Origin of the sequence: Pseudomonas jilinensis (assembly GCF_003586265.1) — a bacterium.
GTDB lineage: Bacteria > Pseudomonadota > Gammaproteobacteria > Pseudomonadales > Pseudomonadaceae > Halopseudomonas > Halopseudomonas phragmitis.
The window spans coordinates 1-110,963 of sequence record NZ_QJSA01000004.1 but is presented as its reverse complement, the minus strand read 5'-3'; the positions used below and the strand labels follow the sequence as shown (position 1 = coordinate 110,963).

General features: G+C 59.3%; 123 protein-coding genes, 4 tRNA genes, 1 other RNA gene and 3 pseudogenes (1 of these 131 running past the window's edge). 70 read left to right on the top strand and 61 right to left on the bottom strand.

The annotated features are described in order from the left end of the window. A protein-coding gene (locus C2846_RS05630; RefSeq protein WP_119700925.1) for a M18 family aminopeptidase crosses the window boundary here: on the top strand, positions 1 to 1,256 show its 3' portion. 40 nt of this gene lie to the left of the window's left edge; only the last 1,256 of its 1,296 coding nucleotides appear in the window; its start codon lies beyond the left edge, outside the window; it ends in the stop codon at positions 1,254 to 1,256. A 166-nt stretch (positions 1,257 to 1,422) separates the two neighbouring features. Here C2846_RS05630 and C2846_RS05625 read toward each other — a convergent pair whose 3' ends face one another. Continuing rightward, a complete protein-coding gene (locus C2846_RS05625; RefSeq protein ID WP_119700924.1) occupies positions 1,423 to 2,370 on the bottom strand; it encodes an NAD(P)H-quinone oxidoreductase in 948 nt (315 codons plus the stop codon). A 102-nt stretch (positions 2,371 to 2,472) separates the two neighbouring features. On the opposite strand from C2846_RS05625, the gene C2846_RS05620 reads away from it, so the two are divergent. From C2846_RS05620 to C2846_RS05610, 3 genes and pseudogenes are all read left to right on the top strand, one after another. Beyond that, complete coding sequence (locus tag C2846_RS05620) at positions 2,473 to 4,572, top strand: carboxy terminal-processing peptidase (protein ID WP_119700923.1); 2,100 nt, start codon at positions 2,473 to 2,475, stop codon at positions 4,570 to 4,572. Positions 4,573 to 4,695: 123 nt separating this feature from the next. Continuing rightward, positions 4,696 to 5,475, top strand: a pseudogene (locus tag C2846_RS05615) (EAL domain-containing protein); the annotation flags it as partial. Positions 5,476 to 5,599: 124 nt separating this feature from the next. After that, a complete protein-coding gene (locus tag C2846_RS05610) occupies positions 5,600 to 6,343 on the top strand; it encodes a substrate-binding periplasmic protein (protein WP_165443775.1) in 744 nt (247 codons plus the stop codon). Between the two features lie 274 nt (positions 6,344 to 6,617). Here the strand turns inward: C2846_RS05610 and C2846_RS05605 are convergent, their stop codons facing one another. The 3 genes from C2846_RS05605 to C2846_RS05595 all read right to left on the bottom strand — a co-directional run bounded on the left by C2846_RS05605 (position 6,618) and on the right by C2846_RS05595 (position 7,628). Next, a complete protein-coding gene (locus C2846_RS05605) occupies positions 6,618 to 7,319 on the bottom strand; it encodes a BamJ family beta-barrel-assembly machinery protein (RefSeq protein ID WP_080049964.1) in 702 nt (233 codons plus the stop codon). A gap of 141 nt (positions 7,320 to 7,460) precedes the next feature. Further along, positions 7,461 to 7,537, bottom strand: a tRNA-Asp gene (locus C2846_RS05600). Positions 7,538 to 7,552: 15 nt separating this feature from the next. After that, positions 7,553 to 7,628: transfer RNA gene (locus C2846_RS05595), tRNA-Val, on the bottom strand. A gap of 191 nt (positions 7,629 to 7,819) precedes the next feature. On the opposite strand from C2846_RS05595, the gene rdgC reads away from it, so the two are divergent. Next, positions 7,820 to 8,737: a recombination-associated protein RdgC gene (rdgC, locus tag C2846_RS05590; protein WP_080049963.1), complete on the top strand. Its 918-nt coding sequence runs from the start codon at positions 7,820 to 7,822 to the stop codon at positions 8,735 to 8,737. 261 nt (positions 8,738 to 8,998) lie between these two features. Here rdgC and bamD read toward each other — a convergent pair whose 3' ends face one another. The 13 genes from bamD to C2846_RS05525 are packed head-to-tail and all read right to left on the bottom strand — an operon-like array spanning position 8,999 to position 20,579. Beyond that, positions 8,999 to 9,616 (bottom strand): outer membrane protein assembly factor BamD, encoded by a 618-nt coding sequence (gene bamD, locus C2846_RS05585; protein WP_080049962.1) that lies wholly within the window; start codon positions 9,614 to 9,616, stop codon positions 8,999 to 9,001. Positions 9,617 to 9,631: 15 nt separating this feature from the next. Beyond that, the gene (locus C2846_RS05580) at positions 9,632 to 10,390 is read right to left on the bottom strand and encodes a type II secretion system protein N (RefSeq protein WP_119700921.1); all 759 of its coding nucleotides are present in this window, start codon (positions 10,388 to 10,390) and stop codon (positions 9,632 to 9,634) included. Further along, a complete protein-coding gene (gspM, locus tag C2846_RS05575) occupies positions 10,390 to 10,875 on the bottom strand; it encodes a type II secretion system protein GspM (RefSeq protein ID WP_080049960.1) in 486 nt (161 codons plus the stop codon). Before gspM ends, C2846_RS05580 begins: the two co-directional genes overlap by 1 nt. Next, positions 10,872 to 12,104: a type II secretion system protein GspL gene (gene gspL / locus C2846_RS05570; RefSeq protein ID WP_119700920.1), complete on the bottom strand. Its 1,233-nt coding sequence runs from the start codon at positions 12,102 to 12,104 to the stop codon at positions 10,872 to 10,874. Before gspL ends, gspM begins: the two co-directional genes overlap by 4 nt. An 18-nt stretch (positions 12,105 to 12,122) precedes the next feature. After that, the gene (locus C2846_RS05565; RefSeq protein WP_119700919.1) at positions 12,123 to 12,920 is read right to left on the bottom strand and encodes a type II secretion system protein GspK; all 798 of its coding nucleotides are present in this window, start codon (positions 12,918 to 12,920) and stop codon (positions 12,123 to 12,125) included. Continuing rightward, positions 12,917 to 13,546, bottom strand: coding sequence for a type II secretion system minor pseudopilin GspJ (gspJ, locus tag C2846_RS05560; protein ID WP_205890114.1), 630 nt, complete (start codon positions 13,544 to 13,546; stop codon positions 12,917 to 12,919). The genes C2846_RS05565 and gspJ overlap by 4 nt, the downstream gene beginning before the upstream one ends. Then, positions 13,543 to 13,932 (bottom strand): type II secretion system minor pseudopilin GspI, encoded by a 390-nt coding sequence (gene gspI / locus C2846_RS05555; RefSeq protein ID WP_080049957.1) that lies wholly within the window; start codon positions 13,930 to 13,932, stop codon positions 13,543 to 13,545. The genes gspJ and gspI overlap by 4 nt, the downstream gene beginning before the upstream one ends. After that, positions 13,916 to 14,455: a prepilin-type N-terminal cleavage/methylation domain-containing protein gene (locus C2846_RS05550; protein WP_080049956.1), complete on the bottom strand. Its 540-nt coding sequence runs from the start codon at positions 14,453 to 14,455 to the stop codon at positions 13,916 to 13,918. The genes gspI and C2846_RS05550 overlap by 17 nt, the downstream gene beginning before the upstream one ends. Continuing rightward, positions 14,455 to 14,922 carry a type II secretion system major pseudopilin GspG gene (gene gspG, locus C2846_RS05545; protein WP_080049955.1) on the bottom strand — a complete coding sequence of 156 codons (468 nt, stop codon included), beginning with the start codon at positions 14,920 to 14,922 and terminating at the stop codon, positions 14,455 to 14,457. Before gspG ends, C2846_RS05550 begins: the two co-directional genes overlap by 1 nt. 2 nt (positions 14,923 to 14,924) lie before the next feature. Continuing rightward, a complete protein-coding gene (gene gspF / locus C2846_RS05540) occupies positions 14,925 to 16,136 on the bottom strand; it encodes a type II secretion system inner membrane protein GspF (RefSeq protein ID WP_119700918.1) in 1,212 nt (403 codons plus the stop codon). Positions 16,137 to 16,138: 2 nt separating this feature from the next. Continuing rightward, positions 16,139 to 17,650 carry a type II secretion system ATPase GspE gene (gene gspE, locus C2846_RS05535; protein ID WP_080049953.1) on the bottom strand — a complete coding sequence of 504 codons (1,512 nt, stop codon included), beginning with the start codon at positions 17,648 to 17,650 and terminating at the stop codon, positions 16,139 to 16,141. Between the two features lie 13 nt (positions 17,651 to 17,663). Next, positions 17,664 to 19,706, bottom strand: a complete 2,043-nt coding sequence (gspD, locus tag C2846_RS05530; RefSeq protein ID WP_119700917.1) for a type II secretion system secretin GspD — start codon at positions 19,704 to 19,706, stop codon at positions 17,664 to 17,666. Positions 19,707 to 19,712: 6 nt separating this feature from the next. Beyond that, positions 19,713 to 20,579 carry a type II secretion system protein N gene (locus tag C2846_RS05525; protein ID WP_119700916.1) on the bottom strand — a complete coding sequence of 289 codons (867 nt, stop codon included), beginning with the start codon at positions 20,577 to 20,579 and terminating at the stop codon, positions 19,713 to 19,715. A gap of 368 nt (positions 20,580 to 20,947) precedes the next feature. On the opposite strand from C2846_RS05525, the gene C2846_RS05520 reads away from it, so the two are divergent. Further along, positions 20,948 to 22,420, top strand: a complete 1,473-nt coding sequence (locus C2846_RS05520; protein ID WP_119700915.1) for an alpha/beta hydrolase family protein — start codon at positions 20,948 to 20,950, stop codon at positions 22,418 to 22,420. A 24-nt stretch (positions 22,421 to 22,444) separates the two neighbouring features. Here the strand turns inward: C2846_RS05520 and tatB are convergent, their stop codons facing one another. The 4 genes from tatB to C2846_RS18920 all read right to left on the bottom strand — a co-directional run bounded on the left by tatB (position 22,445) and on the right by C2846_RS18920 (position 26,206). Next, entirely contained in the window at positions 22,445 to 22,732 is a 288-nt protein-coding gene (gene tatB, locus C2846_RS05515) for a Sec-independent protein translocase protein TatB (protein ID WP_080049949.1), read from the bottom strand. Further along, entirely contained in the window at positions 22,722 to 22,961 is a 240-nt protein-coding gene (locus C2846_RS05510; protein ID WP_080049948.1) for a Sec-independent protein translocase subunit TatA, read from the bottom strand. The genes tatB and C2846_RS05510 overlap by 11 nt, the downstream gene beginning before the upstream one ends. 116 nt (positions 22,962 to 23,077) lie before the next feature. Continuing rightward, positions 23,078 to 25,174 (bottom strand): PhoX family protein, encoded by a 2,097-nt coding sequence (locus C2846_RS05505; protein WP_119700914.1) that lies wholly within the window; start codon positions 25,172 to 25,174, stop codon positions 23,078 to 23,080. Positions 25,175 to 25,513: 339 nt separating this feature from the next. Beyond that, positions 25,514 to 26,206, bottom strand: coding sequence for an XRE family transcriptional regulator (locus C2846_RS18920; protein ID WP_119700913.1), 693 nt, complete (start codon positions 26,204 to 26,206; stop codon positions 25,514 to 25,516). Between the two features lie 179 nt (positions 26,207 to 26,385). Between C2846_RS18920 and C2846_RS05495 the strand changes: the two genes are divergently transcribed. Genes C2846_RS05495 through C2846_RS05480 form a run of 4 tightly spaced genes read left to right on the top strand, consistent with a single transcriptional unit; the run spans position 26,386 to position 27,603 of the window. Next, a complete protein-coding gene (locus tag C2846_RS05495) occupies positions 26,386 to 26,733 on the top strand; it encodes a helix-turn-helix domain-containing protein (RefSeq protein ID WP_119700912.1) in 348 nt (115 codons plus the stop codon). Positions 26,734 to 26,735: 2 nt separating this feature from the next. Further along, positions 26,736 to 27,173: a hypothetical protein gene (locus C2846_RS05490; protein WP_119700911.1), complete on the top strand. Its 438-nt coding sequence runs from the start codon at positions 26,736 to 26,738 to the stop codon at positions 27,171 to 27,173. Then, positions 27,170 to 27,412: a hypothetical protein gene (locus tag C2846_RS05485; protein WP_119700910.1), complete on the top strand. Its 243-nt coding sequence runs from the start codon at positions 27,170 to 27,172 to the stop codon at positions 27,410 to 27,412. Before C2846_RS05490 ends, C2846_RS05485 begins: the two co-directional genes overlap by 4 nt. Then, positions 27,409 to 27,603: a hypothetical protein gene (locus C2846_RS05480; RefSeq protein ID WP_119700909.1), complete on the top strand. Its 195-nt coding sequence runs from the start codon at positions 27,409 to 27,411 to the stop codon at positions 27,601 to 27,603. Before C2846_RS05485 ends, C2846_RS05480 begins: the two co-directional genes overlap by 4 nt. 11 nt (positions 27,604 to 27,614) lie before the next feature. Here C2846_RS05480 and C2846_RS05475 read toward each other — a convergent pair whose 3' ends face one another. After that, positions 27,615 to 27,887, bottom strand: coding sequence for a hypothetical protein (locus C2846_RS05475; RefSeq protein ID WP_131038204.1), 273 nt, complete (start codon positions 27,885 to 27,887; stop codon positions 27,615 to 27,617). 13 nt (positions 27,888 to 27,900) lie between these two features. Here C2846_RS05475 and C2846_RS05470 point away from each other — a divergent pair, with 13 nt between their 5' ends. The 21 genes from C2846_RS05470 to C2846_RS05375 all read left to right on the top strand — a co-directional run bounded on the left by C2846_RS05470 (position 27,901) and on the right by C2846_RS05375 (position 37,971). After that, positions 27,901 to 28,251, top strand: coding sequence for a hypothetical protein (locus tag C2846_RS05470; RefSeq protein WP_165443774.1), 351 nt, complete (start codon positions 27,901 to 27,903; stop codon positions 28,249 to 28,251). Continuing rightward, entirely contained in the window at positions 28,244 to 30,472 is a 2,229-nt protein-coding gene (locus C2846_RS05465; RefSeq protein ID WP_205890112.1) for a DNA-binding protein, read from the top strand. Before C2846_RS05470 ends, C2846_RS05465 begins: the two co-directional genes overlap by 8 nt. Next, a complete protein-coding gene (locus C2846_RS05460; RefSeq protein ID WP_119700906.1) occupies positions 30,469 to 30,702 on the top strand; it encodes a hypothetical protein in 234 nt (77 codons plus the stop codon). The genes C2846_RS05465 and C2846_RS05460 overlap by 4 nt, the downstream gene beginning before the upstream one ends. Further along, positions 30,695 to 31,438, top strand: coding sequence for an AAA family ATPase (locus C2846_RS05455; protein ID WP_119700905.1), 744 nt, complete (start codon positions 30,695 to 30,697; stop codon positions 31,436 to 31,438). The genes C2846_RS05460 and C2846_RS05455 overlap by 8 nt, the downstream gene beginning before the upstream one ends. Continuing rightward, entirely contained in the window at positions 31,438 to 32,058 is a 621-nt protein-coding gene (locus tag C2846_RS05450; RefSeq protein ID WP_119700904.1) for a hypothetical protein, read from the top strand. Before C2846_RS05455 ends, C2846_RS05450 begins: the two co-directional genes overlap by 1 nt. Then, entirely contained in the window at positions 32,055 to 32,399 is a 345-nt protein-coding gene (locus C2846_RS05445) for a hypothetical protein (protein WP_119700903.1), read from the top strand. Before C2846_RS05450 ends, C2846_RS05445 begins: the two co-directional genes overlap by 4 nt. Continuing rightward, the gene (locus tag C2846_RS18620; protein WP_165443773.1) at positions 32,386 to 32,535 is read left to right on the top strand and encodes a hypothetical protein; all 150 of its coding nucleotides are present in this window, start codon (positions 32,386 to 32,388) and stop codon (positions 32,533 to 32,535) included. The genes C2846_RS05445 and C2846_RS18620 overlap by 14 nt, the downstream gene beginning before the upstream one ends. Before the next feature lie 19 nt (positions 32,536 to 32,554). After that, the gene (locus C2846_RS05440; protein ID WP_420849016.1) at positions 32,555 to 33,166 is read left to right on the top strand and encodes a DUF3164 family protein; all 612 of its coding nucleotides are present in this window, start codon (positions 32,555 to 32,557) and stop codon (positions 33,164 to 33,166) included. A 3-nt stretch (positions 33,167 to 33,169) separates the two neighbouring features. Next, positions 33,170 to 33,457, top strand: a complete 288-nt coding sequence (locus C2846_RS05435; RefSeq protein WP_119700901.1) for a hypothetical protein — start codon at positions 33,170 to 33,172, stop codon at positions 33,455 to 33,457. Positions 33,458 to 33,468: 11 nt separating this feature from the next. Next, positions 33,469 to 33,681 (top strand): hypothetical protein, encoded by a 213-nt coding sequence (locus tag C2846_RS05430; protein ID WP_119700900.1) that lies wholly within the window; start codon positions 33,469 to 33,471, stop codon positions 33,679 to 33,681. Positions 33,682 to 33,685: 4 nt separating this feature from the next. Beyond that, an RNA gene (locus C2846_RS05425) (hammerhead ribozyme type II) lies at positions 33,686 to 33,756 on the top strand. Positions 33,757 to 33,777: 21 nt separating this feature from the next. Continuing rightward, the gene (locus C2846_RS05420; protein WP_119700899.1) at positions 33,778 to 34,176 is read left to right on the top strand and encodes a gp16 family protein; all 399 of its coding nucleotides are present in this window, start codon (positions 33,778 to 33,780) and stop codon (positions 34,174 to 34,176) included. Next, positions 34,176 to 34,607: a Mor transcription activator family protein gene (locus C2846_RS05415; protein ID WP_119700898.1), complete on the top strand. Its 432-nt coding sequence runs from the start codon at positions 34,176 to 34,178 to the stop codon at positions 34,605 to 34,607. The genes C2846_RS05420 and C2846_RS05415 overlap by 1 nt, the downstream gene beginning before the upstream one ends. A gap of 124 nt (positions 34,608 to 34,731) precedes the next feature. Then, positions 34,732 to 34,932 carry a hypothetical protein gene (locus C2846_RS05410; protein ID WP_119700897.1) on the top strand — a complete coding sequence of 67 codons (201 nt, stop codon included), beginning with the start codon at positions 34,732 to 34,734 and terminating at the stop codon, positions 34,930 to 34,932. A 50-nt stretch (positions 34,933 to 34,982) separates the two neighbouring features. Continuing rightward, positions 34,983 to 35,429 (top strand): hypothetical protein, encoded by a 447-nt coding sequence (locus C2846_RS05405; RefSeq protein WP_119700896.1) that lies wholly within the window; start codon positions 34,983 to 34,985, stop codon positions 35,427 to 35,429. 57 nt (positions 35,430 to 35,486) lie between these two features. Continuing rightward, positions 35,487 to 35,813, top strand: a complete 327-nt coding sequence (locus C2846_RS05400) for a hypothetical protein (RefSeq protein WP_119700895.1) — start codon at positions 35,487 to 35,489, stop codon at positions 35,811 to 35,813. Continuing rightward, positions 35,806 to 36,225 (top strand): hypothetical protein, encoded by a 420-nt coding sequence (locus tag C2846_RS05395; protein WP_119700894.1) that lies wholly within the window; start codon positions 35,806 to 35,808, stop codon positions 36,223 to 36,225. The genes C2846_RS05400 and C2846_RS05395 overlap by 8 nt, the downstream gene beginning before the upstream one ends. Before the next feature lie 3 nt (positions 36,226 to 36,228). Next, complete coding sequence (locus C2846_RS05390; protein ID WP_119700893.1) at positions 36,229 to 36,648, top strand: structural protein; 420 nt, start codon at positions 36,229 to 36,231, stop codon at positions 36,646 to 36,648. 112 nt (positions 36,649 to 36,760) lie between these two features. Next, complete coding sequence (locus C2846_RS05385) at positions 36,761 to 37,162, top strand: hypothetical protein (protein ID WP_119700892.1); 402 nt, start codon at positions 36,761 to 36,763, stop codon at positions 37,160 to 37,162. Between the two features lie 116 nt (positions 37,163 to 37,278). Next, positions 37,279 to 37,461, top strand: coding sequence for a hypothetical protein (locus tag C2846_RS05380; RefSeq protein ID WP_119700891.1), 183 nt, complete (start codon positions 37,279 to 37,281; stop codon positions 37,459 to 37,461). Positions 37,462 to 37,470: 9 nt separating this feature from the next. Beyond that, complete coding sequence (locus tag C2846_RS05375) at positions 37,471 to 37,971, top strand: DUF1804 family protein (RefSeq protein ID WP_119700890.1); 501 nt, start codon at positions 37,471 to 37,473, stop codon at positions 37,969 to 37,971. Position 37,972: 1 nt separating this feature from the next. On the opposite strand, the gene C2846_RS05370 is transcribed toward C2846_RS05375, so the two are convergent. After that, positions 37,973 to 38,476, bottom strand: a complete 504-nt coding sequence (locus C2846_RS05370) for a hypothetical protein (RefSeq protein WP_119700889.1) — start codon at positions 38,474 to 38,476, stop codon at positions 37,973 to 37,975. 29 nt (positions 38,477 to 38,505) lie between these two features. On the opposite strand from C2846_RS05370, the gene terL reads away from it, so the two are divergent. The 20 genes from terL to C2846_RS05270 all read left to right on the top strand — a co-directional run bounded on the left by terL (position 38,506) and on the right by C2846_RS05270 (position 59,313). Next, positions 38,506 to 40,152, top strand: a complete 1,647-nt coding sequence (terL, locus tag C2846_RS05365) for a phage terminase large subunit (protein WP_119700888.1) — start codon at positions 38,506 to 38,508, stop codon at positions 40,150 to 40,152. Positions 40,153 to 40,162: 10 nt separating this feature from the next. After that, positions 40,163 to 41,746, top strand: coding sequence for a DUF935 domain-containing protein (locus tag C2846_RS05360; RefSeq protein ID WP_119700887.1), 1,584 nt, complete (start codon positions 40,163 to 40,165; stop codon positions 41,744 to 41,746). 1 nt (position 41,747) lies between these two features. Beyond that, positions 41,748 to 43,079, top strand: coding sequence for a phage head morphogenesis protein (locus C2846_RS05355; protein WP_119700886.1), 1,332 nt, complete (start codon positions 41,748 to 41,750; stop codon positions 43,077 to 43,079). 109 nt (positions 43,080 to 43,188) lie between these two features. Further along, positions 43,189 to 43,803, top strand: a complete 615-nt coding sequence (locus C2846_RS05350) for a phage virion morphogenesis protein (RefSeq protein ID WP_119700885.1) — start codon at positions 43,189 to 43,191, stop codon at positions 43,801 to 43,803. A 314-nt stretch (positions 43,804 to 44,117) separates the two neighbouring features. Beyond that, complete coding sequence (locus C2846_RS05345; RefSeq protein ID WP_420849015.1) at positions 44,118 to 45,089, top strand: phage protease; 972 nt, start codon at positions 44,118 to 44,120, stop codon at positions 45,087 to 45,089. A 5-nt stretch (positions 45,090 to 45,094) separates the two neighbouring features. After that, positions 45,095 to 46,009 (top strand): Mu-like prophage major head subunit gpT family protein, encoded by a 915-nt coding sequence (locus tag C2846_RS05340; RefSeq protein ID WP_119700883.1) that lies wholly within the window; start codon positions 45,095 to 45,097, stop codon positions 46,007 to 46,009. Positions 46,010 to 46,069: 60 nt separating this feature from the next. Then, positions 46,070 to 46,303, top strand: coding sequence for a hypothetical protein (locus C2846_RS05335; RefSeq protein ID WP_119700882.1), 234 nt, complete (start codon positions 46,070 to 46,072; stop codon positions 46,301 to 46,303). Continuing rightward, a complete protein-coding gene (locus C2846_RS05330; protein WP_119700881.1) occupies positions 46,300 to 46,716 on the top strand; it encodes a gp436 family protein in 417 nt (138 codons plus the stop codon). The genes C2846_RS05335 and C2846_RS05330 overlap by 4 nt, the downstream gene beginning before the upstream one ends. Next, a complete protein-coding gene (locus C2846_RS05325) occupies positions 46,716 to 47,186 on the top strand; it encodes a phage tail terminator protein (RefSeq protein ID WP_240638150.1) in 471 nt (156 codons plus the stop codon). The genes C2846_RS05330 and C2846_RS05325 overlap by 1 nt, the downstream gene beginning before the upstream one ends. Next, positions 47,174 to 47,404, top strand: a complete 231-nt coding sequence (locus C2846_RS05320) for a DUF7210 family protein (protein ID WP_119700880.1) — start codon at positions 47,174 to 47,176, stop codon at positions 47,402 to 47,404. The genes C2846_RS05325 and C2846_RS05320 overlap by 13 nt, the downstream gene beginning before the upstream one ends. Before the next feature lie 12 nt (positions 47,405 to 47,416). After that, complete coding sequence (locus C2846_RS05315) at positions 47,417 to 48,193, top strand: phage tail tube protein (RefSeq protein ID WP_119700879.1); 777 nt, start codon at positions 47,417 to 47,419, stop codon at positions 48,191 to 48,193. 1 nt (position 48,194) lies between these two features. Further along, the gene (locus C2846_RS05310; RefSeq protein ID WP_119700878.1) at positions 48,195 to 48,701 is read left to right on the top strand and encodes a DUF6631 family protein; all 507 of its coding nucleotides are present in this window, start codon (positions 48,195 to 48,197) and stop codon (positions 48,699 to 48,701) included. Between the two features lie 129 nt (positions 48,702 to 48,830). Further along, positions 48,831 to 52,433: a tape measure protein gene (locus C2846_RS05305; protein WP_119700877.1), complete on the top strand. Its 3,603-nt coding sequence runs from the start codon at positions 48,831 to 48,833 to the stop codon at positions 52,431 to 52,433. A gap of 1 nt (position 52,434) precedes the next feature. Further along, positions 52,435 to 53,286, top strand: coding sequence for a hypothetical protein (locus C2846_RS05300; protein ID WP_119700876.1), 852 nt, complete (start codon positions 52,435 to 52,437; stop codon positions 53,284 to 53,286). Further along, positions 53,286 to 54,167, top strand: coding sequence for a hypothetical protein (locus C2846_RS05295; RefSeq protein ID WP_119700875.1), 882 nt, complete (start codon positions 53,286 to 53,288; stop codon positions 54,165 to 54,167). The genes C2846_RS05300 and C2846_RS05295 overlap by 1 nt, the downstream gene beginning before the upstream one ends. Positions 54,168 to 54,169: 2 nt before the next feature. Beyond that, the gene (locus C2846_RS05290; RefSeq protein ID WP_119700874.1) at positions 54,170 to 55,882 is read left to right on the top strand and encodes a hypothetical protein; all 1,713 of its coding nucleotides are present in this window, start codon (positions 54,170 to 54,172) and stop codon (positions 55,880 to 55,882) included. Further along, positions 55,872 to 56,693, top strand: a complete 822-nt coding sequence (locus C2846_RS05285) for a phage BR0599 family protein (protein WP_119700873.1) — start codon at positions 55,872 to 55,874, stop codon at positions 56,691 to 56,693. Before C2846_RS05290 ends, C2846_RS05285 begins: the two co-directional genes overlap by 11 nt. 1 nt (position 56,694) lies before the next feature. Next, positions 56,695 to 56,925 (top strand): hypothetical protein, encoded by a 231-nt coding sequence (locus C2846_RS05280; protein WP_119700872.1) that lies wholly within the window; start codon positions 56,695 to 56,697, stop codon positions 56,923 to 56,925. Positions 56,926 to 56,930: 5 nt separating this feature from the next. Beyond that, entirely contained in the window at positions 56,931 to 57,161 is a 231-nt protein-coding gene (locus tag C2846_RS05275) for a hypothetical protein (protein WP_119701000.1), read from the top strand. Then, positions 57,145 to 59,313, top strand: a complete 2,169-nt coding sequence (locus C2846_RS05270; RefSeq protein WP_119700871.1) for a phage tail protein — start codon at positions 57,145 to 57,147, stop codon at positions 59,311 to 59,313. The genes C2846_RS05275 and C2846_RS05270 overlap by 17 nt, the downstream gene beginning before the upstream one ends. A gap of 182 nt (positions 59,314 to 59,495) precedes the next feature. On the opposite strand, the gene C2846_RS05265 is transcribed toward C2846_RS05270, so the two are convergent. The 5 genes from C2846_RS05265 to dapA form a co-directional block, all read right to left on the bottom strand. Next, positions 59,496 to 59,585, bottom strand: a tRNA-Ser gene (locus tag C2846_RS05265). A 46-nt stretch (positions 59,586 to 59,631) separates the two neighbouring features. Next, entirely contained in the window at positions 59,632 to 60,345 is a 714-nt protein-coding gene (gene purC, locus C2846_RS05260; protein ID WP_080049946.1) for a phosphoribosylaminoimidazolesuccinocarboxamide synthase, read from the bottom strand. After that, the gene (locus tag C2846_RS05255; protein WP_080049945.1) at positions 60,345 to 61,142 is read right to left on the bottom strand and encodes an MBL fold metallo-hydrolase; all 798 of its coding nucleotides are present in this window, start codon (positions 61,140 to 61,142) and stop codon (positions 60,345 to 60,347) included. The genes purC and C2846_RS05255 overlap by 1 nt, the downstream gene beginning before the upstream one ends. A gap of 16 nt (positions 61,143 to 61,158) precedes the next feature. Next, entirely contained in the window at positions 61,159 to 62,268 is a 1,110-nt protein-coding gene (bamC, locus tag C2846_RS05250; protein ID WP_119700870.1) for an outer membrane protein assembly factor BamC, read from the bottom strand. Positions 62,269 to 62,302: 34 nt separating this feature from the next. Beyond that, positions 62,303 to 63,178 carry a 4-hydroxy-tetrahydrodipicolinate synthase gene (dapA, locus tag C2846_RS05245; protein ID WP_119700869.1) on the bottom strand — a complete coding sequence of 292 codons (876 nt, stop codon included), beginning with the start codon at positions 63,176 to 63,178 and terminating at the stop codon, positions 62,303 to 62,305. A 191-nt stretch (positions 63,179 to 63,369) separates the two neighbouring features. Between dapA and C2846_RS05240 the strand changes: the two genes are divergently transcribed. Then, on the top strand, positions 63,370 to 63,927 hold the full coding sequence (locus tag C2846_RS05240) for a glycine cleavage system transcriptional repressor (protein WP_080049942.1): 558 nt from the start codon (positions 63,370 to 63,372) through the stop codon (positions 63,925 to 63,927). 14 nt (positions 63,928 to 63,941) lie between these two features. Beyond that, complete coding sequence (locus C2846_RS05235; RefSeq protein ID WP_080049941.1) at positions 63,942 to 64,406, top strand: peroxiredoxin; 465 nt, start codon at positions 63,942 to 63,944, stop codon at positions 64,404 to 64,406. A 36-nt stretch (positions 64,407 to 64,442) separates the two neighbouring features. Here C2846_RS05235 and C2846_RS05230 read toward each other — a convergent pair whose 3' ends face one another. Together C2846_RS05230 and C2846_RS05225 are read right to left on the bottom strand one after the other, a co-directional pair. Next, positions 64,443 to 65,528 (bottom strand): AI-2E family transporter, encoded by a 1,086-nt coding sequence (locus C2846_RS05230; RefSeq protein ID WP_080049940.1) that lies wholly within the window; start codon positions 65,526 to 65,528, stop codon positions 64,443 to 64,445. Between the two features lie 11 nt (positions 65,529 to 65,539). Beyond that, the gene (locus C2846_RS05225) at positions 65,540 to 65,788 is read right to left on the bottom strand and encodes a sulfurtransferase TusA family protein (RefSeq protein ID WP_080049939.1); all 249 of its coding nucleotides are present in this window, start codon (positions 65,786 to 65,788) and stop codon (positions 65,540 to 65,542) included. 91 nt (positions 65,789 to 65,879) lie between these two features. On the opposite strand from C2846_RS05225, the gene C2846_RS05220 reads away from it, so the two are divergent. Continuing rightward, positions 65,880 to 67,343: a M48 family metalloprotease gene (locus tag C2846_RS05220; RefSeq protein WP_080049938.1), complete on the top strand. Its 1,464-nt coding sequence runs from the start codon at positions 65,880 to 65,882 to the stop codon at positions 67,341 to 67,343. Between the two features lie 122 nt (positions 67,344 to 67,465). Here the strand turns inward: C2846_RS05220 and nadA are convergent, their stop codons facing one another. From nadA to aspS, 16 genes are all read right to left on the bottom strand, one after another. Then, positions 67,466 to 68,503, bottom strand: a complete 1,038-nt coding sequence (nadA, locus tag C2846_RS05215; RefSeq protein WP_080049937.1) for a quinolinate synthase NadA — start codon at positions 68,501 to 68,503, stop codon at positions 67,466 to 67,468. 113 nt (positions 68,504 to 68,616) lie between these two features. Beyond that, positions 68,617 to 68,692, bottom strand: a tRNA-Lys gene (locus C2846_RS05210). Positions 68,693 to 68,750: 58 nt separating this feature from the next. Then, a complete protein-coding gene (queC, locus tag C2846_RS05205; RefSeq protein ID WP_080049936.1) occupies positions 68,751 to 69,425 on the bottom strand; it encodes a 7-cyano-7-deazaguanine synthase QueC in 675 nt (224 codons plus the stop codon). Positions 69,426 to 69,427: 2 nt separating this feature from the next. Further along, entirely contained in the window at positions 69,428 to 70,075 is a 648-nt protein-coding gene (queE, locus tag C2846_RS05200; RefSeq protein ID WP_177344570.1) for a 7-carboxy-7-deazaguanine synthase QueE, read from the bottom strand. Positions 70,076 to 70,246: 171 nt separating this feature from the next. Then, complete coding sequence (gene ybgF, locus C2846_RS05195) at positions 70,247 to 71,041, bottom strand: tol-pal system protein YbgF (protein ID WP_119700867.1); 795 nt, start codon at positions 71,039 to 71,041, stop codon at positions 70,247 to 70,249. A gap of 8 nt (positions 71,042 to 71,049) precedes the next feature. After that, positions 71,050 to 71,544, bottom strand: coding sequence for a peptidoglycan-associated lipoprotein Pal (pal, locus tag C2846_RS05190; RefSeq protein ID WP_080049934.1), 495 nt, complete (start codon positions 71,542 to 71,544; stop codon positions 71,050 to 71,052). A gap of 44 nt (positions 71,545 to 71,588) precedes the next feature. Next, the gene (gene tolB / locus C2846_RS05185) at positions 71,589 to 72,875 is read right to left on the bottom strand and encodes a Tol-Pal system beta propeller repeat protein TolB (RefSeq protein ID WP_080051697.1); all 1,287 of its coding nucleotides are present in this window, start codon (positions 72,873 to 72,875) and stop codon (positions 71,589 to 71,591) included. 11 nt (positions 72,876 to 72,886) lie between these two features. After that, entirely contained in the window at positions 72,887 to 73,885 is a 999-nt protein-coding gene (tolA, locus tag C2846_RS05180) for a cell envelope integrity protein TolA (RefSeq protein WP_240638148.1), read from the bottom strand. Further along, complete coding sequence (tolR, locus tag C2846_RS05175; protein ID WP_080049933.1) at positions 73,882 to 74,328, bottom strand: protein TolR; 447 nt, start codon at positions 74,326 to 74,328, stop codon at positions 73,882 to 73,884. The genes tolA and tolR overlap by 4 nt, the downstream gene beginning before the upstream one ends. Before the next feature lie 27 nt (positions 74,329 to 74,355). After that, on the bottom strand, positions 74,356 to 75,027 hold the full coding sequence (tolQ, locus tag C2846_RS05170) for a protein TolQ (protein WP_080051695.1): 672 nt from the start codon (positions 75,025 to 75,027) through the stop codon (positions 74,356 to 74,358). Positions 75,028 to 75,031: 4 nt separating this feature from the next. Beyond that, complete coding sequence (gene ybgC, locus C2846_RS05165) at positions 75,032 to 75,499, bottom strand: tol-pal system-associated acyl-CoA thioesterase (RefSeq protein ID WP_119700866.1); 468 nt, start codon at positions 75,497 to 75,499, stop codon at positions 75,032 to 75,034. A 63-nt stretch (positions 75,500 to 75,562) separates the two neighbouring features. Further along, a complete protein-coding gene (gene ruvB / locus C2846_RS05160) occupies positions 75,563 to 76,624 on the bottom strand; it encodes a Holliday junction branch migration DNA helicase RuvB (protein WP_080049931.1) in 1,062 nt (353 codons plus the stop codon). A 36-nt stretch (positions 76,625 to 76,660) separates the two neighbouring features. Continuing rightward, positions 76,661 to 77,272, bottom strand: coding sequence for a Holliday junction branch migration protein RuvA (gene ruvA / locus C2846_RS05155; RefSeq protein WP_080049930.1), 612 nt, complete (start codon positions 77,270 to 77,272; stop codon positions 76,661 to 76,663). Positions 77,273 to 77,295: 23 nt separating this feature from the next. Beyond that, the gene (ruvC, locus tag C2846_RS05150) at positions 77,296 to 77,823 is read right to left on the bottom strand and encodes a crossover junction endodeoxyribonuclease RuvC (RefSeq protein ID WP_080049929.1); all 528 of its coding nucleotides are present in this window, start codon (positions 77,821 to 77,823) and stop codon (positions 77,296 to 77,298) included. 89 nt (positions 77,824 to 77,912) lie between these two features. Next, positions 77,913 to 78,656, bottom strand: coding sequence for a YebC/PmpR family DNA-binding transcriptional regulator (locus C2846_RS05145; RefSeq protein WP_119700865.1), 744 nt, complete (start codon positions 78,654 to 78,656; stop codon positions 77,913 to 77,915). Positions 78,657 to 78,878: 222 nt separating this feature from the next. Then, positions 78,879 to 80,654, bottom strand: a complete 1,776-nt coding sequence (gene aspS / locus C2846_RS05140) for an aspartate--tRNA ligase (RefSeq protein ID WP_119700864.1) — start codon at positions 80,652 to 80,654, stop codon at positions 78,879 to 78,881. 322 nt (positions 80,655 to 80,976) lie between these two features. Between aspS and C2846_RS05135 the strand changes: the two genes are divergently transcribed. Together C2846_RS05135 and C2846_RS18915 are read left to right on the top strand one after the other, a co-directional pair. Then, positions 80,977 to 81,447, top strand: a complete 471-nt coding sequence (locus C2846_RS05135) for a Dps family protein (RefSeq protein WP_080049927.1) — start codon at positions 80,977 to 80,979, stop codon at positions 81,445 to 81,447. A 127-nt stretch (positions 81,448 to 81,574) separates the two neighbouring features. After that, positions 81,575 to 82,174, top strand: coding sequence for a cold-shock protein (locus tag C2846_RS18915; protein ID WP_269434081.1), 600 nt, complete (start codon positions 81,575 to 81,577; stop codon positions 82,172 to 82,174). On the opposite strand, the gene C2846_RS05125 is transcribed toward C2846_RS18915, so the two are convergent. Both C2846_RS05125 and C2846_RS05120 read right to left on the bottom strand, forming a co-directional pair. Beyond that, positions 82,171 to 82,389 carry a SlyX family protein gene (locus C2846_RS05125; RefSeq protein ID WP_231705504.1) on the bottom strand — a complete coding sequence of 73 codons (219 nt, stop codon included), beginning with the start codon at positions 82,387 to 82,389 and terminating at the stop codon, positions 82,171 to 82,173. The two genes, C2846_RS18915 and C2846_RS05125, sit on opposite strands and share 4 nt — an antisense overlap. Continuing rightward, positions 82,389 to 82,817: an HIT domain-containing protein gene (locus C2846_RS05120; protein ID WP_080049926.1), complete on the bottom strand. Its 429-nt coding sequence runs from the start codon at positions 82,815 to 82,817 to the stop codon at positions 82,389 to 82,391. Before C2846_RS05120 ends, C2846_RS05125 begins: the two co-directional genes overlap by 1 nt. 279 nt (positions 82,818 to 83,096) lie before the next feature. Between C2846_RS05120 and C2846_RS05115 the strand changes: the two genes are divergently transcribed. From C2846_RS05115 to C2846_RS05105, 3 genes are all read left to right on the top strand, one after another. Beyond that, a complete protein-coding gene (locus tag C2846_RS05115) occupies positions 83,097 to 84,368 on the top strand; it encodes an OprD family porin (RefSeq protein ID WP_119700863.1) in 1,272 nt (423 codons plus the stop codon). A 156-nt stretch (positions 84,369 to 84,524) separates the two neighbouring features. Beyond that, positions 84,525 to 86,258, top strand: coding sequence for a proline--tRNA ligase (locus C2846_RS05110; RefSeq protein WP_080049924.1), 1,734 nt, complete (start codon positions 84,525 to 84,527; stop codon positions 86,256 to 86,258). A 5-nt stretch (positions 86,259 to 86,263) separates the two neighbouring features. Then, a complete protein-coding gene (locus tag C2846_RS05105; RefSeq protein ID WP_119700862.1) occupies positions 86,264 to 86,872 on the top strand; it encodes a lytic transglycosylase domain-containing protein in 609 nt (202 codons plus the stop codon). Positions 86,873 to 86,926: 54 nt separating this feature from the next. On the opposite strand, the gene C2846_RS05100 is transcribed toward C2846_RS05105, so the two are convergent. Together C2846_RS05100 and C2846_RS05095 are read right to left on the bottom strand one after the other, a co-directional pair. After that, complete coding sequence (locus C2846_RS05100; protein WP_080049922.1) at positions 86,927 to 87,370, bottom strand: TlpA family protein disulfide reductase; 444 nt, start codon at positions 87,368 to 87,370, stop codon at positions 86,927 to 86,929. Then, entirely contained in the window at positions 87,370 to 88,620 is a 1,251-nt protein-coding gene (locus C2846_RS05095; RefSeq protein WP_080049921.1) for a YihY family inner membrane protein, read from the bottom strand. Before C2846_RS05095 ends, C2846_RS05100 begins: the two co-directional genes overlap by 1 nt. Positions 88,621 to 88,710: 90 nt before the next feature. On the opposite strand from C2846_RS05095, the gene arsC reads away from it, so the two are divergent. Genes arsC through C2846_RS05080 form a run of 3 tightly spaced genes read left to right on the top strand, consistent with a single transcriptional unit; the run spans position 88,711 to position 90,087 of the window. After that, positions 88,711 to 89,064, top strand: a complete 354-nt coding sequence (gene arsC / locus C2846_RS05090; RefSeq protein ID WP_080049920.1) for an arsenate reductase (glutaredoxin) — start codon at positions 88,711 to 88,713, stop codon at positions 89,062 to 89,064. Then, entirely contained in the window at positions 89,061 to 89,684 is a 624-nt protein-coding gene (gene wrbA / locus C2846_RS05085) for an NAD(P)H:quinone oxidoreductase (protein WP_080049919.1), read from the top strand. The genes arsC and wrbA overlap by 4 nt, the downstream gene beginning before the upstream one ends. Continuing rightward, positions 89,671 to 90,087 (top strand): DUF2069 domain-containing protein, encoded by a 417-nt coding sequence (locus C2846_RS05080; RefSeq protein WP_119700861.1) that lies wholly within the window; start codon positions 89,671 to 89,673, stop codon positions 90,085 to 90,087. The genes wrbA and C2846_RS05080 overlap by 14 nt, the downstream gene beginning before the upstream one ends. Here the strand turns inward: C2846_RS05080 and hda are convergent. From hda to C2846_RS05065, 3 genes are read right to left on the bottom strand one after another with little or no spacing between them, the layout of a single operon-like run. Next, complete coding sequence (hda, locus tag C2846_RS05075) at positions 90,074 to 90,784, bottom strand: DnaA regulatory inactivator Hda (protein ID WP_119700860.1); 711 nt, start codon at positions 90,782 to 90,784, stop codon at positions 90,074 to 90,076. The two genes, C2846_RS05080 and hda, sit on opposite strands and share 14 nt — an antisense overlap. Then, positions 90,784 to 91,896: an AI-2E family transporter gene (locus tag C2846_RS05070; protein ID WP_080049916.1), complete on the bottom strand. Its 1,113-nt coding sequence runs from the start codon at positions 91,894 to 91,896 to the stop codon at positions 90,784 to 90,786. Before C2846_RS05070 ends, hda begins: the two co-directional genes overlap by 1 nt. A gap of 21 nt (positions 91,897 to 91,917) precedes the next feature. Then, positions 91,918 to 93,054, bottom strand: coding sequence for a DUF2066 domain-containing protein (locus C2846_RS05065; RefSeq protein ID WP_165443771.1), 1,137 nt, complete (start codon positions 93,052 to 93,054; stop codon positions 91,918 to 91,920). Between the two features lie 261 nt (positions 93,055 to 93,315). Between C2846_RS05065 and purM the strand changes: the two genes are divergently transcribed. The 3 genes from purM to C2846_RS05050 are packed head-to-tail and all read left to right on the top strand — an operon-like array spanning position 93,316 to position 95,791. Further along, positions 93,316 to 94,377, top strand: coding sequence for a phosphoribosylformylglycinamidine cyclo-ligase (purM, locus tag C2846_RS05060; protein WP_080049914.1), 1,062 nt, complete (start codon positions 93,316 to 93,318; stop codon positions 94,375 to 94,377). 3 nt (positions 94,378 to 94,380) lie between these two features. Then, a complete protein-coding gene (gene purN / locus C2846_RS05055; RefSeq protein WP_080049913.1) occupies positions 94,381 to 95,058 on the top strand; it encodes a phosphoribosylglycinamide formyltransferase in 678 nt (225 codons plus the stop codon). Beyond that, complete coding sequence (locus C2846_RS05050) at positions 95,051 to 95,791, top strand: DUF3108 domain-containing protein (protein ID WP_119700859.1); 741 nt, start codon at positions 95,051 to 95,053, stop codon at positions 95,789 to 95,791. The genes purN and C2846_RS05050 overlap by 8 nt, the downstream gene beginning before the upstream one ends. A gap of 37 nt (positions 95,792 to 95,828) precedes the next feature. Here the strand turns inward: C2846_RS05050 and C2846_RS05045 are convergent, their stop codons facing one another. Beyond that, positions 95,829 to 97,052: a 3-hydroxyacyl-CoA dehydrogenase gene (locus tag C2846_RS05045; RefSeq protein ID WP_080049911.1), complete on the bottom strand. Its 1,224-nt coding sequence runs from the start codon at positions 97,050 to 97,052 to the stop codon at positions 95,829 to 95,831. Between the two features lie 250 nt (positions 97,053 to 97,302). On the opposite strand from C2846_RS05045, the gene C2846_RS05040 reads away from it, so the two are divergent. Further along, the gene (locus C2846_RS05040; protein ID WP_080049910.1) at positions 97,303 to 98,241 is read left to right on the top strand and encodes an endonuclease; all 939 of its coding nucleotides are present in this window, start codon (positions 97,303 to 97,305) and stop codon (positions 98,239 to 98,241) included. Between the two features lie 15 nt (positions 98,242 to 98,256). Here C2846_RS05040 and C2846_RS05035 read toward each other — a convergent pair whose 3' ends face one another. Continuing rightward, on the bottom strand, positions 98,257 to 99,054 hold the full coding sequence (locus C2846_RS05035) for a lysophospholipid acyltransferase family protein (RefSeq protein ID WP_080049909.1): 798 nt from the start codon (positions 99,052 to 99,054) through the stop codon (positions 98,257 to 98,259). A 117-nt stretch (positions 99,055 to 99,171) separates the two neighbouring features. On the opposite strand from C2846_RS05035, the gene C2846_RS05030 reads away from it, so the two are divergent. Then, positions 99,172 to 99,792, top strand: a complete 621-nt coding sequence (locus C2846_RS05030; protein ID WP_165443770.1) for a BLUF domain-containing protein — start codon at positions 99,172 to 99,174, stop codon at positions 99,790 to 99,792. On the opposite strand, the gene C2846_RS05025 is transcribed toward C2846_RS05030, so the two are convergent. Continuing rightward, on the bottom strand, positions 99,789 to 102,656 hold the full coding sequence (locus C2846_RS05025; protein WP_119700857.1) for an HD domain-containing phosphohydrolase: 2,868 nt from the start codon (positions 102,654 to 102,656) through the stop codon (positions 99,789 to 99,791). The genes C2846_RS05030 and C2846_RS05025 overlap by 4 nt on opposite strands. Before the next feature lie 220 nt (positions 102,657 to 102,876). Here C2846_RS05025 and C2846_RS05020 point away from each other — a divergent pair, with 220 nt between their 5' ends. Then, positions 102,877 to 105,069, top strand: coding sequence for a TonB-dependent receptor (locus C2846_RS05020; protein ID WP_119700856.1), 2,193 nt, complete (start codon positions 102,877 to 102,879; stop codon positions 105,067 to 105,069). Between the two features lie 45 nt (positions 105,070 to 105,114). Here the strand turns inward: C2846_RS05020 and C2846_RS19070 are convergent, their stop codons facing one another. Together C2846_RS19070 and C2846_RS19065 are read right to left on the bottom strand one after the other, a co-directional pair. Then, positions 105,115 to 105,843 (bottom strand): methyl-accepting chemotaxis protein, encoded by a 729-nt coding sequence (locus tag C2846_RS19070; RefSeq protein ID WP_420849014.1) that lies wholly within the window; start codon positions 105,841 to 105,843, stop codon positions 105,115 to 105,117. A gap of 132 nt (positions 105,844 to 105,975) precedes the next feature. Next, positions 105,976 to 106,659: pseudogene (locus tag C2846_RS19065) on the bottom strand (cache domain-containing protein); the annotation flags it as partial. 287 nt (positions 106,660 to 106,946) lie between these two features. Between C2846_RS19065 and C2846_RS05010 the strand changes: the two are divergent. Then, positions 106,947 to 107,909, top strand: a complete 963-nt coding sequence (locus C2846_RS05010) for an alpha/beta fold hydrolase (RefSeq protein WP_080049904.1) — start codon at positions 106,947 to 106,949, stop codon at positions 107,907 to 107,909. Here C2846_RS05010 and C2846_RS19060 read toward each other — a convergent pair. Then, positions 107,899 to 108,603, bottom strand: a complete 705-nt coding sequence (locus C2846_RS19060) for a methyl-accepting chemotaxis protein (RefSeq protein ID WP_420849013.1) — start codon at positions 108,601 to 108,603, stop codon at positions 107,899 to 107,901. The two genes, C2846_RS05010 and C2846_RS19060, sit on opposite strands and share 11 nt — an antisense overlap. Before the next feature lie 423 nt (positions 108,604 to 109,026). Continuing rightward, positions 109,027 to 109,776, bottom strand: a pseudogene (locus tag C2846_RS19055) (cache domain-containing protein); the annotation flags it as partial. A 238-nt stretch (positions 109,777 to 110,014) separates the two neighbouring features. On the opposite strand from C2846_RS19055, the gene C2846_RS05000 reads away from it, so the two are divergent. Next, positions 110,015 to 110,698 carry an SDR family oxidoreductase gene (locus C2846_RS05000; RefSeq protein ID WP_165443769.1) on the top strand — a complete coding sequence of 228 codons (684 nt, stop codon included), beginning with the start codon at positions 110,015 to 110,017 and terminating at the stop codon, positions 110,696 to 110,698. Positions 110,699 to 110,706: 8 nt separating this feature from the next. On the opposite strand, the gene C2846_RS18720 is transcribed toward C2846_RS05000, so the two are convergent. Then, positions 110,707 to 110,963 (bottom strand): hypothetical protein (locus C2846_RS18720; protein ID WP_205890110.1); only part of this gene is annotated, 257 nt, incomplete at its 5' end.

Sequence of the window (110,963 nt, the reverse complement as noted above, 5' to 3'; positions counted from 1 at the left end):
TCCAGGCGTCCCCGACGCCGTTCCATGCCACTCAGAGCCTCAGCCAGCGCTTGCTGGACGCCGGCTTTGAGCTGCTCGATGAGCGTGATGACTGGCAGCTCAAGGTCAATGGCAGCTACCTGGTACGGCGCAACGACTCGTCACTGGTCGCCTTTCGCACTGGCGAGCCAGGCGCTCTTGAGCGCGGCTTGAGAATGGTGGGCGCACACACCGACAGCCCGTGCCTGAAGGTCAAGCCGCAGCCGGAAATCGACATGCAGGGGCTCTGGCAACTGGGCGTCGAAGTTTATGGCGGCGCCCTGCTCGCGCCCTGGTTCGACCGCGACCTGTCACTGGCCGGCCGCGTGACCTTTCGCGACTGCAGCGGTCAGTTGCAGAGCCGTCTGATCGACTTCAAGCGGCCCATCGCGGTAATCCCGAGCCTGGCAATTCACCTCAACCGCGGCGTCAATGACGGCCTGGCCATCAATGCCCAGACCCACCTGCCGCCAGTCCTGGCCCACAGCCTGGAACCACGCCGCGACCTGCGAGCTCTACTGGTTACACAGTTGCAGCAAGAACACCCGAACCTGGAAATTGACCAGGTTCTGGACTACGAACTGAGCTTCTATGACACTCAGCCGGCCAGCACCCTGGGCCTGGAAGAGGACTTCTTCGCCGCCGCGCGCCTGGACAACCTGCTGTCTTGCCACGCCGGCCTGCGCGCCCTGCTCGACAGCGACAAGCGTCAGGCCTGCCTGCTGGTGTGCACCGACCACGAGGAGATCGGCTCCTGCTCGGCCTGTGGCGCCGACGGTCCCTTCCTGGAAGACGTGCTGGCCCGCCTGTTGCCGGAAGCCGAGAGCCGCATTCGCGCCATTCAGCGCTCACTGTTGGTATCGGCCGACAATGCCCACGCGGTACACCCCAACTTCGCTGACCGCCACGACGCCAACCACGGCCCGCAACTCAACGCCGGCCCAGTGATCAAGGTCAACAGCAATCAGCGCTATGCCACCAACAGCGAAACAGCCGCCTTCTTCCGTCACCTGTGCCACCAGGCCGGAGTACCGGTACAGAGTTTCGTGGTGCGCAGTGACATGGGTTGTGGCAGCACGATTGGCCCGATCACTGCCAGCCGTCTGGGTGTGCGTACGGTCGATGTCGGCGCGCCGACGTTCGCCATGCACTCGATTCGCGAACTGGCCGGCAGTCGTGACCCCGGCTATCTGGTTCGCGCTTTGCGGGAGTTTTTCAACAGCGAAGCCCTGATTTAAGGAACCTCTTAAAACGTAGGCAAGGCCGGCAAGACAAGGCAAAAATGGCCGAAAGAGCGCAGTTTACGCGCTGTAAATGAGCATCTTGAGGCCATTTTTAACGCAGTATTGCCAACGCAGGTAGTTTTTCAGAGGTTCCTTAAGGCTTCGCTATCGAAGACAACAATCAGCGCACCAGCACAACCTTGCCAACAATCTGATCGGCCGCCAGTTCAGCAAAGGCCTCCTCGGCCTGATCAAAGCCAAAGGTCTTGGCCACCAGCGGTTTCAACTCACCGCTAGCGAACAATGGCCACAGGCGCTGCTCCATACGCGCCAGCAGGCCAGCCTTGAAGTCAGCATTGCGGGTACGCAAGGTCGAACCGATCAACTGAATACGCTTGACCAGCAGTTTGGCCAGATCCAGTGTCGCCTCACGTCCGCCCATCAGACCGATAATCACCCAGCGGGCATCCACCCCCAACAGGTCCAGATGATCTGCCGCATAGGTCGCCCCAACCGGGTCCAGAGCCACATCGAAGGGCCCCTCGCTGGCCAGCCCAGCAATCCCGGCCTGGCGCAACAGACCACCCGTTGCTCCCAGTGCCAGACAGGCATCGAGCTTGCCCTGGCTACCGAGCGTGACCCAACAGGGATTGCCCAGCGCCTTGCACAACTGAATCGCCGCCGTACCCACCCCGCTGGCACCCGCATGAATCAGGACTTTTTCACCCGGCTTGGCCGCAGCCAATTCGAACACATTGAGCCAGGCGGTACTGAACACCTCGGGAATCGCCGCCGCCTCGGCCCAGCCCATACCCTTGGGCACTGGCAACAGGTGGCCGGCATCAACCACCACTTCCTCGGCCATTCCACCGCCCGCCAACAGCGCACAGACCCTGTCACCGACCTGCCAGCGCACAGCACCACAGATTTCAACCACCTCTCCGGCACACTCCAGCCCCAGCACCTGGGTCACACCGGGCGGCGGCGGATACATCCCCGCCTTCTGTAACAAGTCGGCACGATTTAATCCTGCCGCTGCAACACGCACCCGCACCTGGCCCTCGGCCAGCTCTACATGGGGCTGTTCACGCCAAATCAGGGCCCCGCCCTCGGCTTGCAATCCTCTCACGCTGCCTCCATAGTGCAATTAAAGGGTCTACAGTAACGGGAACCCATGCTCCCGTATGAGGCCTAAGAGCATACTCCCACCCAGTCCGGATGTGATACTTCGATGAACGGCTTAAATACCCTGCGCACGACCTGCCTTATCGCCCTACTGAGTTTCGGCGGTACCGGTTACGCAGCGGACCCGCAGGGCACCACCCTGGACCTCGACAGCCTGCAGCCCACGCGCGAGCAAATGATTGCCAGCCTCAATACCGTGGAACTGTTGCGTCGGCATCACTACAACCGGATTCGACTGGATGATGCTCTGTCCAGTGAAATCTTCGACACTTACCTGCGTCATCTCGACCCTCAACGCAGCCTGTTCAGCGCAGCCGATATCCAGGGTTTCGAGGGTTACCGTTACCGCATTGACGACCTACTCCTGGCCGGCGATCTGAGTGTCGGCTTCGAGATGCATCGGCGCCAGTTGACCCGCGCCCTGGAACGGGTCGACTTCATTCAGTCATTGCTGGCCGAAGGCCTTGACAAGCTCGACTTCAACAGCGACCAGACCATTCTGGTCGACCGTGAAGAAGCCGCCTGGCCAGCCGACAACAATGCGCTCAAGCAGCTCTGGCGCCAACAACTCAAGGACGAAGTACTGCGTCTGAAACTGGCTGGCCGCGACCTTGATGGCATCGCCGAGTTGCTCGACAAGCGCTACAAAGGCCAGGCCCTGCGCCTGAACCAGACCCGCAGTGAGGACATCTTCCAGAACTACATTAACGCTCTGGCCCAGGTCTACGATCCGCACACTCAATACCTGTCACCGGAGAATGCGGAAAACTTCGATATCAACATGAGCCTGTCGCTCGAAGGTATTGGCGCTGTCCTGCAAAGCGATAACGAATTTACCAAGATCGTACGCCTGGTTCCGGCCGGACCGGCCGAGAAAAGCCAACAACTGGCCCCGGCTGATCGTATTATCGGTGTCGGCCAGGGCACTGGCGAAATCGTCGACGTGGTTGGCTGGCGCCTGGATGAGGTGGTCAAACTGATTCGCGGTCCCAAAGGCTCGAGCGTGCGCCTGGAGGTCATTCCGGCCAGCAACCCGCCCACCGATTTAACCAGCCGCGAAGTGGTTCTGGTGCGCGAGGCTGTCAAGCTTGAAGACCAGGCGGCCAAGTCCAGGGTTCTGGATTTCACCCAACAAGGGCGCGATTATCGCATCGGCGTCATTGAGGTGCCCGGCTTCTACATCGACTTCAAGGCTTACCGCCGCGGCGACCCGGATTACCGTAGCACCACCCGCGACGTACGCCAGTTGCTGAGCGAGTTGCAGACCCAGAAAGTCGACGGCATCGTCCTGGACCTGCGTAACAATGGCGGCGGCTCGCTGCAGGAAGCCACCGAACTGACTGGCCTGTTCATCGATCGCGGCCCGACCGTTCTGGTGCGTGATAGCCAAGGCCAGGTGCAGATTCTCGACGATCCTGATACCGGCATCAGTTATGGTGGTCCGTTGGCGGTCATGGTCAACCGGCTGTCCGCCTCGGCCTCGGAAATCTTTGCCGGTGCCATGCAGGATTACGGTCGGGCGCTGATCATCGGCGAACCGACTTTTGGCAAGGGCACTGTACAGTCAATCCAGCCGCTCAATCATGGTGAGCTGAAGCTGACGCTAGCCAAGTTCTACCGCGTATCGGGGCAAAGCACCCAGCACCGCGGCGTGATTCCCGACATCAGCTATCCGTCTCTGCTTGAAACCACCGACATTGGTGAAAGCAGCCTGCCGCGCGCGCTGCCCTGGGACACCATCGCCCCGGCCAAATACCGCAGTGACCGCCAGCTCGCGCCGCTGCTCGGCACTCTGACCGAGCGTCATCTGCAACGCGCAGCCAATGATCCGGACTTCACCTACACCATGGCTCGCATCGAACTGAACCGTGAAGTGCAGGCCCGCGAGCAGTTGCCGCTTAACGAAGCCAAGCGCCGCCAGCAGCAGAAGGAGTTCGAGGAGCGCTTATTAGCTCTGGAGAATCAGCGCCGCCAGGCCCTAGGTGAAACTCTGCTCACCGAACTGGAAAAGGATGATCCACTCGAAGGCGAACTGGCTGCCGGTCATGAGGAGCAGGAGTCTGAGCACGACCCCTTCCTGGCCGAGACTGGAAAAATCCTGATCGATCTGCTGGAGCTGGAGCAACAGGTAGCCAAAGCCAGCTGAGCCTTATCATGTCATCTTAATGTCATCGCTGCTGGTCACACTCACGGAACCAGATCGGTTGTCCGTGATGTAACCAGCAGAGGACAACCAGGCTGATTTCCGATTTACCAGCCCGGCTCCGCTATGACTCTTTCCGAACAGCGCCAAGCGTTACGCACCATCCTCCGCCACCAGGCGGTGAACACCCTGTTTCAACCTATAGTTTCAACTCTGGAAAAGCGGATTGTCGGCTACGAGGCGCTGAGTCGCGGCCCCTCGAACAGCCCTTTGCACTCACCACTGATTCTGTTCGCCGCCGCCCGCCGCACCGGTCTGCTGACCGAACTAGAGATGCTCTGCCGGCAACAAGCCGTCAAGCGTTTCAGCAGCTTATGCCTGCCTGGACGCCTGTTCCTCAATGTCTCTCCCGAAAGCCTGCTGGAGCAAAGCCACTCCCCAGGCCGCACCCTACAAATGCTGAAGACCGCCAGGCTTGACCCCAAGCGCGTGGTCATCGAACTGACCGAACAGGCCCCGGTCGAAGACTACAACCTGCTGCACATCGCCCTGCATCATTACCGCGACATGGGATTCACCATCGCCCTGGACGACCTGGGCGCCGGCTATTCGAGCCTACGGCTGTGGTCGGAGTTGCGCCCAGAGTTCGTCAAGATCGACCGGCACTTCATCGATGGCATTCACCGCGACCCACTCAAGAAAGAGTTTGTTGGCTCCATGCTGAACATAGCACGCGCTTCTCAGGCCCATATCATTGCTGAAGGTATAGAACAGCGCGAAGAACTGGAAACCCTCAGCAGCATGGGTGTGGACTGGGTACAGGGTTATTGGCTTGGTCGCCCGGAGGCCGAGCCTGAGCTGAGCGACCTGGCGCTGGCACAAAAGCTATCCAGTCGCGCGACTCCGAGCGTTATATTACGACCACTAAGCCTGGTCCACACAAGCGCGCTTTAAAAACCGGACTCATCCGTTCAAAAAACCCAACAACTCATTTAGTATGAGCGAACTTCTTCGCGAAAAAGGTCGCAATGTGAGAAGAGCGCTGATACCCCTCATCAGTACCAGCCTGGTCATCTGGCCGCTCACCGGCCTTGGCTCGCCATTGAAATGGGGCTATGCCCCCAACGACCCCGCGCCCTATGTGGTAGTCGAAAACCATCAGCTCGGCCCCAGCATCACCCTAACCCTGGGACACGCCGTCGCCGAGCGTCTGGGCCGATCTGTGCGCTTCATTCCAGTCCCCAACAACCGCATTGACGACGCCTTGGCCAGCCACCACATCAACGTCATCTGCAACACCATACCAAACTGGATTGAGCAGCCTGATCGCTACCAGTGGAGCCAGGTAATCTATGAAGATGCCGACATCATAATCAACCGGCTCGATCAAGCCCCGATTCATGACCTGGGCTCGTTGTCTGGCGCCATTGTCGGCACCACCTTGGGTTATTACTACGCCCCGGAACTGACCAACGCGTTCAATTCCGGGCAGGTGATCCGACATGACGCCCGAAACCTACCGACCCGACTCAACATGCTGCTGCATGGCCGCTTGGATGCAACCATCGAGTTTCGCCGCTCGGCCCAATATGCCATTGCCCAACAAGGGCTGGACAACCTGCGCCTGAATGATTGGGTAGTTGAGCATTTTGCCCTGCAGTGCGTCGTAAGCTACCCGGATCCGAACTGGTCCCGCCAGGTGGCTGAAGCCATCGACAGTCTGGTTGAAGACGGCACCCTGCCCCATTTGCTACAACCATTCGAGGGCCTCTGAGCCCTTGATCATGGTTACCCACAGATGCTGTGGATAAGTCTGTGAACAAGGCTTGAGCAAGTCGCGCAAACGCCTGTTTAAACGGCCCTCAGGACAGAATGGACATTTTTTAATCAACAAAAAATATGATTAAAATCATGGAGTTATGCGAAAGGGGAGAACATGAATCAAGAAGGGAAATCAAGTCTTGTGTGTTACCTGCAAATGTGCATAACGGTAACACTGTGAGGTCCGGGCGCTCTGGCCCGGCCTCGCGATCCGTTACCGACTCGGCTCAATTTTCGAGCGAGTCGATACTGATCAGCTCCATATCAAATACCAGTACCGAGTTCGGCGGAATCACCGGGCTCGGGCTGCGGTCACCATAGGCCAGCTCACTGGGAATGGTCACCTTCCACTTGTCGCCCACTTCCATTAGTTGAAGCGCCTCGACCCAACCCGGAATGACACCGTTGACCGGAAGCTGAGTCGGCTCGCCACGGCGAATGGAACTGTCGAACACAGTGCCATCGACCAGTCGACCTTCATAATGCACGGTAACCACATCCGTCTCAGTCGGCTTGGCACCCTCGCCATCGCCGGACTCAAGCACTTCGTACTGCAAACCCGACGCAGTGGTAGTCACGCCATCGCGCTGGCCGTTCTCGGTCAGGTATTTTTCATTCGCTTCCAGAGTATCGCTGGCCAGCTTGCGCGCCCGGTCTTCAGCACGCTTTTGCAGCTCGGAGAAGGCTTTCATCAACTCTTCGTCATCCAGACGCGGGGTTTCGCGCGCCAGCGCATCCTGCATGCCGAGGGCCAGGGCCTTGGGATCGATATCATCGAGCCCATCCTGCAACAGGCTTTCGCCCATGTTCAGACCAATACCGTAGGATGCCTGCTGGATCGGGGTATTGAGCTCAGGCTCTTTTTCACCGCAACCGACCAGGGTGAGAATGCTAATGGCTACGCTGGCTGCCAGCAGATTTCGCTTCATGCTTACCTCAAGTAACAAGCCCGTGACGGGCACTATGGAAGCAGGAAGCTTAACAGGGCTTGCCCGGACAGGCTACCGGCCAGTCAGGCAATCTTGGAAATCGATAACAGTGTCACTAGGGGAAGGAAAACAGGAAGGAAATGGCGCAGCGGACGGGACTCGAACCCGCGACCCCCGGCGTGACAGGCCGGTATTCTAACCGACTGAACTACCGCTGCGCGTAACTTCTCGAGTGGTGGGTGGTGACGGGATCGAACCGCCGACCCTCTGCTTGTAAGGCAGATGCTCTCCCAGCTGAGCTAACCACCCATTTGCTCTCGAAGTGGTGCGCATTCTAGGCACCTTTTCCCGACCTGGCAATACCTTTTTCAAAAAAAATTTCACTCATTATCAATACCTTATTCAAAGCCCCGGGAAGACTGGTCGCCAGCGGACCTCTCAGGCAATATGGGCGGCCCTGGGCGCCCTGCGCCCATGCATCATTCATCAAGGACAGCACCATGTGGTTTCGTAATCTCCTCCTCTATCGTTTCAGTCAATCCGTCCCCTTCACCGAAGCCGAGCTGCTCAAGGCTCTGGAACAACGTCCGGCTCGCCCCTGTGCCAGCCAGGAGACCCATACCCTGGGCTGGACCACCCCGTTCGGTCGACACTCGGAAAACCTGCTGCAAGTGGCTCAGGGTTATTGGCTGGTCGCGCTGCGCAAGGAAGAGCGCATGCTGCCCTCCAGCGTAATCAAGGACGCGCTGGCTGAGAAAGTCGAAGAGATCGAAGCTCGTGACGGACGCAAGGTCTACAAGAAGGAGCGTGACACTCTCAAGGACGACATCATCATGTCCCTGCTGCCGCGCGCCTTTACCCGGACCCAGACAACCCTGGCCTGTATTGCGCCTGCCGAAGGCTGGATCGCCGTCGATACCTCCAGCAACAAGCGCGCCGAAGACCTGCTTAACCTGCTGCGTGAAGGCACTGGTAGCCTGCCGGTACGGCCACTCAACGTGAAAATGGCTCCAGCCGCCTGCATGACCGACTGGGTACGCAGCGGCGAAGCCCCGGAGGGCTTTGTGATCAGCGATGAGTGCGAATTGCGCGATACCTCCGAGGACGGTGGTGTTATCCGTTGCAAGCGTCAGGATCTGGGCAGCGATGAAATCCAGCAACACCTGAGCGCTGGCAAGCAGGTCAGCCAGCTTGGCCTGCATTGGCGTGACAAGCTGTCCCTGAGCCTGGATGACAAGCTGACCATCAAGCGCCTGAAGTTCGAGGATCTGCTGCGCGAGGAAGCTGACGAGCAAGGTGGCGACGATATGGCCGGACAACTTGACGCCAGCTTTACCCTGATGGCCATGACTCTGTCGAGCCTAATCCCAGCCCTGAGCAATGCGCTGGGTGGTGAAGACATCCCCCAGGGCGTATAACCCGAGAGGCAATGGGAACTATCCACAATATCTGTGGATAAAACTGTGGGTAGCCTGATAAAAAACCCGTTCAGCGCCTGAAACACGCTGGACGGGTTCAGAATGATCAAAAACTGATCAATTAATTTTATCTTTAAAAATCAATATCTTGCGCAAATACACTCTACTTTCAGCAAGTTACGCGCAGTTGTGACAGCAAAGTGACAAGCTTGCTCCGTGACTGTGCACAACCGCTTGGCCGCAGGTCACTAGCTAGCCCCATCAAAGTGCATCATGGCGCTCCAGCAACGAGGCCGCATCACCTGCCGCAGCGCTGCGTGGATACTGTTGAACCACATAGCGCAAGCGCGCAGCCGCAGCGTCATTATCTCCCTGCGCCAGAGCCTCCTGGGCCAGGCGATATTCGGTTCTCGCCATCCCGTCGAGCACCGCCTTAAGGCTCTGACCTACCCCTTCGCGATAGCTCGATTGCGGATAAGCCCGCACAAAGCCGGCCAGTTGCCGGTGTACTTCACGCCCCAACTGCAGACGCTCAGGGTCTTCTTCGCCCAGCATCTCGAAGCGCAGCAGCGCACTCAGACCCAACAGATAATCGGCATAATCCGGATACGGCGGCGACACATGACGCTGGCGATAGTCGCCCAGCAGCCGTTCAACTTCAGCCAGCTCACCCTGCTGCAGGCACTGATAACCCGCCTCCAGCTCCAGCCCTGGTTCTTTCAGACGCCGAATTTCCTCAACCAGAGTCATGTCGCAACCGCTGAATCCCAGCTTGGCCCTGGCATCATTGATCGCTGCAGTGCGCTGCCCATCTATCTGGCCCATCGAAGCACAACCGCCTAAGGTTGCCAGCGCCGCCAGCAGTACCAACCATCGCATGGTTATCTCCTCTTGCTACTGAAGCTGGGCACGCCAACGCACCCAGCCCTGTCTGTCAGGCCGCCCGAGCAGCGCCACCGCGCCGGCCAGGCTGGGGTCAGCGACCTCACGGGCCTGTATCCTGGTATTGAGCTGCAGCGCCTGGCCTGGGCGCCAGCGAGCATCCCCCTGCAACCCGAGAGGCCCCTCGCCTTGATCCTGCAAGGCCATGGTCAGCCACCCGTCGCGACTATCCAGCTCGGCTTTCAGATGCCCCAGGGCCAAAGTTTGCGGCAGACCTGCTGCCGCTTCCTGCCAGACCAGACGCCCATGAGCAGCACTGACAAATTCGAAATCGCGCAATTCAAGCACAGGTACATCCAGCAGCCAGGTTCCCCCCAGCAGGAATGGTGCCTTGTTGACCATCGCCATGCTGGCAGCATCGAGTCGACCATTGACCTGCTCCAGACGCACAACGCCGATGCCTGCCTTAAGCTGAGCCTGTACCCGGCTATTGCGAGGCAGCCACTCCAGATCCAGTTGCACCTGGCCACGCATCAGGGCGCTCGGGCGCCATTGCCAGCGCAACCCGCCTTGGTCGATACCATCCACAGTGATCCGGGTCACCTGCCCGGACCACAGCGTGCCGGCCAGTCCCTGCAACTCGACAGGCACCGGCAACTGGGCCGATAGCCGATGCCAGACGAACGACGCGGGCAAATGCCAGGCCAGCGTCAACAGATAAACCAGCAACGCAAGCGCCAGCATACCCTTGAGATTAAATCGTCGCAGCATCAGCGGGGCTCCAACAAAATCCGCGCCGAAACTCGGCCCGGTTCGTCACCGACATCCACCGCCAACTGACTCACCAACAAGCCGTGACGCTGTTCCAACTCGGCCAACCACACCAGCAAGGCATCAAAACCAACACCTTCGAGCCACAGCCGTGCCCCCTGCCCTTCCGGCTGCAGGCGCTCTAACGCCGGTTTGACACCAGCAGCATTGGCCGACACCTCGACCAGCGTCAGAACCGAACCATTACTACGTCCGGTTTCACCCTGTGAACGCTGGACCGCTGCCTGACGCCGCACCTGATCAGCCACCTGCTGCATCCAGGCCAGTTCGGACGACAGGCGACTGACCTCATTACGCAGGCTGCTGCGTTGATTGGCCAGCGGCTCCCAGATCATGATCCAGAACAACACCACAACCAGCACTGCCAGCCCCACACTCAAGACTCGGCGCTCGCGCTGGGCCAGACTTTCCCACCAGGCCCTCATGATGCTCTCCTTTGAATCCGCAACCGCGCGGTCACACCTTCGCTGCCAGAATCAGCCCCTTGCAGGCTTTCAAGCAGCCGCGGATTGGCCGACAGCTCGGCCCTGATCGACTCAAGCTCGGCGAAGGAGGCCACTTGCAACTCGACCTCTACCTCTTCGCCGTTACTGCGAACCTGCCGGATCCGGGCCTTGCCGACATTGCTGATCGCCGTCAGCGCATCATGCAGTAGCGGCCCCAGACTGGCCTGACCATTGGCAGCGTCGCCGCGCCCCTCCAGCACCTGGCGAAACTGGAACACCGGATCACTTTGCGGCGTATTGGGCAGGGTCGCACTGAACAGGCGGTCTACCTCCAGCCACAGACGTTCACGCTCACGACTCAGGCTCCACCACTCCAACCCCAACTGCACGACCAGCAAAACCACAACTGCGGCGGCGGCGATCAGCGGAGGACGCAGCTTGCGCCAGGGCGGGGCAGCCATACTGGCGGCATAAGGCCCATTGAGCAGGTTGAAGGGTTGCTGATGACCCAGACACCGGGCCAGCAGAGTCTGCCGCTCGGGTAGTGGCGTCGGCTCTGTCAGTACCGTCCACTGCGGATCAAGCGTGCCCAGCATCTCGACTTGCAGACCGCACAGGCGTAGTTGCCGCTGTTCAGGCTCTACGTCCGCCAGCCGCCGCTGCAGCCAAAACGCCAACAGGCTCGACTCAACCAGCACCGGCTCCTGGTCAGCCGAGAGCACCAGCACCCCCTCCGGCAAACCGGGCCAATCCACCGGCATCAGGACCAGACCCTGTTCGGGTTCACGCTGTTCATACAGCGCGCTCAGCGGCAGAAGCAGTTCGGCACGCCAACCAGCTGCGGCCAGTTGTTCCTGCCACTGCTCCATCAGCCGATGCTCAACCACCACCGCTGCCAGGCTGCCGTCAGCCCGACGCGGGCCGGCCACAATGTGCAATTCATCAAGCTCCTGACTGAGCTGATCCTCCAGGGCAAACGGCAACGCTGCACGTACTACCGAGGCCCTGCGGGCCGGCACCTGAACCCGGTAAAGGCTGACCATGGCCGGCGCCACCAGCACCCGCAGCCGCTCGCCCGGAAAACGATCACGCAGCACCTGCAGGCTGGACTCCCCATACTCCAGCAGTTGCCCATCACGCTCAAGCCGCCACCAGGGCAGAAGAGCTGACTCACCTGCAGAAGCTTGCGCTAACAGCACTATCAACATAACTTGATCCGTTCTTTATCAGGGCTCACAAGCCGTTTGTTCTCTGAGGACCACTCTGCCATTGGGCGCATCCAGAAGACTGCACTGGTAAAACCGCCGCTGGCCGAATTCCGCCACCACTTCCAGCCGCACATACCAAGGCGCCTGATCCGGCACTGGCCGGCCACTAAACACTTCCTGTAGCAGTTCCGGACTGCGTACCAGATCAATCGGGCTGGCCGTACCAGGGTATGCCGCCAGATAGGGGGCCATGGCCTGCCAGGCTTCGGCCGTCATTCCGGTTACACTGTTCAGTTCCGAAGCCAGTAAAAAAGCCCTGTTGCCAGACGCCCGAGGCGGATCAGCCAGACGATAGATGGGATCGTCAGTTTCCGCATTCATCCAGTCGTTCACCGCCATCGCCAACTGCGCGCCCGATGGGGTCGATACGCCCGCATCCTGACCGACCCGGTCGACCAGACGAGCAAAGTAGCCCAGTTCAGCCTCGTCAGCGCCGGCCAGAGCGTTGAGGTTGTAACGGCATTGCATGTTGTCCAGGGTCGCCTGCAGCCGGACCTGATCGACCTGAAACGGCAGCACTGGCGAGCGGCAGGTGTCCCAGAGCAAATCATCAGGCCCATCGACCCGCTCAAGATACTGCAGCACCATCTTTTCCGCGCCCAGCGCGATCTGACGCGCCAAATCGCGTTCGAACACTGCGCTGGTCCGGCGAATATCAGCCTGGCCGCGCAAGGCCATGGCAGTCGCTGCCACGACTGCCAGAGCCACCACTAACAGCGCGGTGACCAGCGCTACGCCCCGCTGGGTCTGCCTCATTGCCCCACCGCCATCAAACGGCGAATCTCGCCTACCCCAGGCACATCCAGCACCAGCTCCACGGCCAACGGTAACTGGGTCGCCGCCGGGTCCCCATCCAGCGGCGGCCAGGCATCCACCCGCTCCAATCCACTTGCAGTTCGCACCACGAAGGCAAAGCCACTGTCCACGCCCAGGCGCTGCTGCTCACCGACCAGGTTGGCAAAGGGCCGTACCCTCATGCTGTCCCGGTCCACCACATCGACGCCAGGCCACAGTTCGCGTTCCAGCCCGCGCTCGGTCAGACGCCAGGCAGTACGCCGCAGACGCTGCTCGCCACCAGCACCGGCCCTGACCAGCTCCAACCGTACCGCCTCCCCGCCGGGGCGCAAGCGCAAAGGCGGCAGCCGGTCGCCAAACTCGTCTCGCACCACCACATCAACTACCTGGGCCAGATCCCGCTCCAGCACACTCAGGGTCACCTGCAGATCGGCCAGCCGCTGAGCCTGCTCCCGGCTGATCCGGTCGGCATCCAATACCGCCCGCAAGCCCTGATAGGCCACCATGCTCATGACCGCAAATACCGCCAGGGCGATCAGCATTTCCAGTAAAGTGAAGCCGCGCTGAGCAGGACGTCGCCCCATCATGGCAATACGAACCCGGTGACCATGGCCCGTTGCTCAGCCTCGCCACGCTCGGCCAGCCACAGGCGAATATCAACCCGCCGCACCGCTGGTAACGGGAACGGACTCTGCGGGCTGTAATCGCTCATTTCCACCCGATAGCCGAACCGGTAAGGCCCCATGCTGGTTTCACCGGTACGGTTGCCAGTCTGGGCCGGACGCATGCCGGTTTCGTACTCGGCCAACAAGTTCTGCCCGGCCCAATGGGCCAGGGTCCGTTCCTGCAAATAGGCGGTGTTGCGGGCATGATCGGCTCCGCCCTTGACCAGCGCAGCCAGGGCCACTCCAAGCACAGTCAGGGCCACCAGCACCTCCAGCAAGGTAAAACCGCGCTCAACGGGGCTGCGCATCAAGCACCTCCACCCGCCCTTCCAGGCCAATCTCGATATGCCGTTCCAGGTTCTGCCGGGGCACGCGCAAAATAATCAGCCCTGGAGTCATTTCACCGGTGTTGCTCAAGTACACATGCGGCTCCCAGCCCCCGGTCTGCGGCAGCGGTCGGCGATTGCCGTTCTGCTGGAAACTGATTTCAAGCAGTCCTTCTTCGAGCTGACGCGGCCCCAGCTGGGGATCCAGCAAGGGCTGCCATTCACGGCTGGCATCATCGAGAATCACCAGTTCCAGCAGGCTGTAGGCGTCGCGTCGCAGGCCCAATGCCCGGTCTGCCCCCCCGGTAATCAACAGTTCATCACGGGCCAGCCGCAGCACACCCGCCAGGCGTTCGCTTTCGCTGCGCAGCAAGCGCTCGGCACCATTGCCCAGCGACAGGGTTGCCAGGCTGGCAACGATTCCGATCAGGACCAGTACCACTAGCAGCTCCAACAGGGTGAAGCCCCTCTGGCCCTGGCACTCAACCCGCAGCAGGCGCATCATCAACGGCCAGGGGACTGATCCAGATTCCAGTTGCCGATGTCGGCGTTGTTGCCCTCACCGCCGGCCCGGCCATCGGCGCCGAAACTGAACAGGTCGTATTCCCGACCGTCACGCCCCGGACGCAGGTACTGGTAATCATTACCCCACGGATCCTTCTGCAAGCGGTCAATATAGCCGCCCGAACGCCAGTTACGCGGAGCATCCGGACCAGTTGGCTGAACCACCAGAGCCCGCAGGCCCTGTTCGCTGGTTGGGTAGTTGAAGTTGTCCAAGCGGTACAAATTCAAGGCACTTTCCAGCGCACGGATATCGTTCTGAACCTTGGTAACCCTGGCCTGATCCGGTCGATCCATGACCCGGGGCACCACCACCGCAGCCAGAATTCCGAGAATCACCACGACCACCATAACCTCGATCAGAGTGAAGCCGGATTGCCGGCGCGCATTAACGGTTACAGGTTTGCACATGTTCAATTCACCAGTTGATTGAGTTCAAAGATCGGCAACAGAATGGCCAGCACAATAATCAGTACAATGCCTCCCATAGCCAGAATCAGCAGCGGCTCGAATACCCCCATGACCATGGCGATCCGCGCTTCCAGTTCACGCTCCTGGGTTTCGGCAGCCCGCTCAAGCATCTGATCAAGGGTACCGCTGCTTTCACCACTTTTGATCAGGCTCAGCGTCATGGGCGGGAAATAGCCGCTGCGCTCGAGGGAATGGCCTATACCCGCGCCCTCACGTACCCGTTGCGCGGCATCTCCTACGGCTTCGCGCATGGGCAAGTTGGTTATCACGCTGGCACTCATATTGAGCGCTTCAAGCAATGGCACACCACTACCAGCCAGAATGTTGAGGGTGCGAGCGAAACGGGCGGTATTGAGCCCTCGGGTCAGTCGCCCCAACAGAGGCATGCGCAACAGACCGCTATCCCAGCGATAACGCAAGGCCGGACGTTTGAGCAGTTCACGCCCCAGTAGCAGACCACCAATCAGCACCAGCAGCATCAACCAGCCCCATTGTCGCAGGGCATCACTGGTGGCGATCAATGAACGGGTCAGCAGCGGCAACTCCTGATTCATACCGGCAAAGACCTGGACTACCTCCGGCACGACATAGGTCAACAGCGCCACGGTAACCAACAGAGCGACCACGGTCAGGATCGCCGGATAGAACATCGCCAACTGGATCTTCTGGCGCATGGCGTTTTGCGCCTCGACATTGTCGGCCAGCCGCTCAAGCACCAGATCCAGCCGCCCGGCCTGCTCCCCGGCGGCAATGGTCGTGCGATAGATTGGCGGAAACACCGAAGGGAACTCACCCATGGCATGGGCCAGCGGCAATCCCTCCATAACCCGGGTGCGCACAGCCGCCAGAGTGGTCTTAACCTTGGCCGACTCGCTCTGCCGAGCCACCGTGCCCAAGACCTCCTCAATTGGCATGCCGGCACGTGCCAGGGTCGCCATCTGCCGGGTAGCCAGGGCCAGCTCCAGTGGTTTGACCCGGGCCTGAAACACCGGCATGCGTAGCAAATTGCTGCGCTCAGCCACCTGACTGACGGTGGTCGGCATTAACCCCTGCTCACGCAGACGGGCCCGCACCTGACGCGAGGAGTCGCCCTCCTCGACGCCCTTGCGAACTCGGCCGGCAGCGTCCAGCGCGGTATATTCGAAGGCCGGCACGGTCAGTCCTCCCGGGTCACGCGGAGGACTTCCTCCAGCGTGGTCTCGCCAGCCAGCACCCGGCGCAGGCCATCCTGACGGATTCCCATTTGCGCCAGCCGGGCATGCCGAACCATGGCCTGTTCACTAGCACCGTCATGAATCAGACCACGCAGGGTGTCATCAATCTCAATCAGCTCATAGATCCCGGTACGCCCGCGATAACCGCTGTGATTGCACTCTTCACAGCCAGCAGCGCTATAGAGGGTGGGGGGCTGCTCGGGGTCGACTCCCATCAACCGGCATTCGCTGGCACTGGCCTGATGAGGCTTGCGGCAGGCCGGACACAGGGTCCGCACCAGACGCTGAGCCAGCACGCCGTTGAGGGTCGAAGACAACAGGAAAGGCTCGATCCCCATATCACGCAAGCGGGTAATGGCACCGATGGCGGTATTGGTATGCAGGGTGGAGAACACTAGGTGACCGGTCAAACTGGCCTGGATAGCTATCTGCACGGTTTCCACGTCACGGATCTCACCGACCATCACCACGTCCGGGTCCTGACGCAGGATTGCCCGCAGCCCGCGGGCAAAGGTCATGTCGACCTTGGTGTTGATCTGGGTCTGGCCGATGCCATCCAGATAGTATTCAATCGGGTCCTCGACGGTGAGGATATTGCGGCTGCGATCATTGAGCCGCATCAGCGCCGAGTACAGGGTAGTGGTCTTGCCCGAGCCAGTCGGCCCAGTGACCAGCACGATGCCGTGTGGCCGCCCAATAACCCGCTCCATGGCCTGATAATGCTCGTCGCACATGCCCAACTGACGCAATTCCAGGCGTCCGGCCTGCTTGTCGAGCAGACGCAGCACCACCCGTTCGCCATGCCCGGATGGCAAAGTAGACACCCGGACATCAACCGCTCGACCGACCAGCCGCAAGCCAATCCGGCCGTCCTGCGGCAGGCGTTTCTCGGCGATATCCAGCTTGGCCATAACCTTGATCCGCGACACGATCACCGGAGCCAGAGCCCTGGGCGGCTCCAGTACCTCGCGCAGCACGCCGTCGACCCGCAAACGAATCGACAGACGATTCTCGAACGGTTCGATATGGATATCCGAAGCATTTTCCTTAACCGCTTCAGACAGTAAGGCGTTGATCAGGCGGATGATCGGCGCCTCATCCTGTGATTCAAGCAAATCTTCCGGCTCGGCCAGCGACTGAGCGACCGACATCAGGTCGGCATCATCACTGAGCCCCTCGACGAACTGCATGGCATCGTTGGCCGAACGCTCGTAGCGCTCGCGCAGGCGAGCAGCGAAACTGTCATCGTCCAGCACCGTCGGGCGCAGCGGATGCCCGGCCCGGCGCCGCAGTTCCAACAAGGCCTGGGGGTCACAGTCGGCACGCACATACACTTCCAGCTCGCCATCGTGTAATTGCCCGGGCAAAACACCGAAGCGGCGGGCGAACCGGTAACCGGTTTCCGCCTGATGGCCCGGGGTATTCCCCAGATCAGCAATCTCACTGTCGTTCATCCGCGACCTCCCCTCAGTTGTTGGTCGGCGGGGCGATAATCCGCGAACGGTCAGGGGTAGCGCCCTGCATCGCATTCTCGAACGGAGCCGGCAGGCTGAGCAGGTAATCCCAGTCCGGTAGAATCGGCAGATCCACATCGCGCATCAGGCGATCACGACGGCTCTGCTCACGCACCTGCTGGTCACGAATATAACTGTACTTGGAGTGGGTCAGGCTTTCAGCCACCGCACGGTCGCGCACGATCACCGGACGCAGGAAAATCATCAGATTGCGCTTTTCCATGCTGGCGGTGTCATACCGGAACAATCGACCCAGTCCGGGGATATCGCCCAACCCCGGCACCTTGTCGCGAGTTTCAACCATTTGGTCGTCAATCAGCCCGCCGAGCACGATCAATTCATTGTCGTCGACCATCACATGGGTGGTCAGACTTCGCTTGTTGGTGATGATATCAGCCGCGCCACTGGCGCCCGGAGCGATCTGCGACACTTCCTGCTCGATTTCCAGACGTACCGCGTTGCCTTCGTTGATCTGCGGGCGAATACGCAACTTGATCCCGACATCCTCACGCTGAATGGTGTCAAAGGCCTGGCCCGAACTCTCGATTGAACGGCCGACGATGAACGGCACATTCTGACCGACAACAATTTCCGCCTCTTCGTTATCCAGAGTCAGCAGACTCGGGGTCGACAGGATATTGCTGGAGCTGTCTCCCTGCAGGGCGTTGACCAGCACGGCAATGTGCGAGCTGCCGATCCGCCCGATCCCACCAATGGTGGCACCACTACCCAACGCCGGCGGCGTCGATACATCACCCTCCAGGAAGGAGTTGAGCCCAGCAGCAAAGTTGAGGATGCCCCGGTCATTGCGGTTGAAGTTGATCACCCCTACCCCACTGCGCTCGTTACCAAAGCCCCACTGCACCCCCAGCTCCTTGGCGCGGTCGTAGGAGACTTCAGCGATCACCGCTTCGACCAGTACCTGAGCCCGGCGGATATCCAGCTGCCGGATAATCATCGCCATTTCCCGGCTCAGCTCGGCCGGACCGTTGATCACTACCGAGTTGGTACTTTCATGGGCCTGGATCCTCACCCGCCCAAGATTACTACTACTGTAGCCACCACTCCCGGTGGCAGTCGCGCTGGTTCCGGCTTGGCCGGAGCTGCCAGGCAACTCGCGACCTTCGGCAATTCCGCGCAGCACTTCGGCAACTTCCTCGGCCTTGGCGTAACGCAGATAGTGCACCTGGGTCCCGGCATCTTCGCCGGGTACGTCCAGCCCCATGATCATGCTCCGCAGCCCGCGTCGACCTTCGGGATCGCCACGCAGAATCACGGTATTGGTCCGCTCATCGGCAATGACCCGGGTACGCTTGGTGAAGTCCTCACCTGAAGCTGCGCCCTCCAGCCCCTGGACCATACGCACGACATCAATTGCCGATGCATGACGCAAGGCGATCAGCTCGAAGTCCTCCATTGACTCCAGGTCGATCCGCTCGATCAGCGCCTGGATCCGTCGCACATTGGCTGCAGTATCGGCTATGACCAGCGTATTGGACTCGGCTGCAGCCGCCAGGTGCCCCCCCTTGGGTACCAACGGGCGCAAAATCCGCACCAGTTGCCCGGCATTGATATGCTTGACGCTGATGACATGGGTTATTACCTCATCTCCACGACTTCCCGGTTCAAGCCCGGCAATCTCGTTCTCTTTGGCCTGCACTTCGGGAATGATCCGTACCGTACCCTCGGCGCCGGTGACTGCAGCAAAACCATAGGACTTGAGCACACTGAGGAACAGGTCATACAGCTCGCCACGCCGGATCGGCTGTCCGGAGACCACATTGACCTGGCCGCGCACGCGGGGGTCGACAATGAAGTTCACCCCGGTTTCCTGGCTGACGATCTCGATCAACCCATTGATATCCGCATCCCGTAGATTGAGTACCAGCTCTTCATTGGGATCGGCCGAGGTAGATTGCGCCAGCAAGGGCGCGCTCAGCACCAGGCTCAGCGCCAGGGGCAAGGCATGACGGCAAAACGGGGACAGCTTCAGCATTCTGTATCAATCCATCGTTATCGTTATATTCATGGGCTCGCCACCACGCTCCAGCGAAACGGACACGCTACTGGCACCTGAAAGCTCCTGAAGAATCTCGCGGTAGTCATTGATCTCAGCCACCGGACGCCCTTCAACTTCCAGAATCACATCACCAGACTGGAGGCCAGCTGCCTCGAACTCACGGGCATTGCGCGAAGGTCTGACCTCAAGCCCATAGAGCGCCCCCTCGACCATGACAGGGTTGACCGTAATCACATCGAGGAAACGCTGCGGATCATTCACCCAGGCGTCACGATCAATCCGGGCGACCCCGCCATCGCTGGCCAGAGTCACGCCAGGATCGACACTCGGCAACGCGGGCGCAGCCCGGGGAGCGCTGCGCGAGGCCGTTTCCGCACGCCGCAGGCGCAAGGTTTCCAGTTTCCCATCGCGGGCCAGCAACACCCGGTCAGCCAGGACCTGCTCAAGGCGTACATTACCCGGCAGGCTGGCACCGACCCGATAGAGTTTTTCAGGCTGACCTTGAGGCGCGAGGATGGCGGCTCCCCGCGTCGGATCAGGATCGGAAAACACACCTTTGAGCACCCAGCTCAGAGTGGTTTCCGGCGCATCGATCTGCACCGGAGCGGGGGCATTGGCAGAGCCAAGAATGGATTTACCAGCCAGTTCTCGGAAACTGGCCAATGAGACAGTGCTTGAGGCTGTACCAGGCGCTGCGGCCTGACTGACCGGCTCGACCGCCGGCATCAGACTCGAGGGTTCAAGAACCGCCCAGGTCAGACGCCCCAACAACACGGCAGCAACCAATATCAACAGGAACGTGGCCAGTCTAAGCAGGGGCTCGAGAGGGATTCGGGCAACCAGCGGCATAGGGTCTCCAAGGCAAAGCGCACACTACGTCCGGTAGTGAGGGTCAATGGTGTTACACACTACTGACCTTTCTTTGCAAAATTATTGTTATACGCCTGAAACAGGCTGCACCACTGTCTCGATTGTCACGAATTTGCCACACGCCAGCAACCCCTAGAATGGGTTATTGCGCGACCAGATCACCCAAACGGGTGAAGTTTCAGAAACCGTGATCAAACCGACTGATAAGTCAGCATATCCGGTCCAGCAAAAAACCGTTCAAGCCCCTTCGGCTACTTGCTCCTCGGCGCGTTTGCCACTTAACTTGCGACAGCATCGCCAACAACTCCCTCACAACAAAACGGCCTTGCGCATTCAGGAGAATAATAATGAACAAGCTGAAAAAAACCGCCTACATTGGTCTGGCGGTCAGCGCCCTGGCGCTGAGCGGCTGCCTGAGCAGCAGTAGTAGCAGCAACAGAACTGCACCCACCCCCAACGAGCCCGTTCGCGCCCAACAGGAACGTATTGATGACGGCTTCTTTGTCGTGAATGAAGCTCAGTTGCCCTTCGCCTCACTGGCTGCCGGTGTTCCGGCCTACGACAACACCAGCCGCTGGTGGGGAGTGCTTGACGGAGCGGGCTATCGCATCGAAGTGCCGGAAAACTGGAACGGTCATCTAGTGATGTATGCACACGGATTCAGAGGCGAAGGCCCTGACCTGACAGTCGACAGTCCGCCCATGCGCCAGTACTTGCTGGACAATGGCTTCGCCTGGGCGGCCTCAACCTACAGCGCCAATTTCTACGATGTCAGGGTTGGCGTTGAGGATACCAACAAGCTTGCCCTGGCCTTCACCGATATCGCTGCAGCCAATGGCCGCACTCTGGCCGAACCAGACAAGTACTACATTACCGGCGTCTCAATGGGTGGGCATATTGCTGGTGCCGCAATCGAGCTTGAAACCCAGCAAACCGCCAACAACTTCGTTCCCTATGCCGGCGCAGCCCCCATGTGCGGCGTCATGGGCGACACCGCCTTGTTTGACTACTTTACGGCCTACGGTTTGGCCTTGTACCAACTGGCCGGTGTCGGTGCTGACAGTTTCCCGGTACCGCTCGATGAAGCCATCGAGAAGCGAGATATCGCTCGAGAGGTACTATGGACCGACTACGCCGCAAACAAGACACCACTGGGTCTGACTCTTGCCGGACAGCCACTCTTTCCGATTTTGCAGAACCTGACCGGCGGTCCACGGCCCATCTACGCACAGGCTTTTGGCGGTTTCCAAGACCTGCTCCAGGGCTTCCTCGGTTCCGACGGAACCATCACCGGTATTCTCAACGACAGCGTAGTAGACACGACCAGCACTGTTTATCGCTTCGAGACATTACCCGGACAGACACTGAGTGCTAATGAACAAGCCTTCAACCAGAGCATAATTCAGGCAGAAGCCGTACCTGGAGCCAATGCCCTGCGCCAAGACGGCCTGCGCTGGATACCCAAGGTCAATGGTGAGCTTTACGCCGAGATCCCCGTGGTCACCGTGCATACCCTGGGCGACCTGTTCGTCCCAATCAGCATGCAGCAAATTTATCGCCAGAATCTTGAGGCCAACGGTTTCGGGGACTGGCTAGTACAACGCGCGATAAGAGCGCCGGGCCACTGTGATTTCTCTATAGCCGAGTTCACCGCAACCTTCGACGCAATGATCCAATGGGAGCAAAACGGCATCAAACCGGGCGGCGATGACCTGCTTGATCAGGCACAAATGGCTAACAGCAATTTTGGCTGTACCTATACCATCGATGGCTTCCCTCAAGAAGTCGTGCGTAGCCTAATGCCAGCCTGCACTCCATAAGCAGTATTTAAGTCAGAAGGGCTGTTACCTTGTGATATCAGCCCTTTCTGACTTTTCGGACAGCGTAACCTGCTCCAACAGATTCCGCCGCACATTGGATGAACGCACCCGCTCCATATCCCGGCGCAGTTCCTTCAACTCAGCCTCGGGCAACTCCTGCCCCACCTGAGCCTGTACCTCTGCCAGCCAACCCTTGGCCTTGCCCAGTAGCCGCCCCAACACCCTGGCGCTATGCTGCAGACGCTGAGGCCCGAGCACCAGCAAACCCACCAGCGCGACCAGCAGCAGTTCGGTAATTCCGCTATCGAACATGCTCTGTTCTGCCGACCGAGCGGTCCTTGTGTACGGAATGTACCGTAGCGGACTCCAGCGCACTCAGGCTCTCCTGAGTGTCCTCACCCTCCTTGACCGCCTTGCGGAACCCGCTCAGCGCGCCACCCAGATCACTGCCAATGGTGCGCAGGCGCTTGGTGCCGAACAGCAGCATGACAATGACCAATACAATCAACAACGAACCAACACTGACTCCGCCAATACCCATGAGAGCTTCTCCAAAACAAGGCGCCACGCTGGTAGTGCGCGGCGCAAATTCGACAAAATGGATTGTTATTGCTGCCCGCGACAGGGCCGGAGCTGAAGCCGGCCCTGTCGACCGGATCAGGTACCGATCACGCCACCGTCATCCTTCCAGATCACCACCGTGGCCGAGCGCGGCGGATACAGCGACGGCATGTGGTCCGGCCAGGTGCTACGGGTCTCACCAGCCGCCCACTCGGCGGGAGTAGCGGTAGCACCCGGATGCTGAACATTGATGAACATGGTGCGCTGATCCGGCGTAGTGATCACCCCGGTAATTTCCTGACCGATCGGCCCAGTCAGGAAACGGCGAATTTCTCCAGTCTCCGGGTTGGCGGCAAACATGCAGTTGTTACCCATGATCTCATAGGGTCCAATGTTTTGCGCACTCTCGCCAATATCGGTCTGAATCCAGACCCGGCTGTCCTTGTCGATCCACAGGCCGTCCGGCGAGCTCATGTAGGCCTCTTCACCCAGCACATCGCCATTAAGGTCACGTCCAGTCAGGTTATCCTGACCACTTTCACCACCATCGCCGGCAAACAGGAAGATATCCCATTCGAAGCTATTGGAAGCATGCTCACCGTCAGCCTCAGCCCAGCGAATGATATGGCCATGGCGGTTGACCGCTCTCGGGTTGGCGCCAGTTGCCTGATCCTCAGTACGAGCGCTGTTGTTGGTCAGGGTGAAATATACGTCGCCATTGTTCGGATCGACCGCGCCCCACTCCGGACGGTCCATCGGCGTAGCCCCAACGGTGGTGGCTGCCAGGCGGGTATTGACCAGAACATCGGCCTGACTGGTGAAACCGTTGGCATTGGTCAGACCGTTCTGGCCGTATACCAGCGGCAGCCACTCACCGCTGCCGTCTGCATTGAACCTTGCTACATACAGAGTGCCAGTATCCAGCAAAGCGCCGCTAGCGGTATTACGGTTGTAGTTCTCGGCACTGACGAACTTGTAGATGAACTGGAAAGTCGAGTCGTCCCCGGAGTAGCAGACCACCGGCTTGCCTTCTACCGCCGGGGCGAATACCACGCCCTCGTGGGCGAAACGCCCCAGAGCGGTACGCTTTTTCGGCACACTGGTCGGATCGAAAGGATCAACTTCACACATCCAGCCAAAGCAGTTCGGTTCGTTACGATAATCCGCGGTAGCATCGGCGCCCTTGATGCTGGCATCAAAGCGGATGTACTGATCTTCACCGCTCTCGGCCAGTTCCCAGGCGTAACGGCCGGTTCCGGTCGGCGATGAGTTGACCCCATAGCGTGAGTGCTCGCGAGGGTTGTCGCCACCATTACGGAAATAACCAGCCCAGTTCTCCTCAGAGAACATGTAGGTGTTCCACGGAGTCACGCCATGGGCACAGTTATTCAACGTACCGCGGGTCATGGTGCCATTGGGACTGTACAGAGTGCGTACAAAGCTCGAACCACGCACCGGCCCCTGAATTTCCATCGGAGTCAGCGCTGTGATCCGGCGGTTCAGGCTGTCGGGCTGAACCGACCATTCATTATTGACGCCCTTGCGAACCCGCACGATGCTGATGCCGTGCGCATTCATTTCTTTCAAAACCTCATCGGTGGCACGCACCCCAGCGTTGACCAGCACCGCCCCGGAGCTCAGCGACTGGCCCAAATGTGAGGCATGCATGTAGCGCGGCTCTACGTACTCGTGGTTGAGTACCAGCAAGCCATCTTCGGAGCTACCCTCAAAAGGCTCCTCACCCTCAATCGGGAAAAAGTGCATGCCGTCGTGGTGCATCCCGATCTGCATTGCCTGATCATCACCACTGTTGTTGATCGAAAAGGACGGGAAGCTACCGGCAATCGGCGTCCCCCAGGGAATTAGAACCTGATAGCTGTAACCTTCAGGCACGATGATATCGTCCGATTCGCTGGTCGGGATTGCGGTAAAGCCCAGCAATGCCGCCGGCGGATTGACCGGATTTTCATCATCATTGCGATTCCGCGAGCTCGAGCCGCTGTTGCAACCGGCCAAACCAACCCCCATGAAACCCAGGGCAGCCGCACCCAGACTGCCCTTGAGCAGATCACGGCGGGCCAAACGGGCTTGCAGCACGGAAGCGAAGGTTGGGTTCAGCGAATAGTTGACCTGGGGCTCATCACCCTCGCCATGGTCGACTACGGTCAGATTGGTGCGAAGTTCGGTGGACATCCGTTGTTTCCTCATCAGGCTTGTGGGTTTTCAGGACCCGCCTAGGATGGGAATCACAGATGACAGAACGAACAAACGACGATGAATATTTCGCTGGTTTTGGGTGACACTCAAACTACAAAAGCATGAATTCAACCCAGTGATTTTAATCGCATTTCGCTGGGGGGGAGTGATTTATTTGTCATAGGGGTGACGGGTGCCCAGGAGGGTCGGAGGCCGCGCGGGGCGCGGCTCTCGGGCAAATTGCTGGGTGCGACATGAAATGTGCAAAATTGACAGGGAGTGAGCGGGTAGCGGTCAGTTTTGTGCAATTTATGACAAAGGAATTGTCAATTTACATCAAACCATCCAGCCCCCAGCCCATACCACTCGACCGATAATCTCAAACTCTTCCTGGTAGCTCTTGGGAATCACCATGTCGCGGTAGGCCTTGTTCTCGCTGATGACGTGAACTGAGCCGTCAAACTGGCGTTGCAGGCGCTTGGCGTACATGTGGTCGTCCAGGCGGATGACATAGACACCCTCACCTTCCAGGGTATTGCGGCTGTGATCCACCATTACGGTGTCGCCATCATCCAGCAGCCCCAGCATTGAATCACCATCCACCCGCACGGCTGAGAGTTTTGCCGGGTCCAGCCCTTTCTTTCGCAGGCTATAGCGGGTAAAGGCAAGCCTGGTCAGCACCTTGGCACCTTCCGCCCAGCTCCCATGCCCTGCGCTGATCTTGGCGTCGTATAGAGGGATATACGAGTACTCGGCATCTGCATTGGCCTCCGGTACTGACTCCCCTTTACCGAGCAGAAGCCAGTCCAGGCTGACCTTTGCAGTGTCAGCTAGGGCTACTGCGACAGCGATACTGGGTGAATTAGCACCTTTGATATATTTGTAGAGCTGCGTTTCATGTATGCCTGCCAAGTTAGCTAGCTCCCTTTTGCCGCCAACCCTCTCCGCAATCTCCTCAATTCGAGTTCCGATTGCCTCCGGGCTAAACGGAACTGTAGTGCCGAGCCCATGTTGCGATTCTGATTGCATATAACCATCTGATTTTGTTGACATTAGCTAACTCACCAGTCAAAAGAAGCGAAAAAGTCATTCAGAACTAGCTTTTTAGCTTGCAAGGCTATAGCTGATTAGCTATGTTTATGCCGTAGGACAGGTTAAACACTCTAAAAAAGCCACCCTGCCAGGTGGCTATATGTGGACGCCAGGCTATGAGCAAAGCTGACATTCCAACCAACCCCAGTCACCGCTGGGAGTGGATCAAGTACGCACTGCGCACCAAAGGCACCTCGCTGGCCAAGCTGGCGCGAGAGCTGGAGGTGTCAGACACCGCCGTCAAAAACGTAAAACGCAGCCCTTACCCGCGTATGGAGCGTGCCATTGCCAAGGCGCTTGGGCTGACACCGGTGGATATCTGGCCAGAACGCTGGCAGACCAGCAGCACCCCAATACGGCAACGCCCGAACCGGTCGGAGACTCTCGTTCAGTATCACTATACCGAAGGTGAGTCTAGCAACTCGGGCGTTAAACCGCACCGTAAAACCGGTACGGAGGGCTAGACATGCGTCACGGAAAAGACATGCGGACCCTGGACCTCTTCGAGGTGCCGCAACCCATCACCAGCCTGCCGGGTAACGGAAATTACGGCACCCAGGTCAGCGAGCTGGTGAGTGAAATCCTGAAGGGCTCCGAGCTGGACCGCTACGAAATTGCGGCACGTATGTCGCGCCTGTCTGGTGACGAGGTCAGCAAGCACATGCTGGACGCCTGGTCATCCCCTGCACGTTGTGACCACAACCTGCCGTACTACCGCGCGCCGCTGCTTGAGGAAGTGTGTGCCAGTCATGCGCTGACTGACTGGCTGGTGTGTCAGCGTGGCGGGCGCGTGGCCTATGGGCGCGATGCGCTGAATGCTGAGCTGGGACGGCTGGAGCGGATGCGTGACGAGGCCGCCCGAAAAGCCCGAGAGCTGAAGCGACTGATGGGAGGTGAGTCATGAAACCGTCAGCACTGAAATCCGGTGACTGGTTGGCGATCCGCTGTGGCCTCGGTCAGGGCGAATACCGTGCCCAATTCATTGAACGCATCCCGGCCAAAGGCAAGGGGTGCCCAGCCAAGAGCGTTATCCGTAACCCCGACTGGGCTGGACTGGACGGCCCAGACGATCACGGCGTGGCGACGATCAGTGATTACGACCTGGCGCGCCGTGGCCGGTTGCTAGAGGGAGGTGTGGCATGAACGCGTTGCTTAATGATCTGCGCAATGCGACTGAGTTCTACCGTTGTGTAGAGGCTAGCCGCCGGGCTGGCGAGAGCGTCAGTGAGACCGGGACACAGCGCGATGCGGATGACTGGCTGCGCTGGGCTGCTCTGGCGTTGGGTGATGAGCTGCGTCGCCAGCACGATGCTGGCGAGGATGGTGCGGCATGAATTACGTGCGATCACTGAGCGTTGGGCTTTGCTTGTTTGCCCTTGCTCAGCTTTTTAAGGAAATCCGCTGTGACCTTGAAGTGGGCAATTTGCAGTTCAAGTTTTTCAAGGTCGATATCGGTGAACTCAGCCAGGAAGGCATCAGGCTCCCGGTTGTAGCTGTGGGCCAGGTTTTCAGACGGAGGCCTGCCGGCAAGCTCAGCACTCAACTGCGCGTAGTAGCGCTCCAGCTCTTCCTGGTACTTGCGCACAACGTCCTTTCTATAGATAGCCATCACGCTCACTCCGAGGTGCTTTATGTCTGATCAGACTATGCCACAAGATGCGGCGATTCGCATTCAGCTGTTAAGGGCCGAGCTGGGGTCAAGGTTCGCCAGGCTGCGCAGCGCCTTTCTGACACTGGAATCCGGTGACGACCTGGCAGAGGTGCGTTTTGATCTGGCCTTGGCTGACGTACTGGCGCTGATTGACCTGGTACGCAGGGACAAGCAGTTACATGAGGATGCTCGTCGATATCGCTACTTACGGGGCAACGGTGAGGAGATCCATGCAGTAACGGCCCTTGATTACGTTCCAATATTTGGGGCTGAGCTGGATGAGGCTATTGATGACGCGTTGAGCCAGTTTGAAGGTGATCGCGATGCGTAATTGGTACACCGCTAAGGAGTTGGCGGGGCTGCCGGGGATGCCGGGGACTGAGCGCGGCGTTAAAAAAGCTGCTAGTCGTGAGGGATGGGAGGGACAACTACGGTTTGGTACTAGCCGGGCAATCGAATACCCAATTGCGGTACTGCCCACCGAAACCCGCAATGCCCTGCTCAAGGCTGCTGCTGAGAAGGTTGCCAAGCAGCAGCCGACTCCGGTACGGCAGAACAAGACAGCTCTGCGCACGGTAAATGCTGAGGGCGAGTTAACGCACCGGCAAACCCTGACCCGTGACGCCCGCCTGCTGGTGGTCAACATGCTCAAGCGCATGATGCACGACGGCCTGAGCCAGCGGGGAGCCTGTAGCCAGATGCTGGCTTGGGCGGCCGATGGCGAACTGCATGAAAGCGTGATCGCGGCGCTGGCCCTGGGCAACAACAAATCTGGCATTGAATGGGCGATTCGCCTGAATGCACAGGGGTTGCCCGAGGCCGAGGCTTTGCCAGGTCAGGATGTTCAGGCAGCGGTTGGTCGGCTGTCTGTGCGGACGCTGGAACGCTGGGTTGAGTCCGAGGCCAAGGGCGGCATGGCCGCGTTGGCACCGGGCAAGCGGGCCAAGGATATGAGCGTGAAGCCGTGGGTGCCCTACCTGCTGGCTGAAATGCAGCGCCCGCAAAAGCCCAACCTGTCTGACGCTTGGCGACGGATGTGCCTGTCACTGCCCGAGAGTATTGAAGCACCGAGCTACTACGCCGTGCAGCGCTGGTACAGCAAGAAGTACTCCAGCCTGGACAAGCAGCGTGGACGCAACCAAGGCAGCGCGCTGAACCCGCACAAGTACCACCGCACCCGGACAGCCGAGGGCATGGTGCCGATGCAGGAGATCCACTCGGACGGCTGGGGCACCCACTTCACCGCGCCGCACCCGGTATCCGGCAAGTTCGTCAAGCTGGAGGTGTGGCATACGCATGACGTGGCTACGCGCTATGTATTCCGGCCGAGCGTGGGCCTGTCTGAGTCGATGCTGGTGATTCTAGGCAGCCTGTATAACGCGGTGGCCGAAGGCGGTGTACCTGCGGTGTGGCAAACCGATAACACCGGCAGCGTCAAGAATGACCGGGTCAAGTTTGACCCTGCCACCTCCATTCAGGCGCGAGCCGGCATCACGATCGTGCACAACCTGCCGGGCAACAGCCAGGCCAACGGCATCTGCGAAAACTTCAACAAATACCTGGACCGGCGCAGCAAGGAGCTGGCCACGTATATGGGCAAGGCGATGGATAGCCTTGCCCAGAAGCGAGTACTGCGCCTGACCCAGAAGCTGATCAAGGCCGAGACTCTGAGCGAACGCCAGCAACTGAAGACTGAGGCTGAGCGCGCTGGTGCTGGGCGCCTGGTGCAGTCATTCGAGGAGGCCCAGGCACTGATCGAGCAATGGTGTGATGAGTACAACCACACGCCGCATAGCTCCCTGCCCAAGGTCGTTGACCCGCACACAGGCAAACGCCGCCATCAAACCCCCGCCGAGGCCTGGGCCGAGCATGTGGCCAAGGGTTGGCAGCCGGTGGCTGTTGATGGTGAAGCACTGCGCGATCTGTTCAGGCCGCATGAGGTCAAGGTGGTGCGCCGGGCCAAGGTGACGCTGTATACCCAGACCTACCACAACGCGGAGCTGGAGCACTGGAACGGTGAGCAGGTGCAGGTGGCCTATGACATCCACGACGGTGAGCGGGTGTGGGTCAAGGCGCTGGACGGCCGCTTGATCTGTGTCGCCAGCCTGGACAGCGTGCGCGGTTACCGGGCGCGCAGCGTGTATGAAATGGCTGGCGAAAAACGGGCTGATGCAGCCATTGCCCGCCATGAGGCGCACATTGCCGAAATAGACCGGCAGCGCCCTGCACATGTCATTACTCATGAAGCGCCGCTGACGCTGGCCGGGCTGGGCGATATCACCCCTGAGCGGTTGGATGCACAGCTTGACCGGGGGCTGCTGATTGACGTCACGCCGCAGCCACAGCCCGAGCCGCAACCTGAAGCCGAACTACCCCAGAACAAGTGGAACGCTCCGGAGCAGCCCGGCGAGCGCTGGCCGCTGTGGCTGGAGGTTGATGAGAAGAAACGGGCCGGCATTGCCATCGACAACCCGGCCTTGCTGCGCTGGCACTCCACCTACCAGCAGAGCAAGGAGTTTCGGGCCTTTGCCACTCGGGAGGGACGCTTATGAGCGCTGAGGTCGTGATGTTTGAAAGCCCGGCTCTGCGCCGCTACCGGGCCTGGTTTCTGGAGGAATACGCCATCCGTGAGGGGGACTTCTGGGTGGATCAGATCGATATGGCCAGGCACCTGGCCTATCAGCAAACCGCCGAGTTTCAACGGTTGAATGCGCTGCATATCGCCAGCGGTTACTCGGTAGATGACGCCATTAGGATCAACAAGGAAAAACAGCATGCGTGAAATTAACCCCACTGTTAACAGCCCCGGCTTGGCCCAGATCGCCAACCTGGGCCTGTGCGATATCGCCCTGGAACGGGCGCTGTCACGTACTGCCAGCCTGCCGGGGATGGTGTGTTTTTACGGCCCCAGCGGTTACGGCAAATCCATGTCTGCCGCCTGGGTGGCCAATGCTCGCCGGGCTTACTACGTGCAGGCCCGCAGCGTGTGGAGCAAAAAGCACACCCTCAAGGCGATATTGGCCGAAATGGGGATTCGTGCTGCAGGCACGATCCCAGAAATGGCTGATCAGGTGGCCGAGGAACTGGCCGCCAGTGGTCGTCCGCTGATCATTGATGAGATGGACCACCTGGTTGACCGGGGAGCGGTTGAACTGGTGCGCGATATCTATGAGGCCAGCCAGGCCGCGATTCTACTGATCGGTGAGGAAATGCTGCCGACCAAGCTGAAAAAGTATGAGCGCGTCCATGGTCGGGTGCTGTCATGGGTGCCGGCCCAGCCGGTCAGCCTGGAGGATGCCCGGCGCTTGGCCCCGATCTACTGCCCCAAGGTGCAACTGGCCGACGACCTGCTGGGACACCTGGTTAACTTGGCGCATGGCTCAGTACGGCGGGTAGCGGTGAACCTGGAGCTGGTGGCAGAGACGGCCCTGACCATGGGGCTGGATCTGGTTGACCGTGCAGCCTGGGGCAAGCGCGAGCTGTATACCGGCGAGGCTCCAAAGCGGAGGGTTGGCTAATGGCGAAGGTTGGACGCAAGCCGATTCACCTGGAACAGCGCGGCGGCAAAGGCAACCGCCAGCGCATCTGGGAAGCGATCCGCACCAAACGCGAGGGGCTGACCTGCTACGACTTGGCCCGTAAATCCAGTGTCGACGACGAGACCGTGCGCAGCTACCTGCAATCGTTGCTCAACGGTGGCTATCTGGCTTATGAGGACGGCAGCCCGGCAGGCAGCCCCAGCGACTACACCACCAAAACTCTGAAACTGATTCAGGACTGTGGCAGCGAAGCCCCAGCGCTGTGCCGGGACGGGCGGCCCAATACCCAGGGTATGGGTAATGAGGCCATGTGGCGCACGTTGCGCATCATTGGTGAGTGCAGCGCCCAGGAACTGGCCGCCTATGCCAGCGCCTCTACCCCGGTGGCCGTGGAAACAGCCAAGCGCTACCTGAAGTGGCTGAACCGGGCGGGCTATGTGCTGGCTGTGCGTAAGCCTGGTAGCCGGGCCTATCGCTACAAGCTGGCCCCCGGTCGGTACACCGGGCCGCGCCCGCCGATGATCCAGCGAACCCGACAGGTTTATGACCCCAACCTGGCCAAGGTGGTATGGGCCGAGGCTCCGGAGGATCAGCTATGAGCGCCTGGATCGATCTACTGAAAGGCGAAGTGGACGCCACCAGCATTACCGCTACGGCCACTCGGCTGGGGGTATCACGCACCGCTGTCAGTTTGGTGCTAAGTGACAAATATCCCGCAAAAACAGACCGCATGGCCAAGCGCGTCGTTGAGGTACTGGGCGCGGTCATTTGTCCGGTACTGGGCGAGTCGATCACGCCTGAGCGCTGCCATGGCTATCGCTCGATGAGGGCGCCAACCCACAACCCTATCGCGATGCGGCACTGGCGGGCCTGCCAGCGCTGCCCGAACAACCCTACAGCACAAACAGACAAGCCGGAGAACAGCAATGCAGACCGCTAAAACCCCGCTGCAGATCCGCCCGAAAGGCCGGATGTGGCACATCTTCCAGGGCGAACGGGTGGTGGGTTTTGCCCGTGACTATCAGTTTGCCAAGCACCGCGCTGCCGAGCTTGAGCGCGTTCAAACCCTTCACTGAACAGGAGTCAATCATGGAAATGAATACGATACCAACCGGTTACCGCCAGGACGCGCAAGGCCGCCTGGTGCACGAAAGCATGATCAAGCCGATCGACCTGGAGCGGGACCGGTTAGTCCGCCATTGGGTTGACCGGGCCAGCGAACTCAGTAGCGAACTGGCTGACTTCAAGGTCGCCGCTTTTGGGGACATTGAGGCGTTCGTTGACCTTTCCGCTGAGCAGTACGGCGCCAAGCTGGGCGGCAAGAAAGGCAACCTGAGCCTGCTGACCTTTGATGGTCGGTACAAGATTGTACGCGCCATCAATGAAAGCGTGGCGTTTGATGAGCGCCTGCAAGCGGCGCGGGCATTGATTGACGAGTGCCTGCGTGACTGGACGCAGGATGCCAGGCCAGAGGTGGTCACGCTGGTCAATGACGCCTTCCGCACGGATACCAAGGGTGAGATTCGCACCGCCAGGGTGCTGGCTCTGCGCCGCCTGGAAATTGCCGATGAGCGTTGGCAAAAGGCGATGCAGGCCATCGGTGACGCCTGCCAGGTGGTGGGTAGCAAGAGCTACATCCGGGTGTATGAGCGCATTGGTGATAGCGACCAATGGCGGCAAATCAGCCTTGATATTGCCGGGGTGTGAGAGATGGCAAATAAGAGCTGGTTGGTATGCCGTATCAACGGCGTGTTGGAGCTGGTTGATGAACAGCCAGGGAATGGTCACTTCATGCTGGCGGTGGGTGAGCGCGATGCTCTGACGCGGGCGGTACACAACAGCGCCGCCCCGTTCATTGAAAAGGGCCTTGGCCCTGGTATGCGGGTGCCAGGCACCCAGAGCGATGCCGAGGAGCGGGCGAACCTTAGCCAGATTGCCCAATACATTCAAACGCTGCGGGTTTACGACAGCCCCAGCTTCCGCGCACTGGGCGCTTGAGGGAGAAAGCTATGTCTGAATACACCATCACTGTGAAGGATGCCGAGAACGGGATCTCCGTAAACCTGGCCGGGCCGGCTGACGAGAACTCGGTGGCGTATATCGTCGCGCAGGTCGTTATGCGGTTCATTCCGGAGATAGTCAAGAAAGCAGCAGTTCGGGCGACGTGCCAATGCGACAAGTGCAAGGCTGCCCGCGAAGACTCGCCACAAACGCTCCATTGACCCAGTGCGAAACCGCCCGGCCAAGCCGGAGCGGTCTGCCCAGCGTGGTGGCTGGGTACTGATGAGCAGCCAGTTGATAAAAGTGAGGTGTCACGCATGAGTTGGTTGGCCAAGATCCATATTGCCAAGAGCCAACTGGGCCTGGATGACGAAAGCTATCGCGCTCTGCTGGCCCGAGTTGCTGGGGTGCGGTCAGCCAAAGACCTCAATCCACGCCAGGCTGGGAAGGTGCTGGCTGAGTTTCAGCGCCTTGGTTGGACACCGCGCCCAGGCACCCGCCAAGGCCGCGCCAAACCTCGCGCCGCCAAAAGTCGGCAGGCGGTTATGGGCAAGGTTGAGGCGCTGCTGGCCGAGGCAAAGCGGCCCTGGGCATATGCCGATAGCATGGCGATGCATATGTTTCAGGTCGAGCGTGTCGAGTGGCTGGATGACAGCCAGCTCCAGAGACTGATGCAGGCGCTGATTATTGATGCCCGGCGCCACGGGAGGCTGTGATGGATCTGAGCCAGGTCAAGGAGCTGCTGCCGCGTAATGTGCGTGATATGGCCGCCCGTATTGGCTTGCCGGCTACCCTGATGGTGGTCGACAAGCTCGGGGGGACAACCTGGCGTATTGCCGAAGGGCGTAACCCAGAGGGCGAAGCCAAGCGGGCCGCACTGGCCGAGCTGGTCGGCAGCGAGATCGAGGAGCAGTTGCACCGGGAGTATGCCGGTGAGGAGATTTACCTGGCACGCTGCCATGCTGCGGTGCTGCGCTGGCGCAACCTGGAGATACATGCTCGGTTTGAACAGGGTGTGCGCGAGGGTCGAACGGCGCGGGATCTGGTGGCCGAACTGGCCAGGGAGTACCGGCTATCTGACCGTTGGGTGTGGGAAATCGTTAACCAGCACTTGCCGGCGCTGGATCAGGGTACGCTGTTTCACTAACGGCCTCTATCACGGCCGCCGAGAAACCCAAATGTGGCGCGTGCGGAAATTACATCGAGTTGGCTTGGGTTAAAAAAAATCTTGTATAGGATGGGTGTCGCCATCAAAAAACAGAGGATTTTTTATGCTGACACCTGAAGCCAACCGCCGCCTAGAGCGCCTGGATACCATAGGGATCTGCTGGGAGGCGGTGACAGGCTTGATGATTCCTGGCCGGGATCTACACTGCGTTGATCGCGACAAACTGGCCACCCTGTTCACCTTCATCGCTGATGAGTACAACCGGGCCAGACAGGACTTTACGGAGGCGATGAAAACCCGTTAAATCAAAAGGCCCGCGCGATGCGGGCCTTTTAGTCGATGGGGAGAATAGTCATGGATGCACAGGAAACGCTGCAAACAGCCAAGCAATTCCTTGAAAACGAATCACTAGAACAAGCTTTTTCCGCCTACACCAGGCTGCTATCCAGTCACGCGCCATCTCACAAGCTCCAAGGACTAATGGGGCAACAGAGCGTATTGGATGCTGACTATAATCCCTATTCCGCACTGGGTACGGTTGCAAGCGTTGTGCTTTGCCTGGGGATCTTGGGCGCTGTAGTTATGGGCTTTTGGGGGGTTAGTCTTTTGGATACGCGAGGCGGCAGTTGGGCCCTTGCTTGGCCGGTCCTTACCCAAGGTGCATATGCGCTTTTCGCTGGTATTTTGGGGTATCTCGTGCTGAGTTATGCATCAAACGGGCTCAAGCATTTATTGGAGTTACGTATCGCTGCACGTGTTTCAACACTCCTAGCACTGCGTGACCTGCAAAAACAAGCCTGACCGACCGCTGAACCCCTTCCCGTAACCCCCTGACCATGCCGCCAGCACACTGGCGGCATGGACAATCAAAGCACCTATTCAAGCCCGCGCAGTATCGCCGCCAGCATCCTGGCTCAGCCAGATGTTGAGCGTCAGCGTGAGCTGTTCCGCCAATGCCCCGAGCATCTGCGCGCCCTGGTGCGTGAGCATGTCCGCAGTAGTCAGGCGTTGGCTGAGGCCAAGCGCAAGCCGAAGCCGCAGTCAACCCAGACCAGTCCGATCACACCGCCCCAATACACGCCCGTTCCGCGCCTTTCTGATCTGCCGCGCTCTGCGCCGGAGGTAGCCCGTGGACACCTGCAATCATTGCGCTCCGCGCTCGCACAAGGACGTTCACATGCCTGATCCAACTTCATCGGCCGCAGCCAGCGGCGCGGTACTCAAATACTTCGGCCTGCATATCAGCGCGGGGGCTCTGGCGGCTGCCATGGGGTTTCTAGTGCTGTGGCCACGTTCCATGCAAGAGGGCTTTGCCCGACTGTTCTGCACCATTGTGGCCAGCAGTGTGTTCGGCCCGATGTTGGTGGTGCATATGCATTCGAGCCGGCCCGAGCTGTTTTTATCCGCTGAGGCAGTGGCTCACCTGTACGGGCTGGAACCCGCCTTTGGCCTGTTGTTCGTGGCGACTCCCTTGCTGGTGATTGCGGGTTTGCCGGCCTGGTGGCTGATTGGCGCCGTGCTGCGCTTCTTCGAGCGTGACGGTGAGTCATGGCTGGGCGTGGTGGCCCAGTGGTTCAAACGAAAACTGGAGAAGTGAGATATGAGCCGTCTACCCCGAGGCATCCGCAACAACAACCCCGGCAACATCGAATACAACCCGCGCAACAACTGGCGTGGGCAGCTACCCCATGACGTTAAGGTTGAGCCCCGTTTTTCACGGTTCGATACGCCTTATAACGGTATCCGGGCGCTGGCCAGGCTGCTGTTGAACTATCGCAAGCTGCATGGTTTGCGCACGGTTGAGGGGCTTATCAGTCGATGGGCTCCGAGCAATGAGAATGACACCAAGGCCTATGCCCGCGCTGTAGCAAACCGCATGGGGGTAAGCATCCAGCAGCCTCTTCATATGGACCAGAACACGCTGGAGAAGCTGGTTACTGCTGTGATTCATCACGAGAACGGCCAACAGCCCTACAGCGCCGGCTTGATCGCTGATGCTGTAAGGGAGGTGCTGGGATGAAGCCGTTACGCATTACTGCCTATGTGGTTCGGAGCTTGTTGGGCCGGCTCCTGGTCTGGTGTGGGCTGCTGCTGGCCGATGCGGGCATTTACATCCTGCCGGAGAAGAAGCCATGAAACTGCGCTTGATTGTCTCCTGGCTTGTGTTCGGTCTTGTGCTGCTGGTGGGTGCCTGGTTTGCCGGTCAGATCGCTGGTCGAGCACAGGCTGCAGCCGAGTGCGCGCACGCCAATGCCGATGTTTACCAGAGCCTGCTGGAGCAAAGTGCCGAACACCTGAAAGAGGCCAGCACCAAAAGCCAGCAGCTATTCAACCGCCTGGCCAAGCGCGCCGAGGCAGACATGAACACAACCAGGGAGTTACGCCATGTGCTTGCCGAAACGGCTGATAGTCGTGCTGATTGCCGGTTTCCTGACAGCGTCATGCAGCAGCTCAATGCAGCGCGTGCCCGTGCCGCCGAAGCCGTTACCAGCGGCCTTGGCGCAACCCTGCCAGATCCCGGTGGCGGTGGATGATGACCACCCTGACAGCTCTGCCGTTGCCTTGAAACAGCTTTATGACCAATACGGCCACTGTGCCGGCCTGCACTGGGACACGGTGCAGCATATTCAGAGCCTGGGGGATCACTGAAATGGCTGATAACAGTCGTGAGTTCGAGTTGCTGCAGCGCATTGATGGGCGCCTGGAGCGTTTTGAAAAGCGCTTTCCGCAAGTGGAACGCAAGGCCGTGCAATACGGTGCGGCCGCTGGGGCGTTGACTGGAGGACTGGTGGCCTGCGGGTTGCTGGCGGCAAGGATCAAATTGGGATTGTAAGGAACGCCGATGGCACACCCCAAGGAAACCCGTGACAACGTGCGCCGTGCCTATGTGTTCGAGCGCCAGAGCCTGGAGTTGGCTGCGGCCATGCATGGCGTTGCCTATGGCACGGTGCGGCGCTGGAAACAGCAGGCGCTGGAGGCTGGCGATGATTGGGATAAGGCTCAGTCTGCCCAGTTGCTGGCTGGCGGCGGTATTGAGGACGTAGCGCGCCAGGTGCTGTCAGGGTTGGTGGTGCAGTTTCAAGCCACTATGGAAGCCGTGCAGAAAGACCCAGATATCAAGCCCGCTACCAAGGTGCAGATGCTTGCCAGCCTGGCTGACGCTTACAACAAGACCGTGGCGGCCTCTAAACGGGTGCTGCCGGAAACCAGCGCGCTGGCCACCGCCATGGAGGTGCTGCAGAAGTTGGCGGGGTTTATTCGGGAACGCTACCCCCAGCACGCTCAGGCGTTTGCTGAGGTGCTGGAGCCGTTTGGGGAACTGTTGGCGAGGGAGTTGGGGTGAATCAGAAAAACCCCTTCCATTTGTTCCCTTCGCCGGAGGACATAGCCATAGCTGATGGATACGCCTGAAGCTGAATATCGGAGTCGCATGCGTGACACTTAAGCATTTTGAACCGACCAATATCTGCAGATGGTTGCAGGATCGATTTGATGCCCTGCTGGTAGCACTGGGCACACAGGCTATGTTCCGGTTCGGAGCCTTGCATTGCAGGCTTAACACGATACAAAAGACCACCCGCCTCAGTCTGGTGAAGCTGATAGCGCTCCTGCTCATGCGCCCAGTCTTTGAGCTTTACCAGCTCAGTTTTCAGCTTGTCTTTTTCACTCAACAGCGCCAGGTAGTCCGTTTGGGCGGCAATCAACTGCTGCAAGGCACCACCCAGCCGCTCGTTCAGCTCGGTCGTCTTAACAGCAATTTCATGATCCGTCTTGGCATTCGAAATGTCTTTGGAAAGCGTCATCAAGCTGCTGACGGCGGTGAGCGCGCCGCTGATAGCGTCCATCATGGCGAGGTTCCTTCTGATCGGGGTAACCCATGAAGGTTAACACCAAAACTTTCCTGGCTGACATAGCCGAGCTGGCTGCCAACTTTCGGCGTCAGATTGAGGCAGAGGTTGAAGGGTTTGACCCCAACCCGAAGGCCAGTCAGGCCCGACGTGAACGGGCTTGGCAGGACTATGAATACTTTGCCCGTACCTATTTCCCTCACTATGTGAAGTGCGGTAATGCGCTGCTGCATGATTACCTGTACAAGCGACTGCCCGAACTGGTGGATAACCCGGATGGGCAGCATGAAGCCATCGCCGCGCCGCGCGGCAACGCCAAGTCCACCCTGGTCAGCCAGATATTCGTGATCTGGTGTGTGGTCACCGGACGCAAGCGCTACCCGCTGATCATCATGGATGCTTTCGAGCAGGCGGCCACCATGCTTGAGGCCGTCAAGGCTGAACTGGAGTTCAACCCGCGTCTGGCCATGGACTTTCCGCAGGCTACCGGCAAGGGCCGTGTCTGGCAGGTGGGTACCGTCATTACCGCCAATGACTGCAAGATCCAGGTGTTCGGGTCTGGCAAGCGCATGCGGGGCTTGCGACACGGCCCCTACCGTCCCGACCTGGTCATTGGTGATGACCTGGAGAACGATGAGAATGTGCGCAGCCCGGAGCAGCGCGACAAACTGGAGAGCTGGCTGAAAAAGACCGTGCTGTCTCTTGGCCCAGCTGATGACAGCATGGATGTGCTGATTATTGGCACCATCCTGCATTACGATTCGGTGCTGTCACGCTTGTTGAACAACCCGTTGTGGAAGCGTCGCAAGTTCAAGGCTGTGATCGAATGGCCGGCGCGCATGGATCTCTGGGAGACCTGGGAAGAGATCCTGTTGAATGAGGGTGAAGACGAAGCCCGTGCCTACTACGATGAGCGCGCTGCTGTCATGGATGCCGGTGCGGTGATCTGTTGGCCGGATGGTCAACCGCTTTACACGTTGATGGTCAAGCGAGCCCGTGATGGCAGAACGGCTTTCGACTCCGAACAGCAGAATGACCCGGTTCAGGGTGATAACGCACCCTTTGCGGCCTGCATTACCTTCTGGGTCAACCGCCTGCAGGACTGGCTGTTTTATGGTGCCTGTGACCCGTCCCTGGGCAAACACGGGGCCAGCCGAGATCCGAGCGCCATCCTTGTTGGGGGCTTCAACCGGGAAACCGGTGTGCTTGATGTTGTCGAGGCCAGTATTCGCAAGCGCCTGCCAGATCGGATCATTGAAGACATTATCGACTTTCACAAGGCTTACCGCTGCCTGGTGTGGGGAGTGGAAGCCGTCCAGTTCCAGGAGTTTTTGCGTACCGAGCTGGTCAAGCGTTCGGCACGTGCCGGTTACCCGGTCCCGGCCAGGGCGATCACGCCACATACCGACAAGCTACTGCGTATTGAGAGCCTGCAGCCACACATGGCCAATGGGCTGATTCGTATTCACTCAAGCCAGACGACGCTTGAACAGCAGTTGCGGCACTTCCCTGCAGCTGACCATGACGACGGCCCGGATGCTCTGCATATGTTGTGGATGCTGGCCACCACGGGATTCACCTCTTTCGAATTCACTGCTGCACCACGCCGCCATGAGGCTGCAGGTGCTGCGTTCAACGACATCAAATCCGGGGGCCGCTTCTCCGGCTCGTGGTGAGGTACGACAAATGACCCGTATTGTTGATATTTACGGCAACCCGATCAAAACCGCGCAGTTACGGGAAACCCAAACCGCTCGCATGGCCGGACTGCACCGGGAATTTGCCCGGCACCCAGCGCGAGGCCTTACCCCGGCTAAGTTGGCCAGCATTCTGCAAGACGCTGAACAGGGAAGCCTGCAAGGTCAGGCTGAGCTGTTTATGGATATGGAGGAACGGGACGCGCACCTCTACGCCGAGGTCAGTAAGCGCAAGCGAGCTATTCTCGGATTGAATTGGACTGTTGAGCCACCCCGTAATCCCAGCGCTGCTGAGCAGGCAGATGCCGAGTATTTGCATGAACTGCTAAGCGATCTGGATGGCTGGGATGACATGCTGCTGGATGCGATGGACGGTATGGGGCATGGCTACAGCGCCATTGAGCTGGATTGGCGTCTGTATGGGCGTGAGTGGATACCGGAGGCGTTCCACCACCGCCCACAGAGCTGGTTCATGCTTGCTCAAGGTGACCAGAATGAGTTGCGCCTGCGAAGCGAAGATGGTCAGGGGACGCCGCTGCAACCCTTTGGCTGGATTATGCACCGCCCACGTGCACGCTCTGGTTACGTTGCGCGTAGCGGTCTGTATAGGGTTTTGGCATGGCCGTACCTGTTTAAACACTACTCGGTCAGTGACCTTGCTGAACTGCTTGAGATCTACGGTTTGCCGATTCGCCTGGGCAAGTACCCGCCAGGTACTGCCGATGAAGAGAAAACCACACTACTGAACGCGGTTACCGCACTGGGCCATGCAGCAGCAGGGATTATTCCCGACACCATGGCCATTGACTTTGAAAGCGCCACTCAAAGCAGCAGCGAGCCTTTTCTGGCAATGATGCGTCAGTGCGATGAGTCGATCTCCAAGGCCGTGCTGGGTGGCACCTTGACCAGCCAGACAAGTGCCGGGGGTGGCGGTGCCTATGCCCTGGGTAAAGTGCATAACGAGGTCCGCCATGACCTGCTTACGTCTGATGCCCGGCAACTCGCTGCAACACTGAGTCGTGATCTGCTGTGGCCGCTGTTGGTACTGAACCGACCTGGTAATCCGGACACGCGCCGGGCTCCTCGTCTGGTGTTTGATGTGCGGGAAACCGAAGACATGGCGGCAATGGCCACCGCACTGCCGGCACTGGTTGATATTGGTGTTCAGGTGCCTGCCAGTTGGGCCCAGGAGCGTCTGGGCATCCCGCTGCCAGCCAAAGGCGAGGCAGTTCTGCAGCCTGCTCAAAGTGCTTTAGCGGCCCTGACCCGCCGAAGCAAGCCCCGAATGGCCAGCCTGACGCAGATCATAGGCCCACGCTACTCAGATCAGCAGGCGCTGGATGATGTACTTGGTGCGCTGCCTGGCAATGAGCTGCAAGAGCAAGTTGACCCATTGCTGGCTCCTTTGTTGGCGGTTATCAATCGGGGTGGCAGTGAGGCTGAGGTGCTGGGGGCGTTGGCTGAGGCGTTCCCGGATATGGATGAGGGAGCGCTGGCCGAGGCGTTGCACCGGCTGATGTTCGCTGCTGACACCTGGGGGCGTTTGCACGGCAACCTGGATAGGATCGGCTGATATGCCTACGCCTACAGCCGCCGACCTGCAGGCAATTATTGGCCTGCGCCCGGCTGCAGCCATTGAATACCTTGAGCGCAAGGGCTTTGCCATTACCTGGAACTGGAATGAGGTTAATGCCAGCACCCACGCTCGCGCCTTAACCGTGGCCAAGGCGACACGCCTGGACGTGCTGCAGGATATTCGCAATGGTTTGCTCGACGGCCTGGAGCAAGGTCAGACCCTGCGCGAGTTTCAGCGCAATCTGCGTCCGCGCCTGGAGGCCAAAGGCTGGTGGGGGCGGCAGATTGTTGTGAGCCCTGATGGTTCTGCTGAGGTGGCCCAGCTGGGCAGCCCGCACCGGTTGGCCACTATCTATCAGACCAACATGCAGTCGGCCTATATGGCTGGCCGATACGTGGCCGCGCTGGAGGCTCGCGAGACTCATCCGTACTGGATGTATATCGCGGTGATGGATGGCGTCACCCGCCCATCCCATGCTGCCCTGCATGGCAAGGTGTTCCGCTGGGATGATCCGATCTGGCAGCACATCACGCCACCGAACGGCTATAACTGCCGCTGCCGCATCGTTGCGCTAACCGAGGCTGAGGTTAAACGCCGTGGCCTAACGGTGGAAAGCAGCGAGGGTAAAACCGGTACCGAAACCGTGGAGACCGGGGTTGATCAGCGCACTGGTGAGATCCGCAGCGAAACCATCACCACCCTGGAAACCACAGACCGGGCAGGTAAAAAGGTGCGATTCCGGCCTGATGCCGGCTTCGATGGCTCCCCTGTTCAGAGTCATCTGATGGACGATGTGCTGTTGCGCAAGGCCCAACGTACCCTCGGTGACCCGGCAGCGCTGACCGAAGTGCAGCAGGTGCTGCTGGACCCGGTTCGGCTGCGGGGCTGGGAGGCATTCGTTGACAATGCCAGGGCGATCGGCCGCCCACAGGGGCAAAGCATGGCCTTCGGTGTGCTCGATCCGCGTGATCTGGCCTTTGCCCAGAGGCAAGGTGCAGCCGTGCAGTCTGGCGTGATCTACTTGGCTGACGACTTACTGGTTGGAGCCAAGGCCCGGCGTCATGAGACAGCTGGCAACGCCCTGACTGCCACAGAGTGGAAAGCACTGCCACAGGACATGGCCCAGGCGGAACGGGTTCTTTGGGATACCAAGAATGGCACCTTGCTTTATATCCTGGCGGGCGGCACCAGGCGCGCCAAGATCGCGGTGCGATTCAATCGGGCCAAGGCTGGTCAAGCTCGGGTTGATGATGCTGCCACCGTATTCAAGGTACCGCAGGTGGCCATACGTGATGGCTTGGCCAGCGGCCTGTATAAAAAAGTGAGGTAACGGGGCGGGACTCGAACCCGATAGCACGGCGTGCTGATGGTTGCCGTGTCGCCTCCAGGGAGCGACTCTCCCGCTACCTCTGGCACTACTATAAACCCGAGGGCGCTATATGGCCAACCGCATGGATATCCAGATAGTCGATGCTCCAGTGCGTCAACGTATCGACCAGGTACTGAGTGTGCTAACTGACTCCGCCGCGCTGATGCATGGCATTGCTCAAGAGCTGGGGGCGCAAACTGAGCTGGCGTTCCAGGACCAAGGGCCGGGCTGGCCACAGCTAAAACCGGCCACGGTCAAGGCTCGTGCCCGCATAGGTCGAGGGGCGACGCCCATCTTGCAGGTTACCAACGCCCTGGCGCGATCGATCACGACACAGGCTGGCGCGGACTTTGCCCAGGTCGGCACCAATATGCCCTATGCTGCGATTCACCAGTTCGGCGGGACCATCGAGCGGGCACCCTACGGCGGCAAGTTGCGCTTGCGCACCGATCGACAGGGCAACCTGCTGCGCCGTGGCAAGAACGGTAAGCTGGCCACGTTCGCCAGGGAGAAGGGACCACGGGCACACAAGAACTATGTGGAGCGGCGTTATGAAGTTAAAGCGTACAAGATCGAGATCCCGGCGCGGCCCTACCTACCTGTGACTGCTGATGGTCAACTGACGCCCAAGGCTGCGGAGGCGGTTATGGGTATTCTGAGCGGGTTTCTTGTTGGCCGCGCCTGAGCGCCGTCAGGCAGCGATCAGGCGTTAAGCCGGGTGGTTTGTCCTGTTGGGCGCCTAACCTGCGTTAGTCCCCCGTTAAAATCCCTTGTGACGACCTTTGTTGGCAATGCTTGCGCTAACACATAAGCCAGGCAGCCGCTGAACTCCTTCCCGTAACCCCCTGATCATGCCCCCGGCACACTGGCGGCATGAAGAAAAAACACTCCTTTGTTGCCATCGCCGCCTGTTCTTTCCAGCTCCCTGAGCTGGGAGACGGCAGCGTATGGCTTCAGTTCACCCCTGCTGGCGAGTTCCGGCCAACCGATGGCCGGCCGATGGATGTGCCAGCCTGGCGCATTGATGCCGCCAGCGCGGCGGTAGTGATTGCCCGCTTCCAGGCGCGCAAGACGCCGCCTGTCATCGATTACGAACACCAAACCCTCAAGAAGGAACAGAACGGTCAGCCGGCACCGGCTGCTGGCCGGATTCATGAGCTGGAGTGGCGTGACGGCTCAGGGCTCTGGGCCCGCGTTGAGTTGACCGCCCGCGCTCGCCAGATGATCGAGGACGGTGAGTACCTGTACTTCTCCCCTGTGTTTGCCTATGGCCCTGATGGCACTGTGCTGGCGGTGCTCATGGGGGCGCTGACCAATGACCCGGCCATTGATGGCATGGAACCGCTCGCCCGGCGTGCGGCCGCGACCTTTGGCCTTTTCCACGACGAAGAGGAAGACACCGTGAATGAACTGCTGAAAGCCATTATCGCGGCCCTGGCCCTGAAGGCGGATGCGACCGAGGCCGAAGCCATTGCCGCCCTGACTGCTCTGAAACCAGCGATGGATGCACAGACCAAAGCCCTTGCAGATCTGCGCACTGCTCTGGGTTTGGCCGAGAACGCAACTACCGAGCAGATTGCAGCCGCGACGGTTCAGCTCAAGACCAACGCAGGAAATCCCGACCCGAGCAAGTACGCACCCATTGAGGCCGTTTCTGCACTCCAGGGACAAGTGGCCGCTCTGACTGCCCGGCTGAACACCGGTGAGCTGGACGGGCTGATCCAGGGAGCGCTTAGCGAAGGTCGTCTGCTGCCTGCCATGGAGGGCTGGGCACGAGAGCTGGGAACCCAAGATATCGGCCAGCTCAAGGCGTACCTGGAGAAAGCTGCCCCAATCGCCGCATTGACTCGCTTGCAGAGCGGCGGCCAGCCACCTGGCGGTGAAACTCACAACCTCTCGGCTGCCGAACTGGAAGCCGCGAAACTGACCGGCATCAGCCCCGCTGATTACGCCAAGGCAAAAGGAGCCTAAGCACTATGGCCATTATTACCCCGGCGCTGATCAGCGCATTGAAAACCTCGTTCCAGAAACACTTCCAAGACGCCTTGGCGACTGCCCCTAGCGCCTACCTGGAAGTTGCCACTGTGATCCAGTCCACCACGGCCAGCAACACCTATGGCTGGCTGGGGCAGTTCCCGAAGCTGCGTGAGTGGATCGGTGACCGGGTGGTCAAGGATATGGCAGCCCAGGGCTACCAGATCACCAACAAGCTGTTTGAGGGGACCGTGGGCGTGAAACGTACCGACATCGAAGATGACAACTTGGGCATCTATACCCCGTTGATGCAGGAAATGGGCCGAGCCGCCGGTGTGCACCCAGATGAGCTGGTGTTCGAACTGCTCAAACTGGGCGATAGCTCGCTGTGTTACGACGGGCAGAACTTCTTTGACACTGACCACCCTGTCTTCCCGAATGTGGATGGCACTGGTACAGCAGTCATGGTCAGCAACCTGTTCGAGCCAGCCTCCGACCCTGGTCCGGCCTGGTTCCTGCTGGATACCAGCCGTAGCTTGAAACCCCTGATTTACCAGGAGCGTGTAAAGCCGGACTTCACGGCCATGACCAAGGACGACGATGAGCAGGTGTTCATGGCCGATGAATACCGCTATGGCGTCCGAGCCCGGAGCAACGTGGGCTTTGGCTTCTGGCAACTCGCGGCCATGTCCACCAAACCGCTCAACGCTGCCAATTTCCGCGAGGCCTACAACGCCATGCGTGATCAGAAGGCTGATGGTGGCCGACCGCTCGGGGTCAAGCCGACCCTGTTGGTGGTGCCTACCTCGCTGGATGAAGCCGCTCGTGAAGTGGTTGGCGTGGCGCGTCTGAGCAATGGCGCAGACAACCCGAACTACAACCTGGTCAAGGTGCTCGACACCGCCTGGTTGAACTGATTGGACCTGGCCAAGGAGGCCATAAGCCAAGGACGGCCACTTTTGCAGGAGATTTGACATATGGCGAGTAAACGCACCACCAAGACCGATGACAAGAGCGATGATTTTGAAGGCCTTTATGTGCGCTCTATTCCTGAGCGTCGTTGCCGCGCTGGGTTTGTGTTCGACCGCGATGGACTAGGTATTGCCCTGGACGCGCTGACCGCAAAGCAAGTGGCGGATCTGGAGGCTGACCCACTGCTGAAAGTTGAGCGCTGCAGCTTTCCGGTAGATCAGGACGGTGCTGCCGAATGAGCTACTGCACTCTGGCCGACTTGGTAGAGGTCTACGGTGAGCGCGAAATCCTGCAATTAAGTGATCGCGTAAACCGCCCGCCTGCGGAGATCGACCAGGGTGTTGTAGATCGAGCGATTGCGGATGCCGACGCGGAAATCGATTTGCATCTGCATGCCCGGTATCAGTTGCCTCTGCCAACCGTGCCTTCTGTTCTGAAGCGGGTGGCCTGCACCTTGGCTTATGCCAATTTGCATACCCGCCTGGATGACGGTCATCCGGCACTGAAGGCGGCTGAGAGTCGGCGCAAGTTGCTGAGTGGGATATCCAGTGGACGGCTCAGCCTGGCGCTGGATGCTGGCGGCCAGCCAGCGCCGATTGCCAATACGGTGCAAGTCAGCAGCGTTCGTAATGACTGGGGTGGGAGGTGGTGATGGATGCGTTCGATTACCTCTACCTGGAGCCGCTGATCATTGAGCGGGTACGCGAGTCGGTACCAGGCTTGGCTGATGTGGCAGGTATCCCTGATTTGGCCAGTGTGGATGAAGCGCGACAAGTCACCCCGGCAGTGTATGTGGTGTATCTGGGCGATGACGTAGGTGGTGGCGCCCTGCATCAGGGCAGCCGTGGCGCCATTCAAACCGTGACACAGAACTGGGCCGTGGTGCTGTCGGTGCACTACGCCGATGCGACGGGCTCGGGCGAAGGTGCAAGAAAAGAAGCCGGGCCGCTGCTGGGCGCGCTGCTGCAAGCCCTGTCCGGCTGGCTGCCGGATGGTGCGACAGCACCCATGAAACGTGCTCCGCAACAAGCCCCGGTGGCCTACGCCAATGGCTACTTCTATTACCCGCTGGTGTTCCAGGCCAGCTTTGTCTACCCGAGGAACAAGACATGGCAAAAGTGAAAGTAACGATCACCGCTGCAGACCCGAACCTGAGACATGCAGGCAAGCCCTGCAAACAGGGTGATGAGATCGAGATCAGCCGGCAGGCAGCGATGTTGCTGCTGCGCAAGAAACTGATCAGCAAGATTCCTGGCGAGTCAGATCGGGCGGAAGAATCACAAAGCCCGGCCCCTGTCGGCAGCGGCAAGCGCGCAAAAACCGTAGTCGCTCACGTTTAAGGAGACACTCTCATGGCAAAAGAAACTTACTACTACGGTCAGGGCAAACTGTATCTGGCGGTCATCCTGGCCAACGGCACGCTGGGTAAATGGCGTTGGGTGGGTGATGTCTCTTCGCTGTCTGGTTCCATGCAGGAAACGGCCATCACGCATGAAGAGTCCTTCAGCGGCAAAAAGGGCCGGGTGCGGGAGTTCTTCGTTTCGCCCCAGCTAAGCATGGCGGCCACGCTGCATAGCTTGGGGCCCGAAAATGTCACTATGTTCACTCAAGGTACTGCGACAGACACCCTGGCCGGTGTGGTTGCCAGTGAAACTCTGCAAGCGGGGCTTGAGCCTGGTGATGTGGTAATGCTGGAAAATCCGGGCGTGACTGACCTGGTCATCACTGACAGCGCTGCCACTCCGGCCGGGTTGGATGAAGAGCATTACATCCTTGACCCGCGCTTTGGCAGCATCGAATTGGTGTCGTTGCCAGAAACGCCGCCAACCCAACCTTTCATTGCCGCGTACAGCTTTGCTGCCAATACGCAGGTCAGCTTCCTTTCTGCCAATACTCGCCCCAACGTCGCTTTGCGCTATGAGGGCATAAACCTTGCCGAAGGCGGTGCACCGGTAATCATGGAGCTGTACAAGATGTCGCCCAGCCTGCTCCAGGAGCTGTCGATGATCACCGATGGTAACCAGGTGGCGGGCATGCCGATTGCGCTGAATGCCCTGCTGGATACCTCCAAGCCGGCTAACGGTCCGCTCGGCCAGTATGGCCGGATTATCCAGGTTGGGGCGGCCTGATATGACTAAGCGTAAAACCAGGGTCGCGCCAAAAAAAGCGCAAAACAATCAGGTTAACGAGCTTGATGTATTGCTCCCTGACCGTCCGTTGACGGTTGGGGGGCGTAAGTTGGTCGTGCGTGAGCTGGGGTTTGAAGAGCAGCTGTACAACAACCACTTGCTCAAACCAGTTGCCGATGCCTTTGCCGGGATACCGCCTGCCGAGATGTCCACGCCAGCATCTGTCAATCGAGTGCTGGACCTGCTGGCTGAGCACTGGGATGCGGTGCGTGAGTTGGTGGCGATCAGTTGCGGCCAGCCGGTGGACTGGGTCAGATCGCTACGCCCTGAAGATGGTGAAGAGCTGTTGCTGACCTGGTGGACGGCTAATCAGCATTTTTTTATCCGTCGCCTCTGGCGTCCGGCACTGGTGGCTCAGGTTCGGTTGGCTGGGGGCGGGTCTTCGCCACCCTTGTCCGATACGGCCACAACTACCGAGAACTTGGCCGCTACACCGAGCGGCAGTTGAATCTGTTTTTCCGCGAGGCGGAATTGGCCGACGACCGCGCCCAAGCGCGCAGCTTGATGGCGGTCAACCTGGGCACGGCTGGGCGTAAAGACGCCATGGCTGCATATAACACGTTGATGCGAGACCACGATGGCTGGCAACGGTAACCTGACCCTTGCGTTACGCATTCAGGCCGACCTGAAGCAAGCGCAGGATGCACTCAAGCAACTGGATAGCACGCTGGGTAGTGTTAACCAGAGTGCTCAGAGCACCAGTCGTACCACTGGTTCGGCTGGTAATGCCCTGGATGGGATGCAGGGGGCCGCCGGCCGAGCTGCAGACCAGACCAACCGTTACTCGGTTGCGGCAGATCAGGCTGCCAGACGTTCAGCAGCAGCCAGTCAAGGCATTGACCAGGTCAGCCGTAGCGCCGATCAGAGCAATCCTGCCCTGGATCGACTTACCCGCCGAGTAACAGCCATTGCCGGCTCATTCCTGGGGCTGCAAGCCGCCAGCCGTGCCATCACCATGGTCGATGATTATGGCCAGATGGCCAGTCGTATCGAGCAGGTGACTCGCAGTACCGCTGAATACGAACAGGTTCAGGCGCGGCTGCGTGACAGTGCCAACGATACCTATCGCCCGTTGCAGGAGGCGCAGGAGCTGTATATCCGCACCGCTGAGGCGTTGCGGTCGCTCGGCTATGAAACCACGGCAACCCTCGACATAACCGACAGCTTCTCGCTGCTGCTGGTCACCAATGCCGCCTCGGCCGATCGGGCGGCATCTGCCATTGATGCGTACTCCAAGGCAATCCAGACCGGCCGGGTGAGTTCTGACCAGTGGCAGTCGATGATTGCCGCCATGCCCACTGTGGTTAATGCCATTGCTGAAGCTACCGGTAAGTCGGCCGAGGAAATTCGCCGGCTGGGCATTGAGGGCAAGCTGGCGTTGCAGGATTTGAACGAAGGGCTGCGTCAAAGCCTGGAAGAGAACCGCCAGGCTGCTGAAGACATGCCAACCACTGTAGCTGATGCCTATGTAAAGCTGGGCAATGCGCTGCAAGTCTACCTTGGCGAAGCAAATCGCAGCACAGAGATGACTCAGGCTCTGGCTTGGGCCATTACTCAGTTGGGCGAGAATATCGAGCTGATTGGTAATGTGCTTGGCGTTGTCGCGGCCGGTGCGCTGGCTCGTTATATCACCAGTCTGGGGCTGTCGACCAAAGCGGCCATTGCTGACACTCTCGCCAAACGTGCAGCCGCAGCTGAAGAGCTGCGGCTGGCTCAAGCTCAGGCGGCGTCTACTGCTTCTGCACTGGCCAGCGCTCGTGCTCAGCAGGGGCTGACGGTTTCCCATACTCAAGTCGCGGCAGCCGCTGCCGCTCATGAAGCGGCTACCCGTCGCCTTGTTGCTGCACAAGCAGCCATGCGCGGTGTTACCAGTTTGCTGGGTGGGCCTGCCGGCATTGTCATGCTTGCGGCCTCGGCCGCCGCCAGTTTCTTCCTGTTCCGTGATAGCAGTGATGCGCTGGCTTCCAGTCTTGGCAACCTGGATGAGCCGCTTGATGCGGTGTTGGGCCGGTTGCAGCAGCTGTCGGAGATTGAGCAGAAAGCCCAAATGCAGGGGCTGGCCGATCAGATCGATGGTTTGAGGGGTGAGGCCCACAGCGCGGCTCAAGAAATCAGAGAAACCATTGCCCAGGCCCTATATGGCCCACGCCTTGACCGCGTGCCGTCCCGCGAACTGGAGCAGGCCTTTGCCCCCTTGATGGAGGCTGCCGGTAAAGCCGCTCAGGGCATCGAAGTGGACTGGCAAGCAGCTATGGATGCGTTGCGTAATGCATCGGGCGTACCTGAACGCTTGTCCCGCCAAGTTCTTGATATGGCAGCCAATCAAGCCAGAGCTAGCCGTGAGGCGACGGAGATGAAGGCGCGCCATGATGAGTTGGCTGCGGCGCTGGACAACTCAACTCGGGCGATCAATGACGGTAACAATGCGTTAAAAACCAATTCCAAGGAAGCCGAAGATTACCTGCAGCGTCTGCGCCGTCAAACAGAGGATTTGTTGGACCCCTCTATCAGGGGGCGCGTTGAGCGCGACATTCGCGACCGTGAAGAGCTGCGTAATGCCACTGATGAATTGAAGCAAGCAGCCCTTGAGGAAGCGGCAGCACAGGATGCTGCTAACGAAGCCCGGCGTCGCGCCAGGCCCGGCCGACAGGCCGTGTCAGAAGCTGAGCGTGAAGCCAAGGCCATTGAGGGTTACGTCAAGCAACTTGAACGACAGGCGGCGACCTTTGGCATGACAGCGGCCCAGGTCAGAAACTATGAACTGGCAGAGCGCGGTCTGAGTGGTGCCATGCTTGCGCGTGCACAATCTGCATTGACTGTGCTGGAGTCATCAGAGAAAGAGCGTCAGGTTGCTCAGGATCTCATTGAGCTGGACCAGATCCGTGCCGAGCTGCTGCGCGCCCAGGGCCGCGAAGCCGAGGCCCTGACCATCGAGATCGAGCAGCGTTACGGCGAGCTGATGACGCGCCTGCAGGAGCGCGGCGACACAGCCGGGCTGGAGATCGTCAACGGGCTGATCAACATCGAGCAGGCCAGAGCCAGGCTCAATGAGCTGCAGTCTGTGGTTGACCAGGTGTTTTCATCGACAGCCCGCCAGGAACAGTCAGTTCAGGCGCAACTTGCGGCCGGGCTTATCACCGAGGGCGAGGCCCGTCGGCGGATCATCGAGCTGCACCAGCAGCAGGCGGCTGAAGTTGAACGGCTGTTGCCACAGATGGAAGAACTGGCTCGCACCACCGGCGACCCGGCCGCGCTTGAGAACGTCCAGCGTATCCGCGCCGAGCTGGAGAATATGCAGTACATCACCAATGACCTGATCCGGGCGTTCCGTGATGGCCTGCAGGGTGGTATCGAAGAGGCGCTGATGGGCCTTGTGCGTGGCACGCACGATCTGCGCGATGCGCTCGAAAGCCTTGTGCTGGGTATTGCTGATTCGATGGCTCGGTTAGCGGCTGAGCAGCTTGCCGACATGGCTACCCAGTCGGTGTTGAATTTGTTCGGCAGTGGTGCCGATGCTGCCGCAGACGCTGCCGGTGCTACAGCTACAGCTACAGCCATCACGACCGCAACAACGGCCGGTGCCACTGCGATGGGGACCGGTATTACGACAGGAGGTACAGCAGCCGCATCAGCAATGGGGGCCGCGATCACAACGGCTGGTGCATCTGCCGCAGCGGCCATGGCATCGGCAATTGCCGGTGCCTCTGCTGGTAACGCGCTTGGCGGCGCCTATACCGGTGCGTTTGGCTTCGCCGGGGGTGGCCAGATCCGGGGCCCCGGCACCAATACCAGCGACAGCATCCCGATCTGGGCATCGGACGAAGAGTTCATGACCCGCGCAGCAGTGGTGAAGCAACCAGGCGCCCTGGACTTCCTAGAGGACTTCAATGCGCGGGGTATGAGCGCGCTGGATGAATGGGCTATGTCGCGCTGGTACCGCCACAGCACCGGCGGGCTGGTTGGCGTGCCAGCCCCGTCGCTGCCTTCCCCTGGCCTGAGCGGCACCAGCCTGGCCGAGCCGGCCAAGATGAGCACCAACCTTAAGAACAGCGTGAACCTCTATGCGGTGCAGCGCCCGGAGGACGTGGCGGCGATGGCTTGGGGGAAGGCTGGCCAGGAGCACTTCATGGTTTATCTGCAACAACACGGCGCTGAAGTGCGCCAGCTACTGGGGTTTTGATATGCCACACGATATAGGTTTCGTCGATAACACAAGCATGCTGGCGCATTACGCGATGCTTGAGACCATCAGGGATTTTGCCGCTGATAACGGTTGGCAAGTGTTGCGGTATGACACGTCGATCGATAACCGGGAGCTGATCCTGAAAGGGGTGGGCTACTCGGGTGAAGAGGAAATCTTTGTTGGGTTTCGGACGTATCAGAATCCTGACGCTGACTATTACAACCTACTGGCCGGCGTGTTCACCGGCTATGTGGCGGGCAACTCGTTCGATACTCAACCAGGTGCCCGTCTGAGCGGCGTCCCCGCACACAACCAGAGGATCGACTACTGGCTGACACTCACAGCACAGCGTATCGCGCTAGCGATGAAGGTGGGTACACCGGTATACGAGAGCTGCTACGTCGGCAAGATGCTGCCCTATGGCCGGCCCAGTCAGTACCCGTACCCTGTGGTGTGCGGCGGCATGCTGGCAGGTGCTGCAGCGACCCGATTCAGCGATACAGCGCACTCGGGCTATTTCAGGGGCAATACAGTAGCCATGGCGCTGCGCAGTAACGACGGCTGGGTGCAGCCTCGCTGTTATCCCTGGGGCAATAGCTATATAGCAGGTACTGGCGCGTCGGCGGCTAATACAAACTTACGAGACACGGGCGGTGTCTATAACTTGTTGCCAGTTGAGCTGCACGATAACAGCGCGAACATCTGGGGCGCGCTGGACGGCATCTTCTATATCAGCGGATTCGACAATGCAGTGGAAAACACCCTGACCATCGACGAGGTGGATTACGTTGTGATCCAGGACGTCTGGCGCACCGGGCATACCGATTACTACGCACTGAGGATGGACTGATGGGTTTCTATAGTGGCTCAGCGAATGATATGGCGGCAGTGCGCGCTGCGTTTGTTGACGCATGCGTGACCGAGGGGTGGGCCTGGAATGGCTCTAATGAGATGTTGAGCAAGGGCTCGATGTTTTTACGCCTGCAGATTGTCAGTGGCTATTTAACGCTGCTGGGCCGCACGAGCGCAGGAGCAGGCGATGCACCCAGTATTGTACGCATGGGCCAGATGGGGACTGCTATCACATGGCCCGTTGAGTACATGTTCTTTATTTTCGATGCAGAGGTTTACTGCGTTATTAGGTTCGGCGTGGACTTCTACCTGTGGTGCGCATTTGGACAATCAACTGTGGCTGGCTTACCTGGGACAGGCATGTGGGTGGCGGCATCGGTACATGCGCTTGCTGGCAATGATCCGGCTATGCAACCTACCGGTGGACCGGCCGCGTCTTTCTTCTACGGCTGCCCGGGCATATTCTGGCGCGACAATGTCGGCGGGAATGCTACAGCTAATGACTACTGGGTGCACTCGAACCTTGACGGGCAGGGCTGGTGGTCGGGGCAATCGCTCGGTGCGCCCCCTGTCGGTATAAGACCAGCTGTGCCCCTGCCTGGCCTGCTGCCGAACAACTGGAACAGCGAAGCGGTGCTGCTGCCCATACGCGCATATAAAGTCAGGCCCTCAAACCGGCTGAGCATAACGGTTGATCTCGAGCACGCTCGATATACGCGGGTCGACAACTACGCCCCTGGAGAGGTGATACAGATCGGCGGTGATAGGTGGATGGTCCTGCCGTTTTACAGAAAGAATTCAGCCGCGCGTGACGGCAGCAGTGTACCTGCTCCGCACACAGGTACACTGGGCTGGGCCGTACGCTATGAGGGGCCGTAGTCGTGGTCGCTCTCAACGGTCAAATGATGCGCACGATCCAGGGCGGCATAGACAATCCGAATCTGACAACGGATCACTGGGGGTACGGCTGGGTTAACCAGTTTGATCCATCGCCCTACGTCAGCGATACCCAGCGCGCCGGGCAAGCGACACTGATGGCCCAGTGGCCGGTGGCGGCTAATGGTCGAGTGCTGACCGGGCGTCACCTGCGCGCCCACGTCGACGACTGGTACCACCGTATACACATCAGTCCTCAGCAGCTGGATCTAGGCAATGTCGTTTCAACTCAAACGACGCCGGTTGGGGTTTGGAATGCATACCTGATACCTCAAACGCTGAACTCAATCACGGGGCTGGATGAAGGGATTGAGGTTGGTGGTCAGCCGGCGCCGCCGCTGCTGTTTCAAGCGCTGCAGGAACGGGACTGGCAGGTTACGGTCACGCCTGATGGGCAACCGGTCCTAGATACTGTCGTGTCGTGGGAGTTTGATAACGGCCGATCAGCCGGTTTGCGCATTACAGCTAACAGGATCATCGCCTGGACGTTTGTGCCTGATTGGGGCGACGGGATTCGCGAGCGTCTGACGGCGCTGACGGATATTTTGCAGAGCGAATCGGCGGTCAGTCAGCGGCGGCGCCTACGCTTGGCGCCACGGCGCGAGTTCAGCGGCCCTATGTACGCAGATGGACGTGAGCGGCAGTTGCTCGACGTGAGCCTGTTCGGCTGGAGCGATCGCATTTGGTCGATGCCTGTCTGGCCTGACATTCAACTGCTGGAAGTCGGTATCGCAGCAGATGTCGATTTCATCCCCTGCAGCACTGAGCACCTAGATTTTCGTAATGGCGGTATGGCGATGCTGCGCGGAGAGGATGCATTCACGTCTGAGACGGTGGAGATTCTGGAAGTACTCAGCACCGGCTTGCAGCTCAAGCGCAATACCCAGCTTGCTTGGCCTGCAGGATCGCGGCTGTACCCCGCTCGTGCGGCTCAACTGATGGAAGAGCCGGCGCTGTCAAAGCTCACAGACCGGCTGATTGAGGCAGAGGTACGCTTTCTTATCGTCGAGCCATGTGAGTGGCCCGAGTGGCTCCCCGGCACCCTGTATAGAGGCTTCCCGGTATGGGATCGGCGGCCGGATGATTCTGAGTTTCTCCAGCATTCCGCTGAGCGGATGCGTTCGACAGTTGATAGCGGTTTTGCCCAGCCGCTTATCACTGACACTGCCCGTCGCGCCCTGCAGGTGCTTGGCCAGCGCCACCTGGACCTCGGTCGCGCCGCCAGAGCGTTGGTGCGATCGTTCATCTATGGGATGTGTGGCACGCAAAAAGTTGTGTGGGTGCCGACGCATATGGATGACCTGACAGTAGTTGCGACGATCTCGTCAGTGTCCACAACGATAGACATAGAGAACATTGGCTACACCCGGTTTGGGGCTGGCAAACCAGGGCGGTCTGATATCCGCATTGAGCTGTGGGATGGATCTGTGTTCATGCGTCGTTTGATCGGTTCGACTGAGATCGATGGCCTGGTTGAGCGGGTCGGTCTCGATAGCGCTCTAGGCATTGAGGTGCAGCCACAACAGGTGGCGCGCATCAGCTGGATGAACCTGATGCGTTTCGAGAGTGACACTCAGGAGATCGAGCATATGACTGACAGTGAAGGTGTCGCTGCCTGGGCCACGGCATTCAGGGAGGAGCGGGACGATGAGTTTTGACAGCCGCGAGCGCTCGCTGGCCGCCGGCGCGCCGATCCGCTTCTACGAGTTCCGTCGCGGTGTGATGCGCTGGTTGTATGTCAGCTGTGACCGTGACGTGGCCGTGGGTACCCAGGTGTTCCGCACAGTGCGTGGAGGCATCAGTGACAACGGCATCCGCCAGAGCGGTGTCGCGAGGCAGGACTCGCTGATTATTACGGCGCCGGCAGACATCGATGTTGCACAGCCGTTTCGCAACAGTCTGCCAAGCGCGAAGATTGGCCTGATTATCCACGATGGCCACTACGGTGAGGCTGAGCGAAAGTGGCGCTACAGTGGCGCAATCGCCAGTGTACGCTGGCCGAGCCCGGATCAATGTGCAATTACCTGCCAGGACATTGACGCCGAGCTGGATCGACCGGGGCTGGTAGACACATTCAGCCGTGCGTGCACAACGTATCTGGGTTCGCCCTGGTGCAAGGTCGATATGAACGTGCACCGCGTAGAAACCACTATCCAAACACTGACAGGTGCATCGATCAGTAGCGGCACGTTTGCATCCTACCCCGACGGTTGGTTTAACGGTGGTTGGGTGGAATGGCAGATTGGCCAGGGCGAGTACGACAGTCGCACGATTGAGCATCACACCGGCAGCACTCTAACACTGCTGGGTGGGACTCTGGCTCTGGCGCCAAATATGGCTATCCGTGCGTATCCCGGCTGCGATTTTTTTGCATCGACGTGTCAAGACAAGTTCAACAATTTGCCGAACATGCGGGCTGTGCCCCAAATGGACGGAAAAAGCCCCTTCGACGGCGAGCAGGTGTTCTGATATGTGGGTACAGATAGCAATTCTGGTGGCCTCTTACCTGATCAACCAGGCTACCCAGCCCAAGCCCCCGAAACCTAAACCGGCAGCCTTTCAGGACTTCGATTTCCCGCGCTGTGACGAGGGCACTGAGAAGGAATGGGTCTTTGGCCAGGTGTGGGCTAAGGGCTGGATGGTTCTTGCTGTGCGCAACCAGCGCAGCCAGGCGATTAAGGTGAAGGGGAGTAAGAAGTGAGCGGGCTGGTTGTGACTATCCAGCACCTGCATACCGTGCCTACCTGGACAACCAGGACGGGCTACTGCGCCAGGCAGTCGCGGGCATTCTTCGCAGAACATGGACTCGACTGGCTGGACTTTGTGCGTAATGGCATTGATGCCGAGGTGTTGGTGGCAACGGGTAATGCTCTGGCTCTACACCTGGTCGAGCATGCCCGCAGCATAGAGGAGGCCCAAAATGGGAGCCAAGCCTAAAGCACAGACGGTTGGTTTTCGCTACAGCTTTGATATTCACGGAGGTATCGCCAAGGCCATTGACGGACTGCTGGCGATACGGGCGAGCGGCAAAACAGCCTGGTCAGGTAATGCGACAAGCAGCCAGACAATTCATATCAATGAGCCCAATCTGTTTGGTGGTGACAAGGGTGAAGGCGGTATCCAGGGGCAATTTGACTTAATGATGGGGGATGAGAGTCAGGCTCTCAACACTCGGCTGGCAACAGCCCTGGGTAACAACCTGGTGCCTAATTTTCGTGGTTTTGCCGGTTTTTTCTATTCGGGGTTGGTGACATCCATTAACCCATACCCTAAGCCCTGGGAGCTGTTGAGATACCGGCGTATGAACGGTTGGGATGGCTCTGTGTGGTACCCGGAAACCTGCGCAATTGATCTGCTCGATGGCCAGGTGCGGGCAATGAACCCGGCGCATATCCTTTATGAGGTCTACACAAACCGGGAGAACGGTCTGGGTGTTGACCGTTCAATGCTGGATGACAATGCATTCCGGGCTGCGGCGTTGACACTTTATAACGAGGGATTCGGGCTGTGCATCAGTTGGAAGCGTTCGGCGGGGTCGCTGGCGGATTTTCGTGACCAGATCTGTGACCATATCGGAGCTTACTGTGGCCCTGATCGCAACACGGGCTTGATCACGCTCAAACTAATCAGGGACGACTACAACGTCGAGGATCTGCCTCTGTTCGACGAGGACAGCGGTCTTCTGAGCATTGAAGAGGATGAAACCAGCAGCACACTGATCGCCCCCAGCCAGTTATATGTCGAGTATACGGATGCTGTCAGTGGCGAGACCCGGCGCGCTCGTGCCGTTAACCAGGCGCTGGCTCAGTTGCATGGCGGACCCTCTGCCGAGACTGTGAACTACCCAGGCATTCCGACCGCCGACTTAGCGGCCAGGGTGGTGCAACGTGATATGCGTGTTCGCGCTAGCAACCTGCGCAAGTACAAGGTCCGCCTTGATCGCCGTGGTGCAGGCATCGGGGCTGCCGATCCATTCCGCATCCGGTCGTTAAAGCGTGGCATCAATGAGGTTGTTGTGCGGGCCGGTAGGATTGAGGACGGTACGGTTGGGGCTGGGGCTATTACTATCACTGCCCTGCAGGATGTCTTCGGGCTGCCGGCCACACCGTTCATCAAGGTTCCACCCAGCGGCTACGTGCCGCCTGATCGCACCCCACAGCCCATTGCCTTGCGGCGGTTGATGGAGGTGCCATATCGCGAACTGGCTGGCCTGATAGACCCAGCCAACCTGGCATTGGTTGATGTCTCAGCCGCCTGGCTGTCATCCGTGGCGGCTAAGCCAAGCGGACTCTCTCTGAGCTACAACCTAACTACCCGGCCGGGGAGTAGCGGAGCCTTCGTTGATCGTGATAGCGCCGACTGGTGTCCAACCGCCCAACTGGTGAGTGCGCTCAGCATCAATGCGACTACAGCCACGCTGACTGGAGGTATCGACATTGAGCGCGTCACTCTGGGCCAGGCTGCGCTACTCAATGATGAGATCGTGAGGGTTGATGCGATTGACCTGGTGTCTGGCGCAATCACGCTGGGCCGAGGGTGCGCGGATACAGTGCCGGTGCAGCACGCGGCCGGGGCGCGGATCTGGTTTTATGATGGATTTGAGGGCGCGGACGAAACGGAGTACTCCTCGGGTGTCACTATGCAGGCCCGGCTGCTGACGAACACCAGCATCGGCCAACTGGACCCGAGTCTAGCCGGTACCGATAGCCTGGCACTGATCGGCCGCCAGGGCCGGCCGTATCCTCCAGCGCAACTCACCATTGGCGGTAGTAGTTGGCCGAGCAGCATTGAGGGTGACGTGGTATTGGCATGGGCACACCGTGACAGGTTGGGGCAGGCTGATCAGCTGATTGACACCACTCTGGGTAGCATCGGCCCCGAAGCTGGCACGACTTATAGCTGTCGGCTGCTGCGCGCTGATACCAGTGCGGTATTGGATAGCGAGACAGGTATCAGCGGCACCACAGCAACCCTGACAACCACATACGAGGGGCAGATCATCGCTGAAGTGTGGTCAGTGCGAGGCGGGGTTGAGAGTTGGCAGAGGCAGCGGTGGCAGTTCAACCATACCAACCCGCCGCCACCATGATTTGGCAATTCTTTTGCCGTATGTGAAACAATTCGGCAAGGACAATTATCGCGCACGGGTGCGTCAATTATCGCGCACGGGTACATTCGCCCAGAGAAATGATGTGTTGTGCAGACTGGAAAACAGGCTATTTCAAGACAAAACAAAAGGGCCCGGCGTAAGCCGAGCCCTTTTGTTTGATTTGGCGGAGAGATAGGGATTTGAACCCTAGGTACGGTTACCCGTACAACGGATTTCGAATCCGTCCCGTTCGGCCACTCCGGCACCTCTCCAAGTGGCGCGCATCATACCAGCTTTGCCAGCATCTGCGAAGCCCGATCAAGCCAGAGGCACGCCCAAGCGCTGAGCCACTTCTTCATAAGCCTCGATGACGCCGCCCAGCCCTTGACGGAAGCGATCCTTGTCCATCTTCTTGCGGGTTTCCTTGTCCCACAGACGGCAACCGTCCGGACTGAATTCGTCACCCAGAACGATCTCGCCGTGGAACAGGCCAAACTCCAGCTTGAAATCAACCAGCAGCAGGCCGGCGTCATCAAACAGTTTGTTCAGCACTTCGTTGACCTTGCGGGTCAACTCTTCCATGCGCGCCAGTTGCTCGGGAGTCGCCCAGCCAAAGGCGAAGACGTGGGAAGCGTTGATGAAAGGGTCACCCTTGGCGTCGTCCTTGAGGAACAGCTCGAAGGTCGGCGGCGTCAGCGCCATGCCTTCCTCAACGCCCAGCCGTTTGACCAGGCTGCCGGCGGCGAAATTGCGCACTACACACTCAACCGGAATCATGTCGAGCTTCTTGACCAGACATTCGGTATCGGAGAGCAGACGGTCAAACTGGGTGGGGACGCCAGCCTCTTCCAGCTTCTGCATAATGAAGGCATTGAAGCGGTTGTTGACCATACCCTTGCGCTCGAGCTGCTCGATCTTCTTGCCGTCGAAAGCTGAGGTGTCATTGCGGAACAGCAGGATCAGACGATCCGGATCATCGGTGGTGAAAACCGATTTGGCCTTGCCGCGATACAGTTCATTGCGTTTTTCCATTACCGGCTCCCGCTGTCCGCAAAATGGTGATGATTAAGTTGACTGAGGTCCTGCCAAGGCAGCCCCTGATCCTGCATGGCTAGTAGCAACTGCCCCTGCCAGCCCGCCAGCACCCGGGACAATTCACCAAGGGCCAGTTCCGGGCGGTTATTTTTCTCGCTGATATGCGCAACGGCCACATGCCGCAGCGCGCTCCGGTCAATACTCTCCAGCAGGCCGGCGGCCTGCTGGTTACTCAAATGCCCAAGCTCACCGCCTACCCGAGCCTTCAAACTCGCCGGGTAAGGCCCGGCGGCAAGCATCTGCGGGTCGTAGTTGGCTTCCAGAAACAGCGCATCGACTCCACTGTAGCACTCGGTAATCCAAGGCGTAATGGTGCCGGTATCACTGAGTACCCCGAGTCGCGCCTGGCCGTTGTCGAAAACAAACTGACAGGGTTCACGCGCATCGTGGGGTACCGCAACCGGGGTGATGCGCAACTCGCCAATCTCAAGGTCACGGTCCAGGGCAATGCGCTCAACTGCCAGACTGCCAACATCCAGTGCCCTTGCCGTACCGGCAGTCATGAACACTGGCAACCCATAACGTCGAGCCAGTCGCTCAACGCCCTGAATATGGTCACTGTGCTCATGGGTTACCAGAATCGCGGTAAGTTGCCGGGGGCTGAGCCCGGCGGCCGCCAATCGCTGTTCGGTGCTGCGCAGACTGAAACCGCAATCTATCAGTAGCCGGGTGTTGCCCTGCTCGACCAGGGTGGCATTGCCACGACTGCCACTACCCAGTGAACAATAACGCACCCCAAGCCTCCTAACCTCACGTCAGGTTGTTGCGAATCCGCTCAAGCAGTTGACGGGCCTCAGCCGCATCTGCAGCGGTGTCGATACTCTTCTCAACGGTCACTTGAACACGGTTGGCCACCGGGGTCAGACGTACCTGAATCCGCTCTTCACTGGCGCTTTCCTGCGGCTTGTCGCGACCGAACATACGGGCGAAAAAGCCGCGCTTGCGTTGCTGTTGGCTGGCGCGCTGTTCGAGGTCGACATAGTAGACGCCAGCGCTGCGGTTGATATCGCTGACCAGTACGTCCGCCCGATTGAGTGCTTCACCCACAGCAGCCCAGGCCCGGTTGAAGTCGGTCTGCATGTTCAGCACCGGATTGCCGGCACCATCCTGCTCCAGGGTCACCCGATCACTCTGGCCCATGCCCTGAGCGGCTACCAGAGAAGCCGAATCGCTGTCGGCCGACTGGCTCAGATAGCTTTCCAACTCGGCCAGCAGAGCCCGCTCAAGGTTGGGGTTATCCGAGCGCTCAGGCCAACTGTTCAAGGTGCTGCCCTGGCTGCGACTGGTGTGCACAACCTGAATTTCACTGGTGCCCGACTGTACGCCCGGCTCAATGCGCAAACGGAAACGCTGTTCTTGACCATCGGTCCGGCGGTTCGGCCCCACTGCCGGCACCAGGCGCCGCACCAGCGGGTTTTCAGCCTGCTGATCGAAAACCAGACCCGATGTTTCCAGCTCACCCAGCCGCGGATTTTCGCCGCTCAGCGGCACCTGATAATCACTGAAGAACTGGCGCACCAATGGCCAGGCCTCGACCGGCGTACGCTGAGCCAGCAACCAGCGATTAGGGCCATTTTGCTGCAGGGAGAAATCCGACGTATCCGCCGTGACCATCAGAGCCTGGGGACGTGGAGTCTGGAACTTGCCTCCCGGACCAGGCTCAACCCGGCCAGGTACTGGCAACAGATCGCCAATGGGTTTGCTCTCAACCCCGGCGGGGACAGTCATGCGCGGTTCGATCACCGCCGCCTGGTAATCGCCACCACGGTCACGGAAATAACCGTCTTCGCCGAAAAAATAACCACAGCCGCTCAGGCTGCCCAGCGTTACCAGCGTCAGTGCACCCAGCACAGGCTTCATAGAGAGTTCCTTGGTCGACATCATTAATCCCGTATTACAACAGGCCGCACTGGCGCATGGCCTCGCGTACCGGTTCATGGCAGCGTGCACTCAACGGCGTCAACGGCAAACGCAGGCCATCGCTGATCAGCCCCATTTCATGCAAAACCCATTTGACCGGGATCGGGTTGGATTCGATAAACAGAGCCTTATGCAAAGGCATCAGGCTGTCATTGATTTGCCGTGCGCTATCGGCGTCGCCAGCCAGAGCAGCCATGCACAGGTCATGCATGGCCTTTGGTGCGACGTTGGCTGTCACGGAAATATTACCCTTGCCGCCCATCAGCATAAGTTCGACGGCGGTGGCATCATCTCCCGAGTAGACCGCAATACGCTGGCCGACCCGGTCAATCAGTTCCCTGGCACGTTGCAGGTCACCCGTGGCTTCCTTGATGCCAACGATATTCGGCACATCGGCCAAACGCTCGACGGTTTCCGGCAACATGTCGCAGGCCGTGCGCCCCGGCACGTTATACAGAATCTGCGGAATCGCCACAGCCTCGGCGATGAAGCGATGATGCTGATACAAACCTTCCTGGGTCGGCTTGTTGTAATAAGGGGTCACCAGCAGGCAGGCATCGGCACCGACGCTGCGCGCCGCTTCGGTCAACTCGACCGCCTCACGAGTGGAGTTAGCTCCAGTGCCGGCAATTACCGGAATTCGCCCGGCAACCTGATCCACCACCCGCCGAATGGCTTCCTTGTGCTCGTCCATGTCCAAGGTGGCCGACTCGCCGGTGGTACCCACCGCTACGATACCGTCGGTCCCTTGGTCGAGGTGAAAATCGATCAGCCGCTCCAAGGCTTGCCAATCCAATTCACCACGCGAATCCATGGGGGTAACCAGCGCCACAAGGCTGCCTGAGATCATGCAACTGCTCCGCTTAAATCGTGAATAGGCAATGGTACTTTCGCCATCCATCCAGCACAAGGTGCCGACAGCGGCAAAGCGCCTCTGGGCGGGCGATTCATCCGATGGTTGAACCCGGCATCCGGGACGAGGACAATAGCGCATTAAACCCAACGCAGCCTCAAGCTGCGATCATCTGTTCGAGGAACCGCATGTCAACACCGCCCAGCCAACGGGAACAGTACCTGGTCATCAACGCCATGGGCCAGCAGACCACGGTCCTGGCCAGCCTCCTGACCCGGCTGTGCCTAGAGCAGCGCTGCCTGATTGTCAGCAGCCGCATGAGCCGCCATGGCACTACCACCGCTCTGCTGCTGCAGGTCAGCGGTAACTGGGACGCCCTAGCCCGACTCGAAAGCCTACTGCCGCCACTGGCCAAGCGCGAACACTTCACGGTATCCATGAGCCGTAGCCAAAGCCTGGTCGAGCGCCCTCAGGCTCTGCCCTACAACGTGTTCGTTACCGCCGCCCAGCGCCCGGAGCTGATCGGCGAGCTCTGCGCCTTCTTCCAGCAGCTTGGCATCGACATCGAAGAATTTTACAGCTTCACCTATCAGGCCCAGCATACTGGCACCGCGATGCTCAATCTGACCCTGACCATCGCCATCCCGGCCAAAACTCAGTTGAGCTGGCTGCGCGAACAGTTCCTCGATTTCTGTGATGAACTCAACCTTGATGCCGTGATAGAACCCTGGCGTCCCCTTCACTGAGAGGCAGCACACCGATGAGCATTACTCTGGACAAGCAGATTCCCGACTTCAGCGCTCAAGCCACCAGCCAACAGGAAGTCAGCCCGGCAAGCCTGGCCGGCAAGAAGGTAGTGATCTACTTCTACCCCAAGGACAACACTCCCGGCTGCACTACCGAGGGTCAGGACTTTCGAGATCTGCATGCCGAGTTCCAAAAGGCCGGAGCGGTAATCTTCGGGGTATCCAAAGACAGCCTGCGTACCCACGAAAACTTCCGCGCCAAGCACAGCTTTCCATTCGAGCTGATCAGCGATCCTGAAGAACAACTGTGCCGCCTGTTCGACGTGATCAAGCTCAAGCAGATGTACGGCAAGCAATACGAAGGCATTGAGCGCAGCACCTTCCTGATCGACGCCCAGGGCGTGCTACGCCGGGAGTGGCGCAAGGTCAAGGTTGCCGGGCATGTGGCTGAGGTTCTGGAGGCAGTTCGCTCACTGTAACCACAAGCCTGCTGGCCTGGATGTCAGGCCAGCACTTCACTCTTCTTCAGGTGGCGCTCCCTCACTGACCGCCTCGACCCCTTTGGGCCAGGCATAAAGCACAGCCTTGAACAGAGTCGCCAGCGGAATGGCGAAGAAGATCCCCCAGAACCCCCATAACCCGCCAAAAATCAACACAGCGGCAATGATCGCCACCGGATGCAGGTTGACCGCCTCGGAAAACAGCACCGGCACCAGCACATTGCCATCCAGCGCCTGAATCACCGCATAGACGATCATCAGCACCATGAACTCGTTGCCCAACCCCCACTGAAACAGCCCGATCAACGCAATCGGAATGGTCGCTACCGCCGCGCCAATATAAGGCACCAGCACCGACAGACCGACCACCACGGCCAAAAGAGCGGCATAGTTGACCTTGAGGATGGCAAAGCAAACATAGGTCACGGCACCAACAATGATGATCTCCACCACCTTGCCGCGAATGTAGTTGGCAATCTGCTGATTCATCTCGGTCCAGACTTCCGACATCAAGCGACGTTCACGCGGCAGGTAGTTGACCATCCAGTCACGAATCTTGCTGCTGTCCATCAGAAAGAAGAACACCAGAATCGGTACCAACACCAGATAGACCAGGATATTCACCAGCATCGGCAGACTGGCCAATGACTGGGACAGCACCCACTGCCCCAACTGCCCAAGCTCACCACTGGCAGTATTGATCATGCGCACGATCTGCTCTTCCGACACCAGCGCCGGATAACGTTCCGGCAGGTGCATCAACTGATCCTGCCATTCGTTGGACATTCGCGGCAGCTCATTGAACAGATTGAGCATCTGCTTCCAGACCAATGGCACCACAACACCGAACAGGGCACCCAGCCCACCGAGGAACAGCAAAAACACCGTCCACACCGCCAGCCAATGCGGCATGTGCCAGCGCTTGAGCAACATGACCATCCCCTGCAGCAAATAAGCCAGCACCAAGCCGGTCAACAGCGGTGCCAGCATTCCACCAAAGAAAATGATGATGCTAAAGCCAAGTCCCAGTACCACAGCCAGGACCACAGCCTCTTCCTGGGAGAAATAACGGTGCACCCAACCTTGGAAAACTTTCAGCATGCCGGTTGATCTCAGGATTTACGCAACCAATAATGGAATTCGCCGTCCAATGTATCGGCGTGTAGCAATGCATGGCCTGACAATTCAGCAAAGCGCTGAAAGTCGCGCCGCGATCCGGCATCTGTCGCCGACACATGCAGCACCTGCCCTGACGCCAGAGAATTCAAGGCCTGCTTGGCCTTGAGCAGAGGCAGCGGGCAGGACAGCCCACGGGCATCCAGCGTTTGGTCGGCGCGGGGCACCGTTGAATCGACAACCATGATCAGGCTCCGTTGTAGCAGAGAGGTCGCCCAGTATAGCCTTGCCCTGCACAGAGCAGACAACCACTACGGGACGGTTAGAATCGTAATCATGTATTTCAGCAAAGTAGTCCCTGTTGGCGCCCTCAAGGTTCTGACCCTGAGTTTACTCGCCAGCCTGAGCACCCCATTGGTAGCACAGGCCGAGTTCAACCTGCCTTCACTGGGTGACACCAGTGCCTCGATCATGTCCCGAGACCAAGAGTTCCAGCTGGGCCGGGCCTGGCTGACGATGTTGCGCGGCGCCGTGCCGACCCTGGACGACCCGCTCCTTAAGGACTATGTCGAAACCCATGTCTACCAACTGGCCGAAACCAGCCAATTGACCGACCGGCGCCTGGCCTTTGTAATCGTCAACAGCCCGCAGCTCAATGCCTTTGCCGCCCCTGGCGGAGTTGTCGGAGTCAATGGCGGACTGTTCCTGCACGCCCACACCGAAGCCGAGTTCGCCTCGGTTATGGCCCACGAACTGGCGCACTTGTCGCAGCGCCATTTCGCCCGCAATCTGGAACAGCAACAGCGCATGCGTATACCGCTGATGACAGCGATGCTTGCTAGCGTGGTACTGGCCGCCAGTGGCGGTGGCGATGCCGGCTTTGCCGCCCTGGCCTCGACCCAAGCGGCAGCAATACAGGAGCAGCGGCGATTCTCTCGCCAAAACGAACAGGAAGCTGACCGCATCGGCATCCAGAACCTGCAGCAGGCCGGCTACGACCCACGCGCCATGCCTGACATGTTTGAGCGCCTGGCCCAACTCAGTCGTTTCGACCGTACCCCGCCAGAATTCTTGCTGACTCACCCGGTCAACCAGTCACGTATTGCCGACTCGCGCAACCGGGCCGAGCAACTCACCAGCAATGGCCGGCGCGACAGCATTTATTACCAGATGATGCGCGCCCGAGTACAACTGCTCTACGAACAAAGCCCCGGACTGGCCGCCCAACGCTTCCGCGCCCTGCTCGACCAGCACGAAGGCGAACACGCCGCCGCCCGTTATGGCCTGGCTCTGGCCCAGGCCCGCAGCGGACAACTGGATCAAGCCGAACAGACACTGGCGCCGCTGCTGCAAAGCCAGGCCGACAATCTCGCCGTACACCTGGCACAGATCGACATGGAGATTCAGCGCAACCGGACTGAAAGCGCGCTGGCCTTGATCGACACTCAGTCACGCAACCACCCCAACAGCTACCCGCTCCAGCAAGCCCGTATCGAAGCGTTGCTCAAGGCCCGACGTTATCAGGATGCGCAACGCAGCATTGACCGCCTCGTCCAGCAACGCAGCGATGACCCGGACGTCTGGTATCTGACCGCCGAAATTCGCGGCCTGGCCGGTGATATTCTCGGTGTGCATATGGCTCGCGCCGAATATTTCATGCTGGCAGGCGATCTCAACCAGGCTGGCGAGCAGTTGGACCTGGCCCTGCGTCGAGCCGGAGACAATTTCGTCATGAGTTCACGGATCAAGGCGCGCCAGGAAGACCTGGCGCGCCAACGTGAAATGATAAAAAGCTTCTGAGCAGAGCGGCACTTTAAACAACGAGGTGCTGCCAGTTTCAGAATCGCGCAGGCTGCCCCTTGAGCTGCAACAGAAACATACGTTTCCCATTGCGACCTGGGGCGCCCTTAAAGCCCGATTGATCAGCGCTTGGCGTTGGTAAAATCAAGCATCCGCTGCAGCGGCTGGACCGCACGCGGGATCAGGGCCGGATCAACCAGAATCTCATCGGTCCCCTGCTCCAGACTTTGCAGAACCCGCGGCAAGGTATTCATGGCCATCCACGGACAATGAGCACAGCTGCGACATGTCGCGCCATTACCTGCGGTTGGCGCTTCGATCAGCTGTCGGTCAGGAGCTGCCTGCTGCATCTTGTAAAAAATGCCCCGATCGGTCGCGACGATAAAAGTCGGGTTAGCCAGTGTCTGGGTAGCCTTGATCAACTGACTGGTCGAACCCACCACATCAGCCAACTCCACCACCGAAGCCGGTGATTCTGGGTGCACCAGCACTGCAGCCTCGGGATACACAGCCTTGAGGTCGAGCAAGGCCTTGGCTTTGAATTCCTCATGAACAATGCAGGAGCCTTCCCACAACAGCATGTCAGCGCCGGTTTCACGCTCAATGTAATTACCCAGGTGCTGATCCGGTGCCCAGAGAATTTTCTCACCCTTATCCATCAGGTGTTCAACAATCTGCAGTGCACAACTGGATGTGACTACCCAGTCAGCACGAGCCTTGACCGCTGCCGAGGTATTGGCATACACCACTACGGTGCGGTCTGGATGCTGATCGCAAAAAGCGGAAAACTCATCGATCGGACAGCCGATATCCAGCGAGCAGGTCGCTTCCAGAGTCGGCATCAGGATGCGTTTCTCCGGACTGAGGATCTTCGCCGTTTCGCCCATGAACCGCACGCCAGCGACCACCAGGGTCTGAGCTGGATGCTCTTTGCCGAAACGAGCCATCTCCAGGGAGTCGGATACACAGCCACCAGTCTCTTCAGCCAGAGCCTGAATCAACGGATCGGTGTAATAGTGCGCAACCAATACCGCGTTGTGCGCCTTCAGCGCAGCTGCGATACGGGATTTGTAGTCGGCCTGCTCTGCCGCACTCAATGGAGCCGGCTCCTTGGCCGCCAGGTGCGCCTGCACCAGCAGACGCTCAGGAATCTGTGACATGAACTTCAATCCCTAACGGAGACAGAACCTTATATTAACACAACCTAATACAAGGGCTGGTTAACTATACAGTGCGAAGCAATGAGGAGAGAAACACAGAACAACGGGGAAAATGGTGGGTCGTGTAGGATTCGAACCTACGACCAATTGGTTAAAAGCCAACTGCTCTACCAACTGAGCTAACGACCCGGAACGCGCGCCATATTACTGATTTATCACAGAAATTCAAGAAGTTTTTTGATTTTTTTCAGGCATAGCGCGTCGGGTCTGGCAGCCCGGCACTGGTAAAGCCTGCAGCACGCAGACGGCAACTATCACAACGCCCGCAAGCCCGCCCCTGCTCATCGGCCTGATAACAGGAAATAGTCAGACTGTAATCCACACCCAACCGGGTACCCTCACGCACAATATCCGCCTTGCTCATATCCTGCAGCGGTGCCCTGATACGGAACCCCTGTCCCTCAACCCCCGCCCGGGTCGCCAGATTGGCCAACTGCTCAAACCCCTGGATAAAGGCCGGCCGGCAATCCGGGTAGCCAGAATAGTCCACAGCATTGACGCCGATAAAAATATCACTCGCCTGCAGCACCTCGGCCCAACCCAAGGCCAATGCCAGGAACACCGTATTGCGCGCCGGAACATAGGTGACCGGGATTCCTTGCTGGGGAGTTTCCGGCACGGCAATATTGGCGTCGGTCAGCGCTGAGCCCCCCATACCATTGAGGTCCAGCCCGATTACCTTGTGCTCGGCCACACCAGCCGCCCGGGCCAACCGCTCAGCGGCTTGCAACTCAGCCCGGTGGCGCTGCCCATAATCGAAACTCATGGTATAGCACTCATAGCCCTTATTCTGAGCCATGGCTAGCACAGTCGCCGAATCCAGCCCCCCGGACAGCAGCACTACTGCTTTTGGCTTGTTCATGATCAGTGTCCCGGCTCGTCATTCCAAAGATATTTATGCAACTGCATCTGAAATCGCACAGGCAGATTATCTTCAACAATCCACTCTGCTAGTTGCCGTGGCTCCAACTGACCATGACTCGGTGAAAACAGGACCTCGCCAACCTGGCCAGCCAGGTCATACTCATCCAGCTTGAAACGCGCCCAGTCGTAGTCCGCCCGACTGCAAATGACGAACTTGACCTGATCGTGACCGGTCAGCACAGCCATATTTTCATAGCGATTGCGTCCGACCTCCAGCGAATCCGGAGTCTTGAGATCCACCACTCGACTGACCCTGGCATCCACCACAGATACGTCCAGCGCCCCACTAGTCTCAAGTGACACCTGATATCCCGCATCACATAACCGGGTCAGCAAAGGCAGGCAGTTCGGTTGCGCCAGCGGCTCACCACCAGTCACACAGACATGGCGCGGCGCATAACCGGCTACTTGTGCAACAATGGCGTCCAGACTCAGCAGCTCGCCACCACTGAAGGCATAGGCCGTATCGCAGTACTGACAGCGCAGCGGACAACCGGTCAGCCGCACAAATACGGTAGGCAGCCCCAGAGTACGGCTTTCGCCCTGAATAGAATAGAAAATCTCCGTTATCCGGAGCGTCGGAAACAGATCGTTGGACATGCTCATGTACCGGGCTGGACTGCTAAACAGGCAGAGGCCCATTGGGCGGCAATACAGCCGCGTTCAGGAAAGCGGGCATTCTAGCGCAAGTGACGGTAAAAATCAGGCCGGACCAATCCCCGGATCAATCTACGCCCGTCAATACAAGAGAGGTAAAGCTCAGAGGGTTGCCATGTCACGCCGAGCCAACTGCGCGGCAGAGCTATTGGGATGCTTGCTGAGTACTTCCTGATACAGTTGGCGTGCCTTGTCACTATTACCCAGACGACGCTCAACATCGGCCAACTTGTACAACGCATCGGCCTCTTTGCGGTGCCCCGAGTAACGGCTTATAACCTGAGCAAAGGCTCGCCCGGACTCTTCCAGATCAGACTGGGCCAAATGCAGCTCACCTAGCCAGTACTGGGCATTACCAGCGTAGTCACTGTTTGGGTAACGACGCAGGAAAGCATTGAAGGCCATGATGGCCTTGTCGAAATCGCGCGCCTTGACCAGGTCAAAGGCCGCATCATACAGCAGTTTTTCCCGCTCAGGGTCAGACTCGGCCGCAGCACCATTGCTCTCGGCTGTTGGTACAGGCGTCAGCGCACCACCAGCTACCGGCTCATTGGCCGCTGGCAGGGGTGCAGAGGCGCCATTGCCAGCAGAGCCCTGGCCGGACAAACGCCGGTCAAGATCCTGATAACGTTCAAGCTGATCCTGCTCCATCTGGCGGATACGATACTCCTGCTCTTCGAGCAGACCGCGCAACATGGAGACTTCTTGCTGCAACTGATACATCTGCTGCATAAGCTGGCCCTCCATGGAGAGGCCAGCTGTGGCCGGCGAGGTCACAGAGGGAGGTGTCTGGCCTGTCCCGGCACGCGTACCAGAACCATCAACCACGGGAACCTGAGCCTGAGCTACCAGCGGCAGCAGCAGAGCCCCCAACACAACACCTCTGTAACCTTTCATGCGACCTCTTACTTACGCAGTTCTACGCGACGGTTCTGAGCCCAGGCTTCTTCGCTGGAACCCATGGCAGCCGGCTTCTCTTCACCGTAGGAAACCAGTTCCAGCTGGGCCGGAGAAACGCCTTGCAGCACCAGGTAACGCTGAACGGAAGCAGCACGACGCTCACCCAGAGCCATGTTGTACTCACGGGTGCCACGCTCGTCAGTGTGGCCTTCCAGCACAACGCGCTGACCAGAAGCTTTCAGATCCTTGGCGTGTACATCCAGGGAACGCATGGCTTCAGGCTTCAGCTCGGAGCTGTCGAACTCGAAGTAGAAAGTGGTGATAGCACGCAGAGCAGCTTCAGCACTGCTTACGCCGCTATCAACAGCAGGACTGGTGTAACCGGCGTTCGGGTCAACGGCGCCGGTGCCAGCAGCGTCACCACCCTTGGAAGAACAACCGACTACCGCGCCGAACGCTACAACCAGAGCTGCAAACTTGCCGAACTTGATTACTTGCATCATAGACTCCTAGATAACCCCATATGGTTTTGTGTTGGTGCACCCTATGGCAGGTATGGGGACCATGATGGTACGCGCAGGTCCGTGTATTGAGTCGGAATTTCCGATCGCACACGGCCATTGGTTGAAACCAGCATGAGTACGCCCCGCCCCTGTTGACGGGTGGCATAAATTAACATAGTGCCATTAGGAGCGACAGTAGGCGACTCGTCTAATGACGTTTCTGTTAAAACCCTCAGATTGCCGCGCTTGAGGTCTTGCGTAGCAATATGAAAATTTCTGTAACCATCCTGACGATGCACCATGACCATGGTGCGCCCATCAGCAGACAGCTTGGCATTGGCATTATAGTTGCCAACAAAGGTCAGGCGCTCGGTCACACCTGAGTTCAAATCCTGCTTGTAGATCTGGGGCCTGCCACCACGATCGGAGGTGAACACAATGGTGTTGTTGTCCATCCAGAACGGCTCGGTGTCAATAGCAAAATGGTTGGTCACCCGACGCATCTGCTTACTATTGAGATCCATGGTGTAAATTTCAGGGTTCCCATCACGCGACAGTACGAATGCCAGGCGCTGACCGTCGGGCGACCAGGCCGGAGCACCATTGAGACCTTCGAAACTGGTGATCCGTTCACGCCGCCCGGTGGCCACATAATGCACAAAGATCTCCGGACGTCCGGACTCGAACGACACATAGGAGATCCGTTGACCATCCGGTGCGTAGGACGGGGTCAAAATGGGTTCGCGTGACTGCAACAGAGTGACGGTGCGAGCGCCATCATAGTCGGCCCGTTGCAGAGTAAAGCGGGTATTGTCTGCGGAGAAACGCTCAGCTGCGACGTACAAAATCTTGGTGCTGAACGCCCCTTTAATGCCGGTAATGTGTTCGAAAATCTCATCGCTCAGGTGATGAGCCATATCACGCAGTTGCGCCTGAGTACCGCTGACCGTCTTGGACAACAGCACCTCTTCGCGAATCACACTATAGAGGCTGTACTGCGCCTCGTAACGCTCAGCAGTACCACTGATGCGGCCGACCACGACATATTCGGCCCCAAGCATCCGCCAGTCGCGGGCAAAGACCTCACTGGCCTGAGTCGGGTAACTCAGCATGTTTTCTCGGGCCAGAGGCGCGAACATACCGGTATTGCGCAGATTGTTGCTGGTGATCTGGGCCAAATCCTCCGGCAACGGCGCACTGCCCTGCCAACCGAAAGGCACCACCGCAATTGGCGTGGCCTTGTCGGTCCCACGGGTAATCTCAATAGCCTGCTGAGCCAGCACTACCTGACTCATCAGCAATACGGTAAAGGCAGCCAACATGTGCATGAAGCGTTTCATCAGAATGCCAAATCCTCTGGTCTGAAGCGCAAGGTGCGCTGTCGGTACATGCGATCAAAGGTCGCTGGATTATCACGTGACAACTGTTGCATTTCCGGAATGCGCCCAACGTTACGGACCGCCTGCACTGCAGACTGGTCAAACCCACCATCGCCGCTGGAGCGTATCACCACCGCATCGGTAATCTGACCGGTTGGTAACATGCTGATACGTACTTCTACCACCATGCCATTGCGGGCGGTTGGCGGACGCCGCCACTGTTCACTGACATAGCGACGAATCAAATCATCGTAGCTGGCCGCCACCTCATCACCGATCTGATCGGCCTGAGCCCGCTGGTACTGAGTTTCACTAGCCAGCAGCTCGGCCAACGCCTTGGCCCTTGCATCCTCCTGAGCCTTGCGCTGCGCCTCAGCCTCAGCCGCTGCACGACGCTGGGCCTCTTCGGCCGCCTTGCGCCGAGCCTCTTCTTCAGCCTTCTTGCGCGCGGCTTCAGCTTCTGCACGTTTGCGCGCCTCTTCCTCGGCCGCTCTCTTGCGTGCAGCTTCGGCACGTGCCGCCTCAGCCTCAGCCTGCTTGCGCGCTTCTTCCTGGGCCTTGCGTTGAGCCTCGGTCTCAGCCTGTTGCCGCTGCTGTTCAGCGCGCGCAGCCTCTTCTCTGGCCTTTTGCTCAGCCGCCCGACGAGCAGCCTCTTGCTCCTGCTGGCGCTGTTGTTGCTGTTGCTGCTGTTTCAGCTCTTCTGCTTCGTGACGCTGCGCTGCTGTGCGGGCTGCCTCGCCGGCAATCCGCTGATCAGTCTGAGTGGTCGCCGGGCTCTTGGAGTTTAGCTGCACCAGTGTCGCCTGCACGATCGGCCGGGCCGGCTCGAACTCCGGCGCCGAACTGAACGACACAAACAACAGCATCGCCACCAATACATGTAGCGCCACAGCCTTGATAAGTGGCGCTCCGTACCCTGCCGAGGGTTCAGGCGCCAACCGGTACTCGCGATCGTTCACGGCGCCTCGGTAATCAATCCGACGTTGGGAACACCCGCTTGCTGCAAGGCAGCCATCGCAGTTACCACCACGCCATAATTAGCGCTCTGGTCTCCACGGATATAGACCAGGGTATCGGGGCGAGCGTTCATGATCTTGGCCACGCCATCGGTCATCGCTTCGAGAGTGACCGCACTGTCGGTGTGATTGTCGGTATCCACCGCTTCACCCAGGTTCCAGTAGTAAGTGCCGTCGGCCAATACCGACAGGGTCAGTACCTGTTGATTGGTATCGGAAGGCAGCACCTCACTGGACACCTGCGGCAGGTCAACCTTGACGCCCTGATTGAGCATCGGCGCGGTCACCATGAAAATCACCAGCAGCACCAGCATGACGTCGATATAAGGCACGACGTTCATCTCTGACACTGGCTTGCGCTTGTGGCGTCTGCCTTGAACCTGCATGGTCAAACCCCTCGATACTCTTCTCGATTACTCTTCACTGGCATGCACACGGCGGTGGAGGATGCTGGAGAATTCATCGGCAAAAGTGTAGTAACGGCCAATCAGCATCTCCGAACGTGCAGAGAACCGGTTATAGGCAACCACGGCCGGAATCGCGGCAAACAGACCAATCGCAGTAGCGATCAGCGCCTCGGCAATACCAGGAGCAACGGTGGCCAAAGTCGCTTGCTGCACAGTGGCCAGACCACGAAACGAGTTCATGATCCCCCAGACGGTGCCGAACAGACCGATATACGGACTGGTAGAACCTACGGTAGCCAGGAACGGCAGGTGCTGCTCAAGCTTTTCCTCTTCCCGGGAAATCGCCACGCGCATGGAGCGTTGCACTGCATCCATAACCGCATCCGGATCCACTCCGGACTGTTGGCGCATCCGCGAAAACTCCTTGAAGCCGGCACGGAAGATCTGCTCCAGACCGGAATTATGGTCGGGATTGCCGGTTACCTGGCGGTACAGTTTGGACAAATCCACTCCGGACCAGAAGCGGTCCTCGAAGTCATCCAGAGCACTTTTGGCAGAACGAATTGCGCTGCTGCGCTGAAAAATCATTACCCATGACACGACCGATGCCAGCACCAGGGTCAGCATCACCAATTGCACCAGCACACTGGCACTGGCAATCAGGTGCCACATCGACATTTGATCAGCTTGCACGCTCTGCCTCTCCTCGCTCGGCTGTAACTGTGGCCTTCTGAGTGGCCTTGAAAGCATCACTCAAACTGGCCGGAATCATTCTGGGCTTGTACTGGTCGGCACTGACACAGGCCACCAACACTTCGCCTTCACATAACAACACGCCATCACTGCGCCTGACCTGCTGGCTGAAGCGAATGCTTGCGCGCTTGATCTCCAAGACCTCAGCACTCACAACAAGTTCATCATCAAGCCGAGCGGGAGCGTGGTAACGCGCTGCCACCGAATGCACGACAAAAATGATGTTTTCGCGTTGCAGGACGCTTTGATCAAACCCCAGGGAACGGACCAACTCGGTTCGCGCACGCTCCATGAATTTGAGGTAATTGACGTAGTAGACGATGCCGCCGGCATCAGTATCTTCAAAATAAACCCGGGCTTTCAGCGCGAACGGCAGCCCCTGCATTTCAGCGCGCATAATGTAGAGCCAAGTTAATGGTTTGCATAGTGGGGCACCCCCTGCCCCGGTGAATAATTTTTTCTATTGATTGCTCTGACCCTGATTAGTGGAAAAAAGGTCCCCAACCGGATCGGCATTTGCCTTGGGCGGATTCAGCCCAAAATGACTATAGGCGTGTCGAGTCACTACCCGCCCACGTGGCGTGCGAATCATGAATCCCTGCTGAATCAGATAAGGTTCGAGCACATCCTCAATGGTATGCCGCTCTTCACTGATGGCCGCCGCCAGACTGTCGACCCCCACCGGCCCGCCATCGAACTTGTCGATCATGGTCAGCAGTAGACGCCGATCCATGTGATCGAAACCCTGCTCATCAACATCCAGCAGATTCAGAGCCTGATCGGCCACGTCGCGACTGATCACGGCCTGGCCACGCACTTCGGCAAAGTCGCGTACCCGACGCAGCAGCCGGTTGGCAATCCGCGGCGTACCACGTGAGCGCCGAGCGACCTCAACTGCACCGGCCGGATCAATAGTCAGGCCAAGGATGGCCGCCGACCGGCTGACGATAGTCGCCAGATCGTCCACACCATAGAACTCCAGACGCTGGACAATGCCGAAACGATCACGCAGCGGATTGGTCAGCATGCCGGCCCGGGTGGTAGCGCCCACCAGGGTAAAGGGGGGCAGGTCGAGCTTGATTGAGCGCGCTGCCGGGCCTTCGCCGATCATGATGTCGAGCTGGTAGTCCTCCATCGCCGGATAGAGAATCTCCTCGACCACTGGCGACAGCCGATGAATCTCGTCAACAAACAGTACATCACCGGCTTCCAGATTGGTCAGCATGGCCGCCAGATCGCCGGCTTTCTCCAATACCGGCCCGGAGGTACTCTTGATTTTCACCCCCATTTCCTGGGCAACGATATTGGCCAGGGTAGTCTTGCCCAGCCCCGGCGGACCAAAGATCAGGACGTGATCAAGTGCCTCACCCCGCCCCTTGGCGGCCTTGATGAACAACTCCATCTGCTCACGCACCACCGGCTGACCGATGTAGTCGGCCAGTTTCAGCGGGCGTATCGCCCGGTCAATCACTTCTTCCTGCTGCCGAGGGGCGGCGGCAATCAGGCGATCCTCTTCAATCATAGCGTTGTCCATGGGCTATCGGCGTTTGCCGGCTATTCACACGCTCACCATGCCCTTGAGTGCGCGGCGAATCAACTCCTCGCTGCTCAGGCCATCCTCTTCCACCGCGGCCACTGCACGACTGGCCTCCTGCGGCTTGTAACCCAGCGCAATCAAGGCACTGACAGCGTCGCTGCTGTGGCTGGCAAGGGACGGCGCAGCGCCGGCAGCCGCCAGCGGCTTGAGCGAGCCGGGCAACATGTCCCAGGCCTTGAACCGATCCTTGAGCTCAATCAGCAAGCGCTCAGCGGTTTTCTTGCCGACCCCTGGTACCCGCACCAGAGCAGAGCTGTCCTGCACCTGAACCGCTCGAATCAACTCATCGGCATCCAGCCCCGACATCAGCGCCAGAGCCAACTTGGGGCCAACACCGTTGAGCCGGATCAACTCACGGAACAGCTCACGCTCTCGCTTGCCCAAAAAGCCATAAAGTAACTGGGCATCTTCACGCACGACCAAATGGGTATGCAGCACCACCATTTCGCCGATTGCCGGCAGGCTATAGAAAGTAGTCATGGGCGCATCCAGCTCATAACCTACCCCCTGCACGTCGAGCAGTATGTGTGGTGGCTGCTTTTCCAGCAAAGTACCCTTGAGACGTCCGATCACATGCTATTCCTTAATTTGATTGGTCAGCGACGGCGCACCCGCCCCCCACGCAAGCCCAGCAAGCCACCACCGAGCTGCTCGTGCAGGGCTCGTGAGTGAGCGTGACACAGAGCAATAGCCAGGGCATCGGCGGCATCAGCCTGCGGCGTGCCGGACAACCCGAGCAACTGGGTCACCATGTGCTGAACCTGACTCTTGTCCGCCGCACCGGTGCCGACTACCGCCTGCTTGACCTGGCGCGCGGTATATTCACGCACCTCCAGACCGGCATGCACCGCAGCAACAATAGCCGCACCACGCGCCTGCCCCAGCTTGAGCGCAGAATCGGCATTGCGGGCCATGAAAACCTGCTCAATGCTCAGGATGGTCGGCTGGTACTCGCCAATCAGACTGCTCAGATGTTCAAAAATAAGTTTCAGGCGTTCAGGGAATGGGCCATCACCCAAGCGGATGCAGCCCGAGGTTACATACTCACACTGCCCTGCCTGCTCGCGAACGATGCCAAAGCCGGTAATGCGCGAACCAGGGTCGATCCCAAGGATCAGGGGCATGCTCTTGTCCTATTTTAGAGGCCTTGGGGAAGCACTTATTAATTGCAGCTCGATTGGCGTTGGCTTTCCTTGCAACGAATCAGTCTGCCCTAAAGCTGATCCATCACTTCGTCGGAAATATCTGCATTGGTGTAGACGTTCTGCACATCATCCAGGTCTTCGAGCATATCGACCAGACGCACAACCTTTTCTGCCGTTTCCAGATCCAGCAGAGTGGTAGTCGACGGGATCATCGCCACTTCAGCGTTCTCGGCCGAGAACCCGGCAGCATCCAGCGCATCTTTGACCGCACCGAAGCTTTCAAAAGTAGTGAAAACCTCAACCGAACCATCATCGTTGCTGACAATATCTTCGGCCCCGGCCTCCAGCGCCGCTTCCATTAGAGCATCTTCGTCAACGCCTGAGGCATAGCCAATCTGGCCGCGTCGACTGAACAGGTAAGCCACTGAACCATCAGTACCCAGATTGCCGCCGCACTTGTTGAAAGCATGGCGCACTTCGCTGACAGTACGGTTGCGGTTGTCAGTCATTACCTCGACCAGCACCGCCACACCACCCGAGCCATAACCTTCGTAGGTCAACTCCTCGACGTTGTCAGTATCATTGCTGCCAACCCCACGGGCAATGGCCCGATCAATGGTGTCACGGGTCATGTTGGCGGTCAGTGCCTTGTCGACTGCCGAGCGCAGGCGCGGATTGTCAGCCGGTACCGGACCACCCAGCTTGGCCGCCACAGTCAGTTCGCGAATCAGTTTGGTGAAGACCTTGCCGCGCTTGGCGTCCTGGGCCGCCTTGCGGTGCTTGATGTTGGCCCATTTGGAATGACCGGCCATCGACATCCTCCGTTCATTAATCAGTATTCAACTACTTGCCCGTCTGGATTACCTCAGGCCTGCGGCCGTTACAATGACAGGCACAAGCACCACGCAACGCCCCCGCCAGACCCTGCCGGAGGAACCTGAATCAACACCCTCTCACAATGACGGTGAACATACCCGTCATTGTGAGAAGAGGGGGCGGCCATCCGCCGACGTGGTATCCCACGCCGAACGGCCTTATTCGGCCTTGGGTTGCTCACGCAGACGGATGTGCAGCTCACGCAGTGCCTTGTTGTCGACCAGACCAGGAGCCTGAGTCATGACACAGGCAGCGCTCTGGGTTTTCGGGAAGGCGATCACTTCGCGAATCGAGCTGGCACCAGTCATCAGCATCACCAGACGATCCAAACCGAAGGCCAGACCACCGTGCGGCGGCGCACCGTACTTGAGCGCATCGAGCAGGAAACCGAACTTCTCCTGCTGCTCCTCTTCACTGATGCCAAGCACCCGGAATACCGCCTGCTGCATACCCCTGTTGTGAATACGAATAGAACCGCCGCCCAGTTCGGTACCGTTGAGTACCATGTCGTAGGCACGTGACAACGCACCGGCCGGATTGGCCTCCAGCTCCTCGGCAGTGCAGCTGGGCGCAGTGAACGGATGGTGCATGGCGGTCAGGCTGCCATCGTCGTTTTCCTCGAACATAGGGAAATCAACAACCCACAGCGGCGCCCACTCGCAGGTCAGGAGGTTCAGATCATGACCGAGTTTGACACGCAGCGCGCCCAAAGCCTCGGAGACGATCTTGGCCTTGTCGGCACCGAAGAACACGATATCGCCATCCACCGCACCGACGCGATCCAGGATCACGTTGATGTTGTCCAACGGGATGTTCTTGACGATCGGTGACTGCAACCCCTCGACACCGGCGGCGCGCTCGTTGACCTTGATATAGGCCAGGCCCTTGGCGCCGTAGATGCCAACAAACTTGGTGTAATCGTCGATCTGCTTGCGCGGCATGCTCGCTCCGCCCGGCACCCGCAGCGCGGTAACGCGGCATTTCGGATCGTTGGCCGGGCCAGCGAAGACCTTGAATTCGACCTCCTTGAGCTGATCTTCCACATCCACCAGCTCCAGCGGAATACGCAGGTCCGGCTTGTCCGAACCGAAGCGGCGCATGGCCTCGGCCAGCGGCATATGCGGCAGCTCGCCAAGATCAACGTCCAGCACTTCCTTGAACAGGTTGCGCACCATGGTCTCGGTAATAGCCATGATGTCTTTCTCATCGAGGAAGCTGGTCTCGATGTCGATCTGGGTGAACTCCGGCTGACGGTCAGCGCGCAGATCTTCGTCGCGGAAACACTTGGCAATCTGATAGTAGCGATCGAAGCCGGCGACCATCAGCAACTGTTTGAACAGCTGCGGCGACTGCGGCAGGGCAAAAAAACTGCCGGCGTGGGTACGGCTCGGTACCAAGTAGTCGCGCGCGCCCTCCGGGGTGGCGCGGGTCAGGATCGGGGTTTCAACGTCAAGGAAGCCGTTGTCGTCCAGATAGCGGCGAATGCTGGAGGTAATGCGCGAGCGCAGCTTGAGCTTCTCGGCCATTTCCGGCCGGCGCAGATCGATGAAGCGATAGCGCAGACGAGTCTCTTCACCCACATCGGAATAATCGTCGAGCGGGAACGGCGGTGTTTCGGCCTGGTTCAGTACTTCCAGTTCGTAGCCCAGCACCTCAATGGCACCACTGGCCATGTTCGGGTTACGCGCCCCCTCGGGGCGCAGACGTACCTTGCCAGTCACTTTGACCACGTACTCGCTGCGCACCCTGTCGGCCTTGGCGAAGGTTGCCTCGCGATCCGGATCGAACACCACCTGAGCCAGACCTTCGCGATCCCGAATATCCAGAAAGATGACCCCGCCATGATCGCGGCGGCGATGAACCCAGCCGCAAAGAGTGACTTCCTGATCCGCCAGCGTTTCGTTCAACTGGCCGCAATAGTGGGTACGCATCATGGTTTGGTAATTCCTGTCGTCAACGGGTGAGTCTGGCGGAGCTGCACTGCCCGCCGGAACGGCTCAATAAAAACGCCATAATATACCGGAAAAATGCTGCTCACGGGGAGTCATCCGCCGCCGACCTGCCAATCGGCCCAACATGACCAACAGCCTGTGCGCGACAAATCGCCACGCGACACACCACGCCAACTGCGCGAGGCTTAAAAGCCCGGATCAGAGCCAAAGAAAGTTTTCTCCAAGGCTTGCCGCAGGGGGTTGAGTCAGGCTACTCAATACCTATACTGATCCAATCATTCAGGACAGCGCTCAAGGAGATCGCATGCAAATCGATATCGGCATCAAAGAGGATGATCGGGCAAAAATCGCTGATGGTCTGTCACGCCTGCTGGCCGACACCTACACCCTTTACCTCAAAACCCACAACTTTCACTGGAACGTCAAAGGCCCAATGTTCCAGACCCTGCATCTGATGTTCGAAACCCAGTACACCGAACTGGCCACTGCCGTCGATGAAATTGCCGAACGGATCCGCGCCCTGGGCTTTGCCGCCCCCGGCACTTACAAGCAATTCGCCGAACTCAGCTCGATCAAGGAAACCGAGGGTGTTCCCGAGGCTAAGGAAATGATCAAATTGCTGGTCGAAGCCCAGGAGTCCTGCGTACGTACGGCCCGCAGCATCTTCCCAGCCTGTGAAGCCGCCGCCGACGAACCATCCGCAGACCTGCTGACCCAACGCATGCAGGTTCACGAAAAAACCGCCTGGATGCTGCGCAGCCTGCTGGAAGGCTAACCTGCCGTACCGGCGGGCCGCCGGGCCCGCCAACACTTATCCCTTTTGATGCAGCTGGCTATTCAGGTTAGAGTGCGCATCCGGCCAATGCCGTGTTTTGTGTAATCGCATCATAAGGATAATCAGCTTGACCACCATTCGTTACCTGCATCTGATCCTGGGCGCAATCGCCCTGTTAAGTGGCTTGTTCTACAGCCTGAGCCCGGCACCACATCACGGCATCGCCCATCCAGCAGCCATCGCCGCTCTATTGATCGGCCTGCTCAACCTTCAGCAATTCAGCCGCAACACCCAAAGCACGCACCGCTTGTCCGGCCTGCTGTCGAGCCTGCTGTTGTTGATTGCCGGCCTGATCCCCACCAGCGCATTGCTGATCAATCCAGCCGCCGGGCTACTGCTACTGCCCGCCGCCCTGCTGGCCAGCGTCGCAGTACTGACCGAACTGGTACTGGGGCTACTGCCGAACCGAGCCAGCGCACAACGCCAGCCAACCAGGAACAGGAAAGCACCTGGTGACCGCAATACCCGTGAGCAAGGCACTGTCAAATGGTTTAACGGCAGCAAGGGCTTTGGCTTCATCTCCCGGGACAACGGCGAGGATGTATTCGTCCACTTCCGCGCCATCCGTGGTGACGGCCACCGCACCTTGCAGGAAGGTCAGCGCGTTGAATTCAGTGTCAGCCACCGTGAAAAAGGCCTGCAGGCAGAGGATGTAGCCGTTATTTAATAGTGCGGAGGTGGAGGCTCATCCTCCGCCTCACCCGGCACCGACGCCGCCAGCTCCGCCTGGCGGCGCGCCAGAATTTCCAACGCACGCTGCAACCGGTCTAAGGTCAGCTGCTGCTGGCTCACCACATCGTTCAAAGCCTGAATAGTGTCATCCTGGAATGCCAGCCGCGCCTCCAGATCGATGACCCTTGCCTCAAGATCCTGCATCGTCATCAGCCCAACTCCTCAAACTTGAAATCAGCATTGAGCACGGCTTTGAGTTTGCCAATACGCTCAGCTATCAACTGCTCAGTGCACGGCACCGGTGGCAACTTGCCCCACACCGGAGCCGGCCAGGCCGGATCATCGCGATAACGCACAATATGATGCACATGTAACTGGCTGACCATGTTGCCCAGTGCAGCAATATTGAGTTTGTCCGCCTTGAACGCATCTTTCAGGGCCTCGGCCAACTGGCAGGATTCACGTAGCAGCTGAGCCCGGTCCGCGTCATCCAATTGGAAAATTTCTGTCACATCTTCCCTACGAGGAACAGTGACGAACCAGGGGTACTGCGCGTCATTTATCAGAAGCAAGGCACACAACGGGAAGTGACCAACCAAGATGCCATCATTGACGAGTTGTGGATGAAGCTGGAACATTCGCATACCTCTGTTATGTGATAACCCTGGAAGGTTGGTGCCTCATAACGAGACACTGGAGCTGTAGATTTTGCTTTTTTGCAACGTTGCGTTCACAATAACGCACATCGTGAGTTACGCAATCATGATGCGACAGTTTCTAGGATAAATGCGACAAGATACTGTCTTTCAAGCCTTTATTTGCCAAACAAAGGTTTGATGCTTTAATGTAGCGCGACAACTAAAAAAAAGACGGGTTCCCTGAAACCTAAGTTTTTTTTCAAACTGAAGGAGCACACAATGAAAAGCACCATCAAATGGAGTTCGATCGCTCTGGCAGTAGCCATGGGCAATGGTCTGGTCGCCACCCAAGCCGTCGCCGACGAGAAAGCTGGTTTCATCGAAGGAGCCTCTGCCACTCTGAGCAACCGCACTGTTTATTTCCACCGCGACTTCCGTAATGCGCCGACCGGCGTCAACGCCCAGTCGCGCCGCGAAGAAACCGCCACCGGTTTCCTCCTGAACTTCTCCTCTGGCTTCTCCGAAGGCCCGATTGGCTTGGGTGCAGACGTTGTTGCCATGAGCGGCATTAAGCTGGACAGCGGCAAAGGTCGTGCCGGCACCGGCCTGCTGCCAAGCGAATATGATGTAACCAGTGGCCCCAACGAATATTCGCAAATTCGTGGCGCCGTTAAAGCACGCGTTGGCCTGGACACTGAACTGCGTTACGGCATTCACCACGTCGACAACCCAGTTGTTGCTTATGATGACGCTCGTCTGCTGCCGAACCACTATTCGGGCTACAGCATCACCAATAGCTCAATCGAAGGCCTGTTTGTTGAAGCTGGTCGCATGAACAAGCGCAGCGAGATGAACGACTCGAGCGAGTTCGATGACGTTAACACTTGGGTAGATCGCTCCGACAAGCTGTATTACCTTGGTGGTACTTATGACTTCAATGACAACCTTGGTGTCAGCCTCTATACCTCCAAAATCGACAACGCTTGGAAACGTCATTTCGCTGGGATCACTCACACTGCCGAGCTCGGCCAGGACCTGAGCCTGACCACTGATCTCGCGTACTATCGCACCTCTGACGATAGCGACAACACCAACGACTTTGACAACAATGCTGCTTCGCTGGCCTTCACGTTGGGTATGGGCCACCATGCTGTAACTGCAGCTTACCAGCGCATCAGTGGCGATTCGATTAATGGCTTTGCCTACGACGATGGCGCCATTTACCTTGCCAACTCCGTTCAAGTCTTGGACTTCGAGCTGAAGGATGAGCGCTCCTGGCAGGCGCGTTACGACTACGACTTCGAAGGCCTGGGCATCCCTGGCCTGAGCTTCATGACTCGTTATGTCCGCGGCTCCAACATCGACATGGGCCCGGGCGTATCTGATGGCAAGCGCTGGGAACGTAACTCTGAGCTGAAATACACCGTCCAGAACGGCGCTTTGGAAGGCCTCGGTCTGCGCTGGCGTAACGCTACTGTCCGCCAGGGCAGCGTCGGCAGCGACATCGACGAAAACCGCCTGATCGTTTCCTACACCTGGACTCTGCTCTAAGCACCAGCGTTGGAAACCGAAAAAACCCGGCCTCGGCCGGGTTTTTTCTTGCCCGCCAACTTCTCACCACGCCACGGACCACAGACTGTACGGCAGCCGGCCCAAGCCCGTACAATACTGCCATTCCCCGATCCAGATTACAGGACCGCCTGTTCCATGCGTACCAGCCAATACCTGATTTCGACCCTCAAGGAAACACCCGCTGATGCCAGCGTCATCAGCCACCAGCTCATGCTCCGTGCCGGCATGATCCGCAAGATCGCCTCGGGCCTGTACACCTGGCTGCCAATGGGTCTGCGGGTATTGCGCAAGGTCGAGCAGGTCGTACGCGAGGAAATGAACAACGCTGGCGCTCTTGAAGTATTGATGCCCGCCATCCAGCCGGCTGAGCTATGGCAGGAATCAGGGCGCTGGGAACAGTATGGCCCGGAACTGCTGCGCCTGAAGGACCGCCATGACCGCGACTTCTGCGTTGGTCCGACCCACGAAGAAGTGATCACTGAACTGGCCCGTAACGAAATCACCAGTTACAAGCAGTTGCCGATCAACCTGTACCAGATCCAGACCAAGTTCCGGGACGAAATCCGACCACGCTTCGGCCTGATGCGGGCCCGCGAATTCGTCATGAAGGACGCCTATTCCTTCCACCTGGATCAGGCCTCGATGCAGAGCACCTACGACCGGATGTATCAGGCCTACAGCAATGTGTTCAGCCGACTGGGCCTGGACTTCCGTCCGGTAGAAGCCGACAACGGCTCCATCGGCGGTGTTGGCTCCCACGAATTCCATGTGCTGGCCGACTCCGGTGAAGACGCCATCGTGTTTTCTGATACCGGCAGCTATGCCGCAAACATGGAAAAGGCCACCACCCTGCCCCCGCAAGGCGAGCGCCCTGCCCCTGGCCAGACCAAAACACTGGTCGACACCCCCAACCAGCTCACCATCGAGGCGGTCAGTAACTTCCTCAAACTGCCAGCCAAGCAGAGCGTCAAAACCCTGATCGTGCTCGGCGCAGCCGAGGAAGGCAAACCGCACCCGCTGGTCGCTCTGATTCTGCGTGGAGATCACGAGTTGAATGAGATCAAAGCCGAGAACCATCCGGCTATTCATGCTCCGCTGACCTTCGCCAGCGAGTCGCAGATTCTCGAAGCGGTGGGCTGCAAGCCTGGCTCGATTGGCCCTGTTGGCCTTGCCATCAAAGTCATTGCCGATTACAGCGCCGCCCACCTGAGCGACTTTGTTTGCGGCGCCAACCAGGACGGCAAACACTTTACCGGTGTCAACTGGGAGCGTGATGCCCGCTATGACGAAGTTGCCGATTTGCGCAACGTCGTCGAGGGCGACCCCAGCCCGGACGGCAACGGCACCCTGGTGATCAAGCGCGGCATCGAAGTCGGCCACATTTTCCAGCTCGGGCGCAAATACAGCGAGGCGATGAACTGCACCGTTCTCAACGAGCAAGGCAAGACCGAAACCCTGCTGATGGGCTGTTATGGCATCGGTGTATCGCGCGTGGTGGCTGCCGCCATCGAGCAGAACTACGATCAGCGCGGGATTCTCTGGCCGGATGCACTGGCCCCGTTCCAGGTCGTCATCGTGCCGATGAAAATGGAAAGCTCTGAAGATGTACGCAATGCCGCCGAGCAGCTGTACCAGCAACTTCAGGCGCAGGGCATCGAAGTGCTTTTGGATGATCGTGACAAGAAGGTCAGCCCTGGGGTCAAGTTCGCCGACATGGACCTGATCGGCATCCCCCACCGGGTCGTCATCAGTGACCGCGGTCTGGCCGACGGGCAGTTGGAGTACAAGTATCGGCGCGACAGCGAGGCACAGTTGCTGCCAGCCGCGCAGATGCTCGACTTCCTCACTGGACGCATCAACCAGGCCTGAGGCGAATGCTTCGGCCATTGCTCTGGTCAGCCCGGAAACTGCACCAGTTTTTCGGGCTACTCATCCTACTCGGCAGTTGGGCGCCACTCGGCGCCCAGGCCAACCTTGAACATCAGGTCGACCAGGAGCTCAAAGCGCTGTTGCTGCAGACCGTGGCCCAGGCCGACAGCTTCAATGACCGCTTCGATGCCGAGGTCTGGCTGCTCGACATGTCGACCCGCATGAGCCGCTACCTACCCAACGAGCGCGAGCGCCTCAACTTTCTCCGTCAGGTGCATCGAGAGGCCAGCCAGGCCGGCCTGAAGCCAGATCTGGTGCTGGCAGTCATCCATGCGGAAAGCCTGTTTGATCGCTTTGCTCTGTCGCGCGCGGGAGCCCAGGGCGTCATGCAGGTCATGCCATTCTGGAAACACGAGTTAGGCAGACCAGAGGACAATCTCATCGACCTGGCCACTAACCTGCGCTATGGCTGCACTATTCTCAAATATTATCTGGACAAGGAAAGCGGAAACCTGCGCCGGGCGCTGGCCCGCTATAACGGTAGCCTGGGTAGCCAACGCTACCCCGACCGGGTCCTGGAATACTGGTACCGTTACTGGTACGTCAAGGACTGAGCAAAACAACCTCGACGCCAGCATTCTCGCTTCGCGTCCGCAAGGCGGCTTCTACTATGACCCGGCAGGCTCAGACAACAACGCCAGCAGACCGGCTTCATCCTGCGGCCCCTGCAGGCTGTGAACGATCTGGCCACGGCCATTGAGAATGTAGGTGGTCGGCAGCACCTGCGGCAACGGCAGGCCGTAAGCCTCGGCAAAATCATGCCCCATTACCGGAAACTCGATCCCCATGCGCTCACTCAACTCGCGCAGAGCTTCACCCTCGGCCCGGTCGAAATGAATCCCCAGCACCATCACCCGCGGGTAAGCTTCAGCCAGCGCGTTCAACTCCGGCAACTCTTCCAGGCAAGGCGCACACCATTCAGCCCAGTAGTTGACCACCAGCCAACGCCCATTCATATCGGCCCGACTAACGACATTCCCCCGGTGATCGAGCCAAGACTCGGCACCACACCCCGTCAGCGCCAGCACCACGATCAGTAGCAATCCCCGCATCACGCATCCTCCCGGGCCGGTAGTGCCAAAGGCTGGCCCAACCAGTGTTTGACACTGCCTCGCAAAATGACCGCCCGCTGCTCCTCCAGCGCCAGCAAGGCCTGACGCAACTCCAGATACCAGCCGTTATCGCCCTCCAGCCGTTCAGGCAAATGCGCCACGCTAGGCAACGCATCGGGTAAACGACTCAGCAGATCTGCCATGTCCATATCGGCCATATCACGACACAACACATAGCCACCCTGCTGGGCCTTAGTGATGATTTGCTCGCTTTCCAGCCAGTCGGTCAATTGCAGCCACAGCTCTTCATGCACTACCCAACCGGCGGCATTGACCTTGCCCAGATCAACTACCTGCCCGTTGCGCTGAGCCTGAATAAATACCTGCAGCATGCCCAACAGATTAACCAGACGCGGATACGCCGGGCGTTGCCAAGCCGAGCTATTGCCCAGATTGCATACCAGCTCAGCGCCAAACAATATGATCAGCCAGCTCACATAGATCCACAGCAGAAACAGCGGAAAGGCGGCAAAGGCACCGTAAATCAACTGATAGCCTGGAAACATCGCCACATACAGGGCAAAGCTGGCCTTGGCCGCCTCGAACAGTACCGCCACCAATGCCCCACCGATCAGGCCATGGCGCAGCGGCACCCGGGTATTGGGCACCGCAACATAAATCAGCGTGAAGGCCGCCACACTCAGCAACAGCGGAATCCAGCCCAGCAGCCAGCCCCAGGCCAACGCCAGCGGCGCCTCACCACGCAGAAACGACAAAGACGTCAGGTAGGTACTGACCACGAACCCTGCCCCCAACAGCAGGGGCCCCAGGCTCAGGACCGCCCAGTACAACAGAAAGCTGGAAACTCCCCGGCGCGGCTGACGAATGCGCCAGATGGCATTGAAGGCCTTTTCGATATTGACCAGCATGAGAAAGGCCGTAACGATCAGCAGTGCTACCCCGATCCCGGTCAGCTGCCGGGCCTGCTGGGAAAACTCCCCCAGATACTCGCGCAAAGTTTCACCGGTAGAGGGCACGAAATTGCGAAAAATGAACTCTTCGATTTCACCGCTGACCTGATTGAAGGCAGGAATAGCCGCCAACATCGCATAGGTCACGGTCATCACCGGTACGACGGCAAACAGCGTGGTGTAGGTCAGTGCAGCGGCATTCTTGGCGCAGTTATCTTCACCGAAACGCCGGACCAGATAGCGGCCAAAATGCAGTAACAGATTGAATTGACGCGGCATAACGCTCCCTGACAGCCCGTGCATTAACGCTTAGAATACCCCCCATATTCGGCATTAGCCAGCCGACCGCCACCGAGTACGGAGACCACCATGTCCACAGTACAGATCTATCACAACCCGCGCTGCTCCAAGTCGCGCCAGGCTCTGAGCCTGCTGGAACAACAGGGCGTAGACATCGACGTCATCCTCTATCTGGAAACCCCGCCGGACGCTGCAAGCCTCAGCGAACTGCTGCAACTGCTGGGCATGAGCGCCCGAGACCTGATGCGCAAGGGCGAGGATGTCTACAAGGAACTCAAGCTCGACAACTCCGAACTGAGCGAAGCCGATCTGGTTCAGGCCATGGTCGATTACCCGAAACTGATCGAACGACCGATCATCATCCGTGACGGCAAGGCGTTGGTTGCCCGGCCTCCGGAGAAGCTACTGGAACTGTTTGCATGAGCGTATCCGGCAACTACATCCTGGTCCTGTACTACAGCCGCCATGGCGCTACCGCGGAAATGGCCCGACTGATAGCCGACGGCGTCGAGCAGGCCGGCCTGGAAGCCCGACTGCGGACCGTCCCCAGCGTATCGCCAGACACCCAGGCCAGCAGCCCTGCGGTTCCCGAACAGGGCGCACCTTACTGCAGCGAGGACGATCTGCGCCACTGCGCCGGACTGATTCTCGGCAGCCCTACCCGCTTCGGCAACATGGCTGCCCCGCTCAAATACTTCATCGATGGCACCAGCAGCCTGTGGCTATCCGGCACCCTGAGCGGTCGCCCTGCTGCAGTGTTCACCTCAACCGCCAGCCTGCACGGCGGCCAGGAAAGCACCCTGCTGTCAATGCAACTGCCGCTGTTGCACCATGGCATGCTGCTGGTCGGCTTGCCCTATAGTGAGCCCGCTCTGACCGCCACCCGGGGTGGCGGTACGCCCTACGGCGCCAGCCACCATGCCGGAACCGATGGCTCGCGACCACTGGATGAGCATGAAAGCAGCTTGTGCCGGGCCTTGGGCAAACGGGTCGCCAGCACCGCCCGTCAACTGATCGCCGGAGCCGACCATGCCGCGCGCTGAAAAACCCCTACCAAGTCTTGAGTACCTGCGGCCCCGGATGCGCCTGTGCCGCTTCGTAGCCGCAGTCAGCTATTTCGGTCTGATCACCAGCCTGCTGGTGCACACCTTGCTGTTCGACAACCTTAACGGCGCCAACCCACTGGTGATCCTGGCAGTATTGTTGGTGCCACTGCTGATCTTTCTGCCGGGCATCCTCAGCGGCAACCCACGGGTTCATGCCTGGCTGTGCTTCGCCATCAACCTGTATTTCATTCAGGGAGTGCTGATCTGCTTCCAGCCGGGAAGAGAATTCTACGGCAGCCTGCTGATCAGTTTCAGCATGGTGTATTTCCTGGCTGCGCTGGGCTATGTACGCTGGGCCTTTCAGGCCCGCCGGGTCGAGGCTGCCGTTACCAGCCCATGACCCGTTTGACAAAGGGAATGGTCAACCGATGCTGGGCCTGCAGGGAAGCCTGGTCCAGCAATTCCAAGGCGTCGAACAGCTCACTCATGCCACGAGCGCCGCGGCTGAGAATATAGCGCGCGACCTCATCTGAAAGCTGTAGCCCGCGCTGCTCGGCACGCAGCTTGAGCATCTGCTGCTTGTCCTGATCATCCAGGCTCTGCAACTGATAGACCAGCCCCCAACCTAGCCGCGAGACCAGATCCGGCAAGCCAAAAGATACGGCCCTGGGCGCCGCGTCGGCCGCCAGCAGCAGGCGCCCGCCAGCTTCCCGCAAACGGTTGTAGAGATGAAACAGCCCCTCTTCCCAATCCGCTCGACCAGCCAGGCTGTCAAGCTGGTCCAGACACAGCAGCTCAACCTGCTCCATCCCCTCCAGCAAGCTCGGACCGTGCTCAAGCAAATCTGCCAACGGCAGATACATGGCCAGGGCTCCGGCTTCGGCTGAGCGATGGCAAGCTGCCTGCAAGAGATGTGAGCGCCCGCTACCCTCAGCGCCCCAGAGATAGACACAAGGCTCGGCCAGTTCCTGCTGCGGGTCGGCCAGCATCTGCAAAGCCGCCACCACCCCCGCATTAGGACCGGCATAGTAACTGGCAAAGGTCGCCTCATCGCGCAGCTTGATCCCCAGTGGCAGCTGTACCGGTTGCCCCACCATCACTCCTCCCGCGCCTCACTCGCCGCCTCATCGGTCTCCGCCTGAGCGGACTCAAGCAGGGTCCGATCATAGGCGGCCGAGGCTTTATACTGTTGATACACATGGCGCAGCAGGACCATCACCACTGCAGCCACCGGCAGAGCCAGCAGGATGCCGACAAAACCAAACAACTGACCGCCAGCCAGAATCGCAAAAATCACCGCAACCGGATGCAACCCGATCCGGTCGCCAACCAGCAAGGGGGTCAACAGAGTACTTTCAATGATCTGTCCGATGCCGAACACCGCAACCACCGCAACCAGGTGGAACAAGTCCCCGAACTGGAAAATAGCCGCAATCAGAGCCGCACTGATGCCAACGAAGAACCCCAGGTACGGCACGATACTGGCCAACCCTGCAAGCATTCCAATCAGCAGCGCCAGCTCCAGACCAACCAGCCACAACCCCAGCGAATAAATCACGCCCAGCGCCAGCATCACCAATAACTGACCACGTATAAAGGCGCCCAGCACCTCGTCACACTCACCCACCAGTTTCACCACCAGAGGCTCACGATGACGTGGCAGCAGCTCGCGGCAGCGGACGATAATCTGGTCCCAGTCACGCAGCAGATAAAAACCAACCACAGGAATCATCACCAGATTGGCCACCCAGGTCAGCAGTGCCATGGTCGAGCGCGTAGCCTGGGCCAGAATCGCACTCAGCAAGCCACCGGTCTGGCCGAGATTGTCCTTGAGGGTCTCGCGTACATCAGCAAGCTGAAAATCGCTCAACGAGATTCTCAGCGTGCTTTGCACCCAGGGCAGTGCCGTATTATTGAACCAGTCGATCATCGCCGGCACCTGATCCTTCAGGGTGACGATCTGACTGCCCAGCAGGGGCACCAGAATCAGCAGCATCAGAATAAGCAGGAAGGTTGCCAGAGCAAAGACCAAGCTAACACCCCAGACCCGCGATATCCCTTTGCGCTCCAGCCGGTCCACCAGAGGATCACCCAGATAGGCCAGTAGCATACCGATCAGAAAGGGCGACAGAATTGGCTGCAACAGGTAGACCAGCAGTACCAGCCCCAGCAGCCCTGCCGCCCAGTACCAGCGGTAATCGATGTTCATGTCATGATCCTTTGACAGCGTTTATTGCCAGCGATAGTAGAGTGTTCGCAGGTCATTGCGCGCTGACGGAGTCGTAGTTTCAACAACAGTCTCCCCAACCTCATCAGCGGCTGTTTCGACGACGGGCTCAAGCTCATCCAGCGATGTCGGCTGCGGGACCAGTTGCGGGGTCGGCTCAGGTATGGGCGCCGAAACCCGCAACAAACGCTGGTCAAGGGCAAGCAGCCGAACCAGTTGAGCCTCAGTGCCGGAGAAATCAAACGCCAACACGGCCCGATCGCCCTGCACAGACAGCAGGCGCGGCGCCGCCTGGGCACCCAACTGCTGCAAAGTCCGCTGCAGACTGGCGTAATCGTTGACACCATTGATCCCGTTGACCACCAGAGTCCAGCCCTGCAGTTCACCATCCGGGGTAGCTGATACCGCGTATTGCTTGAACACCGCCGCTGCCAGCGCCCGCATCAGGCTGTCGGCGGCCTGGGCCTGATCGGCATCACTCACCCGGCCACTGTCGCGCTGCTCGTTCAGCCACAGGGTCCAGTTCAACTGCCAGGTTTCACCCTGCTGGGCAATAGCCAGCGCCAACACTGCCTCACTGGGGTAGCGCTCGCTGGCCTGCAGCAGACTCTCCTGACTGGCCTCACGAATCATACTCTCGGTCACTTGGCTGCGATCCTGCAAATCGGCCAACGGCAAATCCAGCGCCACTGCGCGCTGACGGGCGGCCTGATTCAGCAACTCGGCCCAGGGCGCCCCCTGCACCAGCAATTCATCACCCAACACGCCGGCTTCGACCCCCCAAAGCAACACACCAGGCCGGTTGCGACCCAGCATTGGCAGAGCGGCTCGGGTAAGCAGTTCACGCAGAGCAGAGGGCTCAAATTCGATATCAACCACCCCATCAGCACCGGCAGCAGTCCGGCGAACGAGGTTTCTGGGCTCTGCCAGCGCTTCGGCAAAGGGAGCTCTGGACAGGTTCAGATCAGGGCCAGCCAACCGTTCCAGTACGATGGCCGCCGCCAGTCGAATCTGGTCCTCACGGGACTGCCCCTCCTCCCCGGAGACTTCAACCTTGTACAGGTCGTCCAGCACAGCTGCCGACACACCAACCGGCACCAGTAAAGCAAGGATCATCAGGGCGGTACGCATTACAGGCATGGGCATTCCATTCCGGGAGAAAGCTGTTCGTCAGACGCCAGCGCGGCTCAGGCCGGCTCAAGGGCGCACGCGTACGCGACCAAAAGGCCGCGCCAAATGGCATACATTAAACAAGCGCCGGAGCTGCGGCAACCAAAGCCGCATTATCGAAACGCCCTCGGCATGCTGGAATGGTTCTGCGGGCTGCGAATTGGTACACTATCGCGCTATTTATAGTAGCCGGCGGTCCACCGCATTCCTTTCGAGTACAGAGAACTCCCCATGAGCAACCAATCGCCCTCCAAGCCCTCCATCAGCTACAAGGACGCCGGAGTCGACATCGACGCCGGTAACGCTCTGGTTGACCGCATCAAGCACGTCGCCAAACGCACCGCCCGCCCGGAAGTCATGGGCGGCCTGGGCGGCTTTGGTGCGCTGTGCGAGATTCCTGCCGGTTACAAGCATCCGGTACTGGTTTCCGGCACCGACGGCGTGGGCACCAAACTGCGCCTGGCAATGGACCTGGGCAAGCACGATAGCATCGGCATCGATCTGGTGGCCATGTGTGTCAACGACCTGGTGGTCTGTGGTGCCGAGCCGCTGTTCTTCCTCGATTACTATGCCACTGGCAAGCTCAATGTCGACATCGCCGCCCAGGTGGTCACTGGTATCGGTGCAGGCTGCGAGCTGGCTGGCTGCGCGCTGGTCGGTGGCGAAACGGCTGAAATGCCCGGCATGTACGAGGGTGAGGACTACGACCTGGCCGGCTTCTGCGTCGGTGTGGTGGAAAAGGCCGAGATCATCGACGGCAGCAGGGTGCAGACTGGCGATGCACTGATCGCCCTGCCCTCATCCGGCCCACACTCCAACGGTTACTCGCTGATTCGCAAGATCATCGAAGTATCCGGCACCGACATCGCCCAGGTTGAGCTGGACGGTCAGCCTCTGCGCGATCTGCTGCTGGCCCCGACCCGCATCTACGTCAAGGCTCTGCTCCAGTTGATTCGTGAAACCGGCGCGGTCAAGGCCATGGCCCATATCACTGGTGGCGGCCTGCTGGAGAATATTCCCCGCGTTCTGCCTGCCGATGCCCGTGCAGTCATCGATCTGGCCAGCTGGCAGCGTCCAGAGGTATTCAACTGGCTGCAGCAGCAAGGCAACGTCGACGAAACCGAAATGCACCGCGTGCTCAACTGTGGGGTCGGCATGGTCATCTGCGTCGGCCAGGACCAGCTCAGCACTGCCCTCAAGGTTCTGGAGCAGGCTGGCGAACAGCCCTGGCTGATTGGTCACATCGAGGCCGCCGACGGCGGTGAGCCCGTGGTTCTGCGTAACGGCCACTGATCCGTGGGCTGTCGTATCGTCGTCCTGATCTCCGGATCAGGCAGCAACCTGCAGGCGCTGATCGACGACCTGCGCACCAACCCCGCCGACGGAGCCATCGTCGGCGTGGTGTCCAACCGGGCCGAGGCCTACGGCCTGGAACGCGCACGCACGGCCGGTATCGCCGCACTCAGCCTGAGCCATCGGGACTACCCGGATCGTGACAGTTTCGACCAGGCCTTGATCCGGCAGATTGATGCACTGAACCCGGATCTGATACTGCTGGCCGGCTTCATGCGGATTCTGACGCCTGATTTTGTCAATCACTACGCCGGTCGGCTGCTCAACATCCACCCGTCACTGCTGCCCAAGTACAAGGGGCTGCATACCCACCAGCGCGCGCTGGAGGCCGGTGATGATGAGCATGGCGCCACCATTCACTTCGTCACCGAAGAACTCGACGGCGGCCCTTTGGTGGTTCAGGGCCGCATTCCGGTCGAGACGGGCGATACGCCCGAATCCCTGGCCGAGCGAGTACACCGGCTCGAACACCGTCTCTACCCATTGGCCATGCGCTGGTTCATCGAAGGCCGACTGCGCCTGATCGACGGTCGCGCCTGCCTGGATGGGGAACCGATTGCCGCCGCCGGACTCAGACTAGAAGACTTCGAATTCAGTCAAAGGGAATCCGACAATGCATGATGCTCACTGTCGCAACTTACTAAAAAGCTCGCTGGGTCTGGCCTTGCTGCTCACCAGCAGCCTGGCTCTGGCCCAACCGCTGCTGCCGTTCAGTGCCAGCTATGCGGCCGATATGAAGAAGATCCCGGTCAATGGCGAGGCCAGCCACAGCCTCAGCGCCAACGCCGACGGCAGTTGGACCCTGACCTTCAATGCCGGGATGTTCGTTGCTCGCCTGACCGAACAAAGTACCCTGCGCCTGGAAGGCGACCAACTGCTCCCCTTGAGCTATCGCTACGAACGGCGCGGCCTGGGGCGCAGCCGGGTCACCACCCAGGAGTTCGACTGGAGCCAGGGGCAGATCCGGGGCCGACACAAGGACAAGGATTTTACCCTGCAGGCCGAGCCTGGTCTGCTGGACAAAACCACCTACCAACTGGCGCTGCAACGCGACCTGATGGCCGGCAAGCAGGAGATGCACTACCGGGTGGTTGAGGGTGACGATATTGATGACTACCATTTCCGGGTAGTCGGAGAGAAACAGGTTTCAACCCAGGCCGGTCGGTTCAACGCGGTCGAGGTCGAGCGGGTACGTGAACCTGACGCCAAGCGTCAGACCACCCTGTGGTTCGCCAAAGACTACCAGTATCTGCTGGTGCGCCTGAGCCAGACTGAAACCGATGGACAGCATTACCAGATCATGCTGGAAGAAGCCCGGATCAATGGCGAGCCAGTGGTTGGCAGCGCCAATTGATCCATGACCGGTTCGCGGCCACTGGCCGCGAAATATCTCAGGCCTTGCGGAACTTTCCGCCCTGTTCAGCCAGCTTGACCAACCCGGCAGCCGGCTTCCAGAACTCACCCTGGGCAGCTTCCAGCTCACGAATTTCCTTGAGCACCACATCCAGCCCCAGGCTATCGGCATAGGCCATCGGGCCGCCACGCTCAGCCGGGAAGCCGTAACCGAACAAGTAGACCCGATCGATATCCTCGGCGCTCTCGGCAAACCCCTCATCAAGAATACGCGCACCTTCATTGACCAGAGCCAGAATACAGCGGCGCACAATTTCCTCATCGCCCACTTCACGCGGGGTATAACCGGCTTCCTCGGCCACTTCACGGGCCATCAGATCGGTTTCAGGGTCATGGATTGCCTGGCGGCTGCCCGGCTCGTACTGATAGAAACCGTGGCCACTCTTCTGGCCGAAACGGCCCATTTCGCAGAGTTTGTTGTCCAGCCAGACAATCGGCTCACCACGGCCGATACCTGCCAGCTGCCGCGAACGCCAGCCCAGATCAACACCCACCACGTCATACATACGGTACGGCCCCATGGCCATGCCGAAGCCCTGCAGAGCCTGGTCAACCTGCCAGGGCGTAGCGCCCTCAAGGACCACTTCGCGGGACTGGCGCGAATACTTCTCCAGCATCCGGTTGCCGATGAAGCCATGGCAGTTGCCGGCCAGCACCGCTTCTTTCTTGATCTTCTGGCCCACTGCCAGACAGGCCTCCAGCACACTCGGATCGGTCGCCTTGCCGCGCACCACTTCCAGCAGCTTCATGATATGCGCCGGGCTAAAGAAGTGCAGACCCAGGACCTGAGCAGGGCGTTTGGTGGCCGATGCGATCTCGTCGATATCCAGGTAAGAAGTATTGGAGGCCAGAATGGCTTCAGGTTTTACTGCCGCATCCAGCTCAGCAAAGATCTTCTTCTTGAGGTCCATGTTCTCGTATACAGCCTCGATTACCAGATCCATGTCCGCCAGATCGGCGTAGTTCTGGGTAGTGCTCAAACGCGCTACGCGAGCTTCAGCCTCGGCCTCATCGAAACGCTGCTGGGCGACCGAACGCTTGTAGACATTGCGAATTTCCTCAACGCCCTTCTCCAGCATCTCAGCATTCACATCCAGCCAGACCACTGGATAACCCACGTTGATAAAGTTCATGACGATACCGCGACCCATGGTACCAGCGCCGATTACGCCAACTTTCCTGATGCTTTCGAAAGAAGCCATCGCAGTCTACCTCCTGCCAGTGAAAAAAGCGGGACCCGGCATGACTGGCCGGTCCGTTCGTGAGGACCGATACATTACGCAAAAGTCGCGACGTTTTGAAACGATTGGCGCTGATGGGCCGCATTCACATGATGAATTAAGGCCGACAAGCACTGCTCTACAAGCCTCCGTCACTCAGGTACACTCCGCGTCCGTAACACCTCGGGTAGACACGCGAGGGTAATGAATCCACATTGCATCAAGTCGTTCAATGTTCAGATCATGCAGTATTACCCTGGCCGCCTGCCTGGCGTTTGCCGTCACCAGCATCCAGGCCGCACCCAACTCCTTCGAAGCGGCCAAGGTCATGGCCCGCCAGCAGGTCTACCATGATCGCACCACTCAAGGCACTTTCTACTGCGGTTGTCGTTGGCAGTGGACCGGACGCTCCGGCGGCCGGGTCGACCTGGATAGTTGCGGCTATCAGGTTCGCGCCCAGGACCAGCGCGCCCAGCGGATCGAGTGGGAACACATAGTCCCGGCCTCACTGTTCGGTCAGCAGCGCCAGTGCTGGCAGCAGGGCGGACGCAGCAATTGCAGCCGCAACGACCCGCTGTTCAACATTATGGAAGCAGACCTGCACAACCTGACTCCGGCTATTGGCGAGGTCAATGCCGATCGTAGCAACTATCGGTTTGCCATGCTCCCCGATACGCCGTACCGGCATGGAGCCTGCCCGTTCAAGGTTGAGTTCAGCCAACGCGCAGCCGAACCGCGAGACGAGGTCAAGGGCATGATCGCCCGGACCTATTTCTATATGCACGACCGCTACAACCTGCGCCTATCAGACCAGCAGGAGAGGCTATTGATGGCCTGGGATAATCGCCACACCCCCAGCAGCTGGGAGCTGGAGCGCAACCAGCGGATTAGTCGGCTGATGGGGCATGCCAACCCCTTCGTCGACGGCCAACGCCAATGGCTCAAAGGTCACCGCAACCTGGCCGAAGGGCTACAGGCCCACCAAGCCGTTTCCCAGAACAGCTCATTGGCCAACAATGGCCCCGTGATCGGCAACCGCCGCAGTCAGGTCTACCATTTGCCCCAGGGCTGTCCGGGTTATCAGCAGGTCAGCCCGCAGAACCAGGTGCATTTTGCCAGCGAAGCCGAAGCTCTGGCTCAAGGCTACCGACGCGCCGGGAACTGCCGTTAGGATCTGTTGCCGCAGTCAGAGCTGGGCAGGCTGCGGCTGAGCCTGGCGCTGCCCAACGGGCTCGACCTGTGGCCCCAGCAGCGCCTCGATCCGCTGACGGGTCTGCGCCATCAGTTGTTCGATGTCGGCACGACTGTAGTTGGTCGTGTCGATCGGCTCGCCAATATGCACCGATACTGGCAACCCCAGGTTGAAGCGCCAGGTCTTGGCCGGCAACACCTGGTGAATCCCCCGGATCGCCACCGGGATGATAACCGCCTCGGTATCCAGAGCCAGATGGAAGCAGCCCTTCTTGAACGGCAGCAACTCGCCGCTACGCGAGCGAGTGCCCTCCGGTGCAGCCCAGAGCACAATCCCCGACTCCATCATAGCCCGGGCCTTGGCCAGATCGGCCAGAGCCCGGTCATGACGGTGGCGGTTGATCGACGGAAACTCTGCCGCCCGCATGGTCGCCCCCAACAGAGGAATACGGTACAACTCGGATTTGGCCAGCATCCGGATCGAACCGGGCAATGCGGCAAAGCTGGCAGGAATGTCATAGTGACTGGCATGACTGCACAGCACCAGATAACGACGGCCATCATTGAAGTCAGGACTTTGCCCGACCACGCTCAAACGCATGCGTACCAGACGCAACATCCAGCCGGCCCAACTGCGGGTGTAGCGATCAACCCGGGCGCGGTCCAACCGCCCTACCGCCGCCCGAGCCAACACATCGACGCAATAACCCGCAGTGACCAGTACCGAACCCAAGACTACTCCGATACGTCGCAACAAGGTGGCGGATTCACTGACGGGTTGAAGATTAAGCATGGACAGATGTTCCCGGAGACTATGACTGACGCTTCTTGAAATACAAAGATTGCCATAATCCGGTCATAAAAGCCTATGCTGCTGTCATGTAACACCACCCGCTGTACAAGGCTTTTCATGACCGAACTGGTGCGTATCGTCTACATCAGTCGCGCGACCTTCAGCCCCGCGCCCAACATCGACGGAATCGATCCCACGGTAGCCAGAATTCTGATCAGTGCGCGCCTCAACAATGCCCGCCAGGGAATCGTTGGCCTGCTGTATTACGCCGACGGCTGCTTTATCCAGTGCCTGGAAGGCGAACGGGACAAGGTCCACGCGCTGTATCGGACACTGCTCAAGGACCGGCGCCACACCGAGCTCAAACTGCTGGTTAGCGAACCGATCGCACGCTTAGCCTTTCCTGATTGGAGCATGAAGTACGCGCCCGCAGACCAGCATATGCAGCGCCTGCTGCAGGAGCACGGGTTCGAGCGTTTTGACCCTTACCGTTTTGACCACCATCTGACCGAGCGGGCCCTGCAACTGCTCCAGGGCCTGCCCGATCCAACCGATAACGGCCATGAACGCAACGCCTCAGCACCAGCCCGCGGTCTGCAATTGGGCGGAGTGCTTCCCATGCAAGGCTTCAGCGCCAGTGGCCCTACGCGCGGCAACTCCGGCTTGGCGCTGATAATGAGCATGACCGCCCTGCTGGTCAGCTTGCTGGTACTGGCCATGGAGCTGGGCTGGCTTTAGTCGAGTACGCCCTGTTCACGCAAAGGCGCCAGCATGGCCTCGACATCCACTGCATCGATCTGCCCAGGCTGCAGAAAACCTTCGGCATACTCGCGGTACACCCCGGAGCGCAGAAACAACGCATAAAGCTCGGCATCGATATGCCGTTCAGCGGCCATGCGGGTCATGATCGCCAACGACTCCGACAGGGTCTTGGCCGGCTTGTAGGGCCGGTCTGCGGCAGTGAGCGCCTCGAAAATATCGGCAATCGCCATAATCCGCGCCGGAACATCCAGGCGACTGGCATCCAACCGCCGCGGGTAGCCTTGGCCGTCGAGTTTTTCGTGGTGGTTAGCGGCGATGTCAGGCACTTCACGCAGCGCTTTGGGAAATGGCAGGGTGCTGAGCATGATCAGGGTCTGAACGATATGCTCATTGATCTTGAAGCGCTCTTCATCGGTCAGCGTGCCACGTCGAATGCTCAGATTGTGCAGTTCCCCAAGGTTGTAGGCATGTTCGGGCAAACGCATGTCAAACCCCCAGCGATTACGCGGATCATCGCGCTGTACCGGTGGTTTGCGCTCGCCCCAATGAACCAGGTGCTCCGGCCGGTCAGCCAACAGAGGTTCAAGGGCAGGCAGTGACTGCGGCGGCACCCTGGCCAGCCGCTCACGCTCCTCAAAAGACAGGCCAATCCGGTTATCAAAATGCCGCAACCAGGTTTGCCCGGCAATTCGCTGCAGCTCTTCCAGGACCTGATCGGACATGAACTCGCCGCCGATATTGGCCTCGGCCAGCAAGGCAAAGTCCTTCTGCAATTGCCGCTGCCGCGCCGCCAATTGCTCAGCCAACTGCTCTTGCGATTCACCACTGGCCAGCGCTTTCCAGTAATCCAGTTCGGCATCGCGCCACAACACCTCGAACCGGGTACGAACCTCGTGAATGCGGTTATACAGGGTCTCCAGCTTGGTCGCCTTGTCGACCACATATTCCGGACTGGTGATCTTGCCGCAATCATGCAGCCAGGCCGCGATCCGGAAGGCATAGCGCTGCTCATCATCCAGGCTGAAAGCGGCAAACGGCCCCTGCTCCATTGCCACAGCCTTGTCCACCAGCATCTGGGCCAATTGCGGCACCCGCTCGCAATGGCCACCGGTGTAGGGCGACTTGGCATCGATGGCATCGGCCAGCAGCTTGATGATCGCCTCCAGCAGGCGTTGCTGACCTTCGAACAACTGCCTTGTCTCGATCGCCACGGCCAGCACCCCGGACAATTCCTGCATAAACCGGCGCAGGCTATGCTGGGGGGCTGTGGCGCCGGGCATCTGCAGCGCCACCACCCCCAGCAGCTCGCCCTTGCGATCATGCAGTACCAGGGTCAGGTCATACTGCTCACGGTCCAGGCGCCGGGCCAGCTCCAGCGCCGGCTGTTGACGCAGCGCGGCATCCAGCTCGAAGCTGTCCGGGTAGTGCTCACCCTTGAAGGCGGCCGCACGCTGCAACCGGGTTTCATCCTCACTGCCCAGATACACCGCCCCGGCCTCGGCTCCGGCAATGTCGACCAGATTGACCAGCAGGGTATCCAGCATCCGATCCAGCCGGGGCTCGCTGCTCAGATTCAGACTGATGGCCTGGAAGTTGTCGATGGCCTTGGCCATGTTGCCGATCACCTGGCTGAGATTGTCTACCTCACGAATCTGCGAGCGCACTCCAGGCGGGCGACTGAAATCGAAATCCGCCAGTGCCTTGACCTGATCGGCCAGAGTCTTCAGCGGCTGCCCAAGACGGTGGCCCAGCGCCCAACCGGCCAGAATCAATACCCCCATGAGCGCCAGCGCCCAGAGCGCCTGATTGATCAGGATCCGCCGAGCACCGCTGAGCAGCTCCCAGGCCGGAATGGCAATCAGAATCCGGGCATCAGCCTGATTGAAACTGGCCAGCGGCAAGCTTAATCCGTACCAGGCCGCACCATTCACCTCAAACGCCTGAGGGCTGGTCATGGCGCGGTCAAAGGTCGCCAGCCGGTTCAGCGCCGGAATGTTCAATTCACTCAGACTGGCCAAACGCGGCCCCTGCGTATCGCTGCGAATAACCCGCTCCAGCTCAGGATAGGCGATCACCTCCAGATCATGCCCGACCACAGCCATTTCAGTCCCTGGTGTCAGGCGCATATCCTCGACCTCACCAGCCAGATCGCTGACCGAAGCATCCATACCGATCACCGCATCCCCGGTCAGGCTATACATGGCCATGGTCAGGCCAACCTCGCCGGTGGTGAAGAACACATATGGTCGCGTCAGCACCAGACTGCCGGACGCCTCCGCCTGCTTGTACCAGGGCCGGGTACGAGGATCGAACCGGTAATCCGGCATTTCCCGACGATCATGCAAACGAAACGCCAGGTCGTAGAACAGCCAGTTGCCCTGCGTCAGCCCCTGCTCATCGAGACTGATGGTCTGTACCAGATAGTCGCTCATCTCTGGCGCTTCGATGCGGGCCTTGAACTCGGGGTTTTCCAGGCGCCGAACCAGAACAAACTCACCATTGGCATAACCGATATACACCGCACTTAGCGTCGCATTGGCATTCAGGGTTTCAACCAGCACGGGGATGCGCTGCAGCCGTGTTTCAAGATCGGTGGCAGCGGCAATAGGATCATGGGCCAGCAGGCGAATAGCACTTTCAGCCGGATTGATCAGCCGCCCGGCCCGTTCGTTAAGGGTGCTGCCCAACTGCCGAGCCGAGTCATTGGCCGCCGCCAGCATTGCCGCCTCCGCACCGCGATACCCCTGTACCACCACCACCGCCAGCATGACCAACAGGCAGAGCACGATTGAGCTGGCCAGCAACCCTTGCAGCGAAATACGTCGTCCCAATGAGTTCATGCGGGCCTCTGGAAAAGGGCAGATACGGCAGCGGTTTCAAGGTGATTTCAAGGTGACTTCAAGATAGCCCAGTTCTGCCAGTTCTGCCGTCTGGCACGGTCTTTTCAGAGCCGCAAAGCCAATCTCAACAAAATCAAAAGATAAACAAAATATTTCAGATAATGATTATCATTTGATATAAATAACACCCTCAATTCATGCACATGGAGCCTTGCCCGAGATGTTGTCCCCCGCCCTACGCTGGACTCTGTTTGGCGCTACCATCACCAGCCTTTTGCCTCTGCCTTTCGCCCACGCCAGCAGCACCCGACTGGATAGCGAAGTCGTGGTCGGCTCACGGGTTGCCACTCGCATCAGCGATATTCCCGGCAATGCCTGGATCATTGATGCCGAACAGCTCAGGGCCCAGTTCAGTGCTGGCGTACCCCTCAAGGAGGCACTCGCTCATCTGGTCCCCAGCCTCGACATTGCTTCCCAGGGACGCACTAACTACGGTCAGAACATGCGCGGTCGCGGAGTCCTGGTGATGATCGACGGAGTCTCGCTGAACAGCTCACGTAATGTCAGCCGTCAGTTCGACAGCATCGACCCGTTTAACATAGAACGCATTGAAGTGCTGTCCGGCGCCAGTGCAGTTTACGGCGGCGGGGCTACAGGCGGAGTCATCAACATCGTCACCAAGCGTGGTCAGATTGGCGGTCCCCGCTATGAGCTTGAGGCCGGAGTACGCAGCGGCTTTGAAGCCAGCGACGACCGCGATCTACGGGCCGGCGCCGCGATCAGCGGCGGCAACCAGCACTGGGTCGGACGCCTGGCACTGGCCGGCCAGGACAATGGCGGCGCATGGGATGCCAACGGCGATCAGGTGATCTTTGACATCGCCCAGACCGACATGCAGTACAACCGCAGCATCGACTTGCTGGGCAACCTCGATCTGGCGCTGACAGATGGCCAGAGCCTGAGCCTGAACGCACAGGTCTACGACTCCGGTTATGAGGGCAACAAGGGCTTGTATTTCGGCCCCAACCTGGCAGCGCTGTACCCACCTTACCCGGAACAGGTGGAGATTCGCCGCGGCCTGTCTTCGGATCTGGAACCGCGCACCGAGCGCCTGCAACTAAGCGCCGATTACCGGCTCAGCGAACTGCTGGGGCACAACGTCAACCTCCAGGCCTACCATCGCCGGGAAAAGCTCAACTTTCACCCCTTTCCCTACGTAGCCTCCGGTTATTTCGCCGCCTCCGAGCAGGATACCGAGCTGAGCGGACTCAAGGCGGTCTTCAGCCGTCAGCAGGGAGCCTGGCGCTTCAATTACGGACTGGATCTGGAGCACGAAAGTTTCGAAGCCGACCAGACCCTGTTCGACTTCTCCAGGGCACAGGCCAGCGGCGGTCTCGACCTTGCCAAATTCGACAAGGTCGGTCGCTATCCAGGCTATGAGGTGGACAGTCTGGCCGCCTTCGCCCAGGCCGAATGGCAACTCAGCCAGCGCTGGCTGGCCACCGCAGGCATTCGTCAGCAGCGCTACCGGGTCAAGGTCGATGACTTCATTGCCGCCGCAGAACAGGTCCGGGTCGCACTCGGCCTGGCTTCAGGCGCCGACCCGGTACCTGGAGGCAAGAACCGCTACAACACCACCCTGGTCAACCTTGGAGCGGTTTTCAGCATCGATCAGGGCCAGCAGCTCTGGGGCAACCTGTCGCAAGGTTACGAAGTCCCCGACCCAGGCAAGTACTACGGTCAGGGGCAGTATGCCTACAACGGCAGCCACCGCGAGCTGATCGCCGGGGTCAGTGTGGCCGACCAGCCGCTCAAGGCGATCAAGACCAATCAGGCCGAACTGGGCTGGCGTCTGTACCGTGGCGACCTGGACGCCCAGCTGGCAGCCTATTACGCCTGGTCGGATGAAAGCCTGAGCTATGACCGCAATACCCTGGCAGTCCAGGTCAACGACGAGAAGAAACGCAACTACGGGCTGGAAGCCCAGCTCAACTGGCGGCCGACCACCCACTGGCAACTGGGCACCAGCACCCACCTGACGCGTGCGGAACTGCGGGCCGACGGTGACTGGAAAAAACAGAACGTGACCCAGGCCAGTCCGTCCAAGGTCACGGCCTGGGGCGGCTGGGCTGATGACCTGACCAACGTACGCTTGCAGGGCATCCACAGCCTCAATCTGAAAGACGACGATGGTAATCGCATCGACGGCTATACCACCTGGGATCTGCTGGTCGAACGTCAACTGCCGGTAGGCCAGCTCGGCTTTGGCATTCAGAACCTGCTGAACAAGGACTACACCAGCGTCTGGGGGCAGCGGGCGATTCTGTTCTACAGCGCCTATGCGCCAGCCTCAACCTTTGACTATCGCGGCCGAGGGCGAACCTGGAGCCTGAGTTATGCGGTAAGTTTCTGAGGATCGCCGGGCAGCCTGACGCTCTGCCCGGCCCCTTTCTCCCAATCACACCCGGAACTGCCCCAACACCTGATTCAACTCCCGCGCCAGCGCGGTCAACTGCTGGCTGGCACGACTTGACTCGTCCGCCGACTCGGCATTGTCGCGGGCCAAACCGGCCACTTCGGTGACATTGCGGTTGATATCGTCCACCACATGCGACTGCTGCAAGGTAGCACTGGCAATCGACTCGTTCAGGCCATTGACGGTCTGCAGGGCGGTAACAATCTGGGCCAGTTGGCTACCCGCCTCCGTGGTCCGCTGCACCGTTACCTGAGTAGCTTCACTGCCATCATGGATTACCTTGACCGCCGCCTGGGCATTGCTCTGCAGGGTGCTGATCATTTGCTGAATCTCGGCCGTGGACTTTTGCGTGCGCTGAGCCAGCAGCCGCACTTCATCAGCCACCACAGCGAAACCCCGGCCCTGCTCGCCAGCCCGCGCAGCCTCAATCGCAGCATTGAGCGCTAGCAAATTGGTCTGCTCGGCAATGGCCTCGATCACCTCCAGCACCCGACCAATCTGGTTCGAGTCCTGGGCCAGAGACTCCATGGTTACCACCGCCCGGCTCATGGTCACAGCTAATTGGTCCACCTGGGTCAGGCTCTGTTCAATACTGGCTTGCCCGGCACGGGCATAATCGTCAGCCTGACGCACCTCGGCTGCAGCATGCTCAGCATTCTTGGCCACATCCTGCACCGCATAGCTGACTTCGTTGACCGCTGTGGCGATCATTTCCATCTGCTGTGACTGCTTGCCGCTCTTGTCCTGTGTGCTGCCAGCCACATCGCCCAGACGCAGTGCCGACTGATCCAGCGCCCCAGCCGAACTGAGCAGTTGCCGCACCACTCCAGCAAGCTTGCCAGTGAAGGCATTGAAATGCCGGGCCAGGGCCGTCAGCTCGTCAGCACCCTGCTCATCCAGACGCCGGGTCAAATCGCCCTCGCCAGTGGCTATATCGGCCATAGCCGCGACCGAAGCCCGCAACGGACGGCTGATACTCTGGGCGATGAACATGATCAACAGCCCCAGCAACAGCGCAATCACACCCGCCAGCAAGGCCGCCCGCAGCACCTGCTGCCAAAACAGCGCCCGAATGTCGTCGATATACACTCCCGAGCCGAGAATCCAGCCCCACGGCTCGAACAACTGCACATAGGAGACCTTTTCCACCGGCTGGGCCGAACCCGGCTTGGGCCAGCGATAGTCGACCACACCGGCACCAGGGCCACGAGCCACTGCAACCATCTCATTGAACAGCGCCTTGCCATCCGGATCCCGGTAGCCGGACAGGTCTTCGCCCTCCAACGCTGGGTTGGTCGGGTGCATGACCATGCGCGGGTGCAGGTCGTTGATCCAGTAGTATTCCTGGCCGTCGTAACGGAGCTGGCGAATCAGCGCCATGGCCTGTTGCTGGGCTTGTTCACGATCCAGCTCACCACTCTGCTGACGCTGATGAAAGTGCTGCAAAATCCCCAGCGTACTTTCAACCACATGCTGGGTCTTTTCCGCCTTGCCGGCGTACAACTGGTTATTGAGCTGCTGCAGCATCAGGCTGCCCAGGGCGAACAGCATGAGCACGGATGCGCCAAGGATAAGCCACAGACGGGCGCTGATGTTCAGGGATCTAAGCCAACTCATGAGTAGGTGCCTCGCTATACTCGTTATGATTGCCACACATCCCAGTAAAGCCCCGAATCCTCGCATGCGCCCAGGCCGCGATAAATCCGGAGTGTCCATAGCATCAATGCATGATGGTCGCTTCGTCCGCTGAATAGCCCGGCGCAAAGCGGCCGGATTTGCCATAGTGGGTGTTTTCAATGCCCATGGAGAGCATCATGAACGCCATAGAACCGCATCTGCTGGACGTCAACGGCATCCAGCTCAGCCTGCACATCAGCGGCCCGGTCGACGGCCAGCCGGTCTGGCTGCTGCACGGATTCCCCGAATGCTGGTACTCCTGGCGTCACCAGATCCACGCCCTGGCCGAAGCCGGCTACCGGGTACACGCCCCGGAAATGCGTGGCTATGGCCTGAGCAGCGCACCACAAGACCCCGCCGCCTACGACCTGATCACCCTGTGCGACGACATCCGTCAGGCCATGGACCTGCTCGGCCATCGCCGGGTCGCCATGATCGGGCACGACTGGGGCGCTCCGGTCGCCTGGCACCTGGCTCTGCTCGAGCCCGAGCGAGTCCAGGTCGTCGGCGGCCTGTCGGTACCTTTTGGTGGACGCCCCAAGCGCCCGGCCATCGACACCATGCGCAAACACTACCAGGACCGCTTTCACTATATTCTGTACTTCCAGACGCCCGGTCTGGCCGAGGCCGAGCTGGAGGAAAACGTCCCGCGCACCCTGCGCCTGCTGATGCACGGCCTGTCCAATGGCAAGAACAATCTGGCCCAGGACAAGCCCGCCGACGGACGCTGGCTCGACGACCTGGAAGACCCAGGCAAACCGCCAGCCTGGTGTCCCGATGAAGCCTTCCAGGTCTATGTCGATACCTTCAGCAAAAACGGCTTTCGTGGCCCGCTCAACTGGTATCGCAACTTCGAGCGCAGCTGGGAACGCACCGCCGATCTGGCTGGCCACCTGATCCACCAGCCAGCCCTGTTCCTGATCGGTGATCGCGACCCGGTAGGCCAGCTTGAGGCCTACACCATCGAGAAAATGCCCAGCGTGGTACCGGCAGTGGAGCAGCATGTTCTGCCCCACTGCGGGCACTGGATTCAGGCGGAACAACCCAAGACCGTCAACCTGCTACTGCTGAGCTTTCTCGAACGTCACTTCACACCCTGAACTGCAATACCAGCGAACGCAGTTGCTCCGCCAACCGGGCCAGCGATTCGCTGGCCTGGGTCGACTGTTCAACGCTACGCCCGGTCTGTTCGGCCACATCATTGATGCCGTGGATATTCTGGTTGATCTCCCGGGCCGTAGCACTCTGTTCCTCGGCGGCACTGGCGATTTGCTGCATCATCTCGTCGATCATCAGCACCCCTTCGGCGATCCGCTCCAGCGACTCGCCAGTCTCGGCAATTCGGCCAACCGCGTTATGCATACCTTCACGGCTGTTGTGCATCTGGTTCTCGGCCTTCAGCGCGCCACTCTGAAGCTTCTCGATAGTCGCCTGAATTTCGGTGGTTGAATCCTTGGTCCGGCTGGCCAGGGAACGAACCTCATCGGCCACCACCGCAAAACCGCGCCCACTCTCACCGGCCCGCGCCGCTTCAATAGCCGCGTTGAGCGCCAGCAGGTTGGTCTGTTCGGCTATGGTTTCGATCACCTGCAGTACCGAGCCAATCCGGTCACTATCGCTTTTGAGGTCGCTCACAGCCGTCGCCGCGTTATTGATCTCCTGGGCCAGTTGATCGATGGCATGCACTGTACCAGCCACCACCTGCCGACCTTGCCCGGCATCCTGGCTGGCCTTTTTGGCGCCATCGGCAGCATTGAGCGTGTTGCGCGCTACCTCTTCAACAGTAGCGGTCATTTCATTCATGGCGGCCGCCGCGCTGTTGATCTGGGTGTTCTGCTGCTGCATCCCGGCTTCGGTTTCCTCGTTGATCTGAGTCAGCTCAGTCGCCGCCGCAGCCACCTGTTCGGAATACTGGCTGACCTCACCAAGCATGGTCCGCAAGCTGTTCTGCATGGTATGGATTGACGCCAGCAGGCTGCTCTTGTCACCGGATTTGAGCTGGATGGTCGCGGTCAGGTCGCCTTCGGATACCTGATGCACTATGGCAGCGGCATACTCGGGGTCACCGCCCAGGGTCTTGACCACAGAACGCACCAGCGACAGACAGGCCAGCACCGCCACTACCAGAATCCCGGCAGTCACCAGCACCAGCATCCAGAGCACAGCGTTAACCTCGGCCAGCGCCACCGAGCGCTCGGTTTCCTGCACCAGACCCCAGCCCAGCAGCGGAATAAAGGTATAGCTGCCCACTACCGGAACCCCGGCGGCATTGGGGTAGATCCCGACGCCACTGCGGCCAGCCGCCATCGCCCGTCCGGCGTCGCTGTTGACCGGCTGATCCATGTTGCGTAACGAATTGGCCGGAGTAACCGGTGCGCCCTGATTATCGAGCAGGAAAATCTCACTACCCGGACCACGGTTCAGCTCACTGACCCGTTTCAGAATGGTGTCGACTCGTACGGCGCCGCGTACCACCCCGATTATCCGGCCATCACGCCGGACCGGGATCGCCACGGTGCTGACCCGATTACCAGTCGCCCGCGACAGTACCGGCTGGGAGAAGGAGTCCTGGCCGCTGATCGCCTGACGGAACCATTCCCGATCGGCCACATCGAAAGCCTGAGCCTCTTCCCGGCTCAATACCCGGGCCCGTCCATCGTAGGCCACCCCGACCACTCCACGGCCATTGGGTGCGACAAAGAAAATCGTGTCGTAGAACCCCTGCGCCGCGGCAATCCGCTCCAGCAAATGCTCAAGTCCTAGCTCATCAATGTCGATAGCGGCATCCAGGCTGGCCAGGTAACGCATTTCATCCTGACGGGCCAGCGCCCAGTCGACAAACGACTCGGCATTGAGCCGACCAGTCGCCTCCAGCTCATCGAGCGTCGCCTGGGTAAAGGATTCGCGGAAGGACACAAACACCAGGGTGCTGACCGCCAGTACCGCCGCCAACACCAGGCCAACCATCATCACCGTCAGCCGTGCGCCAAACCCCATTGACCGCAACACACCACCCATCCAGAAACTCCTTGACGTACCACGCAGGCCGCCACTCACTATGTCAACGTAATACCCGCCGCAGGTATGACCGAGCGTCTACACCTTCCGGGCAATAGAATCTATTCCATAGTTGTGTTATCGACCCAAAAGCGTTCCGACTTTAGCAACACATACAAAAAAACACATTTGCCCATCGGGAGCCATCATGACTCTGTGCAATCTCTCCGGAAAACGTATTCTCTTGACCCAGGCCGACGCATTCATGGGCCCCGCCCTGCACCAGACCCTGGACCAATGTGGAGCCGTTGTCATCCCCGACACACGGGCGCTCGACACTGCCAAAGCCGTGACAGAACTGCTGTCAGCGGCTGGTGACATCGACGTGCTACTACTCAATCTCGGTGTACCCGCCCCCAGTACAGCAGCTACTGACGTCGATGACGCCGAGTGGAGCCACTTGTTCAAGCATTTGGTTGAGCCGTTGCCAAGACTGGCACGCCACTGTCTGCCACGCATGATTGAGCGCGGCGCGGGAAAAATTCTGTTGATGGGAAGCGCCTCAGCGCTACGCGGCATGAAGCGCGCCTCCAGCTACAGTGCCGCTCGCGGCGCCCAACTGGCCTGGGTTCGCGCAGTGGGTGCGGAAATGGCCCAGCACAATATTCAGGTCAATGCGATTGCCCAGAACTTTGTCGACAACCCCACCTACTTCCCAGCGCAAGTGCAGGCCAACCCAGCATTCCAGGCACGCCTGAACCGTGAAGTACCACTGGGGCGACTGGTAACTGCCGAAGAGGATGCCTTGTTCGCCGCCTACCTGTGCAGCGACGCCGCCAACTGCTTTGTAGGCCAGGTTTTTCCTGTTTGCGGTGGCTGGGTGGGAAGTTGATACCACTTTCAGCGCCATGAACGAGAGGTGATTCGCAGGCACTCCAGCGCAGCGCGCTCGTAATGACCCGGATAGATACGCAGCCCAGGCATATACAACAGATGCCCAAAATCCACCTCACCGTCATTGCGAACGGCCGAAGGCCTGAAGCAATCCATGCTGAGCCCTGCTATGCACCACCACCCCATCAGACATAGATCGGAATGTAGGGCTTCCGTGTATGGCGTGGACTCGGGCAGTTGCTGGAACACCAGAACCTTGCAAC

Bases quoted from the DNA above. Each gene is read 5' to 3' on its own strand.
- C2846_RS05620 (WP_119700923.1), top strand. From the start codon at position 2,473: ATGAACGGCTTAAATACCCTGCGCACGACCTGCCTTATCGCCCTACTG.
- C2846_RS05605 (WP_080049964.1), bottom strand. From the start codon at position 7,319: ATGAAGCGAAATCTGCTGGCAGCCAGCGTAGCCATTAGCATTCTCACC.
- rdgC (WP_080049963.1), top strand. From the start codon at position 7,820: ATGTGGTTTCGTAATCTCCTCCTCTATCGTTTCAGTCAATCCGTCCCC.
- bamD (WP_080049962.1), bottom strand. From the start codon at position 9,616: ATGCGATGGTTGGTACTGCTGGCGGCGCTGGCAACCTTAGGCGGTTGT.
- C2846_RS05580 (WP_119700921.1), bottom strand. From the start codon at position 10,390: ATGCTGCGACGATTTAATCTCAAGGGTATGCTGGCGCTTGCGTTGCTG.
- gspM (WP_080049960.1), bottom strand. From the start codon at position 10,875: ATGAGGGCCTGGTGGGAAAGTCTGGCCCAGCGCGAGCGCCGAGTCTTG.
- gspL (WP_119700920.1), bottom strand. From the start codon at position 12,104: ATGTTGATAGTGCTGTTAGCGCAAGCTTCTGCAGGTGAGTCAGCTCTT.
- C2846_RS05565 (WP_119700919.1), bottom strand. From the start codon at position 12,920: ATGAGGCAGACCCAGCGGGGCGTAGCGCTGGTCACCGCGCTGTTAGTG.
- gspJ (WP_205890114.1), bottom strand. From the start codon at position 13,546: ATGATGGGGCGACGTCCTGCTCAGCGCGGCTTCACTTTACTGGAAATG.
- gspI (WP_080049957.1), bottom strand. From the start codon at position 13,932: ATGCGCAGCCCCGTTGAGCGCGGTTTTACCTTGCTGGAGGTGCTGGTG.
- C2846_RS05550 (WP_080049956.1), bottom strand. From the start codon at position 14,455: ATGATGCGCCTGCTGCGGGTTGAGTGCCAGGGCCAGAGGGGCTTCACC.
- gspG (WP_080049955.1), bottom strand. From the start codon at position 14,922: ATGTGCAAACCTGTAACCGTTAATGCGCGCCGGCAATCCGGCTTCACT.
- gspE (WP_080049953.1), bottom strand. From the start codon at position 17,650: ATGAACGACAGTGAGATTGCTGATCTGGGGAATACCCCGGGCCATCAG.
- gspD (WP_119700917.1), bottom strand. From the start codon at position 19,706: ATGCTGAAGCTGTCCCCGTTTTGCCGTCATGCCTTGCCCCTGGCGCTG.
- C2846_RS05525 (WP_119700916.1), bottom strand. From the start codon at position 20,579: ATGCCGCTGGTTGCCCGAATCCCTCTCGAGCCCCTGCTTAGACTGGCC.
- C2846_RS05520 (WP_119700915.1), top strand. From the start codon at position 20,948: ATGAACAAGCTGAAAAAAACCGCCTACATTGGTCTGGCGGTCAGCGCC.
- tatB (WP_080049949.1), bottom strand. From the start codon at position 22,732: ATGTTCGATAGCGGAATTACCGAACTGCTGCTGGTCGCGCTGGTGGGT.
- C2846_RS05510 (WP_080049948.1), bottom strand. From the start codon at position 22,961: ATGGGTATTGGCGGAGTCAGTGTTGGTTCGTTGTTGATTGTATTGGTC.
- C2846_RS05505 (WP_119700914.1), bottom strand. From the start codon at position 25,174: ATGTCCACCGAACTTCGCACCAATCTGACCGTAGTCGACCATGGCGAG.
- C2846_RS18920 (WP_119700913.1), bottom strand. From the start codon at position 26,206: ATGCAATCAGAATCGCAACATGGGCTCGGCACTACAGTTCCGTTTAGC.
- C2846_RS05495 (WP_119700912.1), top strand. From the start codon at position 26,386: ATGAGCAAAGCTGACATTCCAACCAACCCCAGTCACCGCTGGGAGTGG.
- C2846_RS05490 (WP_119700911.1), top strand. From the start codon at position 26,736: ATGCGTCACGGAAAAGACATGCGGACCCTGGACCTCTTCGAGGTGCCG.
- C2846_RS05485 (WP_119700910.1), top strand. From the start codon at position 27,170: ATGAAACCGTCAGCACTGAAATCCGGTGACTGGTTGGCGATCCGCTGT.
- C2846_RS05480 (WP_119700909.1), top strand. From the start codon at position 27,409: ATGAACGCGTTGCTTAATGATCTGCGCAATGCGACTGAGTTCTACCGT.
- C2846_RS05470 (WP_165443774.1), top strand. From the start codon at position 27,901: ATGTCTGATCAGACTATGCCACAAGATGCGGCGATTCGCATTCAGCTG.
- C2846_RS05465 (WP_205890112.1), top strand. From the start codon at position 28,244: ATGCGTAATTGGTACACCGCTAAGGAGTTGGCGGGGCTGCCGGGGATG.
- C2846_RS05460 (WP_119700906.1), top strand. From the start codon at position 30,469: ATGAGCGCTGAGGTCGTGATGTTTGAAAGCCCGGCTCTGCGCCGCTAC.
- C2846_RS05455 (WP_119700905.1), top strand. From the start codon at position 30,695: ATGCGTGAAATTAACCCCACTGTTAACAGCCCCGGCTTGGCCCAGATC.
- C2846_RS05450 (WP_119700904.1), top strand. From the start codon at position 31,438: ATGGCGAAGGTTGGACGCAAGCCGATTCACCTGGAACAGCGCGGCGGC.
- C2846_RS05445 (WP_119700903.1), top strand. From the start codon at position 32,055: ATGAGCGCCTGGATCGATCTACTGAAAGGCGAAGTGGACGCCACCAGC.
- C2846_RS18620 (WP_165443773.1), top strand. From the start codon at position 32,386: ATGCAGACCGCTAAAACCCCGCTGCAGATCCGCCCGAAAGGCCGGATG.
- C2846_RS05440 (WP_420849016.1), top strand. From the start codon at position 32,555: ATGAATACGATACCAACCGGTTACCGCCAGGACGCGCAAGGCCGCCTG.
- C2846_RS05435 (WP_119700901.1), top strand. From the start codon at position 33,170: ATGGCAAATAAGAGCTGGTTGGTATGCCGTATCAACGGCGTGTTGGAG.
- C2846_RS05430 (WP_119700900.1), top strand. From the start codon at position 33,469: ATGTCTGAATACACCATCACTGTGAAGGATGCCGAGAACGGGATCTCC.
- C2846_RS05420 (WP_119700899.1), top strand. From the start codon at position 33,778: ATGAGTTGGTTGGCCAAGATCCATATTGCCAAGAGCCAACTGGGCCTG.
- C2846_RS05415 (WP_119700898.1), top strand. From the start codon at position 34,176: ATGGATCTGAGCCAGGTCAAGGAGCTGCTGCCGCGTAATGTGCGTGAT.
- C2846_RS05410 (WP_119700897.1), top strand. From the start codon at position 34,732: ATGCTGACACCTGAAGCCAACCGCCGCCTAGAGCGCCTGGATACCATA.
- C2846_RS05405 (WP_119700896.1), top strand. From the start codon at position 34,983: ATGGATGCACAGGAAACGCTGCAAACAGCCAAGCAATTCCTTGAAAAC.
- C2846_RS05400 (WP_119700895.1), top strand. From the start codon at position 35,487: ATGGACAATCAAAGCACCTATTCAAGCCCGCGCAGTATCGCCGCCAGC.
- C2846_RS05395 (WP_119700894.1), top strand. From the start codon at position 35,806: ATGCCTGATCCAACTTCATCGGCCGCAGCCAGCGGCGCGGTACTCAAA.
- C2846_RS05390 (WP_119700893.1), top strand. From the start codon at position 36,229: ATGAGCCGTCTACCCCGAGGCATCCGCAACAACAACCCCGGCAACATC.
- C2846_RS05385 (WP_119700892.1), top strand. From the start codon at position 36,761: ATGAAACTGCGCTTGATTGTCTCCTGGCTTGTGTTCGGTCTTGTGCTG.
- C2846_RS05380 (WP_119700891.1), top strand. From the start codon at position 37,279: ATGGCTGATAACAGTCGTGAGTTCGAGTTGCTGCAGCGCATTGATGGG.
- C2846_RS05375 (WP_119700890.1), top strand. From the start codon at position 37,471: ATGGCACACCCCAAGGAAACCCGTGACAACGTGCGCCGTGCCTATGTG.
- C2846_RS05370 (WP_119700889.1), bottom strand. From the start codon at position 38,476: ATGATGGACGCTATCAGCGGCGCGCTCACCGCCGTCAGCAGCTTGATG.
- terL (WP_119700888.1), top strand. From the start codon at position 38,506: ATGAAGGTTAACACCAAAACTTTCCTGGCTGACATAGCCGAGCTGGCT.
- C2846_RS05360 (WP_119700887.1), top strand. From the start codon at position 40,163: ATGACCCGTATTGTTGATATTTACGGCAACCCGATCAAAACCGCGCAG.
- C2846_RS05355 (WP_119700886.1), top strand. From the start codon at position 41,748: ATGCCTACGCCTACAGCCGCCGACCTGCAGGCAATTATTGGCCTGCGC.
- C2846_RS05350 (WP_119700885.1), top strand. From the start codon at position 43,189: ATGGCCAACCGCATGGATATCCAGATAGTCGATGCTCCAGTGCGTCAA.
- C2846_RS05345 (WP_420849015.1), top strand. From the start codon at position 44,118: ATGGATGTGCCAGCCTGGCGCATTGATGCCGCCAGCGCGGCGGTAGTG.
- C2846_RS05340 (WP_119700883.1), top strand. From the start codon at position 45,095: ATGGCCATTATTACCCCGGCGCTGATCAGCGCATTGAAAACCTCGTTC.
- C2846_RS05335 (WP_119700882.1), top strand. From the start codon at position 46,070: ATGGCGAGTAAACGCACCACCAAGACCGATGACAAGAGCGATGATTTT.
- C2846_RS05330 (WP_119700881.1), top strand. From the start codon at position 46,300: ATGAGCTACTGCACTCTGGCCGACTTGGTAGAGGTCTACGGTGAGCGC.
- C2846_RS05325 (WP_240638150.1), top strand. From the start codon at position 46,716: ATGGATGCGTTCGATTACCTCTACCTGGAGCCGCTGATCATTGAGCGG.
- C2846_RS05320 (WP_119700880.1), top strand. From the start codon at position 47,174: ATGGCAAAAGTGAAAGTAACGATCACCGCTGCAGACCCGAACCTGAGA.
- C2846_RS05315 (WP_119700879.1), top strand. From the start codon at position 47,417: ATGGCAAAAGAAACTTACTACTACGGTCAGGGCAAACTGTATCTGGCG.
- C2846_RS05310 (WP_119700878.1), top strand. From the start codon at position 48,195: ATGACTAAGCGTAAAACCAGGGTCGCGCCAAAAAAAGCGCAAAACAAT.
- C2846_RS05305 (WP_119700877.1), top strand. From the start codon at position 48,831: ATGGCTGGCAACGGTAACCTGACCCTTGCGTTACGCATTCAGGCCGAC.
- C2846_RS05300 (WP_119700876.1), top strand. From the start codon at position 52,435: ATGCCACACGATATAGGTTTCGTCGATAACACAAGCATGCTGGCGCAT.
- C2846_RS05295 (WP_119700875.1), top strand. From the start codon at position 53,286: ATGGGTTTCTATAGTGGCTCAGCGAATGATATGGCGGCAGTGCGCGCT.
- C2846_RS05285 (WP_119700873.1), top strand. From the start codon at position 55,872: ATGAGTTTTGACAGCCGCGAGCGCTCGCTGGCCGCCGGCGCGCCGATC.
- C2846_RS05280 (WP_119700872.1), top strand. From the start codon at position 56,695: ATGTGGGTACAGATAGCAATTCTGGTGGCCTCTTACCTGATCAACCAG.
- C2846_RS05270 (WP_119700871.1), top strand. From the start codon at position 57,145: ATGGGAGCCAAGCCTAAAGCACAGACGGTTGGTTTTCGCTACAGCTTT.
- purC (WP_080049946.1), bottom strand. From the start codon at position 60,345: ATGGAAAAACGCAATGAACTGTATCGCGGCAAGGCCAAATCGGTTTTC.
- bamC (WP_119700870.1), bottom strand. From the start codon at position 62,268: ATGAAGCCTGTGCTGGGTGCACTGACGCTGGTAACGCTGGGCAGCCTG.
- dapA (WP_119700869.1), bottom strand. From the start codon at position 63,178: ATGATCTCAGGCAGCCTTGTGGCGCTGGTTACCCCCATGGATTCGCGT.
- C2846_RS05240 (WP_080049942.1), top strand. From the start codon at position 63,370: ATGTCAACACCGCCCAGCCAACGGGAACAGTACCTGGTCATCAACGCC.
- C2846_RS05235 (WP_080049941.1), top strand. From the start codon at position 63,942: ATGAGCATTACTCTGGACAAGCAGATTCCCGACTTCAGCGCTCAAGCC.
- C2846_RS05230 (WP_080049940.1), bottom strand. From the start codon at position 65,528: ATGCTGAAAGTTTTCCAAGGTTGGGTGCACCGTTATTTCTCCCAGGAA.
- C2846_RS05225 (WP_080049939.1), bottom strand. From the start codon at position 65,788: ATGGTTGTCGATTCAACGGTGCCCCGCGCCGACCAAACGCTGGATGCC.
- C2846_RS05220 (WP_080049938.1), top strand. From the start codon at position 65,880: ATGTATTTCAGCAAAGTAGTCCCTGTTGGCGCCCTCAAGGTTCTGACC.
- nadA (WP_080049937.1), bottom strand. From the start codon at position 68,503: ATGTCACAGATTCCTGAGCGTCTGCTGGTGCAGGCGCACCTGGCGGCC.
- queC (WP_080049936.1), bottom strand. From the start codon at position 69,425: ATGAACAAGCCAAAAGCAGTAGTGCTGCTGTCCGGGGGGCTGGATTCG.
- ybgF (WP_119700867.1), bottom strand. From the start codon at position 71,041: ATGAAAGGTTACAGAGGTGTTGTGTTGGGGGCTCTGCTGCTGCCGCTG.
- pal (WP_080049934.1), bottom strand. From the start codon at position 71,544: ATGCAAGTAATCAAGTTCGGCAAGTTTGCAGCTCTGGTTGTAGCGTTC.
- tolB (WP_080051697.1), bottom strand. From the start codon at position 72,875: ATGCACATGTTGGCTGCCTTTACCGTATTGCTGATGAGTCAGGTAGTG.
- tolR (WP_080049933.1), bottom strand. From the start codon at position 74,328: ATGCAGGTTCAAGGCAGACGCCACAAGCGCAAGCCAGTGTCAGAGATG.
- tolQ (WP_080051695.1), bottom strand. From the start codon at position 75,027: ATGTCGATGTGGCACCTGATTGCCAGTGCCAGTGTGCTGGTGCAATTG.
- ybgC (WP_119700866.1), bottom strand. From the start codon at position 75,499: ATGCGCGCTGAAATGCAGGGGCTGCCGTTCGCGCTGAAAGCCCGGGTT.
- ruvB (WP_080049931.1), bottom strand. From the start codon at position 76,624: ATGATTGAAGAGGATCGCCTGATTGCCGCCGCCCCTCGGCAGCAGGAA.
- ruvC (WP_080049929.1), bottom strand. From the start codon at position 77,823: ATGCCCCTGATCCTTGGGATCGACCCTGGTTCGCGCATTACCGGCTTT.
- C2846_RS05145 (WP_119700865.1), bottom strand. From the start codon at position 78,656: ATGGCCGGTCATTCCAAATGGGCCAACATCAAGCACCGCAAGGCGGCC.
- aspS (WP_119700864.1), bottom strand. From the start codon at position 80,654: ATGATGCGTACCCACTATTGCGGCCAGTTGAACGAAACGCTGGCGGAT.
- C2846_RS05135 (WP_080049927.1), top strand. From the start codon at position 80,977: ATGCAAATCGATATCGGCATCAAAGAGGATGATCGGGCAAAAATCGCT.
- C2846_RS05125 (WP_231705504.1), bottom strand. From the start codon at position 82,389: ATGACGATGCAGGATCTTGAGGCAAGGGTCATCGATCTGGAGGCGCGG.
- C2846_RS05120 (WP_080049926.1), bottom strand. From the start codon at position 82,817: ATGTTCCAGCTTCATCCACAACTCGTCAATGATGGCATCTTGGTTGGT.
- C2846_RS05115 (WP_119700863.1), top strand. From the start codon at position 83,097: ATGAAAAGCACCATCAAATGGAGTTCGATCGCTCTGGCAGTAGCCATG.
- C2846_RS05110 (WP_080049924.1), top strand. From the start codon at position 84,525: ATGCGTACCAGCCAATACCTGATTTCGACCCTCAAGGAAACACCCGCT.
- C2846_RS05105 (WP_119700862.1), top strand. From the start codon at position 86,264: ATGCTTCGGCCATTGCTCTGGTCAGCCCGGAAACTGCACCAGTTTTTC.
- C2846_RS05100 (WP_080049922.1), bottom strand. From the start codon at position 87,370: ATGCGGGGATTGCTACTGATCGTGGTGCTGGCGCTGACGGGGTGTGGT.
- C2846_RS05095 (WP_080049921.1), bottom strand. From the start codon at position 88,620: ATGCCGCGTCAATTCAATCTGTTACTGCATTTTGGCCGCTATCTGGTC.
- arsC (WP_080049920.1), top strand. From the start codon at position 88,711: ATGTCCACAGTACAGATCTATCACAACCCGCGCTGCTCCAAGTCGCGC.
- wrbA (WP_080049919.1), top strand. From the start codon at position 89,061: ATGAGCGTATCCGGCAACTACATCCTGGTCCTGTACTACAGCCGCCAT.
- C2846_RS05080 (WP_119700861.1), top strand. From the start codon at position 89,671: ATGCCGCGCGCTGAAAAACCCCTACCAAGTCTTGAGTACCTGCGGCCC.
- hda (WP_119700860.1), bottom strand. From the start codon at position 90,784: ATGGTGGGGCAACCGGTACAGCTGCCACTGGGGATCAAGCTGCGCGAT.
- C2846_RS05070 (WP_080049916.1), bottom strand. From the start codon at position 91,896: ATGAACATCGATTACCGCTGGTACTGGGCGGCAGGGCTGCTGGGGCTG.
- C2846_RS05065 (WP_165443771.1), bottom strand. From the start codon at position 93,054: ATGCCTGTAATGCGTACCGCCCTGATGATCCTTGCTTTACTGGTGCCG.
- purM (WP_080049914.1), top strand. From the start codon at position 93,316: ATGAGCAACCAATCGCCCTCCAAGCCCTCCATCAGCTACAAGGACGCC.
- C2846_RS05050 (WP_119700859.1), top strand. From the start codon at position 95,051: ATGCATGATGCTCACTGTCGCAACTTACTAAAAAGCTCGCTGGGTCTG.
- C2846_RS05045 (WP_080049911.1), bottom strand. From the start codon at position 97,052: ATGGCTTCTTTCGAAAGCATCAGGAAAGTTGGCGTAATCGGCGCTGGT.
- C2846_RS05040 (WP_080049910.1), top strand. From the start codon at position 97,303: ATGTTCAGATCATGCAGTATTACCCTGGCCGCCTGCCTGGCGTTTGCC.
- C2846_RS05035 (WP_080049909.1), bottom strand. From the start codon at position 99,054: ATGCTTAATCTTCAACCCGTCAGTGAATCCGCCACCTTGTTGCGACGT.
- C2846_RS05030 (WP_165443770.1), top strand. From the start codon at position 99,172: ATGACCGAACTGGTGCGTATCGTCTACATCAGTCGCGCGACCTTCAGC.
- C2846_RS05025 (WP_119700857.1), bottom strand. From the start codon at position 102,656: ATGAACTCATTGGGACGACGTATTTCGCTGCAAGGGTTGCTGGCCAGC.
- C2846_RS05020 (WP_119700856.1), top strand. From the start codon at position 102,877: ATGTTGTCCCCCGCCCTACGCTGGACTCTGTTTGGCGCTACCATCACC.
- C2846_RS19070 (WP_420849014.1), bottom strand. From the start codon at position 105,843: ATGATCGCCACAGCGGTCAACGAAGTCAGCTATGCGGTGCAGGATGTG.
- C2846_RS05010 (WP_080049904.1), top strand. From the start codon at position 106,947: ATGAACGCCATAGAACCGCATCTGCTGGACGTCAACGGCATCCAGCTC.
- C2846_RS19060 (WP_420849013.1), bottom strand. From the start codon at position 108,603: ATGACCGCTACTGTTGAAGAGGTAGCGCGCAACACGCTCAATGCTGCC.
- C2846_RS05000 (WP_165443769.1), top strand. From the start codon at position 110,015: ATGACTCTGTGCAATCTCTCCGGAAAACGTATTCTCTTGACCCAGGCC.